Below are 115,343 nucleotides of genomic sequence, written 5' to 3'. Positions count from 1 at the left end.
GGACTCGTACACCATCTCCTCGTCCAGCTCGCCGACCCGGCCGCCGCCCTTCCTGGGGTCGGCGCCCGCGAGGAAGACGCCGAAGAGCCCCCGGTCGGGGATCGTTCCCCCGGAGGTGACGGCGAGCCGCTGCGCGCCCGGACGGCCGGTGACCGTACCGGCCACCCGGTCCCAGACCACGCGTGGGCGCAGCTCGGCGAAGGCGTCGGAGGGGTAGCGGCCGGCGAGCATGTCCAGCACGGCGGTGAACGCGGACTCGGGCAGTGAGGCGAAGGGCGCGGCGCGGCGGACTGCCGCCAGCAGGTCGTCCACCTGCCAGCTGTCCAGGGCGACCATGGCGACCAGCTGCTGGGCCAGGACGTCCAGCGGATTGGACGGGATCCGGAGCGCCTCGATGGAGCCCTCACGCATCCGCTCGGTGACCACGGCCGCCTGCACCAGATCGCCCCGGTACTTCGGGAAGACCACTCCGGTGGAGACCGCGCCGACCTGGTGTCCGGCCCGGCCGACACGTTGCAGGCCGGAGGCGACCGAGGGCGGCGACTCCACCTGGATCACGAGGTCGACCGCCCCCATGTCGATGCCCAGTTCCAGGCTGGAGGTGGCGACGACGGCCGGCAGGCGGCCCGCCTTGAGGTCCTCCTCGACCTGGGCGCGCTGTTCCTTGGAGACCGAACCGTGGTGTGCGCGGGCGAGCAGCGCGGGAGCACCCTTCGCCGTACCGGACTCGGCCATGATCTCGGCGGGGGAGTGGGACTCGGCGATCGTCTCGCCGGTGAGCCGCTCGTACGCGATCTCGTTGAGCCGGTTGCACAGCCGCTCGGCGAGGCGGCGGGAATTGGCGAAGACGATGGTGGAGCGATGCCGCTGGACCAGGTCGACGATCCGCTCCTCGACATGGGGCCAGATCGACGGCTTGTCCGCCTGGCCTGTCTGGTCGGGGTCGGTGGCGGGAGAGCCGCCGAGCTCACCCAGATCCTCGACCGGCACGACCACAGACAGGTCGAACCGCTTGGTGGACGGCGGCTGGACGATCTCCACCTTGCCCCGGGGCGAGAGGAAACGCGCAACCTCGTCGACCGGACGGACCGTCGCCGACAGGCCGATCCGCCGGGCGGGACGCGGCAGCAGCTCGTCCAGACGCTCCAGCGACACGGCGAGATGGGCGCCCCGCTTCGTACCCGCCACGGCATGGACTTCGTCGAGGATCACCGTCTCGACGCCGGACAACGCCTCCCGGGCGGACGAGGTCAGCATCAGGAACAGGGATTCGGGCGTGGTGATCAGGATGTCCGGCGGCCGGGTCGCCATCGAGCGGCGCTCGGCGGCCGGGGTGTCGCCGGAGCGGATTCCCACCCTGACCTCGGGCTCGGGCAGCCCCAGGCGCACCGACTCCTGGCGGATGCCGGTCAGCGGGGAGCGGAGGTTGCGCTCGACATCGACCGCGAGCGCCTTGAGGGGCGACACGTACAGCACCCGGCAGCGCTTCTTCGCCTCGGCGGGCGGCGGGACGGACGCCAGGGCGTCCAGCGCGGCGAGAAACGCGGCGAGTGTCTTGCCGGAGCCGGTCGGCGCGACGACCAGCACGTCCGAACCCTCGCCGATCGCGCGCCAGGCGCCCTCCTGCGCGGCGGTGGGCGCGCTGAAGGCACCCGCGAACCAGCCGCGGGTGGCGGGAGAGAACGAATCGAGCGCAGAGCCGGCCATGTCCCCCATCGTGCACCCCGCCACTGACAACGGCCCCGACGCCGTGCATGCCGCCACCCGCGACGGCTCCGACATCGTGCCCCGTCCACTGCGGCGGGCTCCGGCCGCCCTCGGCGGCCCCGCCCCGGAGCTGCGAGAATTCGTTCATGGCGGCGATACCGGATGCGGGACCGGGGGAGTGGGCGAGGCACTGGCAGTACGCGGAACTGCCCGACCTCGATCTGCTGCGCGCCCGGTACGTGCGCCACACCTTCCCGCGCCACAGCCACGAGGGCTATGTCTTCGGCACAATCAGCCGCGGGGTGGAGGACGTCGGGCTGCCGGGCGGCACCGTGCACGCCGGCCCCGGCACCGTGGTCATGATCAACCCGGAGGTTCCGCACACCGCCCGCGCGGGTGTGCCGGAGGGCTGGGTGTACGCCACGCTGTACCCGTCCGCGCAGGTGATCAATGACATCGCGGCCGATACGACGAGCCTGCGCGGCACGGTCGGGTTCGGCGAGACCGGCGTAGTGGATCCCTACGCGGCCCGGCTGATCGGCGAGGTCCACCGGGCGGCCGAGGAGGGCAACGCGCTCGCCGCCGACTCGGTGCTGCGGGTCATGGTCGCCCGGTTGCTCAGCCGGTACGGCAGCGCGCTGCCCGCCCGCGCGCCCCGCTCGGCCGGCGCGCGCGACGCGGCGCGGGCACGCGCCGTGCTGGAGGGCAGGATGGCGGCGCCGCCCACCCTGGAGGCTCTGGCGACGGAGTTGGGCACCAGCCCGTTCGCGCTGCTGAGAGCCTTCAAGAAGCAGTACGGGATGCCGCCGCACGCCTGGCTCACCGATGCCCGGGTGCGGGCGGCGCGCCGGATGCTCGACGCGGGGACCGCGCCCGCGCAGGCGGCCGCCGAGGTCGGTTTCACCGACCAGCCGCATCTCAACCGTCACTTCACCCGGATCGTCGGAGTACCACCCGGCGCCTACCAGCGCGAACGTGCAAGAACGTACAAGACCGGTCCCGATCTGCCCACGTAGCGTTCCGGTCGTGGCAGAACAGACAACACTCCCAGAGGGCGTCGGCGAATCGGCCGACGCGCCCCACGACAACACGACCGCCTCCGGAGCGCGGCCGGCCGCGGTCGTGACGAAGCCGGACTCGGCCGTCGTACGCGATGCGCTCGGTGTCGGCATAGCCGTCGGGCTCTCCGGCTTCGCCTTCGGCGTGACCTCGGCCGGTTCCGGACTGAGCCTGTTGCAGACCTGCGTGCTCAGCCTCGCCGTCTTCACCGGCGCCTCGCAATTCGCCCTTGTCGGGGCCCTCGCCGCGGGCGGCAACCCGTACACCGCGGCTGCCGGGGCCTTCTTCCTCGGTGTGCGCAACTCGTTCTACGGTCTTCGGCTGTCGCAGCTGCTGGCGCTGCCGCGGGCGCTGCGTCCCTTCGCCGCCCAGTGGGTCATCGACGAGACGACCGCCGTGACCCTGCCGCAGCCGACCCGGCGGGCGGCACGGATCGGCTTCGCCGTCACCGGGCTGACCCTCTATGTGCTGTGGAACCTGACCACGCTGCTGGGCGCCCTCGGCGCCGAGGCGCTCGGCGACACCGACACCTGGGGTCTGGACGCGGCATCACCCGCGGTCTTCCTCGCCCTGCTCGCACCGATGCTGAAGAGCACCACCGAACGCGTCACCGCCGCGATCGCCGTCCTGCTCGCGCTCGGCCTGCTGCCCGTGCTGCCCGCGGGCGTCCCCGTCCTGCTCTCCGCGCTCGCCGCACCGGCCGTTCTCTTCCTGAGCGGACGGCGCAAGGCCACGGACCGGGCGACGGCCACCACGGAGGAGGACCGGTGAACGTCTGGATCGCCATCGCGCTGACCGCGGTCGGCTGCTACCTCGCCAAACTGCTCGGACTGCTGGTCCCGGCCGGGGTGCTGGAACGCCCGCTCACCCGGCGTCTCGCCGCGCTCCTGCCCGTGGCACTCCTGGCCGCCCTCACCGCGCAGCAGACCTTCGGCGACGGGCAGCACCTGGCGCTGGACGCCAGGGGTGCCGGGCTCGCCGCGGCGGCACTCGCGCTGGTGCTGCGCGCGCCCTTCCTCGTGGTCGTGGGCTCCGCCGTGGCCGTCACCGCAGTAGTACGTGCCCTCGGCTGACGACACCGCCGCCGGCCCCGACGCAGAGCCCGCTGCCCACTGACCGGGCCGGCCCCCGCCTTCGGCGCCGGCCCGGATGTCTCAGCCGAGGCCGCGTCCATGGGCGCGCAGGGTCAGAAGCGCCTTGAGCGTCACGATGGGCCGTCCTTCCAGCGCCGTCCCCGGTGCCCACTGCCGCCAGTTGACCGGCCAGCCGCCGTCCGCCTGCTGCTCGGCCGCCAGGTGGTCGAGCGAGCGGGACAGCTCCTCGTCGGTGAACCAGTGACGGGCGAGCGACTCGGGCGTACGGGCGTAGTCGTACGGAAAGTGCTGCTCACCCGGCGCGTACCCGGCCGCGACGGGATACTCGGCGCGCCGCTCAGGATCCAGTACCGCGAGCTGCTGGTCCCGCACCAGCCGCCCGAGCCGGTCGGCCGCCGCCTCCGCCCGCGCCCGGTCCGGAGCGCCGTCCAGAAAGGCGATCGCCGCCTCGATCTCGTAGGGGTGCGACCGGTCCAGGGCGTCCACCGCCGCCCAGCAGAAGTCGGTGGCCCGGAAGAGCCACGCGTGCCACACCGCGTTGCGGTGCAGGAGCCCGACGACAGGGCCGGTGGTCAGCAGCTCCGCGGGAGGATCGTCGACGATCGGGATGAACGGCGCGGCGGGATAGCCGCGCTGCGTCGGCAGGAGAGCGGGCAGCGCGCCCTCCTTGGTCGACACCTCGGTGAGGAAGCGGCAGATCCGCTCCACCCGCAGCCCGTCGCAGCGCCCGATGGAGTCGAGCACACTGAGCGCGTGCGCGGTGTGCAGTGGCTGACTGACGGGGCCGCGCAGATCGGGTTCGAGCGCGTGCCCGTAGCCGCCGTCCTCGTTCAGATAGGCGGCGAGTGCGGTTTCCACGGCGTCCGCACTTCCTTCCAGGAAGTGATGAGCGAACCGCCGCTGCTCCAGGACACGGGCCGTGAGCCAGATGAACTGCTCGGCACGATTGAGGGGACTTGTTCCGGTTCCAGCCATGGACCGACCGTAGGGCGGTAAGCGCTCTCGACAAGTCGTAGCGGCCCGGCTGCACTCTCAGGAGCGCGATACTGAGGTCATGCGGTTGACGATTTTCTGGGAACGGATGGCGGACCACTTCGGTGAGGGGTACGCCGACTCCTTCGCGCGCGATCATGTGATGGCCGAGCTCGGCGGGCAGACCGTGCATCAGGCACTGGCCGCGGGCTGGGAGACCAAGGATGTCTGGCGCGGGGTCTGCACGGCCGTCGGGATCCCCGCCGACAAGCGCTGACCCCGGCCCGCCGACGGCCGGACCCGCGTCGATCCCCGGCCCCGTGAGCGGGCTGGACCTGTGCTGTTGTCCGGGGCGGGCGGTGGGCTTCCACCGCCGTAGGCGAGACTGGGGAGCGTGGCACCGACAGACGAGACAGCACAGACCCAGCCGCCCTCCGCACCGCCCGTCCCGCCGGCCGCGCCACCCGCCGCGCCCGCCGGCACCGGGTCGGCGCGCATGCCCGCGTGGCTGCCGCGCGCCATGGTGCTCGCCCTGGCGCTCTACGCCTGCTACCGGCTCGGCAGCTGGGCGTTCGACCAGCTCATCGGGTTGCTGATCAATATTCTGATCGCGTTCTTCCTGGCGCTCGCCATCGAGCCGGCGGTGAGCCGGATGTCGGCGCGCGGCATGCGCCGTGGCCTCGCCACTTTCCTGGTCTTCCTCGGGGTGCTGATCGCAGGGGTGGGCTTCGTCGTGCTGCTCGGCTCGATGCTCGCGGGCCAGATCGTCGACATGGTCGAGGAACTCCCGAAGTATTTGGATTCGGTGATCAACTGGGTCAACCAGACCTTCCGCACCGACCTCTCCAGGGTCGAGGTCCAGGACAGCCTGCTCCACTCCGACTGGCTGCAGAGGTACGTCCAGAACAGCGCGACCGGTGTGCTCGACGTCTCCACCACCGTGCTCGGCGGGCTGTTCCGGCTGCTGACGATCTTCCTGTTCTCCTTCTACTTCGCGGCCGACGGCCCGAGGCTGCGGCGCGGACTGTGCTCCGTGCTGCCGCCCACCAAGCAGGCAGAGGTCCTGCGGGCCTGGGAGATCGCGGTCGACAAGACCGGCGGCTACCTCTACTCGCGCGGTCTGATGGCCCTGATCTCCGGGATCGCCCACTACATCCTGCTGGTGATCCTCGGCGTTCCGTACGCGCCCGCGCTGGCCGTCTGGGTGGGGCTGGTATCCCAGTTCATCCCCACGATCGGTACGTATCTGGCGGGCGCCCTGCCGATGCTGATCGCGTTCACCGTCGACCCGTGGTACGCGGTGTGGGTGCTCGGATTCGTCGTGATCTACCAGCAGTTCGAGAACTACGCCCTGCAGCCCAAGCTCACCTCCAGGACCGTAGACATCCATCCGGCGGTTGCCTTCGGATCGGTCATCGCGGGTACGGCCCTGATGGGCGCCGTGGGCGCGCTGATCGCGATCCCGGCCGTCGCCACGCTCCAGGCTTTCCTCGGCGCGTACGTGAAGCGGTACGAAGTGGCGGACGACCCGAGGATGCACGGCCGGAGCCGTCGGCGCGGCGAACCGGGGCTCACACGGTTGCGCCGTTCCTGGCGGGCCTCCGGTATCGACGGGGGCGAGGACGGAGCGGGCGGCGTGGGGCAGCGGGAGGACCCGGAGCGCGCCTGACCCGTTCCGCCGGCAGGGCTTCTCGGGACTGCCCGCCGGGCCCTCGGGTTCCCCTTCGTCTCCGAGCGCCGCGCCCCGGACCTCGTCCGTCCGGTGACGTGGACGGTCACTGCGATCGTCCACCGCTGAACGGTGATGCCGCAGCCGGCATCCCGTGTCGCCCCGGTGACCGGAGCCGGCGTCCATGCCGCTTTTGTCACGACAGCGCAGGAATTTAACATGGTGTCCATCGCTTGTTTCTGGCTGCTGGAAGCCGAGTGCCGGGGCCGGTCCGGGGGCGGACAGGCCCCGGCGTGGTGCGCTTGACACCAAAATCGAACATCCATTCTCATGGGATTCCGGCCGGGTTTTCCCGGGCCCGACCGTGGAGTTGTCCACAGGCCGGGAGGACGTCGAGGCCCGTTGTCAGTGGCAGGGGTTAGCGTCTTTGACGTGAAGCGATCGACTCAAGCAAATCGGGTGGAACCCATGGCAGGAACCGACCGCGAGAAGGCGCTGGACGCCGCACTCGCACAGATTGAACGGCAATTCGGCAAGGGCGCGGTGATGCGCCTCGGTGAGCGGCCGAACGAGCCCATCGAAGTGATCCCCACCGGGTCGACCGCCCTCGACGTGGCCCTCGGAGTCGGCGGCCTGCCGCGCGGCCGTGTGGTGGAGGTGTACGGACCGGAGTCCTCCGGTAAGACGACGCTGACGCTCCACGCCGTGGCGAACGCGCAGAAGCTCGGCGGCTCGGTCGCCTTCATCGACGCGGAGCACGCCCTCGACCCCGAGTACGCGAAGAAGCTCGGCGTCGACATCGACAGCCTCATCCTGTCCCAGCCGGACAACGGCGAGCAGGCCCTCGAGATCGTGGACATGCTGGTCCGCTCCGGCGCCCTCGACCTGATCGTCATCGACTCCGTCGCGGCGCTCGTGCCACGTGCGGAGATCGAGGGCGAGATGGGCGACTCGCACGTGGGTCTGCAGGCCCGTCTGATGAGCCAGGCGCTCCGCAAGATCACCAGCGCGCTCAACCAGTCCAAGACCACCGCGATCTTCATCAACCAGCTCCGCGAGAAGATCGGCGTGATGTTCGGCTCGCCGGAGACCACGACCGGTGGCCGGGCGCTGAAGTTCTACGCGTCGGTGCGCCTCGACATCCGCCGGATCGAGACCCTGAAGGACGGCACCGAAGCCGTCGGCAACCGCACCCGCGTCAAGGTCGTCAAGAACAAGGTCTCGCCGCCCTTCAAGCAGGCCGAGTTCGACATCCTCTACGGCCAGGGCATCAGCCGCGAGGGCGGCCTGATCGACATGGGTGTGGAGCACGGCTTCGTCCGCAAGGCGGGCGCCTGGTACACCTACGAGGGCGACCAGCTCGGCCAGGGCAAGGAGAACGCCCGCAACTTCCTCAAGGACAACCCCGATCTCGCCAACGAGATCGAGAAGAAGATCCTCGAGAAGCTGGGGGTCGGCGTCCGGCCCGAGGACAGCGCCGCCGAGTCCGGGGCGGATGCGGCAGCCGGTGCCGCGGCTTCTGCCGACAGCGCGAAGCCGGCGGCAGCTCCGGCCGGCAAGGCCAAGCCGGCCAAGACCGCGGCGGCCAAGAGCTAGACCGTGACGCGTCGTACGGAGTGGCCGGTCGGTGCCACTGACCATCACACCGGTCCCGGCCATGGATCCGCCGTCGGACACATGGCCGAGTCCGAGGATGCGTACGAGCCGGAGGCCGGTCCCGGCACGGGATCGGATGCCGGATTCGGCGAGGGGGTGGGTCGTCGTGCCCGCTCCCGCACCAGGAGCAGCGGTTCCCCCTCCTCGTCGAGGGCCGAGAAGGGGGAGCCGCGAGACCCGGTCGAGCAGGCGCGCAACATCTGCCTGCGGCTGCTCACCGGGACCCCGCGCACCCGGAAGCAGCTCGCGGACGCCCTGCGCAAACGGGATATCCCGGACGAGGCGGCCGAGGAAGTGCTCTCACGCTTCGAGGACGTCGGGCTGATCGACGATGCGGCGTTCGCGGACGCCTGGGTGGAGTCCCGGCACCACGGACGCGGACTGGCCCGCCGAGCCCTCGTCCGTGAGCTGCGCACCAAGGGGGTGGACTCCGCGCTGATCGACGAGGCCGTAGGGCAGCTCGACTCCGATCAGGAGGAGGCGACCGCCCGCGAGCTGGTCGCGCGCAAGCTGCGCTCCACTCGCGGCCTGGACCGCGACAAGCGGTTGCGCCGCCTCGCGGGGATGCTCGCGCGCAAGGGATACGGGGAGGGCATGGCCCTGCGCGTCGTGCGGCAGGCACTGGCGGAAGAGGGCGAGGACACCGAGGGACTGGACGAGCCCTTCTGACTCGGCTTCGTACCGGGCGGCGGGTGCCGGGGCACTCCCTGGGGAAGCGCCGGGCAGGGGGCGACGAGGCGTTGAGGACGAGGGAAGCCGTGGTGCGGGGGGAGCACCTGGGGCACGGCCGCCGGGTGTCAGGCAGGCTGCGGGGGAGACGCGGTGATCACTGCCCGGCGCGGGCGGCGCGGATGATGGTGGCTTCGATCAGGCCGAGCGCATCCGCGGCGGTGCGGCCGGGGCAGCGGTTCCATGGCCCGATCAGCCCGGTCCAGCCCCGGGAGCGGAGCTCGGCGACGAGCCAGGCGCCTGCCCGGTCCACGGTGTCGAGGGAGCCGTAGCCCAATCGGTGTGCGGTGAGGAGGGCGCCGCAGATGCACCGTGCGCCGCGGGCGTTGCGGAGCCGGTACGGGGTGTTCTGCCAGCCCCATTCGGTCAGGATCTGCCTCGCGTAGGCGAGATGCGTGGAGGGGCGCACCTCGGGCTGGCCGATGCGTCGCCAGAAGTGGAGCCGGTCCGGGAGGGCCGCGCCCAGACGCCCGGGAAGCGGCCGTTCGCGCGGTGCGGCCGCGGGGAGAGCGCGGACGGATTCGGCGATGAGCTGATCGACCGGCACGGACAACAGATCGCGCCAGTCGGCCGGCCGGCGGTCCGGCAGTTGTTCCGCGGCGCCGGGGGAGGAAGGCAGTACGGGGGCGGGGAAGGACGGCCGTGCGGGGGCGGTGGCTTCCCAGCCGGTGATGATCTGCTGCCACGCCTCGGTGTCATGGAGGCGAGCGGCCTGGGCGTCCAGTTGGTCGGGGGTGAGGGTGGGGGTCGGCATGGGGCGAGGTCTCCGTCACGTCGGTCCTTGGCGTTGAGGTGAATGTCCGTCGGCTCCGGGGATCGCTCCACCGGAGCGTGGCGTTCGGGTGTGTCGGCGCGGATTCGGGGGACGGCCGACGGCAATACGGGGGGTAGCCCCCCGTACGAAGACACAGGCACGCTCCAGTGCGCGGCCATCCATGCACGGAGCACTGTGGGACGCATGGCGGAGAAGCCGCACACCCCGGCCCCGGCCGGGTTTCGGCCCCAGTTCCGGCCGGGGCTCCGGCTTCGCCGCCCCCGACCGTGAGCCCGGAGCGCGACCACAGAAGAGAGACGGACGCACGATGATGCTGCGCTATGCCTTGCAGACGATCCGGGACCGCAAAGGCGGGTTCCTCGGCGCCTTCCTGGCCCTCCTGTGTGCCGCCGCCCTGATCACCGCCTGCGGCACGCTGCTGGAGACCGGCCTGCGCGGAAGCATCGCCACCGAGCGTTACGCTGCCGCGCCGCTCGTGGTCTCCGCCGACCAGAACGTCCACCGCACCACGGTCAAGCACAAGGGCAAGGGAAAGACGAAGGTCAAGCACAAGGCGAAGCCGGTCGCCGAGCGTGCCTGGCTCACCGCCACCGTCGCCGACCGGATCAGTGGCCTGGAAGGCGTGGGCAAGGTCGTACCCGAACTGACCTTCCTGGCCCGGCCCGTGGACCGGCCCGTCTCCCGCCCCTCGTACGGCCACTCCTGGGCCTCCGCCCCGCTAACTCCCTTCCGTCTCGTCGCGGGCCGTGCCCCCTTGGCCGATGACGACATGGTGATCGACCGGGCCCTTGCCGAAGAGCACGGCCTGAAGCCCGGGGAGCGGCTCGTCGTCCAGTCCACCGGCGCTCCCCGCCCGTACCGCATCAGCGGCGTCGCGGCCCCGGCCGGGCGGAGCGGCCTGAGGCAGCAGACCGCGCTCTTCTTCTCCTCCGCCGAGGCGGAGCGCCTCGCCGCCCGCCCCGGCCGGATCACCGCTCTCGGCGTGATACCCGCGCCCGGCACCGACCTCGCGCAGCTGAAGCAGCGGGTCGAGCAGGCGCTCGAGGGCACCACCGCCCAGGTCGCCACCGGCGAGGCCCGGGGGCCGGTCGAATTCCTGGACGCGGCGGGAGCCCGTATCAAGCTGGTCTCCATGGGAGGCGCCATGGGCGGCACGTCCCTCCTCGTCGCGATCCTCGTCGTGGTCGGCACCTTCGCCCTCTCCATCCAGCAGCGCCACCGCGAACTGGCCCTGCTCCGCGCCATCGCCGCCACCCCGCCCCAGGTCCGCCGTCTCCTCGGCCGTGAGGCCCTGGCCGTCGGAGCCGCGGCCGGTGTTCTCGGCGCGCTCGCCGGTCTGCCCCTCGCCGACTGGCTGCACGGCCGATTCATCGACATGGGTGCAATTCCGGTCACCCTGGAACGCACCGCGGGCATCTTCCCGGCCTGCGCGGCGCTCGTCGTCACTCTCGTCGGCGCCTGGGCGGCGGCCAGGATCTCCGGCCGCCGTATCGCCCGCATCCGGCCCGCCGAGGCCATGGCCGAGTCCACCGTCGAACGCGGTCCGGCCCGGGGCCGGACCGTGGCGGGCCTGGTACTGCTCGCGGGCGGAGCCGCTCTCGTCGGTGTACTGAGCGTGCTGCGCACCGAGGCCGCCGCGACGCCTGTCACCTTCCTCGCCGTCGTCATATCGACCACCGCCGTGTCACTGCTGGGGCCGTACCTGGTGAGGTTCGCCTCCGTGCTGCTCGCGGGGTTGCTGCGACCGACAGGGGCGGGGGGATCCCTCGCGACCGCGAACATCCGCGGGAACTTGGCCCGGATGGCCTCCGTCGTCACCCCGCTGACCCTGCTCATCGGGATGACCTGCACGGTCCTTTTCGTCCAGCCGACCCTCGGGGAAGCCGCCCGCGCCCAGGCCCGCGACGGCGTCCGCGCCACCTGGGTGCTGGCCGCGCAGGGGCCGGGGGTGCCGTCCGCGGCCACGGCGGCGGTCCGCGGGACTCCGGGCGTCACGGCCGCCACGGAGGTCGTGCGGACCACCGTGCGCGTCGGCCTCGACAAGTACCAGGCCCAGGGCGTCACCCAGGCCGGCCTCACCCGCACCTGGGACCCGGACGTCACGAGCGGATCGCTCATCGACTTCAGCGGCGGCCGGGACACCGCCGCGGTCAGCGAACTCGCCGCCGACCGGCTCGGCCTGCGCCCCGGCAGCGTGCTGAGGCTCCACCTCGGCGACGGCACCCCCGCGACTCTCACCGTCACAGCCGTCTACCGTCGCGGTCTGGGCTTCGGCGACCTGACGCTCCCTCACGACCTGCTCGCCCGCCACATGGACAACCCGCTCGCCGCCACCGTCCTGGTCGCCGGGCATGGCGGCCAGGACGAACTCACCGCCGCGCTCAAGCGGTTCCCCGGCGTCTCCGTCGTCTCACCGGAGACCGCCGACCGGCTCCAGGCGGACCGGCAGCAGGAGAACGCGGCCGTCAACTACCTCGCCATGGGCCTGATCCTGGCCTTCACCGCCATCGCCGTCGTCAACACCCTCGCCATGTCCGTGTCCGAGCGCTTCCGGGAGTTCGCCATGCTCAGGCTGGCCGGCGCGACCCGGCGTCAGGTCCTGAGGATGCTCCGCGTGGAGGCCCTGTCGGTGCTGCTGATCGCCGCGGCTCTCGGCAGCGGAATCGCGCTGGCCGTGCTGACCGCCTTCAGCATCGGCATGACCGGCAGCGCGGCGCCCACCGTTCTGCCGCTGCTGTACGCGACGGTGGTGGGCGCCGCCGCACTGCTGGCACTGGCCGCCACGGCGCTGCCCGGCCGGCTCGCACTCAGGATCCGGCCGGTGGAGGCGGCGATGTCCAGGCAGTGACCGCCTCCGACGGAACCCGGGTCCGGGCCCTTTCGAAGGGCTCCGGACCCGGGTTCCGTCGCCGCGGACCCGGCCCGTCGCCCCGGTTCCCGTCCGGTCACGCCTCGACCGGCAGCCCCGCGGCCCGCCATGCCTGGAACCCGCCGATCAGATCCGTCGCCCGGTGCAGCCCCAACTGCCGCAGGGACGCGACCGCGAGGCTCGACGCGTACCCCTCGTCGCAGACCACCACGATCCTGAGATCGTGGCTCACGGCCTGAGGGACCCGGTGGCTTCCCCGTGGATCGAGCCGCCACTCCAGTTCATTGCGCTCCACGACCAGCGCCCCCGGAATCAGCCCGTCCCGCTCGCGCAGCTCCGCGTACCGGATGTCCACGAGCAGCGCACCGTCCGCAGCGGCGGCCACCGCCTCCCGCGGACCGACCCTGACGAACCCCGCCCGGACCTGCTCCAGCAGCTCGTCGATCCCGACCGGCTCCGTACCGCCCCGACCGCCGGCACTCACCGCCAGTCCTCCGGCCGCTCGACCTGTTCGAGGCGGAGCAGGTCGCCGCTGCGGCTGTAGCGCCGGATCCGTGGCAGCGGCGGGTGGTACGCGTGGACGGACACGGCGTGCTCCGTGACGGACTCGTTCAGCACCTCGTGGACATGGTGACGGCCGAACGCCCGGCCCTGGCCGGTGGCCAACTCCCGGGAACGGTCGATGCCTTCGGTGAGTTCGAGGGTCTTCCAGCCGTCGGTGGGCAGCCGGGCGGCCAGCGACAGCTCCTTGAGGGTGCCGGCCGCGGTGATGAAGGCGCCGATCGAGTCGGCGTGGTCGTGCCAGCCGGTGCCGGTTCCCGGCGGCCAGCCGATCAGCCAGGCCTCGCTGCCGCCGGGGCCTTCGAGCTGGATCCAGGTGCGGCCCTCGGGGTCGAGGGGGAGGGAGGCGACGATCTCGGCGTCGGCGGCGACACGGCGGACGAAATCGAGCAGTTCCGCAGCCGTCGGACCGGAACCAGCGGCGGAGGGGGACGTGTTTGCGGACTCGGGCGCAGGCGTGGGTACGGGGAGTGGGGCAGGGGTGGACACGGAGACCGTCCTGAGGGTTCGCGCGGATGCCCGCCCGTGCGACAGGGCACGGCGGCACAGGGAAGGGCGATTCAGCAGGACGGCCGACACACGCAGCCCGCATAGCGGACGAGGTCCATATGGACCCTCCGCCACAGGCGCACATCGGTGTCGATCACGGTCCGGAGTACACCATGTACCTCCGCAGCGGTCAATTGATGCCCGCAGTCTGGTCGGAACGCAAGGCGGCGCGCACCGCCCCGCCCCGCACCGCGTCCGCCGCCGCGAAGAGCTCCCGGGGCCGCACCCCGCCGAACGACGCCACCAGATGCCCGTCCGGCCTGATCAGCAACACGGTGTGGGCCGACGCCCCCGGGTAGCTCTCGGTCACCAGCAGCTCACCCTTCACCGGAAGTGCGTCGACAGCTGCGGCCAGGCGGGGCATGACGCCGGCGGTCTTCCAGTGACGCCGGTCCCACACCCCCGTGCCGGGTGCCACCAGAACCACCAGCAGATGTCCCTGCCCCAGCCGCTCCCGGAGCCGCACGGCCGTGCCGTCGGGTGCCGTCACCCGCACATCGGCCACCGGCGCACCGGGGGGCGTACCCACAGAGGTGTGCGCCTCGGCGCGTGGGGGCGCAAGGGGCGAATGCGAGTAGGAGGGGGGCGCACCGAGGGGGCCACAGCCCAAATGTCCGTCGGTGAGCAGAGCATCGTGCCCCCGTGCGCTCCCCGGGACCAGGGTCCGCAGCCCGCCGCCGCCACGCAATATCGGCAGCGACTGGTCCGCGGCGCGCAGCCGCGAGGCGACCGCGGCCCGGCGCTCTGCCTGGTAGCTGTCGAGCAGTACGTCGGAGGCGCCGTGGTGCCAGTCCTGGGCCAGCTTCCAGGCCAGGTTCTCGACGTCCCGCAGCCCCTCGTCGAGGCCCTGGGTGCCGAGCGCGCCCAGCAGATGCGCGGCGTCCCCGGCCAGGAACGCCCGGTCGACCCGCCAGCGCAGGGCGAGCCGGTGGTGCAGCGTGTACACGCCCGTGTCCAGCAGCTCGTACGGCGGTGTCTCGCCGCACCAGCCCGCCAGGGTGTCCCGGACCCGGGTGATCAGGGCGTCCGGGGTGACCAGCTCGCCGCGTGGCGGCAGCAGCCAGTCCAGTCGCCAGACACCGTCCGGCAGCGGACGTGCCGTCACCTCGGCGCCGCCGGTGCGCCACGGCGGCAGCCGGTGCAGCACGGCCTGGCCGGGCCAGGGAAGCTCGGCGCGCAGCGCCGCGACGGCATGCCGCTCGACCGCCGTGCGACCGGGGAACCGGATGTCGAGCAGCTTGCGCACGGTGGACCTGGCGCCGTCGCAGCCCACCAGGTAACTCCCGCGCCACCAGGTCGCGTTCGGCTCCCTGGTGTGCACGGTGACGCCGGTGGGGTCCTGCTCCAGCGTGTCGATCCGGCTGGACGGGGCCACCCGCACCAGCTCGTGTGCGGACACCGCGTCCCGCAGCGCGCGGGTCAGGGCGTGCTGCGGCAGATGGACGGGGGCCGGCGACGGATCGCCCTCGGGGGAGTCCTCGCCGAGCGGCAGTTCACGCACCAGCTGCCTGCGCCGCATCGACCGCCACCCGGACCACTGCAGCCCCTCGTGCCGGAGCGCCTTGCAGCCCAGCCGCTCCGCCAGGGCCGCGGTGTCCTCGCGCAGCACCACGGTCCGGGCGGGGCGTGTCTCGTCCTTGCCGGGGTCCTCGTCGAGCAGGACGGAGGGAACGCCTTGTGCCGCCAGGGCGAGCGACAGCGCCAGACCGACGGGCCCGGCGCCGACGACGATCACCGGGTCCACGGGGCGGCTCCAGGAACGTGTGCGGCCGGACGCGAGGAGGCGTGCGGGAGGAGTGAGGAGGCCAGGACGGCCCTTGGGGTTGGCAAAGGCAACAGAGGGGATGTGGCGGAGGGTGCTCGGAGCGCGGTCACAGAACGTATGCAACTAAGCAGCGGTGCTCGCGTCAAGTGACAGAATTAGGCAGTTCTGTAATCTTCCCTCCCTTTTGGAGGCATTCGTCTTCATAGGGTGTGTCAATTTAGCGCTGATCCTGGTTGTTGAGTGGCCAGCCGTTGGTCGGGGCCAGGCAACCCTCGAAGGCGATCTGGCAGGTGCTCAGGGGCGCCATGCCAGAGCATGGTCTATCGCTTGTGGCCTTTCCTCGTCGGGCGGAGGCTCATCAGCGCCATGCAGCGTTACATGAGGGCGGCGGCCTCGTTGGGGAAGTGGTCGCGAGCCCGGACGGGCTTTGCGGATGCAGAAGTGATGCAGGAGGGCCAGGGTCTCAAGTGGTGCGCCCAGCATAAGCACCCGGCCGTCCAGGGCGACCAGCCGGGCGAGCAGACTGCCGGGGCCGTGCGGGTCGCCCCACGGGTGGTCGTCCGTCAGTGCGGCGGCCGCCGCACTGAGCTGGAACGACGCCCTGCCGTACAGCTTCACCGACTGGCCGGAGCCCTGGCAGGACGCCGTGCGGGTTGAACGCCCCGCCTACGACCCGGGGCTGAGCGAGGCGGGCCGTGACAACGGCCGCCTCCCGGAGGCGCTGCGCCGGCGGCCGGGGCCATGCGCAGCCGGCATCCCGACGCCGGTTTCGCGGCGGGTCACACCCCAACAACACCCCAGAAACCGAACCGTTTCGGATCCAAAACAGCTCCAACCCCCAAATCGAGAAAATCCCGCCATTCAAAATCAGTTCACTTATGGGATATCTGGACACCCTTCCTCTGAGGTGCCTCAACTTTGGCTCAAAAGTATTTTCGGGAGGTGCCTCTCGTGTGAGACTCTAAGCTCAGAAGGTTTTACGGCGAAATTAAAACCAAGTTGAAAGGCGCTTTGAAAATGGCAAAGATTCGCTTTGGTGCCGGGGTGGTGGCGGTGACCATGCTGGCAATTCCGATGTTCGCGAGTACCGCTCAGGCGGCTCCGGCATCAATATCGCAGTCCGGTGAATCAGTAGGTACAGCCGGGGCTGGGCAGACCTCTTGGGGGTGCGACACCAATCCGACCAAGAATCGGTTCAACACTTCGTACAACCCAGGAAGCCTTTCCACCACGGTTTACTACAACAACCACTGTTCTCACAGCGTGAAGTGGAGCGTAGTTATCTTCAACACAAAAGATCAGGTGAGGAGGACCGAGTGCGCTGGCAGTACGCCGGCGGGCGCATCAGGTAAGAAGAAGTTCAGCATGGGTCTGCTCGATAATTTCGAGGGCGTCAATAAGGGTTGCTGAATCTCAATCGGCGGCCAGGCGGTGGCGAATAGTCAACGTTTGGGGTTTGTGCTCGCTTCACCCTTTTGAAGAAGAGTGAGTAGGGTGCCCGCCGGATAGTTAACCTCGATCTTTCGCGCGCCCAGCAGACTCGGAGGTCTTCGTGTTGTAGCTGATCTTGAGTCGTAAGCTCGTTGTCGCCTGCCGGTGGAAGTCCGGTCCGGGTAGCTGCCAGGAGGCCCGGTAGCAGACTGGCGGCGTCGGGGGGAAACGCCCGGCGTCGAAGCCCAGTGTCGAAAGCCCTGCAAGGGGGAGCAAAGCAGCGGTCCGTAGCATCACGCGAAGTCTGCGGCGTCGTTAGAGGCCCGCCTCTCGGGGCGGGGACAGGGAGTGCCGAGCCCCCGAAATCAGGGCGAAGGCCATGGAAGCGGCGAAGATCCTGGAGATGCAGCCGTGAGGGACTCCCCGGCGTATGGGGCATGGAACGTTGCGACGGTGACAGCGGGAACTGGGGAGGCCCTCCCCGGCCCGGCGGCCTGCGGACAGGTGCTGCCGGAAGCTGCGCGTCCTATAACCGGGTGATCCCCGGGAAGTGGGCGCGAGCCGGGTGGGCGTCGGAGGCGGCCGTAGTACCGCGATGAGCCGGCGGACAACACAACCGCCAGCCAGGGAAGGGCCGCTGCTTCGTCGATGTGCAGGTTGTCTGGAGGGGCTTGGTGAGTGCCGTTTCGGCTAATTCCGCCACGTCGGGATCCCTGAAGCTGGATCCGGTCCGAGCCTTGCAGCATGCGCTCTACCGGGCGGCCAAGGCCGACCCCGGACGACGGTTTCACGCGCTGGGGGACAAGGTCCACCGCAGGGACGTACTGAGGCGCGCGTGGGTGATGGTGCGTCGAAACAATGGCGCGCCGGGCATTGACGCCATCACTCTGGCTGAAGTTGAGGAGTACGGCGTTGACCGTCTCCTCGGCGAGGTGGCCGCAGAATTGCGGGAAGGCCGCTGGCGGCCGTTGCCCGCGCGCCGGGTGTTCATTCCAAAGCCTGGCGTAGCGGAGCAGAGGCCGTTGTCGATTCCTTCGGTTCGCGACCGGATCGTGCAGGCCGCGTTGAAGATCGTGCTCGAGCCGGTCTTCGAGGCCGACATGCTCCCGTGCTCGTTCGGGTTCCGGCCCAGGCGCGGAGCACACGATGCTCTCCAGGTTCTCGTGGATGAGGCGTGGCGGGGCAGGCATTGGGTGGTGGAGACGGATATCGCCAACTGCTTTGAGGCGATTCCCCATGAGAAGTTGATGCAGGCGGTCGAGGAACGTGTCGTGGATCGGTCGGTCCTCAAGCTCCTGCGCGCGATGTTGCGGGCCGGGGTCATGGAGGACGGTCAGGTCCGTCGGCCGGTGTCCGGCACTCCGCAGGGCGGGGTGGTCTCCCCGCTGCTGGCCAATGTCTATCTGCACCGGCTGGACCGGGCATGGTCGACACGGGATCACGGGGTGCTGGTGCGCTATGCCGACGATGCGGTGGTGATGTGCGCCAGCCGCGAGCAGGCCGAAGCCGCCCTGCAGCGGCTGAAGGGCCTGCTGGCCGAACTCGGCCTTGAGCCGAAGGCGGCCAAGACCAGGATCGTGCACCTGCAGGTGGGTGGCGAGGGGTTCGATTTCCTCGGCTTCCACCATCGGTGGGTCACGTCCCGGCAGCGCGGCAATCGGCGCCCGGTTGCCTTCCTCGCCCGCTGGCCCTCGGCAAGGGCGATGCAGCACGCCCGCGACCGGATCCGTGAACTCACGGACAGGCGCAGGCTGTTGCGGCCGGTCAAGGTGATCGTGGAGGACGTGAACGCGTTCCTGCGCGGCTGGGCTGCGTATTTCCGGTTCGGGAATTCGGCCCATGTCTTTGACCAGATCGGCTCGTATGCGCGGATGCGGATCGGCGGGTTTCTCGCCAAGAAGCACCGGCGCACCAGGAAGTTCGGCTGGGCGGTGGTTGCCTTCGCCGCCCAGGACTCTCTGGGGCTGATCGCCCTGCACGGAACCGTTGTTGCACCCAGACCCTTCCGGGACTGGCGGGGCAGTCCGAATGCCGGTGGTGAACGGCGTCGGTGAGCCGTGTGCGGGAGAACCGCACGCACGGTTCGATGCGGCGGGGGCTGGAAACGGAGCGTACGTACTACGCCACCGCGCCAGCCCCCGACCCTACGTGATGGGCCGTCGACTTGTCGGCGGCCCATTTCTTTGTCGGTGACTGTGGCTGGGCAAGCCGAGGGCCGGGGTGTCGTCTCGGGTGGACGCCGGGTTCCACTGCTCCGGGTTGGGCCTTCTTCTCGTAGGGGCAGGTGAATCTGCTGGTCAGCCGGGGTTCGGGAGGGCGTCGAGTCGCTCGATCGCGCTTGTGATGACGTCGGTCCAGGGCCAGTGGTGTGCGAATTTTAGGTGTCGGCGGCGGGCGGTCGTGACGAGCTGGGCGGCGGCGAAGAAGAGGCGGAGCCTCAGGCAGCGGGGTTCCCGCCTGCGGGTTTCGCCGGTCAGGGCGAGCATGGGCATCCAGGCCAGCAGGTCCAGGGCGATCGGCATGATCTCCAGCCAGATCTGGTTCTGCGCCGCCTTGTGCAGGGGCAGGTTGCGCAGGCCGGTCGCGCGGGCGTTTCGGATGCGGTCCTCGGCCCGCGCGCGTTGACGGTGTCGCAGTTCAAGGGCGGCGATCGGGGCGTTGGTGGCGAACGCGGTGAGCCGCAGTTCCTCGGCATCGGTGAACCGCAACTGTGCTCCGGGGGGAGGGCGTTCTTTGCGGACGACCAGCCGCATGCCCTTGGGCCAGCCCTTGAGGACATCGCCGTCGAGTTCGGCGATCCAGGCGCCGCCGCGGATCTCGCCTTGCGGTTCGACGGTCGCCGTCCAGGCGGCGGGCGGGACCTTGAGGACGGCCTGGTGGATCTGCTCGGTGATTGTCATGCCGACCAAGTACGACAGCCACCTGTCTTGTTGGGCGAGCCAGGTGACGAACTCATGGGTGTCGTCGCCGGAGTCGGTACGCAACAGTGTTCGGCGTCCGCGTTGGTACTTCTTCGGCAGCTGGGCAAGAGCGAGTCGGGCCGTGATGATGTGATCGGCGGCGGTCTTGCTGCCTGCGTTGCCCAGCCTGAGCAGGCCGGCCACCGGCTCTCCGCTACCGTCGCTTCCGTGGTCGACGAAGGTCATCAGCGGATGGTGACTGAAGGTCTTCTTCCAGGTCGCGGTGGCATCCTGCTGCTTGGAATGGGCCAGCATCGGCACCCCGTCCAGGTCCACGATCACCTGACCTGTTGCGTCCGGGGCCGCGTCCTTGGTCATGGGAACCGGGGTGCACCCGCTCGCGCCGGACGATGGCCCGGGTGCCGTCCGGGTGGTCGGCCAGGTCGATCATGCCGGTCAGCGGAGATCAAATCACCATGTTGATTCTCTGCTAACCGTTAGCAAAATGAGAAGCTGGCGGAGCTGGGCCGATTTGCACCGGAACGCGGCGAAGGGCGGGGAAAGTTGCACCCCGCCCCTCGGGAATTTCTGTCGACGAGCTGTCAGACGGCGCTTCCATTGTCGCGTAGGCGCGACGGCGCACCGATGGTTTCCGGCGCATCCCCGGGGCCCGAGCCCTTGCTAGTCCGTCGTCCGCGCTTCTCGATCCAGGTGGCGAGCGCCGAGAGCAGAAGGCACATGCCGACGTAGATGGCGCCGATGACGATGATGGTCGAGACGTACGGGTACTGCCCGTTCACCTGCGTGTTGGAGGCGATCAGACGGGCGGTCTGAAGCAGCTCCGGGTACAGGATGATGAAGCCCAGAGAGGTGTCCTTGAGGGTGACCACGAGCTGGCTGATGATCGTGGGCAGCATGGCTCGTACCGCCTGCGGGATCAGCACGCTGACCATCACCTGGGTCTTGCTCATACCCAGGGCGTATGCCGCTTCGCCCTGTCCCTTGGGCACGGAGTTGATGCCCGCGCGCAACACCTCGGCCTGGACGCAGCCGTTGTAGACCGACAGGCCGAGTGCCAGCGCCCACATCGAGTAGTCGGTGAGGAAGCCGACCCAGATCGCGTAGATGGTGATCAGCAGGGGGATCGAGCGGAACAACTCGATGAACGCGGTGGCCAGCCAGCGGACCGGCTTGTGGTCCGAGAGGCGGCCCATCGCAAGGATCACACCGAGGATCAGCGAGCCGATCGCGGCCAGGCCGAAGGCCTTCAGAGTGGCGATTACGGCGTCGGCGATGTTCTGCCGGATGCCGGCGTAGTTGAAGATGTCCCACATCTCGGGGGCCAGATGCCCCTTGTCGGACAGCCTCACGAAGCTGAGGACGAGCAGAGCCAGGATGGCCAGGGACCCGACGACGGCGTAGAGCCGATTGCGTACGGTGGCCTTCGGGCCCGGTGTGTCGTAGAGAACGCTGGCACTCATCGGGCGACCTCCATACGACGTTCGACCAGCCAGAACAGACCGCTGATGGCAAAGGTGACGACCAGATAGCCGAGGGCCACCCAGATGAAGACAGGAGCGATGGCGTAACCGCGGTCACTCATGAGCTTCTGCCAGCCGAACAGCTCCGTGACACTGAATGCGCCGGCGATCGCCGAGTTCTTGGTGAGTGCGATGAAAATGCTGCTCAGCGGGGGAATGACGGTTCGTGTGGCCTGCGGCAGCACCACGATCCTCAGCGTCTGGGAGAACGTCATACCAATGGAGCGGGCAGCCTCGGCCTGCCCCAGCGGAACGGTGTTGATGCCTGAGCGGACTGCTTCGCACACGAACGACGAGGTGTAGAAGCCGAGTGCCAGCGAGCCGAGCAGGAACGGGCTCATGCCAGGGAAGAAGATCTCCGGTACGACGAAGAAGGAGACCAGGAAGAGGAGAGTCAGAGGGGTGTTGCGCAGCAGCGTCACCCACGCGGTGCCGAAGATCCGCAGCGGCGGCACCGGCGAGACCCTGAGTCCGGCGACAAGGACGCCGAGGACCAGTGCGATGACCGAGCTGACAGCGGTGATCGACACGGTTCCTATGAAGCCGTCGCGAAACTCTGGAAAATTGTCGAGCAGTACATTCATGAGGTCTCCGCGTCGGCAGGCAGCGGCATCGGGGCAGGGGAGAGGGGGGTGCCCCGTACGCGCACGGGGAGGCGGAGACGCGTACGGGACACTTCGGTCAACTGGCGGCGTCAGTAACGTTCGACAGCCGGCGGAGCGGTGTACTTCGAGCCGGACAGACCCAGGGTCGCCTCGTAGATCTTCTGGTACGTGCCGTCCTGGACGTGCTTCTCCAGCGAGTCGTCGATGGCGTCGCGCAGCACCTTGTCGTCCTTGTTGAGGCCCACGCCGTAGGGCTCCTCCGTGAACGGCTTGCCGACGACGCGGAGCTTGCCGTTGTTCTGCGCCGCGTAACCCTTCAGGATCGAGTCGTCGGTGGTGACCGCGTCGACCTGCTTGGTCAGCAACTGCTGTACACAGTCGGAGTACTTGGCCAGTTCGACGACATTCGCGCCGTACTCGGGCTTCTTGATCTCCTGGAGCGGCGTGGAGCCGACGATGGAGCAGACCTTCTTGCCCTTCACGGCGTCCTTGCCGGTGATGGACGTGTCGTCCTTGCGTACGAGCAGGTCAGCACCTGCCTTGTAGTACGGGCCGGCGAAACCGACCTGCTTCTTGCGCTCGTCGTTGATGGTGTACGTGCCGACGAAGTAGTCGACCTGGCCCTTGGAGATCGCGGTCTCACGGATGCCCGAGTCCACGGTCTTCCACTCGATCTGGTCCTTCGAGAAGCCCAGATCGGCGGCGATCATCGTGGCGATCTCGATATCGAATCCGGAGCGCTCCTTCGTCGACTGGTCCTCGAAACCGAGATAGGGCTGGTCGGCCTTGGCGCCGATGATCAGCTTGCCGCGCTTCTTCGCCGCCTTGAAGGTCGGCGAGTCCAGGTCGACGCCTGTTGCGACGGTGTACTTCGGCAGCTCGGGGGCGCCCGAGGCGCCGGGCTTGGTCCCGGACGGCTTGTCACCGGCCGAGCCCTCCTTGCCGCCACAGGCGGTCGCTGTCAGGGCGAGCACGGCGATGGCCGCGACGGCGGCTGACTTGCGGAGTTTCATGGGAACTTTCCTTATGCCGTAGGTCGTTGTCGTCAGTGGTGAAGGATCTTCGACAGGAAGTCCTTGGCCCGGTCGCTGCGCGGGTTGCTGAAGAACTGGTCGGGCGTGGCCTCTTCGACGATCTTTCCGTCGGCCATGAAGACGACCCGGTTCGCGGCCGAGCGCGCGAAGCCCATCTCATGGGTGACGACGACCATCGTCATGCCGTCCCGGGCGAGCTGCTGCATGACCTCCAGCACCTCGTTGATCATCTCCGGGTCGAGCGCCGATGTCGGCTCGTCGAAAAGGATCACCTTCGGGTCCATCGCCAACGCCCGTGCGATGGCCACGCGTTGCTGCTGACCGCCGGAGAGCTGGGCGGGGTACTTGTCGGCCTGCGTCGCCACACCCACCCGGTCGAGCAGCGAACGGGCCTTGTCCTCCGCGGTCTTCTTGTCCGTCCTGCGGACCTTGATCTGGCCCAGCATCACGTTCTCGAGCACCGTCTTGTGCGCGAAGAGATTGAACGACTGGAAGACCATGCCGACATCGGCGCGCAGCCTGGCCAGCTCCCTGCCCTCCTGGGGCAGTGGCTTGCCGTCGATCGAGATGGCACCCGAGTCGATCGTCTCCAAGCGGTTGATCGTGCGGCACAGCGTGGACTTCCCGGACCCGGAGGGTCCGATGACGACCACGACCTCGCCACGGGCGATCGTCAGGTCGATGTCCTGGAGCACATGCAGCGCGCCGAAGTGCTTGTTGACGTTGCTCAGTACGACAAGGTCGTTCGCCGCAGGCGCGGCGTCCTCGGCGCCCTTGGTCACTGAAACTCCGCTCATCGGCTTCTTGCTCCGTCCTCCTCGGTTGGGAAGGACCCTAGTGACGCGGTGCTACCAGCGTCATTACATCTGAGCGGAAATTGAGGATAACGATCCGGCGGCAACCGGACACTCCGTGTGAACGGGGCGAGGGGTGTGACGCCTGCGGCGTACCGGGTGGATAACAGATGGCCGGATGCGGCGGGCGGGCCTTGACTGACCTGCCCCTCATCGGAGTGGATGCCCTGGTACGCCATGACCTGAAACGCCTCGGTACGGGGAAATGGCGGGGAGCGTACGGGAGAGAGCACCGAACATCTGCTGCCGCGTACCGGCACCGTACGACCGAAACCAACGGAGAACCGGAGAGGGAGGCCATGAGACTGCTGCTCGTCGAGGACGACAACCACGTCGCGGCCGCCCTCTCCGCCATCCTGGCCCGGCACGGCTTCCGGGTCGTGCACGCGCGCAGCGGCGAGGAGGCGCTGCAGGCGCTGCTGCCCGCGGACACGGAGCCGTTCGGTGTCGTGCTCCTCGACCTCGGCCTGCCCGACCAGGACGGCTACGAGGTGTGCGGGAAGATCCGCAAGCGCACCTCCACCCCGGTGATCATGGTGACCGCGCGTGCCGACGTCCGGTCGCGCATCCACGGCCTCAACCTCGGCGCCGACGACTACGTGGTCAAGCCGTACGACACCGGCGAACTCCTCGCCCGTATCCACGCCGTCAGCCGGCGCAAGGCGACCGGCGAGGACACCGTGCCCACACCCCTCGCCGCACTGCGTCTCGGACATGTCCACATCGAGCTGCCGACCCGCCGGGTCAGCGTCGACGGGGTGGAAGTCCAGCTCACCCGCAAGGAGTTCGATCTGCTCGCGCTGCTCGCCCAGCGCCCCGGGGTGGTGTTCCGCAGGGAGCAGATCATCAGCGAGGTGTGGCGTACGAGCTGGGAGGGCACGGGGCGCACACTCGAAGTGCACGTCGCCTCGCTGCGCTCCAAGCTGCGGCTGCCCGCACTGATCGAGACGGTGCGCGGGGTCGGCTACCGGCTCGTCGCCCCGCCCGCGTAGAGGCGTACGTCCCAGGTGCGCACCCGGCTGCTTCCCCTGCTCATCATTCTCATGGCGGGCGTGCTGCTCGCCCTCGGCTTCCCGCTGGCCGTCAGCGTGGCGGCGGCCCAGCAGCAGCGCGTCGTCATCGACCGCATCGACGACACGGCGCGCTTCGCCGCGCTCGCACAGTTCATCACCGAGCGCGGGCCCGGTTACGACGAGCGACGGCGCACCCTGCGCAGCGAGCTCGACACCTACGCGTCGGTCTACGGCATCCGCGCCGGTGTCTTCTACCGCGACGACAGCGCCATGGCGAAGGCCCCCGCCGCCTGGCAGCTCCCGATCGAGGGGGAGGGGCGCGAGGCGTTCAAGGAGGCCCTGCTCGGCCGGCGCAGCCACGATCCGCCCCAGGTCTGGCCGTGGCAGGACGGCAGGGTCGTCGTCGCCTCACCCGTCGTACGGGACGGCGACGTGGTCGCCGTCGTGGTCCTCGACTCGCCCACCGAGGAGATGCGCGCGCGCACGCTGCGTGGCTGGTTGCTGATCGCGGCCGGCGAAGTCGTCGCGATGCTGGTCGCGGTCGGCGCCGCGATCCGCCTCACCGGCTGGGTGCTGCTGCCCGTCGGGACCCTGGACGCGGCCACCCACGACATCGCCAGCGGGCGGATGCGGTCCCGGGTCGCGGCTTCCGGCGGGCCGCCGGAACTGCGGCGCCTGGCCCGGTCGTTCAACGAGATGGCCGACAACGTCGAGAACGTGCTGGAGCAGCAGCGCGCCTTCGTCGCCGACGCCTCGCACCAGCTGCGCAACCCCCTCGCCGCGCTGCTGCTGCGGATCGAGCTCCTCGCGCTCGAACTCCCCGAGGGCAATGAGGAGATCGCCTCCGTGCGCACGGAGGGCAAGCGCCTCGCGCAGGTCCTCGACGACCTGCTCGACCTGGCGCTGGCCGAACACGCGGCGGCCGACCTCCAGCTCACGGACATCGGCGCGCTCACCGCGGAGCGCGCCGCGTCCTGGCGGCCGCTCGCCGAGGAGAAGGGGGTACGGCTGAGGATGGACGGCTCGTCCGCGGTGACCGCCTGGGCGGACCCCGTCGCACTGTCGAGCGCGCTGGACGCGATCATCGACAACGCCCTGAAGTTCACCCCCGCCGACGAGGAGGTCGTCGTCACGGTCGCTTCCGGCCCCGACGACGTCACGGTCGTCGTCGCCGACCGCGGACCGGGCCTCACCGCGGCGGAGATGGAACGCATCGGCGACCGCTTCTGGCGCAGCACCCAGCATCAGAACATCCGGGGCTCCGGCCTCGGGCTCTCCATCTCGCAGGCGCTCCTGGCGGCCGGCGGCGGCTCCCTGAGCTACGCGCCCCATGAGCCGCACGGACTGCGGGTGACGGTCTCGGTGCCGCGCAACGGCCCGCGGGGCTGAGCGGAACAGTGAAGGAGGCACGGGTCAGGGCTTGACCGAGCGGTAGTAGCGGCTGGCCCCTTCGTGCAGCGGCAGCGGATCGGTGTAGATCGCCGTACGCAGATCCACCAGCTGGGCCGCGTGCACCTCCCGCCCGATCCGGTCCCGGCTGTCGATCACGGTCCGGGTGAACGCCTCCGTCAACGCCGGATCCGAACGGTCCGTGGTCACCAGCACATTGGCGACCGCGACCGTCGGTACCGCCTGGTCCTGCTGCGCGTTGCGGTAGGCGTCGGCGGGCATCACCGCCGAACGGTAGTAGCGGGCGGACCCGCCCGCGGCCTGGAGCTCCTTGACCAGCGAAGCCTCCAGCGGCACCAGCCGGATCGCGAACCGGTCCGACAACTCCTGCACGGCCGAGGTGGGCAGCCCGCCCGACCAGAAGAAGGCGTCGAGCCGGCCGTCCTCCAGCTGCTCCGGCATGGTGTCGATACCGGAGGGAACCGGTTTCACGTCGTCGCTGGGATCGAGACCCGCGGCCGTCATCAGCCGGTCGGCGACCAGCCGCACGCCCGAACCTCGCTGTCCCACCCCGACGCGCTTGCCACGCAGATCCGCGACCTTCCGCACCCCCGAGTCGCGGGGCACCACCAGCTGGATGTAGTCGTCGTACAGCCGCACACAGCCCCGCAGCCGGTCGGCGCCGGGCTTGCCGCTGTGCAGATAGGTGGCGAGCGCATCGGCCGTGGCGATGGTGAAGTCGGCCTTCCCGGTCGCCACCCGTGCGATGTTCTGCTGCGAGCCCTCACTGGTCCGGAGCCGTATCGACACCTCGGGCAGATCCGTGGCCAGGTCCCCCTTGAGGCGCTCCCCGTAGCGCTGGTAGACCCCGCTGCGCACACCGGTGCTGAAGGTCAGCGTTCCGGTCGGTGCCGGCTGCCCGAGCGGCAGCAGCCACCACAGCAGCAGCCCGAGCACGACGGCGACGGCGGCGCACGCCTGGAGGACGCGGCGCCTGCCGATTCGGGAGAGGGCCTGGAGCATGGCGGCGATCCTGCCAGCCCGCTCCGGCGATGACCAGGGCCGGCCTCACACCCGCCACCATGCCGGGTCGTGCTCGGCGCCCCCGCTCCGCCGCCCGCGGCTTCCCGCCGCGGCCGCCCGGCGGGAGCCCTCCCCGGACCACCTACCCTGGAGGGCATGACCAGCAGCAGCGACCGGAGCCCCGCAGTGAGCGTCGAGGGACCCAAGACCTACGAAGTCCGCACCTACGGGTGCCAGATGAACGTCCACGACTCCGAGCGGCTGGCGGGGTTGCTGGAGGGCGCGGGTTACGTCCGTGCGGACGAGGGTTCCGACGGCGACGCCGACGTCGTCGTCTTCAACACCTGCGCGGTGCGGGAGAACGCCGACAACAAGCTCTACGGCAACCTCGGCCGGCTCGCTCCGATGAAGACCAAGCGGCCCGGCATGCAGATCGCCGTAGGCGGCTGCCTGGCGCAGAAGGACCGCGACACCATCGTCGAGCGGGCCCCCTGGGTCGACGTCGTCTTCGGGACGCACAACATCGGCAAGCTGCCCGTGCTGCTGGAGCGCGCCCGTATCCAGGAGGAGGCGCAGATCGAGATCGCCGAATCCCTGGAAGCCTTCCCCTCCACGCTCCCCACCCGGCGCGAGTCCGCCTACGCCGCGTGGGTCTCGATCTCCGTCGGCTGCAACAACACCTGCACCTTCTGTATCGTCCCGGCGCTGCGCGGCAAGGAGAAGGACCGCCGTACCGGCGACATCCTCGCCGAGATCGAGGCCCTGGTCGCCGAGGGCGTCTCCGAGATCACCCTGCTCGGCCAGAACGTGAACGCGTACGGCTCCGACATCGGCGACCGCGAGGCCTTCTCCAAGCTGCTGCGCGCCTGCGGGAAGATCGAAGGGCTGGAGCGCGTGCGCTTCACCTCGCCGCACCCCCGCGACTTCACGGACGACGTGATCGCGGCGATGGCCGAGACGCCCAATGTGATGCCCCAGCTCCACATGCCGATGCAGTCGGGCTCCGACACGATCCTCAGGGCGATGCGGCGCTCGTACCGGCAGGAGCGTTTCCTCGGCATCATCGAGAAGGTGCGCGCCGCGATGCCGGACGCTGCCATCTCCACCGACATCATCGTGGGCTTCCCCGGCGAGACCGAGGAGGACTTCGAGCAGACCATGCACGCGGTCCGCGAGGCGCGTTTCGCCAACGCCTTCACCTTCCAGTACTCCAAGCGCCCCGGGACCCCGGCGGCCGAGATGGAGGGGCAGATCCCCAAGGAGGTCGTCCAGGAGCGGTACATGCGCCTGTCCGCCCTCCAGGAGGAGATCTCCTGGGAGGAGAACAAGAAGCAGATCGGCCGGACGCTGGAGATCATGGTCGCGGAGGGCGAGGGCCGCAAGGACGGCGCCACCCACCGCCTCTCCGGCCGCGCCCCCGACAACCGCCTGGTCCACTTCACCAAGCCGGACGAGGACGTGCGGCCGGGCGACGTGGTGACCGTCGAGATCACCTACGCGGCCCCGCACCACCTCCTTGCCGAGGGCGCACCGGTGGCCGTGCGGCGGACCCGCGCCGGGGACGCCTGGGAGAGGCGCACCGCCGCCGAGGCCGCCGAGCCGGCCGGAGTGATGCTGGGACTGCCGGGCATCGGAGCCCCGGCGCCGCTGCCGGCCGCGGCGTCCCCCGGCTGCGGCCGCGACTGACACAGCGGAGCCCGACGGCGGCTGGCCGGCGCGCCGGGGCCAAGCAGTACGCTGCCCCCCATGCTTGTCGCCGCCGCTGTCTGCCCCTGCCCGCCCCTGCTGGTACCCGAGGTCGCCGCCGGGGCCGCACCCGAGCTCGACGCCGCGCGGGACGCCTGCGCCGAGGCCCTCGGTGTGCTCGCCGCCGCGCGCCCCGATCTGCTGGTCGTGGTCGGGCCCGCGGACCTGCCGGGGCGCGGCCCGCACCCGGAGGGAGCCACCGGCACCTTCAAGGGCTTCGGCGTCGACCTCGGCGTCCGGCTCGGGCGCGACCGCGGACCGGTGGCGGACGACACGCTCCCGCCGTCCCTCGCCGTCGGCGCCTGGCTGCTGGCCCGCGCGCGATGGGACGGTGCGCCCATCGAGGGGCTGGGCGTGGGGGAGCCGCTGGAGACCGGTCGCTGCACGAGCGCCGGACGGGACCTGGCCGCCAGGGCGGACCGGGTCGCGCTGCTCGTGATGGGCGACGGCAGCGCCTGCCGCACGCTGAAGGCCCCGGGCTATCTGGACGAGCGAGCCGAGGCTTTCGACGCGGCGGCCGCCCGTGCGCTGGGCGCGGCGGACACCGGCGCGCTGATCGCGCTGGACGAGTCACTGGCGTACGAGCTGAAGGCGGCGGGCCGGGCACCCTGGCAGGTGCTCGCGGGCGCGGCGCAGGGAGCGGGCCTGGCCGGGCGGCTGCTGTACGAGGACGCTCCGTACGGGGTGGGCTACCTGGTCGCCACCTGGTCGTGAGCCCTCTGCCGCCCGGGGACGAACGGCCGACGGCCGTGCAGCGTCGTCGCTCCACGGCCGTGCGTCCGACTTGATCAGTTCATGGTCAGGAAGCGGGCGGTGTACCACCCTCGTCCTTGTGGGTCAGGCGCTCGACCGCGTGCTTGGCCTTCCGCGTACCGGACTCGATCTTGTCGCTGTACTTGCCCTTGGTCTTTTGGTCGACTGTCCGTGCGGCCTTGTCGAGACCGTGGTCGATCTTGTCCCCGTGCTGATGCGCGAGTTCGCCGACCTTTTCCTTGGCGGGGCTCAGCTTGGCCTTCAAATTGTCCAGGAAGCCCATCGGGCACCTTCCCTGCTGGGGGACTGGGGTCGGGCGCTTCCTCGATCCATGAACGAACCATGAAAAAACGCCCATAGCTACTTTGGATTCTACTGTCGTGCGAGACGATCCGCGCTGTCCGGGGTGTCTGTGGCACGACGGGGCAAACTCACTCGTTCGGGAAGAGGTGCGGAGGTTTGCGAGACTGTGGCGGTGAGAAGTTCAGCTCCCGCACCGCGGGTCATCACCGTCGTCGGTCCCACTGCGGCCGGAAAGTCCGATCTGGGGGTATTCCTTGCTCAGCAGCTCGACGGCGAGGTGGTCAACGCCGACTCCATGCAGCTCTACCGGGGAATGGACATCGGCACCGCGAAGCTGACTCCCGCCGAACGCGGCTCCGTCCCGCACCACCTGCTGGACATCTGGGACGTCACCGAGACCGCCAGCGTCGCCGAGTACCAGCGGCTGGCCCGCGCCGAGATCGACCGGCTGCTCGCCGCCGGCCGCACCCCCGTCCTGGTCGGCGGCTCCGGGCTCTATGTGAAGGGCGCCATCGACGCCCTGGAGTTCCCCGGCACGGACCCCGGCGTACGGGCCAGGCTGGAGGAGGAGCTGGTCGAGCGAGGCTCCGGAGCGCTGCACGCCCGGCTCGCCGCCGCCGATCCCGAGGCGGGCCGGGCCATCCTGGCGAGCAACGGCCGCCGGATCGTCCGGGCCCTTGAAGTCATCGAGATCACCGGCAAGCCCTTCACCGCCAATCTCCCCGGTAACGATGCGGTGTACGACACCGTCCAGATCGGCGTCGACGTGGCCCGCCCCGAACTCGACGAACGCATCGCGCTGAGGGTCGACCGGATGTGGGCGGCCGGACTCGTGGACGAGGTCCGCGCCCTGGAGAAACAGGGTCTGCGCGAAGGACGGACCGCGTCCCGGGCGCTCGGCTACCAGCAGGTGCTGGCCGCGCTGGCCCAGGAATGCACCGAGGAGGAGGCGCGTGCCGAGACCGTGCGCGCCACCAAGCGCTTCGCGCGCCGGCAGGACTCGTGGTTCCGCCGCGACCCGCGGGTCCAGTGGCTGAGCGGAGCCGCGGAGGACCGGGGGGAACTCCCGCGCCGGGCGCTGGCGTTGGTCGAACGAGCGGTTACAGCCTGATCACGTGATGGCATCGGGAAGCCCTGCCCGTCATTTCGGTGCCCCGGAGCGTGCCATCATCGAGCATCGATCGACCAGTGGAGTCCGAGTTGGGAGGGCGCGTGGCGATGGAGGCCGGCCCTCGCGACACTGAACAAGACGCACCGGACGCGCTGCACGGGACAGGAAGTCTGAGCCCCGACGGGCCGGACGAGCTCGAAGCGACCCCCGAGGTCGAGGTCGAGCTGCGGCCCGCGCGCAAGCTGCGAATCTGGCAGCTGGCACCGATCGTCATGCTCGCCGCAGTGGGATCACTGATGTTCGCCTTCCCGCTGGCCTTCGAGTTCGGCGACGGCGGCGCGGTCGTGGCCATGCTGGGCCTGCTGATCAGCTGCTGCGCTGCGGGCTGGGGCATGATGGCCGCCCGCCGCGTGGGATACACCTGGCCGGGTCTGCCGCAGCGGGGCTCGGGCGAGCGGTCCGACTGGCGGGTGATCGCCCTGTACGTCGTCGTCGCCGGCGCGCTGGTGGCGCTGGCCATCTGGCGGGTGGCGCGGCTCCGCTGAGCCAGGAGCGGGGCCCCTTCCGCGGGCCGGCCCTCACCCCGGGCCTGCGGGACCGCCCGGGGCCGCCGGTCGGCGGCGCCGTTTCGTACAGTTGCCGTGTGAGCACCTCGCAGATCGCCTTCCTCAAGGGTCACGGCACCGAGAACGACTTCGTGATCGTTCCCGACCCGGACAACATCATCGACCTGCCCGCGTCCGTCGTCGCCCGGCTCTGCGACCGCCGCGCCGGTATCGGCGGTGACGGGCTGCTGCACGCCGTACGGTCCGCCGCGCACCCCGAGGCGCAGGCCATGGCGGGCGAGGCCGAGTGGTTCATGGACTACCGCAACGCGGACGGTTCGATCGCCGAGATGTGCGGCAACGGCGTACGGGTCTTCGCCGGCTACCTCCGGCGCGCCGGACACGTCGAGGAGGGCGACCTCGCCGTCGCGACCCGGGGCGGCGTGAAGAAGGTGCACATCGCCAAGAACGGCGAGATCACGGTCTCCATGGGGCGCGCGCTCCTGCCCGAGGACGGCGTCACGGTCAGCCTCGGCGGCCGCAGCTGGGACGCCCGCAACGTGAACATGGGCAATCCCCACGCGGTGGCCTTCGTCGAGGACCTGGCACACGCCGGTGATCTGCGCTCCGTACCGCCCTACAGCCCCGGCACCGTCTACCCCGAGGGCGTCAACATCGAATTCGTCGTGGACCGCGGACCGCGCCATGTCGCCATGCGGGTCCACGAGCGCGGCTCCGGCGAGACCCGCTCCTGCGGCACGGGCGCCTGCGCCGTGGCCGTGGCCGCGGCCCGCAGGGACGGCCTGGACCCCGCGGAGACCGGCACCCCCGTCACGTACACGGTCGATCTGCCCGGCGGCACCCTCGTGATCACCGAGCGGCCGGACGGCGGGATCGAGATGACCGGACCGGCGGTGATCGTCGCCGAGGGCCTGATCGACTCCGCCTGGCTCGAAACGGCAAGGGCCTAGAGCTTCGCTCGAATGGGTGATCCGTTTCACGCTGGGCGAGAGCCGGACTCCGCCACGTGGTGGGCTCGGTAGCATCAAGCACCGGCCCGGAGGCGCGACCGCGTCTCCCCACCGCCGGTCGACGTCGCCGGAGGTGCCCCCCCATGAGCGCAGAGGCCACCAGCCCAGGTGCCCCCATCCGCAGACGGGGCCGCCCCCGGATCGATCTGCGCAGGCTCGGCCGTGTCGCGCTCCTCGGCCCCGTCCCCCGCGACCGGCTGCCCGACGCCATCGGCCATGTCGCCGAGGCCCACCGGGCCCACCACCCGGACGCCGACCTCTCGATCCTGCACCGGGCCTATGTACTCGCGGAGTCCTCGCACCGCGGACAGATGCGCAAGAGCGGCGAGCCGTACATCACGCACCCGCTCGCGGTCACGCTGATCCTCGCCCAGCTCGGCGCCGAGACGACCACACTCACCGCCTCGCTGCTCCACGACACCGTCGAGGACACCGATGTGACCCTCGACCAGGTGCGGGACCAGTTCGGCGACGAGGTCTGCTATCTCGTCGACGGCGTCACCAAACTCGAAAAGGTCGACTACGGAGCGGCCGCCGAGCCGGAGACCTTCCGCAAGATGCTCGTCGCCACCGGGGACGACGTCCGGGTCATGTCCATCAAGCTCGCCGACCGGCTGCACAACATGCGCACCCTCGGTGTGATGCGGCCCGAGAAACAGGCCAGGATCGCCAAGGTCACCCGCGACGTACTGATCCCGTTGGCCGAACGGCTCGGTGTACAGGCCCTCAAGACCGAGCTGGAGGACCTGGTCTTCGCGATCCTCCATCCCGAGGAGTACGAACGGACCCGCGCGCTGATCGCCGCCGCGTCGGCGCGGCCGGACGGTTCCGGAGCCGCCTGCCAGGACCCGCTCGCGGCCATCGCCGGGAACGTCACGACAGTGCTGCGGGAGGCCGGCATCCCCGCCGAAGTCCTCATCAGGCCACGCCACTTCGTCTCCGTGCACCGGGTCGGCATCAAACGCGGCGAGCTGCGCGGCACCGACTTCGGCCGACTGCTGGTGCTCGTCGGCGAGGACGCCGACTGCTATGCCGTGCTCGGCGAACTGCACACCTGCTTCACCCCGGTGATCTCCGAGTTCAAGGACTTCATCGCCGCCCCCAAGTTCAACCTGTACCAGTCGCTGCACACCGCCGTCGTCGGCGAGGACGGGGCGGTCGCCGAAGTCCTCATCCGTACCCACCGGATGCACAAGGTCGCCGAGGCCGGGGTCATCGCCCTCGGCAATCCGTACGCCGCGGACAGCGGCACCGGCCCCCAGCCGGCCGAACCCGCGGACGGCGAGCGGGCCGACCCCACCCGGCCGGGCTGGCTCTCCCGGCTCCTCGAATGGCAGCAGTCCGCCCCGGACCCCGACACCTTCTGGACCACGCTCCGCGCCGACCTGGCCCAGGACCGGGAGATCACGGTTTTCCGGACCGACGGCGGCACGCTCGGGCTGCCCGCCGGAGCCAGTTGCGTCGACGCCGCCTACGCGCAGTACGGGGACGAGGCGCACAACTGCATCGGCGCCCGGGTCAACGGCCGGCTGGCCACCCTCGGCACCGCGCTCAGCGACGGCGACACCGTGCAGCTGCTGCTCGCCGAGGACGCCGCCTCCGGCCCCTCGCCCGACTGGCTCGACCACGCCCGGACCCCCGCCGCCCGCATCGCCATCAGCGGCTGGCTGGACGCCCACCCCGAGGACGCCCTCAGCCCACACGGCGGTCGGCCCGCACGGTCCGGGCCCGGTCAGCCGTCGCAGGGCCCCACCAGGCCGGGACCACAGGCGCAGGAAACCGGCGGCACCGGGCCCGCCGCGACCGCCGTGGCGGACCGGCCGGACGCCACCGTACGGCTCGCGGGCTGCTGCAACCCCGTACCCCCCGACGCCGTCACCGGATTCGTGGTGCGCGGCGGGGCCGTCACCGTGCACCGGTTGGAGTGTCCCGCTGTCGCCAGGATGCGGTCCGTCGGCCGGGCGCCGGTCGGGGTGAGCTGGGGAGATGTCACCGAGTGCCGGGTCACGCTGATCGCCGAGTCCTTCGGACGCCCCCGGCTGCTCGCCGATCTCACCGAGGCGATCGCGACGGCGGACGCCGCGATCATCGCCGCCACCGTCGAACCGCCCAGCGAGCAGCGTGTCCGGCACACCTACACCCTGCAACTCCCCGACGCGGCCGGACTGCCCGCCCTGATGCGCGCCATGCGCGACGTGCCCGGGGTGTACGACGTGAGCCGGGCCCGGCACCGCGCGGCCACCGTCTGACGCAGGCGGCCCGGTGCCGTCCGCCGCGCGCTCTCATTCGGGTGGCGCGGCGCGCGCCGCGCCTGCCCAGCGGGAAGTCGCTGGTAGCGGTAGTCCATGCCGTTCATCTCCCGCCGTCTGCGGGCCGCTCTGCTGGCCACCGCATCAGCCGCCCTCGTCGCAGCCACCCTTCCCTCACCCGTGCCGCTCGGCATCGGTGATCCGCTCTTCCCTCATCTCGGCAACCCCGGGTACGACGTCCGCGCCTACGACATCGGACTGACCTACCACGGCGACAACAGCAAGCCGCTGGACGCCGTCACCAGGATCGACGCCCGGACCACCGAACCGCTCGACCGGATCAACCTCGACTTCACCCGGGGCACCGTCCGCGCGGTCGAAGTCAACGGTCTGCGGGCCGACTTCGCAGTCAAGGACGAGGACCTGGTCATCGAGCCACCGGTCCGGCTCCCCGCCGGGGTGCCACTGCGCATCACCGTCCGGCACACCAGCGACCCCAGCGGCGACCAGAACAACGGCGGCTGGCTGCGCACCGCCGACGGCCTGGCGATGGCCAATCAGGCCGACGCCGCGCACCGGGTCTTCCCGAGCAACGACCACCCCGCCGACAAGGCGTACTTCACCTTCCGGGTCACCGCGCCCAAGGGCCTCACCGTGGTGGCCAACGGACTGCCCGCCGGTACGGCCCGGCGCGGCGCCGACACCACCTGGACCTACCGGACCGAGCACCCCATGGCCACCGAACTGGCCCAGGTCTCCATCGGGCGTTCCACCGTCCTGCGCCGGACCGGCCCGCACGGACTGCCGGTGCGCGACGTGGTGCCCGCCGCCGACCGGAAGCGCCTCGAACCCCGGCTCAGCAAGACACCCGCCCAGCTGGAGTGGATGGAACAGCAGGTCGGCCGCTACCCCTTCGAGACATACGGACTGCTCGTCGCCGCCACCGAAACCGGCTTCGAGCTGGAGACCCAGACGCTCTCGCTCTTCGAACGGTCCCTGTTCACCAGGACCGACCATCCCGAGTGGTACCTCGACTCGATCATGGTGCACGAGCTCGCCCACCAGTGGTTCGGCGACAGCGTCTCCCCGCAGAACTGGTCCGATCTGTGGCTCAACGAAGGACATGCCACCTGGTACGAGGCCCGCTACGCCGAGGAGCACGCCGACAAGCCGCTGGAACGCCGGATGCGCGAGGCCTACATCAGGTCCGACGGATGGCGCGCGGCCGGCGGCCCGCCGGCCCGCCCCGACGCCCCGGACCCCGGACGGAAGATCAGCCTGTTCCGGCCGGTGGTGTACGACGGCAGCGCCCTGATCCTCTACGCGCTGCGCCAGGAGATCGGTGCGAGCGCCTTCGACCGGCTGGAGCGGAGCTGGGTGCGCGAGCACCGGGACTCCAACGCCACCACCGAGGACTTCGTCCGGCTGGCCTCCCGGACCGCGGGCCGCGATCTGACCTCGTTCCTCGACGGCTGGCTGTACGGGGAGAAGACCCCGCCGATGCCGGGGCACCCGGACTGGCGCAGCACCGTACCCGCCGCACAGCGATAAACCCGGGTGACTGGTGAGGCGCGGCCGTGCCACTATCGACGGGTCGCCGCGGCGGCCGGACCGGAGATTCCCGACGGTGGGAATCATCGGAAGGGGTCACGCGTTGTGACTGATGTAACGGACTTCCAACGACGTAAGGATCCAATGACCTCCTCTTCTTCCCTTCCCCAGGACGCGCAGGATGCGCAGAGCGCTACGGAGAATGTCACCGAAAGCCTCACCGAGGGCCTTCGGGCCGACGCCCTGATGGAAGAGGACGTCGCCTGGAGCCACGAGATCGACGGAGAGCGGGACGGCGAGCAGTTCGACCGCTCCGAACGCGCCGCGCTGCGGCGTGTGGCCGGGCTCTCCACCGAGCTCGAAGACGTCACCGAGGTCGAGTACCGACAGCTGCGCCTGGAGCGTGTGGTGCTGGTCGGTGTCTGGACGTCGGGGACGGTGCGTGACGCGGAGAATTCCCTCGCGGAGCTGGCCGCACTGGCGGAGACGGCGGGTGCCCAGGTGCTCGACGCCGTCTTCCAGCGCCGCGACAAGCCGGATCCGGCCACCTACATCGGTTCGGGCAAGGCGCTGGAGCTGCGCGACATCGTCCTCGAATCGGGGGCCGACACCGTCGTCTGCGACGGTGAGCTCAGTCCCGGCCAGCTGATTCACCTGGAAGACGTCGTCAAGGTCAAGGTGGTCGACCGGACCGCCCTGATCCTCGACATCTTCGCCCAGCACGCCAAGTCCCGAGAGGGCAAGGCGCAGGTCTCGCTGGCACAGATGCAGTACATGCTGCCGCGGCTGCGCGGCTGGGGTCAGTCGCTCTCCCGTCAGATGGGCGGCGGCGGTTCCAGCGGCGGTGGCGGCATGGCCACCCGTGGCCCCGGTGAGACCAAGATCGAGACGGACCGGCGCCGGATCCGCGAGAAGATGGCGAAGATGCGCCGGGAGATCGCGGAGATGAAGACGGGCCGCGAGATCAAGCGCCAGGAGCGCAAGCGCAACAAGGTGCCCTCGGTCGCCATCGCCGGCTACACCAACGCGGGCAAGTCCTCGTTGCTCAACCGGCTCACCGGTGCGGGCGTCCTGGTGGAGAACGCACTGTTTGCCACCCTGGACCCGACCGTGCGCCGGGCCGAGACGCCGGGCGGCCGGCTCTACACCCTGGCCGACACCGTCGGGTTCGTACGGCATCTGCCGCACCACCTCGTCGAGGCGTTCCGCTCCACCATGGAGGAGGTCGGCGAGTCCGACCTGATCCTGCACGTGGTGGACGGCTCGCACCCGGCGCCGGAGGAGCAGCTCGCCGCGGTGCGCGAGGTGATCCGCGAAGTGGGTGCGGTGGACGTGCCCGAGATCGTGGTGATCAACAAGGCGGACGCCGCCGATCCGCTGGTGCTCCAGCAACTGCTGCGCATCGAGAAGCGCGCGATCGCGGTCTCGGCGCGCACCGGTGCCGGTATCGAGGAGCTGCTCGCGCTCATCGACACCGAGCTGCCGCGGCCGTCGGTCGAGATCGACGCGCTCGTGCCGTACATCCAGGGCGGACTCGTCTCCCGGGTGCATGCCGAGGGCGAGGTGATCTCCGAGGAGCACACGTCGGAGGGCACCCTGCTCAAGGCGCGGGTGCACGAGGAACTGGCTGCCGAGCTCTCCTCGTTCGTCCCCGTGGCGCACTGACCGCGGCGCGGCGAGCCTCAGCAAAGGCCGAAGGCCTGCCCCCGACCGGGGGCAGGCCTTCGGCCTTCAGCGGGGTGCCGGTGGACATCAGTGGCCGGCGAACTTCTCGCTCATCGTGGTGAAGACGTCCTTCGCCCCCGGACCCAGGTGGGGACCGGCGAGCCAGCCCGAGGTCACCGGCCCGATGGAGGTGTTGGAGACCAGCACGGACTTGCCGTCACCACCCTTTCTGAACCATCCGCCGCCGGACGACCCACCCGTCATGGTGCAGCCGATGCGGTACATCGCCGGAGTGCTCGGGCTGATGGAGAACCGCCCTGGGCGGTCGACGCACTTGTGCATGATCAGGCCGTCGTACGGGGGAGCGGCGGGATATCCCCAGGCACCCATGGCGCCGATCTGCGAGATCTCGGGAGCGTCGAAGTCGACCGCCAGGGCGTTGCCCACGGTCTCCTCCAGCGACTTGGTGCCCTTCTCCGGCTTCACGTGCAGCACCGCGTAGTCGTAGGGGGCGCCCTCGCCCCCGGTGGGGCCGCCGTCGGCCGGCCATTCCCCGGAGGTCGTCGCCCAGTCCGCCCAGTACGCGCCGTACGGGGCGATCTCCCGGGGCTGTGCGTTCTTCAGGGCGGCGGCGGACTTGCCCTTGTCGTTGTACGCGGGCACGAAGACGATGTTGCGGTACCAGCCACCCTCCGAACCGGCGTGCACACAGTGGCCGGCGGTCCACACCAGGTTGGACCGGCCCGGGTTCCCCGGGTCCTTGACGACCGTGCCCGAGCAGACCATCGAGCCCTCGGGGGAGTCGAAGAACACCTTGCCGACCGGGGCCGCGTAGTTGTGGTAGGGCGTCTTCTCGGGCTCGGCCCGCACCGGGGCGGGCTCCGGGTCGGTGACGCCCCGGCCACCGGAGTCGTCGCCGGCCGCCATGGTCTTCGCCGGGTCCTTGGCCGACTTCATCCGGTCGGGTTTCCACAGGCCCTCGATGACCGGGTTGACGAAGTCCTTGGCCTCACGCAGCCAGTTGTCCTTGTCCCAGTTCTTCCACTCGCCGTTCTTCCACTTCTCCGGGTCGACGCCGTGCTTCTTCAGCGTCTCGGCCAGACCGCCGGGCAGGGAGCCGCCGGCCTCCTGGCCACCCGCGGAGTCGGCGGCGGCCTTGCCGGTCGCGTTGTCCTCGCTCGGACCACAGGCCGTGGCCGTCAGCGCGAGCGCGGCGGCGAGTCCGGTTGCGGCGAGCACCGGACGTATGGATCGCATGGGAAGGGTTCCCCCTGAACTTCCGAAATTGCCATGAACGTGTCATAAAGATGGTGGCCGGACCAGCGGCCACCGAAGATGCAGGGCCCCACCCCATGGCGCTCCCCGACGTGCTCCGGGACACGGCGGCGCGGCCCGTACGGGGCACGGCCGGCCGGCGGCGCGGGGGATCACGGAAAGGGGCCCCGGCGCTCAACTTCCGCGCCAGGGGCCCCTGATGAGCCGTCACCGGGATCGTCGTCCGTCACCGGGACAGGCCGGGTGACGGTCCCTCGTCACTGTCCGGCGTACTTCTTGCTGACCGACTCGTAGACGCCCTTGGCCTCCTTGCCGAACCGCGGCCCGGCCAGCCAGCCGGCGGTCACCGGCCCGATGGAGGTGTTCGAGACCAGTGCGGGCTTGCCGTCCTGTCCCTTCGCGACCCAGCCACCGCCCGAGGAACCGCCGGTCATGGTGCAGCCGATGCGGTACATCGTCGGGTCCTGCGCCGTCAGCGAGAGCCGGCCCGGCCCGTCCACGCACTGGAACGCCTTCTGGCCGTCGTACGGCGGAGCGGCCGGGAAGCCGGTCGCCGTCATGCTGTCGATCTTCGGCACGGCCGGGGCGTTGAACTCGACCGGCAGCGCGGAACCGACCGTCTCCTCCAGGGACTTGCCCGTCGAGCCCTTCTCCGGCGCCACGTGCAGCACCGCGAAGTCGTACGGCGCGCCCAGTCCGCCCGTCGAGGAACCCTGCGAGATCCACTGGTCGGACGTCTGCGCCCAGGTGCCCCACCACACGCCGTAGGGAGCGATCTCCTGCTTGGTCGCCTTCTTCAGCTGGGTCAGGGAAAGGCCCTGGTTGTTGTACGAGGGCACGAAGGCGATGTTGCGGTACCAGCCGCCCTTCTTGCCCGCGTGCACACAGTGCCCGGCGGTCCACACCAGGTTGGACTTCCCGGGGTGCGCCGGGTCCTTCACCACGGTCGCGGAACAGACCATGGAGCCCTCGGGGCCGTCGAAGAGCAGCTTCCCCGACTCGGCGGCATTGGTGTGGTACGGCGTCTGGACGCCCGCGGCCCGGACCGGTGCGGGCGTCGGGTCCGTCACGCCCTCGTCACCCGAGATGTCGTTGTCGACCGGCTTCTCGGGCGACTGGTCCGCGTCCCGCATCCGGTCCGGGTCCCACAGGTCCTCGATGATCGGGTTGACGAAGTCCTTGGCCTCACGCAGCCACTTGTCCCTGTCCCAGTTCTTCCACTCGCCGTTCTTCCACTGGTCGAGGTCGATCCCGTGTTCCTTGAGCCGGTTCTTCAGGTCGTCAGGAATCGTTATCTTGCCGTCCGACGACTGGTCGGCGGGGATGCTCGGATTGTCACTCGCGTTGTTCTCCTCGGGCCCGCAGGCCGTGGCGGTGAGCGCGAGAACCGCGCCGACCGCGGCCACGGCGAGCACCGACGAGGGCCGGCGGCCCGCCCTCCCCCGGCGTGCGGCGAGAACCGGTCGAATGAGTCGCATGTGGTGATCCCCCTGGGACTTCGTAACTCAACACTTCTGTACTGCACTGCGGTACTGCTCCGAGCCACCTGCTCCGAACACCCTGCTGACTCCCGGACAGCTGTCCGGGGTCCTGTGCGGCCCCCACTATGCCGGTGCCGTTGGGGACGGTGAGCGGCAGGTCCGTGGTTCCGCCTCCGCAAGGATCTTCGGATTCCCCGTGATCCGCCGCGCCCGGCGTCGTTGGTACGTGCGAGGGACCCGGGGACGACGTTCAACCCCGCACTCCGTCCACGCACCGACGTACTGATGTGCAATGCAACCGTTACAGCGGGAGGACCTACAGCCGTGGCCTTGACCGAACCAGCCCCGGTGGCAGCACCGGCGGTGCACGAGGCGATCCTGCGCCGCCAGTCCCTGCGCGAATCCGCCGCCCGGACCTATGCGCGTTCCCTGCCGATCGTGCCCGTGCGGGCCCGTGGACTGACCATCGAGGGCGCGGACGGGCGGCGGTATCTCGACTGCCTCTCCGGAGCCGGCACCCTGGCGCTCGGCCACAACCACCCGGTCGTCCTGGAGGCGATCAAGAAGGTCATCGACTCGGGTGCGCCACTGCATGTGCTCGACCTCGCCACCCCGGTCAAGGACGCCTTCACCACGGAGCTGTTCGCCACCCTGCCGCGGCGGTTCGCCGACAACGCCCGGATCCAGTTCTGCGGACCTGCCGGCACGGACGCGGTCGAGGCGGCGTTCAAGCTGGTCCGCGGCGCGACCGGCCGCAGCGGCCTGCTCGCCTTCACCGGCGCCTATCACGGGATGACCGAGGGAGCCCTCGCCGCATCGGGCGGCGCCGAGGACGTACGGGTGACCAGGCTGCCCTTCCCGCGCGACTACCGCTGCCCCTTCGGCGTCGGCGGCGAGCGCGGCGCGGAGCTCAGCGCCCGCTGGACCGAGAACCTCCTGGACGACCCCAAGGCAGGCACAGCGGCACCGGCCGGGATGATCCTCGAACCGGTCCAGGGGGAGGGCGGTGTGAACCCCGCCCCCGACAGCTGGATGCGCCGGATGCGCGCGATCACCGAGGACCGCTCCGTCCCGCTGATCGCCGACGAGGTCCAGACGGGCGTCGGCCGCACCGGCGCCTTCTGGGCGATCGAACACAGCGGGGTCGTGCCCGACGTGATGGTGCTCTCCAAGGCGATCGGCGGTTCCCTCCCGCTCGCCGTGATCGTCTACCGCTCCGAACTCGACACCTGGCAGCCGGGCGCCCACGCCGGCACCTTCCGGGGCAACCAGCTCGCGATGGCGGCGGGCACGGCCACCCTGGCCTTCGTACGGGAGAACCGTCTCGCCGAACGCGCCGCGACCCTCGGCGCCCGCATGCTCGCCCGCCTCCAGGCGCTGGCCACCGACCACCCCGTCGTCGGCGACGTGCGCGGACGGGGCCTGATGATCGGGATCGAGCTCGTCGACCCGGAGGCCACCGCCCCCGGTGACGGCCCCGAGCCCCCGCCCGCGCCCGCCCTGGCCGCCGCCGTCCAGCAGGAGTGCCTGCGCCGGGGACTCATCGTCGAGCTCGGCGGACGCCACTCCACCGTCGTACGCCTCCTGCCTCCCCTCACCCTCACCGACGAACAGGCAACAGCGGTCGTGGACCGCCTCGCCGACGCCCTGGCAGCCGCCGAACGGCTGCCGCACTGCCGGATCACGACCGGGTCGATCCGCTGACCCCGGACACCTTCACAAGAAAGACCGCCGTGAACCCCACCCCCACCCCCGCGCCCCAGGCCGCCGGCTCTCCCCTCACCCAGCCGCTCGCCGGCCCCCTGGCCGTCGAACAGTCCACCGTGCCGCGCCAGATGACCGCACCGCCCGACGAGCGGTACACCCCGGACTCCGCGGCCACCGGCGGGGCGACGGCCGACCCGCTCGACCACCCGGACCCGCTGCGGGCCGCCGAAACCGCGGGCGCGGAGAATCTGCTGCGCTGCTGGGTCCGGGAGACCGGCCAACCCGGCCCCGACGGCAGCACGCTGCGGATCCCCCTCCCCGCCAGCGGAACGGCCCTGCTCGTCCCCGTCCTCTACTGGTCGGCCACGGGCTGCCACCGCTTCGGCCCGCCCGTCCTGGAGGGGGCACCCGAAGGAGCGCGGCCCGCCGACGCCGTGACGATCGCCGCCCTCCTGGGCCGGGAGGCCGACCGCGACGAGGGCGCCGACATGGTGGCCCGGGTGGCCGACTCGGTACGGCGCACCGCCGGCTTCATCGCCGAACGGCGTCGCGCCCCCCACGCCCCGGCGGATGCGGACCTCTTCCTCACCGCGGAGCAGTCGCTGCTGTTCGGACACCCGCTCCACCCCACCCCCAAGAGCCGCGAAGGGCTCTCCGACGCCGAGTCCCGCCTCTACTCTCCCGAGTCGCACGGCTCCTTCCCGCTGAACTGGATGGCCGTCGACCGGTCCGTGCTGGCCACCGACTCCGCCTGGACCGACCAAGGCCGTCCCGTCGCGGCCACCGAGCTGCTCATCTCCCACGCCGAGGGGCTGCGCCTCCCCGACAACACCGCACCGATTCCGCTCCACCCCTGGCAGGCCCGCGAGCTCGCACACCGCCCCGAGGTGGCCGTCCTGCTCGACGCCGGACTCCTCCATGACCTGGGACCGCACGGTGGCCGCTGGCACCCCACCTCCTCGGTCCGCACTGTGCACCGGCCCGGCGCCGAGATCATGCTCAAGCTCTCCCTCGGCGTACGCATCACCAACTCCCGCCGGGAGAACCTCCGCAAGGAACTCCACCGCGGCGTGGAGGTCCACCGGCTGCTCCGCAGCGGGCTCGCCACGCAGTGGCACGCCGTCCATCCGGGCTTCGACATCGTCCGCGACCCCGCCTGGCTCGCCGTCGACGGCCCGGACGGCGAACCCGTGCAGGGCCTCGACGTGATGCTCCGCCACAACCCCTTCGGACCGCACGACGACGCGGTCTGCATCGCGGCCCTGACCGCCCCGCGCCCGACGCCGGGCAGGACGGACATGCGCTCGCGCCTCGCCGAGATCGTCCATTCACTGGCCGCCGTCACCGGAAGGACCATGGGCGCGGTCGCCATCGAGTGGTTCCTGCGCTACCTGGACCGCGTCGTGCGCCCCGTGCTCTGGCTCGACGGCCACGCGGGCGTGGCCCTCGAAGCGCACCAGCAGAACACCCTGGTGCTGCTCGGCCCCGGGGGCTGGCCGGTCGGCGGCCGGTACCGCGACAACCAGGGCTACTACTTCCGCGAGTCCCACCGCGCGGCGCTGGAGCACCGGCTCCCCGGCATCGGATCGGTCAGCGACACCTTCGTCTCCGACGCGGTCACCGACGAACGCTTCGCCTACTACCTGGGCATCAACAACGTGTTCGGCCTGATCGGGGCGTTCGGCGCCCAGCACCTCGCCGACGAACGCGTACTCGTCGCGGCCTTCCGCCGGTTCCTCGGCTCGGCCGCCGCCCTGGGCTCCCCGCTCCCCGCCCGCCTGCTGGAAGAGCCCCAGCTGCGGTGCAAGGCCAATCTGCTGACCCGTATGCACGGCCTGGACGAACTCGTCGGCCCCGTCGACACCCAGTCCGTCTACGTCACTATTGCCAACCCCCTGTGCGCCTGAGGGAACATGACCACCGCCTGAACCGCCGAGAGGAGCGCGATACCGTGGCTACCGCCGATGCGGACACCGACCCGGGCAGCGGCCCTGCCCCACCGGCCGACGCAGGTGCCGAGGACACCCTGGACCTGGAGCTCCCCGATGAGCTCCTCGCCCTGCTAGGGGAGGACCCCCCGGACACCGGGAGCGATGCGGGCCAGGCGACAGGCGCGCGGCCGACCGTGAGCGGGGCCGCCTCCTCCGATCTGCTCGACCGCCCCGCTGACTGGCGGCCGGTCACCACCCCGGCCGGCGTCCTCCAGCTCGTGCCCGTGCGACTGGAACGCGACCTCGCCGTACTGAGCCGCTGGATGAACGACCCGGCGGTCGCGGCCTTCTGGGGACTCGCCGGACCCGAAGCCGTCACCGCCGTCCATCTGCGCGCCCAACTCGACGGCGACGGACGCAGCGTCCCCTGCCTCGGCGTGCTGGCGGGCGTCCCCATGAGCTACTGGGAGATCTACCGCGCGGATCTCGACCCGCTGGCACGCCACTATCCGGCGCGTCCGCACGACACCGGGATCCACCTGCTCATCGGCGGCGTGAACAACCGCGGACGCGGCCTCGGCACCACCCTGCTGCGGGCCGTCGCCGACCTCGTACTCGACAACCGCCCCCGGTGCGCCCGCGTGGTCGCGGAACCCGACCTCCGCAACACCCCGTCCGTCTCCGCCTTCCTGAGTGCCGGCTTCCGCTTCTCCGCGGAACTCGAACTCCCCGACAAACGAGCCGCCCTGATGGTCCGCGACCGAACCCTTCGTGCCCAGCTGTGAACGAACTGCCGCCCAACTCACACCGCTCGAACCCCATCGGTTCCATCCCGAGGAGTCCCCGTGCCGAAATATCCCGAGAGCCATGACGCAGCGGAGTCCACCGAGCTGCTCAGCACGCCAGAACTGAACCGGGCGGTCTGGGACCGGGCCGCCGTCCGGCTGTTCGCGAAGATGCTCGCCCAGTTCGCCTATGAGGAAGTCGTCGAGCCCGCCGCGCAGGACGGAGGCGATACGTACACCCTCTGCCTCGACGACGGCGGAACCCTCAGCTTCCGTGCCCGGCGGGGCGTGTACGGGAGTTGGCGCATCGCCCCGGACTCCATCCTGGCGACGCCCGGGAGCACCTCCGGAGCACCGGTCGGCGCGGGGCCCCACAGCGGGCAGCCGGACGGCGGGAACACCGAGCCCGTTCCCTTCCGCGATCCCCTCCAGTTCCTCGTACGCGCCCGTCGGCTCCTCGGCATCGACGGCGCCACCCTCGGCCACCTCATCCGTGAGATCACCACCACTCTCACCGCCGACGCCCGGCTCGACCACACCGCGTTCCCCGCCGCCCGGCTGGCAGATCTCGACTACGCCGAGCTGGAGGGGCACCAGACCGGCCACCCCTGGCTCGTCGCCAACAAGGGCCGCCTCGGCTTCTCCGCCGCCGACGCCTCGCGCCACACCCCTGAGGCCCGCAAGCCCCTCACGCTGCCGTGGATCGCGGTCTCCACGAGGATCGCCGCCTACCGCGGAGTGGCCCGCCTCGCCGGACCGGAACAACTGTACGCACAGGAACTCGACCCGTCGGTCCGTGACTCCTTCGCCGCCGTGCTCCGCGCGCGCGGCCTCGACCCGGCCGGCTATCTCTGCCTTCCCGTACACCCCTGGCAGTGGGACGAATGGATCATTCCGGCCTTCGCCCCCGCCATCGCTGCCGGTGACATCGTTCCGCTGCACGCCGACGCGGACCTCAGGCTGCCCCAGCAGTCCATCCGCACCTTCAGCAACGTGGCCCGCCCCGACCGGCACACCGTCAAGCTGCCCCTGTCGATCCTCAACACACTGGTCTGGCGGGGACTGCCGACCGAGCGCACCCTCGCGGCCCCTGCCGTCACCGACTGGGTCCACGGACTGCGCGACCAGGACGCCTTTCTGCGAGACACCTGCCGGGTCATCCTGCTCGGCGAGGTGGCCTCGGTGGCGGTCGAGCACCCGCTGTACGACCGCCTCCCCGAGGCCCCGTACCAGTTCAAGGAGATCCTCGGCGCGATCTGGCGCGAACCTCTCCAGCCCCGGCTCGCGCCCGGCGAGCGGGCCCGGACCCTGGCCTCGCTGCTCCACACCGATCCGCAGGGCCGCGCCTTCACGGCCGAGCTCGTCGCCCGCTCCGGACTGACCCCCACTGTCTGGCTGACCCGCCTCTTCGCCGCCCTGCTGCCGCCGCTGCTGCACTTCCTCTACCGGTACGGCACGGTGTTCTCCCCGCACGGCGAGAACGCCATCGTGGTCTTCGACGACCAGGACGTGCCGGTGCGCCTGGCGATCAAGGACTTCGTCGACGACGTGAACGTCAGCGCCCGGCCGCTGCCGGAGCACGATTCGATGCCCGAGGACGTACGCCGCGTCCTGCTCACCGAGGAACCCTCCTTTCTTCCCCAGTTCATCCACGCCGGACTGTTCATCGGAGTGTTCCGCTTCCTGTCCCCGCTCTGCGAGGAGCAGCTCGGGGTTCCTGAGAACGATTTCTGGACACTCGTCCGCGCCGAGATCCTGCGCCACCACGCCCGCTTCCCCGAGCTCAAGGAGCGGTTCGAGATGTTCGACCTGCTGAAACCACGCATCGAACGCCTCTGTCTGAACCGCAACCGCCTGCACGTCGACGGCTACCGGGACCGTCCCCAGCGCCCGCACGCGGCCATCCACGGGAGCGTTCCCAACCCCCTCCACGCCTCCGCCGGAGTCCGGGAGTGACCGCTGTTGTCAGTGGGGCCCCGTACGCTGGTCGCGCTATGACGAAGCCATCCCTCCCCGAGCTCCTGCACGCCGCCGTGACCGCCGTCGGCGGTACGGAACGACCAGGCCAGGCCGCCATGGCCGGGGCCGTTGCCGAGGCCGTCGACGACAACTCCCATCTTCTCGTCCAGGCCGGCACCGGCACCGGAAAGTCGCTCGGCTACCTGGTGCCCGCGCTGGCCCACGGGGAGCGAGTGGTGGTGGCCACGGCGACACTGGCGCTCCAGCGTCAGCTCGTGGAGCGCGACCTTCCGCGCACGGTCGACGCCCTGCATCCGCTGCTGCGCCGGCGCCCCCAGTTCGCCATGCTCAAGGGCCGGTCGAACTACCTCTGCCTGCACCGGCTCCACGAGGGAGTGCCGCAGGAAGAGGAGGAGGGGCTCTTCGACCAGTTCGAGGCCGCCGCCCCGTCGAGCAAACTCGGCCAGGATCTGCTCCGGCTCCGGGACTGGTCGGACGAGACCGAGTCCGGCGATCGCGACGACCTCACCCCCGGGGTCTCCGACCGCGCCTGGGCACAGGTCTCCGTCTCCTCCCGTGAATGCCTGGGCGCCAGTAAGTGCGCGTACGGAGCGGAGTGCTTCGCCGAGCTGGCCCGCGAGCGGGCCAAGCTCGCCGATGTCGTCGTCACCAACCACGCCCTCCTCGCCATCGACGCCATCGAGGGCGCCCCGGTGCTCCCGCAGCACGAGGTGCTGATCGTCGACGAGGCCCATGAGCTGGTCTCCAGGGTCACCGGGGTGGCCACCGGCGAGCTCACCCCCGGCCAGGTCAACCGCGCGGTGCGCCGCGCGGCCAAGCTGGTCAACGAGAAGGCCGCCGACGCGCTGCAGACCGCGTCGGAAGGGTTCGAGCGGGTGATGGAGCTGGCGCTTCCCGGCCGCCTGGAAGAGGTCCCCGAGGACCTCGGCTACGCACTGCTGGCGCTGCGCGACGCCGCGCGCACCGTGATCTCGGCCCTGGGCAACACGCGCGACAAGTCCGTCCAGGACGAGGACGCCGTGCGCAAGCAGGCCCTGGCATCGGTGGAGACGATCCACGGCGTCGCGGAGCGGATCACCCAGGGTTCGGAGTACGACGTCGTCTGGTACGAGCGCCATGACCGTTTCGGTGCCTCCCTGCGGGTCGCGCCGCTCTCCGTCTCGGGGCTGCTGCGCGAGAAGCTCTTCACCGAGCGGTCCGTCGTCCTGACCTCGGCCACGCTCAAGCTCGGCGGGGATTTCAACGGGGTGGGCGCGTCGCTCGGTCTGGCTCCCGAAGGCACCGCGGGTGACGACTTCCCGCAGTGGAAGGGGCTCGACGTCGGTTCGCCGTTCGACTACCCGAAGCAGGGGATCCTGTACGTCGCCAGGCATCTGGCCACGCCGGGGCGGGACAGCTCGCGTACCGACATGCTGGACGAGCTCGCCGAGCTCGTGGAGGCAGCGGGCGGACGCACCCTCGGGCTGTTCTCCTCGATGCGCGCGGCCCAGGCCGCCGCGGAGGAGCTGCGGGGCCGGCTGGACAAGCCGATCCTGTTGCAGGGCGAGGAGACGCTGGGCGAGCTGATCAAGAATTTCGCCGCCGATCCCGAGACGTGTCTTTTCGGCACGCTGTCGCTCTGGCAGGGCGTCGATGTGCCGGGGGCCAGCTGCCAGCTGGTGGTCATGGACCGGATCCCGTTCCCGCGTCCCGACGATCCGCTGATGAGCGCGCGCCAGAAGGCGGTCGAGGAGGCGGGCGGCAATGGCTTCATGGCCGTCGCGGCGACGCATGCCGCGCTGCTGATGGCCCAGGGCGCCGGCCGGCTCGTCCGGGCCACGGGTGACAAGGGTGTGGTCGCCGTGCTCGATCCGCGTCTGGCCAACGCCCGGTACGGCAGCTATCTGCGCGCCTCGCTGCCCGACTTCTGGTACACCACCGACCGCGATCAGGCGCGCCGCTCACTCGCGGCGATCGATGCGGCGGCCAAGGCGGACGGCGAGTAGCCCGCCCCGGGCGACCGACGGCATGGCAGGACCCCGGGATCGGCGCAGTGGATCCCGGGGCCCGGTCGGAAGCGGCGGGCTTCACACCCGCCGCAGTACCGCCACCACCTTGCCGAGGATCGTCGCCTCGTCGCCCGGGATCGGCTGGTACGCGGAGTTGTGCGGGAGCAGCCAGACGTGGCCGTCCTCCCGCTTGAAGCGCTTGACGGTGGCCTCGCCGTCCAGCATGGCCGCCACGATGTCGCCGTTCTCCGCGACGGGCTGGCGGCGCACGGTGACCCAGTCGCCGTCGCAGATGGCCGCTTCGATCATCGAGTCACCGACGACCTTGAGCACGAACAGCTCGCCGTCGCCGACGAGCTGGCGGGGGAGAGGGAAGACGTCCTCGACGGACTCCTCGGCGAGGATCGGGCCACCGGCCGCGATCCGGCCGACCAGCGGCACGTACGACGCCGCGGGCTTGCCCGTCGTGTCGGTGGGCTGCGAGCTGGGCTGGTCCGAACCGCGGACCTCGTACGCCCGCGGGCGATGGGGGTCGCGGCGCAGGAAACCCTTCCGCTCCAGGGCCATCAGCTGATGGGCGACGGAGGACGTGCTGGACAGGCCCACCGCCTGGCCGATCTCCCGCATCGAGGGCGGGTATCCGCGCCGCTGCACGGAGTCCCGGATCACCTCGATCACTCGCCGCTGCCGGTCCGTGAGCCCGGAGCTGTCCGCCCGGATTCCAGGAGGTCGTCCGGGCAAGGAGCGCGCTGGGCGCGCGGGCTCCGGCCCCTCCATGTTCGTGACTGAGTCATTCATGGCATGCACCGGCTCGAAACGGCTCTGGGAGCGGTCCTGGGCAGTGATGGTGGCACTGTCTGCGGTGGTGGTCACGTCGGCCCCTCTCGAATGGTCTCCCTAGCTGGACAACGGTAGTAGCTTTCGAAAGGTTGCGCCAAACACACGTTCGAGTGAAAAACGAATAAAAGTCTGCCGTGTGTTCTCTATCAGGTGTATGTGCGATGGCTGAGTGGCCGGGAATCCAGCTGCGGGCCGACCCGCAATTCGGGCTTTTACGGTAGCCGCCGGCATGGCGGTGCCGCCACGCGGGGGTGGTCGTGAGGCCGTTGTGCGGGTCCGACAAGGAGAGCCCCGCAATCCTGGCGGCCAGATGGTTCCCGTAACCTCGTGGGCGGCCGTACGCTGCCTGCCGGTCGCTGGTTCAGCGCGACACGCGGTAGGGCCGAATGCGCGACCAAACCCAAGATCTAGTGGTTGGATTGTTCCAGCCGCCCAGAAGTTGTGGTCCCCGGTCCGCCGAGGGTGTGGCCATCGCCTATGCTTGTGACAGCTTCGCAGGGCCCTGACGGGCCTTGGAGAGGCTATTGAGTCGTGCTGTGAAGGAGGGTTGGGAGCCATGCACTGCCCCTTCTGCAGGCACCCCGACAGCCGGGTCGTCGACAGTCGCACCACCGACGACGGCACGTCGATCCGACGCCGCCGCCAGTGCCCCGACTGCTCCCGCCGTTTCACGACGGTGGAGACCTGCTCGCTGATGGTGGTGAAGCGCAGCGGTGTGACCGAACCCTTCAGTCGCACCAAGGTCATCTCCGGCGTGCGCAAGGCGTGCCAGGGGCGACCGGTCACCGAGGACGCCCTCGCCAAGCTCGGCCAGCGGGTCGAGGAGGCGGTGCGTGCCACCGGCAGTGCCGAACTGACCACTCATGACGTGGGCCTGGCCATCCTCGGCCCCCTGCAGGAACTCGACCTCGTCGCGTACCTGCGCTTCGCGTCCGTGTACCGGGCGTTCGACACACTCGAAGACTTCGAGGCGGCCATCGCGGAACTCCGTGAGCGGCGGCCTTCGGCGGAGGAGCGCGGGAAGGGCGGGATCGTTGAGCTCCCCGTTCCCGCCGTCACCGCCGACTGATCGGCGCCGGCCGGCCGACACGGTTCCGTGGATCGGCGGCAGGGCGGCTTCATAGACCTGCTCCGGGCGCTCTGCGTGGCGCCCGAGGCATCAGAGACAGACTGTGCCCCGGGAAGTTCTGGGCACTCCAGGGTGTTTTTGCCCACATATGGGAGGCGGCATGACAGAGACGGCGAGCGGCCCGGCACGAGGTTCCCGAGCCAAGGGAGCCAAGTCGAGCAAGGGGCTGCGCATCGAGCGCATCCACACCACCCCCGGCGTACATCCGTACGACGAGGTGGCGTGGGAGCGCCGTGACGTCGTCATGACCAACTGGCGCGACGGCTCGATCAACTTCGAGCAGCGTGGCGTCGAGTTCCCCGACTTCTGGTCGGTGAACGCGGTCAACATCGTCACCAGCAAGTACTTCCGCGGGGCCGTCGGCACCCCGCAGCGCGAGACCGGTCTGCGCCAGCTCATCGACCGGATCGTGAAGACGTACCGCAAGGCCGGTGAGGACAACGGCTACTTCGCCTCTCCCGCGGACGCCGAGATCTTCGAGCACGAGCTGGCCTACGCCCTCCTGCACCAGATCTTCAGCTTCAACTCGCCGGTCTGGTTCAACGTCGGAACGCCTCAGCCGCAGCAGGTCTCCGCCTGCTTCATCCTGGCCGTCGACGACTCCATGGAGTCGATCCTCGACTGGTACAAGGAAGAGGGCATGATCTTCAAGGGCGGCTCCGGCGCCGGCCTGAACCTCTCCCGTATCCGCTCCTCCAAGGAGCTGCTGTCCTCCGGCGGCAACGCCTCCGGCCCGGTCTCCTTCATGCGCGGTGCCGACGCCTCCGCCGGAACGATCAAGTCCGGTGGCGCCACCCGGCGTGCGGCCAAGATGGTCATCCTCGACGTCGACCACCCCGACATCGAGAACTTCATCGAGACCAAGGTGAAGGAGGAGGAGAAGATCCGCGCCCTGCGCGACGCGGGCTTCGACATGGACCTGGGCGGCGACGACATCACGTCCGTCCAGTACCAGAACGCCAACAACTCGGTCCGGGTGAACGACGAGTTCATGAAGGCCGTCGAGTCCGGCGGCAAGTTCGGGCTGCGCGCCCGCATGACCGGCGATGTCATCGAAGAGGTCGAGGCCAAGGCTCTCTTCCGCAAGATGGCCGAGGCGGCCTGGGCGTGCGCCGACCCGGGCATCCAGTACGACGACACCATCAACGCCTGGCACACCTGCCCGGAGTCAGGCCGGATCAACGGCTCGAACCCGTGCTCCGAGTACATGCACCTGGACAACACCTCGTGCAACCTCGCCTCGCTGAACCTGATGAAGTTCCTCAAGGACGACGGCAAGGGCAACCAGTCCTTCGAGTCCGAGCGCTTCGCCAAGGTCGTCGAGCTGGTCATCACCGCGATGGACATCTCCATCTGCTTCGCCGACTTCCCGACCCAGAAGATCGGCGAGAACACCCGCGCCTTCCGCCAGCTCGGCATCGGTTACGCCAACCTCGGCGCCCTGCTGATGGCGACCGGCCACGCCTACGACAGTGACGGCGGCCGCGCCCTCGCCGGTGCCATCACCTCGCTGATGACCGGCACCTCGTACAAGCGCTCCGCCGAGCTCGCCGCGGTCGTCGGCCCGTACGACGGCTACGCCCGCAACGCCGAGCCGCACCAGCGCGTCATGAAGCAGCACGCCGACGCCAACGCCGCGGCCGTCCGCATGGACGACCTGGACAACCCGATCTGGGCCGCCGCGACGGAGGCCTGGCAGGATGTCGTCCGCCTCGGCGCGAAGAACGGTTTCCGCAACGCGCAGGCCTCGGTCATCGCGCCCACCGGCACCATCGGTCTCGCGATGTCCTGCGACACCACCGGTCTTGAGCCCGACCTCGCCCTGGTCAAGTTCAAGAAGCTGGTCGGCGGCGGCTCGATGCAGATCGTCAATGGCACCGTCCCGCAGGCCCTGCGCCGCCTGGGCTACCAGGAGGAGCAGATCGAGGCGATCGTCGCCCACATCGCCGAGCACGGCAATGTGATCGACGCCCCCGGTCTGAAGACCGAGCACTACGAGGTCTTCGACTGCGCGATGGGCGAGCGGTCCATCTCCGCGATGGGTCACGTGCGCATGATGGCCGCGATCCAGCCGTGGATCTCCGGCGCGCTCTCCAAGACGGTGAACCTGCCGGAGACGGCCACTGTCGAGGACGTCGAAGAGGTCTACTTCGAGGCGTGGAAGATGGGTGTCAAGGCGCTTGCGATCTACCGCGACAACTGCAAGGTCGGCCAGCCCCTCTCCGCGAAGACCAAGGAGAAGGAGAAGGAGGCGGTCACCGCCAGGGCCGAGGAGACCATCCGTACCGCGGTCGAGAAGGTCGTCGAGTACCGCCCGGTCCGCAAGCGCCTGCCCAAGGGCCGTCCCGGCATCACCACCTCCTTCACGGTGGGCGGCGCCGAGGGATACATGACCGCCAACTCCTACCCTGACGACGGTCTCGGCGAGGTCTTCCTGAAGATGTCCAAGCAGGGCTCCACCCTCGCGGGCATGATGGACGCCTTCTCCATCGCCGTCTCGGTCGGTCTGCAGTACGGCGTCCCGCTGGAGACCTACGTCTCGAAGTTCACCAACATGCGCTTCGAGCCGGCCGGCATGACGGACGACCCGGACGTGCGGATGGCGCAGTCGATCGTCGACTACATCTTCCGCCGCCTCGCGTTGGACTTCCTGCCCTTCGAGACCCGCTCGGCGCTCGGCATCCACTCGGCCGAGGAGCGTCAGCGCCACCTCGACACGGGTTCGTACGAGCCCTCCCTCGAGGACGAGGAGCTGGACATCGAGAGCCTGGCCCAGTCCGCCCCGGTGCGGACGGAGCCGCTGAAGGCGGTGGCTGCGGTGCAGGAGGCGGAGCGGCCCGCCCCGAAGACCGCGCACACCTCGGCGGAGCTCGTCGAGATGCAGCTGGGCATCAGCGCGGACGCGCCGCTCTGCTTCTCCTGCGGCACGAAGATGCAGCGCGCCGGATCCTGCTACATCTGCGAGGGCTGCGGCTCGACCAGCGGTTGCAGCTGACCAGCTGCCCGAGGCGCGGAGAGCGATGCGCCGCATGATCTGTCCGGGTAGCTGAACCGCAGCTCAAGAAGGGCGCCGACTTCCGGTCGGCGCCCTTCGCGGTGGTGCGGTCCCGGGCCGGCGCGCGGTGGTTCCCGCGGTGTGGCACCATCTCGCAGGTGACCAGCAGACCCGATGAGGCGCAGCGCTTGCGCGACCTTGCGCGGTTGCGCCGTGTCCGTGACCGGATCGACCGGGAGTTCGCCCAACCGCTGGACGTCGAGGCACTGGCTCGTGGCGTGCACATGTCGGCGGGGCATCTGAGCCGCGCGTTCCGGCAGGCGTACGGCGAGTCGCCGTACGGATATCTGATGACGCGGCGCATCGAGCGGGCGATGGCGCTGCTGCGGCGCGGTGATCTCAGCGTCACCGAGGTCTGTTTCATGGTCGGTTGCTCGTCACTGGGCACCTTCAGCACGCGCTTCGCGGAGCTGGTGGGGATGCCGCCCAGCGTCTACCGGCGTGAGGCCGCGCGTGCGACGGTGGGGATGCCGTCCTGCGTGGCGAAGCAGGTCACCAGACCGATCAGGAATCGAGAAGCGTGGTCACCGGGCCGCGATCTAGCGTGACGCCCATGGACATCACGATTCACTCGAGTTTCCTCCCGCACGACGACCCCGATGCCTCCGTGGCCTTCTACCGCGACATCCTGGGCTTCGAGATCCGCAAGGACGTCGGGTTCGGCGGGATGCGCTGGATCACGGTCGGCCCCGCCGGCCGGCCCGGCGCGTCCGTCGTCCTGCACCCGCCGGCCGCGGATCCCGGCGTCACGGAGGAGGAGCGGCGCACCATCACCGAGATGATGGCCAAGGGCACCTACGCCATCATCACCCTGGCCACCGACGATCTCGACGGCACCTTCGACCGGCTCCGGGCCGGCGGCGCAGAGGTCGTCCAGGAGCCGACCGAGCAGCCGTACGGGATCCGCGACTGCGCCTTCCGCGATCCCGCCGGCAATCTCATCCGCATCAACGAGATGCGCTGAAACGTCCGGCGATGCGGCCACGAGCCGCACGGACGGAGGAGAACCGGACGTACCGCTCGACGCCCGGGACGGCGAGCCGGGCGACGCAGACGGAGACCGTGAGCGCGGCTCCGCCCGACAGAGGGAGAAACGATGAGCATGGCGAAGAGGACGGACCCGCAGTCGCCTGCGCCGCACGCCGCCGACAGCCACGATCTGATCCGCGTGCACGGCGCGCGCGTGAACAACCTCAAGGACGTCAGCATCGAGATCCCGAAGCGCCGGCTGACGGTGTTCACCGGCGTCTCCGGTTCCGGCAAGAGCTCACTGGTGTTCGGCACCATCGCCGCCGAGTCGCAGCGGCTGATCAACGAGACGTACAGCGCCTTCGTGCAGGGCTTCATGCCGACCCTCGCGCGGCCCGAGGTCGACGTGCTCGACGGACTGACGACCGTGATCACCGTCGACCAGCAGCGCCTCGGCGCCGACCCCCGCTCCACGGTCGGCACGGCCACCGACGCCAACGCGATGCTGCGCATCCTCTTCAGCCGACTGGGTAAGCCGCACATCGGCTCCCCCCAGGCGTTCTCCTTCAACGTCGCCTCGGTCCAGGCGAGCGGTGCCTTCAAGGTCGACCGCGGCGCCGACCGGACCAGGACCGTCAAGCGGACCTTCACCCGCACCGGCGGCATGTGCACCCACTGCGAAGGCCGCGGCAAGGTCTCCGACATCGACCTCAGCCAGCTCTACGACGACTCCAAGTCGCTTTCCGAGGGCGCGTTCACCATCCCCGGCTGGAAGTCGGACAGTTTCTGGACCGTGCGGGTGTACGCCGAGTCGGGCCTCCTCGACCCGGACAAGCCGATCCGGGAGTTCACCAAGAAGGAGATGCAGGACTTCCTTCACCGGGAGCCGACCAAGGTGAAGGTCGAGGGCGTCAACCTCACCTACGAGGGGCTGATCCCCAAGATCCAGAAGTCCTTCCTGTCCAAGGACAAGGAGGCGTTGCAGCCGCACATCCGGGAGTTCGTGGAGCGGGCGGTCACCTTCACTACCTGCCCAGAGTGCGAGGGCAGCCGGCTCAGCCGGGAAGCCCGCTCGTCGAAGATCAAGAAGCTGAGCATCGCCGATGCCTGCGCGATGCAGATCAACGACCTGGCGCAGTGGGTGCGCGGCCTCGAGGACCCGTCGGTGGCGCCGCTGCTCGCCGCGCTCCAGCAGACCCTCGACTCGTTCGTCGAGATCGGCCTGGGCTACCTCTCGCTCGACCGGCCGTCGGGCACGCTGTCGGGCGGCGAGGCGCAGCGCGTCAAGATGATCCGTCACCTCGGCTCCTCGCTCACCGATGTCACCTACGTGTTCGACGAGCCCACCATCGGTCTGCACCCCCATGACATCCAGCGGATGAACGATCTCCTGCTGCGCTTGCGGGACAAGGGCAACACGGTGCTCGTCGTGGAGCACAAGCCGCAGACGATCGCCATCGCCGACCACGTCGTCGACCTCGGCCCCGGCGCGGGTACGGCGGGCGGCGCCGTCTGCTTCGAGGGCACCGTCGAGGGGCTGCGGGCCGGCGACACCATCACCGGCCGTCATCTCGACGACCGGGCGGACGTCAAGGAGACGGTGCGCGAGCCCACCGGGGTGCTGGAGATCCGCGGCGCGACGGCACACAACCTCCGCCACGTCGATGTCGACATCCCGCTCGGCGTGCTGACCGTCGTCACCGGCGTCGCGGGCTCCGGCAAGAGCTCACTCGTGCACGGGTCGATTCCGGCGGGCGTGGATGTGGTCTCGGTCGACCAGGGAGCCATCCGCGGTTCGCGGCGGAGCAACCCGGCGACGTACACCGGACTGCTCGACCCGATCCGCAAGGCGTTCGCGAAGGCCAACGGTGTGAAGCCGGCGCTGTTCAGCTCCAACTCCGAGGGTGCCTGTCCGACCTGCAACGGCGCCGGGGTCATCTACACCGACCTGGCGATGATGGCGGGCGTTGCCACCACCTGCGAGGAGTGCGAGGGGAAGCGGTTCGAGGCATCGGTGCTCGGCTACCACCTCGGCGGCCGCGACATCAGCGAGGTGCTCGCGATGTCGGTGACCGAGGCCGAGAGGTTCTTCGGCGCCGGCGAGGCGCGCACACCGGCCGCGCACAGGATCCTTGAGCGGCTGAGCGACGTCGGGCTCGGCTACCTCAGCCTCGGCCAGCCGCTCACCACGCTGTCCGGCGGCGAGCGGCAGCGGCTGAAACTGGCGACCCACATGGCCGAGAAGGGCGGGGTGTACGTCCTCGACGAGCCGACCACCGGCCTCCACCTCGCCGATGTCGAGCAACTGCTGGGTCTGCTCGACCGGCTCGTCGACTCCGGCAAGTCGGTCATCGTCGTCGAGCACCACCAGGCGGTCATGGCGCACGCCGACTGGATCATCGACCTGGGGCCGGGCGCGGGTCACGACGGCGGCCGGATCGTCTTCGAGGGCACACCCGCCGGCCTCGTCGCCGCCCGCTCCACCCTCACCGGCGAACATCTCGCGCAGTACGTCGGGGCCTGACCGGGGGGCCTCGCGCGGGCGATATGCCACGGCCGCGCGAGGCCCCGAAGGCCGCGCTCCCGCGATGCTCCTACGGGACCGCACGCCTTTGACGGGTCAGGTGCCGGGCGTGCGGCTTCCCATCGTCGCGGCGAACGATTCGGGGTCGCCGTCGAAGCCCCGGACCGTGCGGTGGAACTCCCAGGCCCCGGAGGCGCTCCGGACGAACTCGGCCACGGTCGCCGCGGTGGCCGCGCCGACCGCCGAGAAGTCGTCCTCCGCCAGGTTCGTATAGCCCTCGCGGACCTGGACACCGGTGTTCGCTATCTCGCCGAACGTCTTGCGGCCGTCGCGTTGCTGGATGGCGACCCCGACGACGACCCGGGTGTACGCGGCCGGCAATCGCTCCAGTTCCAGCGTCATCACCTCGTCGAAACCGAACCCCTGGCCGGTCCTGCTGTCACGGTTGAGATTGATCGTGCCGTCCGGCGAGCGGCTGTCGAAGTGCACCAGGTACGCGGGGCTGCCGTACGGCGCTTCGGCGAGGTACGTCGCCGCGATGATGTCGAGGTCGTGGGCCGGCGCACCCGAAGGGCTGGGGTCCCACTTGAGTCTGACCTCGACCTTGTCGATGTCCTTGTTGGGTGTGCTCATCGGAGTTGCCTCCCTGGCTTTCCGCCGGGCCGTCGGGCTGTCGGGCCGTTCACATCACCCGATCATGTCCGTAACCGACCGTAGGTCCAACCGGCTTGGTTCTCGGCGATGGAATCGGGCCACGAAGCCCCGTGCCGGGGCGGCCTGCCGGGGTCCGTGCGGAATGCGGCGCGGCGGTCGCTGCCGGACCTCGTCCCGGAAGATCTCGATGGCGCTGCTGACCTGGCGGATGAGGTGGGTGTCCTCGATGCGGTCGAGGTAGCGGCAGTTGCGGGCCAGGCCCTCCAGCTCGAAGGCGAAGCAGAGCGTCATCAGCTGGTTGATGAACAGTTCGCTGCCACGGGTGCGCGAGGTGAACCGCACGTCCCCGAAGGCTCCTTGGACGGCGGCGGCGATCGACCGTTCACGATGCCGGGGTGGTCGGGCGTGTGGTGCTGGGCGTGCGCCACGGGCATCGACGAAGAGCGCGCCCTCACGGCTCGTAGGATGTCCGTGCCGCCGTCGACCAGGACGACCGCGTCGATGTCGTACTTCTCGATCAGCGTTCGGTAGGCGGCGCGCAGCGGCTGCACCCCCACGCGGGAGAAGGCGTGGACCGTGCTCGGGTAGCCGTGCAGGCCGAGCCACTGGGCGAGCGTCCGTTCCGGGAAGCACGCCTGGTGGAGGGCCGTTTCGGGGGTGATGACGGCGACGTCCGGCGCGAGCCGGGATTCGCGGGGCAGCCCTTCGAGGGCGCTGAACGACAGATTGGCGAGCTGTACGTGCTTGCCCTGGTGGAAAAGCGAGAGCGCGACGGGCAGTCCGGCGTAGATGTCGAAGCCGCCTGCCCCCGCGACGAGGACGCGTTCCGCGGGTTCGGGCCGGGCGAACAGGGGGTTGGTGTGCAACGGGACCATGGAGATCATTCTTCGTTTCACGGCGGCCGCTTCGGGACTGCTCCGTCCGGGCGTGACTCGTGCCACGCGCGGCACCGTACGATGGCGCGGTGCTGGTCAAGTGGATTCGTTGCACCGTGGTGGACCGTCGAGGTTTCGAACGGGGGCAGCGGAAGTGGGCGGGGCTGTTCGGCGAACCCGGATTCAGGGGGCAGGGCGGCGGTTGGAGCCGAGGGCGTCCGGATGTGGCGCACATTTTCGCCTTCTGGGAGAACCGTGTCTTCTACGACTCGTTCATGGCACGCGCGCACGACGGCCTGGCCGCTGCCCAGTCCGGCACGTACAGCGGCATCCAGGTCAAGCTCTTCGAGCACCGCTTCGATGTGAAGACCGGCTTCGAGCCGCGTTTCACCGACGCGGATGTGGTCCGGGTGGCGCACAGCAAGGTGCGCGAGGACAGGGTGGAACACTTCGCGTTGATGCAGGAGAGGGTGTGGAATCCGGCGATGGCCGGTTCGCCCGGCATGGTGCGCGGGGTGTTCGGGGAGGCGCCGGGGCAGGAGTTCCTCGTGCTGTCGATGTGGCAGTCGAGCGCCGAGCGCGGCAAGTACCGGGCGGGGAGCATCGAGCGCCTGTCGCAGCGGGCGCAGACCGAGGACGACGTGGCGGAGCTGGCGGGGGACGTCGTGCAGCTGGAGCCGTCGTGGACGGTGTGACCGGCCCGGCCGCAGCGGTACGGCCGGGCCGATGATCCGGGGGCGCTCCGGGCGGCCCATCAGGCGGATTCGGCAGGGGAGTTGAAGACTCCGGCGCGGGCGGCTGCCAGCGCCGCGTCGGCGGACCGATCGGCCGACGCCCCGTCCACGGACTCGCGGGTGATGAACAGTCCGAGGAACAGGGGCGAGACCACGGCCCGTACGAGCGCTCCCGCGTCCGTGCGCCGGTCCAGCTCGTGCCGGGCGACAGCGCGCGCGACGACGACCTCGCAGCGGGCGAACCGCTCCGTGTAGAAGGCGTTCAGCGCCTTCGCGGCACGCTCGGACTGGAAGGCCGCGGCGATGAACGCGGTCGGTGCGGCCGCTGCGGTGGGATCCTCGAAGGAGGCCGCCGTCATCCGCGCCAGGGCGCGCAGATCTCCCTCCACGCTTCCGGTGTCGGGTGGGGCCCAGCTGTCCTCCCCGGCCAGCTCCAGGGCGTCCGCGACGAGCCCTTCGAGGTTTCCCCAGCGGCGGTAGAGGGTCGTCTTGTGAATGCCGGAGTGCTCCGCGACGTACTCGACGGTGAGGCCCGGGTAGCCGTGCTCCGCCAGGCCGGTGAGGACGGCGTCACGGACCGCCGCTCGGGTGCGGGCGGTTCTGCCGCCGGGACGGCGAGTGCCCGGGGCGAGCGGGGGTTCCGGCGGGCCGGCTTCCGGGGCGGATCTCTGCCCAGTCAATTGCTACTCCTGTTGCGTTAGTGGGTTCCACTGTGTCACACTCGCTTTAATGCGACAACGATTGCGTTAGTCTGGAGGTGCCCTTGCCCACACAGATCGCCCTGCGCGGCGTGACCACGACCCGTGGCGACAGGCTGTTGCTCGACGACGTCTCGCTGGCCGTGCGACCGGGCGAACGGATCGGCATCGTGGGGGAGAACGGAGCGGGGAAGACAACTCTGCTCCGGCTTTTTGCGGGGCTCGAACAGCCCGATTCCGGGAGCGTGTTCACGGCATCGGCCTGCTGCCCCAGACCCCCGGCTGCCGCCCGACAGCACGGTCCGGGGTGCGGTCGACGACGCGCTCGCGGAACTGCGCGCGATGGAGCGGAAGTTGCGGGAGGCCGAGGCGGATCTCGGTGCGGCCGACGATGCCGCGCTCGCCGCCTACGGAGACCTGCTCACGGAGTTCGAGTCACGCGGGGGATACGAGGCGGACGCACGCGTCGACAAGGCGATGCATGGCCTCGGTCTCGCGCACACAGGGCCGGACAGGAAACTGGGCAGTCTCTCCGGCGGGGAGCAGGCGAGGCTGGGCCTCGCCTGCCTGATCGCGGCGTCCCCCGAGGTGATGCTGCTCGACGAACCCACCAACCACCTGGACGGAGCCGCGCTCGACTGGCTGGAGAGCACGCTGAGGTCCCACCCCGGCACGGTGATCGCGGTGTCCCACGACCGGATCTTCCTGGAGCAGGTCGCCACCGCGGTGCTGGAGGTCGACGCCGACCGGCGGACGGTCGTGCGCTACGGCGGCGGCTACGAGGGATTCCGTGCCGAGCAGCGCGCCGCACGACAGAGCTGGGAGCGGTCCTACGCGCAGTGGTGCGAGGAAACCGCGCAACTGGAGGCCTACGCGACGACCACCGCTCATGGCGTCGCCACCGGCCGCGCCATCAAGGACAACAACAAGATGGCGTACGACCGGGCATCGGGCCGGGTCCAGGACTCCGTGTCCGGTCGAGTCCGCAACGCGCACAAGCGCCTGGAGCGACTGAGGGCGCAGCCCGTCCCCAGGCCCCCGGACCCCCTGCGCTTCGCCGCTGCGCCCGCGGCCGGCGCGACGCAGGGAGAGCTGGTGTCCCCGACCGGCATACGGATCGGCGACCGGCTCGCGGTCGATCGGCGCTCCGTGGTGGCGGGCGGAAGGCTGCTGATCCACGGTGGCAACGGGGCGGGGAAGTCCACCCTGCTCCGAGTCATGGCAGGCGTGCTCGAACCGGACGAGGGCCGCGTCGTCCGGCGCGGCGGGATCGGCTACCTCGCGCAGGAGATACCGGTGCACCGCCCCGCGGAGTCCGTGCTCACAGCATTCGGCCGAGGACTGCCCCTCACCGATGAGGAGCTGGTGGAACTGCTGCTCTCGTACGGGCTGTTCCGTCCCCGGGACCTGAGAGTGCCTGTCGGAGCGCTCTCGGCGGGGCAGCGCAGACGGCTCGCCCTTGCCCGCCTGCTGACCCGGCCCGTGGATCTGCTGCTGCTCGACGAACCGGCGAACCACCTGGCACTCGGACTCGTACAGGAACTGGAGGAGGCACTGGCCCACTGGCCGGGGCACTGGTCGTGGTTTCGCACGACCGGCTGCTGCGCCGCCGTTTCACCGGCGACATCCGACGGATGGAGTCCGGACGACTGCTCGAATGAGCCGCAGCCGTTCTAGGGTCGGTACATGGCACGACCGCAACGCATTGTCCTGGTGAGACACGGGGAGTCCGAGGGCAACGTCGACGACACGGTGTACGAGCGCGAGCCGGACCATGCGCTGAGGCTCACGGCAACAGGGCTGAGGCAGGCCAGGGAGGCAGGAGTACGGCTGCGCGAGCTGTTCGGCGGCGAGCGGGTCAGCGTGTACGTCTCGCCGTACCGCCGCACCCACGAGACGTTCAGGTCTCTCGGCCTGGACCTTGAGCGGGTCCGGGTACGGGAGGAGCCGCGCCTGCGCGAGCAGGACTGGGGGAACTGGCAGGACCGCGACGACGTGCGGCTGCAGAAGGCGTACCGGGATGCGTACGGCCACTTCTTCTACCGTTTCGCGCAGGGGGAGTCCGGAGCCGATGTGTACGACAGGGTCGGGGCCTTTCTGGAGAGCCTGTACCGGAGTTTCGAGGCGCCCGACCATCCGCCGAACGTTCTGCTGGTCACGCACGGACTGACCATGCGTTTGTTCTGCATGCGCTGGTTCCACTGGTCGGTCGCCGAGTTCGAGTCGCTGTCCAATCCGGGCAACGGAGAGACCCGGACGCTGATACTCGGGGAGGACGGCCGCTACACCCTTGACCGGCCGTTCGAGCGCTGGCGCACCCCTGAGCCGTACGGCATCACCGGATAGAGTGGAGGAGCGATGACAACCGCTGAATCCGCTTCCGGCCACCGTTTCGAACGTGCCCTTGCCAGCCTGCGCGGGCTCTCCGTGGGAGACGCACTGGGCTCCCAGTTCTTTGTGCCCGTCAACTATCCGCTGCTGAAGCAGCGCGAACTCCCGCCGGGTCCCTGGCAGTGGACGGACGACACCGAGATGGCGTGTTCGGTGCTGGCCGTGCTGGTGGAGCACGAGCGGATCGACCAGGACGCGCTCGCCCGCGCCTTCGCCGGCCACCACGACTTCGACCGGGGATACGGCCCCGCCGTGAACCGGCTGCTCAGGCTGGTCCGGGAAGGCGGTGACTGGCGCGAGCTGGCGTCCGCGTTGTTCAACGGCCAGGGCTCCTGGGGCAACGGCTCGGCGATGCGCATCGCCCCGCTCGGCGCCTGGTACGCGGACGACCCCGAGCAGGCCACGCATCAGGCCGAGATCTCCTCGTACACCACGCACCAGCACCGCGAGGCGGTCGTGGGCGCGATGGCCGTCGCGGCAGCTGCCGCACTCGCGGCGGCGCCCGCCGGGCCGCCCACTCCGGCGGACCTGCTCGACGGCGTCATCGCGCTCGTACCGCGCAGCGCCGTCGGCGCAGGACTGCGACGGGCACGCGACATGCTCGACTACGGCGACGCCGGGACGGTCGCGGCGGTCCTCGGTAACGGCCGGCGCACCAGCGCACATGACACGGTTCCGTTCGCCCTCTGGTCGGCGGCGCGGAGCCTCGGCGATTTCGAGCAGGCCTTCTGGGTGACCGCCCAGGCCGGCGGAGACGTCGACACCACCTGCGCGATTGCCGGCGGGGTCGTCGCGGCGAGCAACGCGGGCGCACCGCCGGCCGACTGGACGGCACGGACGGAGGAGCTGCCGGACTGGCTCCCGCGATAGGGCGGCGGACCGGAACACCCCGTTGAGGCCGCCGGACTGTCACGGTACTGCCACAGCTCCTCCTCGCACGGCCCGGACCAGCGACGGGAAGCTACTCTTTCGGCCACGCCGCCGTCGATGATCATCCAGACGGTCGTGCGCCGAAAATGAGACGCCGGGGTGCCCCAGCCGCTGCCCTGCGGGCGGTGTGCGCGGACCCCGGTGGGGAGGGGTCCCATGTCCGATCACACGTCAGAAGCGCCCCGGCCGGCCGATGCCCCCGAGCCGCCCGAGCCACCGGGGCAGGCCGTAACGCCGGAGTGGCCCGCACAGTCGAAGGCTCCGCGGCCGGAGCCCGGGGACATCGTTCCCGAGCCGCCAAAGGTGCCGCTGTACGCGCAACAGGGCGGGCACCAGCAGCCGGCCGACCCCTGGCGGCAGAGCAGCCCCCAGGCCTCCACACTGTCGACACTGCGTCCGGCCGCGCCGGCCTCCATCGGCGGTGCGACGCTCTGCTGCGTCATCGTCACGGCGATCCTGAGCGGCCTGCTGCTGGGCGACGGCCTCGGCCTGAACGCGCTGATCGTCGCGGTACCGGCGACGCTCGGGGCCTTCTTCGCCGCGCGGACCGCCGGTCGCCGCCTGCGTCCGTGGACGGCCTTCTGGGCGGTCGGCGGACTGGCGCTCCTCGCCGTCCCGGCCCTTCGGGACGCCGGGTGGCCCGTCTTCCTGGCCATCGTGTCGTCCGTCGCGCTGGGCTCGCTCGCCCTGCACGGCAGCCGCAGCTGGCTCGGGGTGTTCCTGGCTTCGCTGGGCCTGTTCAGCGCCATTGCCGATGGTCTCGCCTGGGGCGTACGGGGCGTGCGTGCGCGGATGAAGGGGTCCAGAGGCCGACTGGGAGCTGTTCTCCGCAGCGTCGCGGTGGCGGTCGTCCTGCTGATCGTGTTCGGGGCGCTGTTCGCGAGCGCCGATGCAGCCTTCGCCGATGTGCTCGGCAGTCTGATGCCCGATGTGTCGGTCAGCGGCAGCCCGTGGCGATTCCTCCTCTTCCTGACCGGCCTGGTCGGCGCGCTCGCCGCCGCGTACGCCGCGGCCGCTCCGGTGCGCTGGGACGGCATCACCGTCCGCCGGGGGGAACCCCGCGGACGCCTGGAGTGGGCGCTTCCGCTCGTCGTGCTGAACCTGCTGTTCGCCGTCTTCATAGCCGTCCAGCTCACCGTGCTGCTCGGCGGCTACGACAAGGTGATGGCCGAGACCGATCTCAGCTACTCCGCATACGCCCGGCAGGGTTTCTGGCAGCTTCTCTGGGCCACACTCCTCACCCTGCTGGTGATCGCACTCGCCCTGCGCTGGGCCCCTCGCGGGCGGGGCGGCGACCGCACCCTCGTGCGGACCGTGCTCGGCGTGCTGTGCCTGCTCACCCTGACCGTCGTGGCCTCCGCGCTGAGGCGGATGGACCTCTACGTCGACGCGTACGGTCTGACACGGCTGCGGATATCCGTGGCCGCGGTGGAACTCTGGCTGGGCGTGGTGCTCGTCCTGATCATGGCCGCCGGGGTGTTCGGTGCCCGCCTGCTGCCGCGTGCCGTGGCCGCGAGCGCGGCCGTCGGTGTCCTCGCGTTCGGGCTGGCCTCGCCCGACGGGCTGATCGCGGAGCAGAACGTTCAGCGGTACCGCGACGACCACTCGATCGACATCGACTACCTCCGGGGTCTCTCGGCCGACGCCGTACCGGCCCTGGACACGCTGCCCGAGCCACTGCGCTCCTGCGCACTCAGGGACATCGAACGGTCGCTGCGCTCCGACGACGTCCCCTGGTACGCCACCAGCTGGGGCGAGTCGAGGGCCCGGGACATTCTGCGGAAACGCAGTCCGCAGGACGCGGCGCGGTCCTGTGTCTCGTCGTCGCGTACGGGTGTCGGGGACAGCGATCGGGACGGTGACCAAAGCGATCCGTACGACCCGTACTGACCGGTCCGGGCCAGGTCCGTGGAGGCGGTGCGGCCATCAACGGGCCCGGGACGACCGAGGGGCGCCCCGGGGTGTTGCGGGCGCCCCCATCGGCGTACGCTGACAGGCGCCATGCCGTACGAACCACCCACGCACACCGTCGAGCGCTCACTGCGCGCTACTACTGGTGCCAAGACCGTCGCCGGTGTCGATGAGGTCGGCCGCGGGGCGTGGGCGGGACCGGTCACCGTGTGCGCGGCCGTCACCGGCCTCCGCAGACCTCCCGCCGGGCTCACCGACTCCAAGCTGATCAGCCCCAAACGCCGCGCGGAACTCGCGCCGTTGCTGGAGCGCTGGGTCACCGCGTTCGGTCTCGGCGACGCATCCGCGCAGGAGATCGACGAGCTCGGGATGACGGCTGCGCTGCGTCTCGCCGCCGTGCGCGCCCTCGAAGCCCTGCCGGTCCGGCCGGACGCGGTGATCCTCGACGGCAAGCACGACTACCTGGGAGAGCCCTGGCAGGTCCGTACAGTGATCAAGGGCGATCAGTCCTGCATCGCGGTCGCGGCCGCCTCGGTGATCGCCAAGGTCCACCGGGACACGATGATGGCCGAACTGGGCGCGGATTCCGGGGAGTACGCCGATTTCGCCTTCGGGGCCAACGCCGGCTACCCGTCGCCCGTGCACAGGGCCGCGCTGGAGGAGTGGGGGCCCACACCTCATCACCGGCTCTCGTGGTCCTATCTCGACGCGCTGCCCAAATGGCAGCACCTCAAGAAGGTCCGGATCTCCGCCGAGGCGGCTGCAGTGGAAAGCGGGGGCCAGCTCGGCTTCGACTTCTGATCGCGCACAAGTACCCACCCGCCGGGGCCCCGAGCGTCGGCGTTTGATAGACAACCACCCATGCCTCTCATCCCCGAGGAGCCTCAGATTCACGAGAGCGCCCAGGGTCCCCGCGTCACTCCGGCCGCAGGCCGCACCGCGCCGACCCCCCGTCCTGTACCCGGCCCGCGTTCAGCGGCCACGCCGCGCCCCGGTCGTCCCGGGCCCGGCCCCGCGAGGCCCGCGCCCCCGACGCAGCGCCCGCAGCCCACCTCCGACCGCCCCCGGACGGACCGGCCGGAGAATCGTTCCGCACCACAGATCCAGCTGATCCCCGCCTCGGCGGCCGGCGCACTCGACGCCGCCGACGAAGCCGTGGACCTGCTGCTCGACTCCGGCCGCGCACCGGGCGACATCCTGGTGCTCACCACCGGTGAGCAGCACCCGTGGGCGGCGCACGAACTCTCCTTCGGAGAGGCCGCCTACTGGGCGCAGCACGAGGCCGGCGACGATGTCTTCTTCGCCGGTGCCGCCACCGCGGAACGGCTGAAGGCCCGTCCGGTGGTGATCGTCGCCGTCAACGGCGGTGACGCCGTCGCCGGGGCGCTGACCGGGGCGCGGGAACGCGCCGGAGCACTGCTGATCGTGTGCGGGGACCCGCAGCGGATCAACGCAGTGCTCGGTGCAGGCGTCTGATCTGCAGGGAACACGGCACCGTGGTGGCCCGGCTGTCCGACAGGGCGGCCGGGTCCGCGGCCGGCTCAGCGGGCCGCGGTACGCCGCAGCGGTTGCGCCGCACCGCCGCCGGAGCGCAGCGGCGCCTGATCCGGGCCGAGCGAGGCGTCGGCGAGGGCGGACGGCCGCGACACGGAGTTGGGACGGCGCCCGGCCCGGCCCTCGCCCAGCACCTGCCAACCACCCCCGGTCAGCGTGATGTACGCGCCGCACCGCAGGCCGTGCAGTGTGCAGGCGTCCCGCAGGCCCCACATCCACGCCCCGTCCTCCTCCGTCCAACGCTCGTCGCCCTCACGGCAGTAGAGAAGTACCGCGGTACGCACGGGCGTGCGGCGACGGAGATCGTGCGGGATGACCCGGCGCAGATGGGCCAGCAGCGCGTTGCGGAACTCCCAGCCGTCAGCGGCCGTGGAGCGGCGGGCGAACGAGGCGCTGGCCGTGAGGCGTTCCTCGTGGTCGAGCACGGCGACCACAGCGGTCGCCGGGGTCGGCCGGTGCCGGGTGTGCAGGCCGTTGACCACCTCGCGGGGATTGCGCAGCAACGGTATGCCCGCTTCGGCCCACTCGGCCGGTTCGAGCATCCTGGCGAGACGGTTGGCGGAGTCGGCGGACACCGCTGTCGAAGTGGCTGCGGACGGAGCGAATCCGAAGGTCACGATCCTCCCTTCGCATACGCGCCCATGGTGCGGGCAGGTCGAGTGAGGGCGCACCGCGGCACAGCCCTTCCGGGCCGCGAAAGGGACTGCGCGGGGAGCGAGTCCAATTCTTCCTGGCGTATCGGCGGGCGGCAACGAGCAATTGGCGCAGCTGACGGGAATCAGCCGGAATGACTCTGATATCCCTGCCCCCGCCCAGCCGGGATGACACCTTCTGTCCCGCCTGAACAGCGAGGACCAGCGGAAACGCTCCGTACGTCCCGGTCGGCCGCTTCAGCCCCGCTGCCATCGCCGGCGGCCGGCCGGTGCGCCCGGTTTCCCATGAGGCGGTCGATGCGCCGGTTTCCCATGGGGCGGATTCGCCGATTGTCGGTGCCATCGGGTTGCATGGAGGCATGGACAACCTGGACCTCCGCGCCGAAGCCGATGCCGTCCTCGCCGAGCTCGTCGGCGATCCGGGAGGCTCGGCGCGGCTCCGGGAGGACCAGTGGCAGGCGGTCGCGGCCCTGGTGGAGGAGCGGCGGCGTGCGCTGGTGGTGCAGCGCACGGGCTGGGGCAAGTCGGCGGTGTACTTCGTCGCGACCGCTCTGCTGCGCCGGCGTGGCTCCGGGCCCACGGTGATCGTCTCGCCGCTGCTGGCGCTGATGCGCAACCAGGTCGAGTCGGCGGCGCGGGCCGGTATCCGGGCACACACCATCAACTCGGCCAACCCGGAGGAGTGGGAGACCATCTACGAGGAGGTCGAGCGCGGCGAGACCGATGTCCTCCTCGTGAGTCCGGAGCGTCTCAACTCCGTGGATTTCCGCGATCAGGTGCTGCCCAGGCTCGCGGCCACCACGGGCCTGCTGGTGGTGGACGAGGCGCACTGCATCTCCGACTGGGGGCATGACTTCCGGCCCGACTACCGCCGGTTGCGGGCGATGCTCGCCGAGCTCGCTCCCGGCGTACCGGTGCTGGCCACCACCGCTACGGCGAACGCGCGGGTCACCGCGGACGTGGCCGACCAACTGGGAACCGGTGCCGGCGAGGCCCTGGTACTGCGCGGTCCGCTGGAGCGGGAAAGCCTGCGGCTGGGCGTCGTCCGGCTGCCCGACGCCCCGCACAGGCTGGCCTGGCTCGCCGAGCACCTGGAGGAGCTGCCGGGCTCCGGGATCATCTACGCCCTCACCGTCGCCGCGGCGGAGGAGGCCACCGCCTTCCTGAGGCAGCGCGGCTTCCGCGTCGCCTCGTACACCGGAAGGACGGAGAACGCCGACCGGCTGCAGGCAGAAGCCGACCTGCAGGAGAACCGGGTCAAGGCGCTGGTCGCGACCTCGGCCCTGGGCATGGGATTCGACAAGCCGGATCTGGGCTTCGTGGTCCACCTCGGCTCGCCGTCCTCGCCGATCGCCTACTACCAGCAGGTGGGGCGTGCGGGACGCGGGGTGGCCCACGCCGATGTGCTGCTGCTGCCGGGCAAGGAGGACGAAGCCATCTGGCGCTATTTCGCCGATACCGCCTTCCCGCCCGAGGCACAGGTCCGGCAGACGCTCTCGGCCCTCGCGGGTGCGGGACGGCCACTGTCCGTGCCGGCCCTGGAGGCGGCGGTGGACCTCCGGCGCACGCGTCTGGAGTCGATGCTGAAGGTGCTGGACGTCGACGGCGCGGTCAAGCGGGTCAAGGGCGGCTGGACGGCGACGGGCGCCGAGTGGACGTATGACGCCGAACGCTACGCGTGGGTGGCGCGGCAGCGGTCGGCCGAGCAGCAGGCCATGCGGGACTACGCGAGCACGTCCCAGTGCCGGATGGAGTTCCTGCGCCGGCAGTTGGACGACGAGGGGGCGGCCCCGTGCGGTCGGTGCGACAACTGCGTGGGAGCCTGGGCCGACACGGCCGTTTCCGCCGAGACGCTGACGGGCGCGACGAAGGAACTGGACCGCCCGGGGGTGGAGGTCGAGCCGCGCCGCATGTGGCCGACGGGCATGCCCGCACTGGGCATCGACCTCAAAGGCCGTATCCCGGCCAAGGAGCAGTGCTCCACCGGACGTGCACTGGGGCGGCTCTCGGACATCGGCTGGGGCAACCGGCTGCGCCCGCTGCTCGCCGAGAACGCACCCGACGGCCCGGTCCCGGACGACGTCCTGCGGGCTGCGGTGGCGGTCCTCGCCGACTGGGCACGCTCTTCGGGCGGCTGGGCGCCGAATGTCCCGGACGCCGCCGCCCGGCCGGTAGGAGTCGTCGCCGTACCGTCCCTGACCCGCCCGCAACTGGTCGGCTCCCTCGCCCGGGGAATCGCGACCGTCGGCCGCCTTCCTTTCCTCGGCACCCTGACGTACACCGGGCCGAGCGGTGCGCACGCGGCCCGCCGCAGCAACTCCGCCCAGCGCCTCAGGGCGCTCTCCGGCGCGTTCGCCGTTCCCGAGGAGCTGGCCGGCGCCCTGGCCGGCACCCCCGGTCCCGTCCTGCTCGTGGACGACTGCACCGACTCCGGCTGGACTCTCGCCGTCGCCGCCCGGCTGCTCCAGCAGGCAGGCAGCGAACAGGTTCTGCCCCTGGTCCTCGCCGCAGCGGGCTGAGACCCTCTGTGCCCGTGCCGCGACGACTGGCCCGCGCCACCCGGCGCGGGCCGCAGCCGTGGTCGCACTCGTCGGTGGCCGCCGAGCAGGCCATCATGTCGACGAGCCCACCACTCGCCGCGCAGCCGTGAGCGGACCGAACGGTCGCTGATGCCCCGGCACTTGTCGACGACGGTCATGCCCCCATGCAACCCGATGGTTGTGGCAGGGCGCCAACGGCCCGCCCACCTGTGGACAAAGTTATCCACAGGGGTCGCGGAATCCGGCCGCTCGCGGGACGGTCGTGACATGAACCAGTACCACGAATCCACCGGCCCGACCGACGAGCAGCAGATCACCCTGCGAGGACCTGCCGAACTCGCCGATGCCCTTCCGTATCTGATGGGGTTCCACCCGAACGACAGCGTGGTCATGGTCGCCCTGCACGGCGGCAGGGGCCGCTTCGGCGGCCGGCTCAGGCTCGGCATCCCGCAGTCGCCGCAGGAATGGGCGCCCGTCGCCGAGCAGCTCGCCGAGTGCCTGATCAAGGGCAGCGAGCGGCGTGGGGAGCGCCCTGACGCGATCGTCATCTTCCTCTGCCAGGATCCGCCCGAGGGCGAATCCGGCAGCCAGATCATGGAGCGGTTGCGGCCGTTCGCCCAGCGTCTGCGTACGGCGTGCGGTGCGCTGGACGTGCCGGTGCTCGAAGCGCTCTGCATCTCCGACGGCCGGTACTGGTCCTACTGCTGCCCGGACGGGCGTTGCTGCCCGACGGAGGGGAACCAGATGGCCATGCCCGGCACTTCGGTGATGGCGGCCGCCGCCGCGTACGCAGGCATCCAAGTACGCGGATCACTGCGGGAGATGGAGGCGAGGCTCGCGCCGTTGAAGACCTCGGCGGCGGTCGGCCAGCAGCGCGCACTCGACTCGGCGGGTGCCGAGTTGGTGCCCAGGCTCCTGGACGAAGAGGGGCGCGAAGATGTGGCCCGAGAGACCCTGGACATCGCCCGGCAGCTCATGAAACGCCTCAGGGAGACGCCGCCGGTGGGGGCGCCCTCCGTCTCGGACGTCAACGACGACCGGCTGATCAGCCATGACGAGGCGGCAGCGGTGATCCTCGGCCTCCAGGACCGGGACACCCGCGACAGGGCCGCGGAGTGGATGGAAGGCCCGGAAGCAGATTCTGCGCTGAGGCTCTGGCGCGCGCTGTCCCGTCGTTGCGTGACACCGTACGAGGAACATGCCGCGGCGCCATTGACCCTGGCCGGATGGGTCTCATGGTCGACGGGCGATGAACCGGGCGCACGGGTCGCCCTGGGCCTCGCCCTGCGGATGGATCCCGACTACACCTTCGCCCAGCTCCTTCATGAGGCGTGCAACCAGGGCCTCGACCCGGAGACCCTGCGCCGATGCCTGCGCGGGGAGCGCAGCGCACGGACGCGGCGGCGCAGCCACCGGCCGGACCGCAGCCCGCGCCCCCGCGCGGCGCGGCCCGCCGGCACCCACCGGAAGAAGGCCCCGTCCGGCTCCGCCCGTCCCGGATCGGCGGCCACCCGGCGCCGGTCCGGGCAAGCCGCTCCCGGCCGACGCGTATCCGGTGGCGAGGAATGACCCATATGCCCTGTCGCTGCGGAGGGCGGGAGAAACCACGAGCGAGAGGGCGGCGAAGAGCTCCCGGAAGAGCATGGCGAAGGGAGTGTTTATCGTCAGGCAGACGACTATGATCACCGCATGCCGCCCTACGACCCGTCGACCTTCCCGCCCTTCGCTGTCACCGTCGACCTGGTCGTGCTCACGGTGCGCCGACATGCGCTCTGCGCGCTGGTGGTACGCCGTGGTGAGCCACCGTTCCAGGGGCGATGGGCGCTGCCCGGCGGGTTCGTCAAAGCCGATGAGGACCTCGGTGCCGCAGCAGCGCGCGAGCTGGTCGAGGAGACCGGGCTGTGTGCGCAGGACCCGTCGGCCCCGGCGATCGGGAACGGCGCCCACCTCGAACAGCTTGCGACGTATGGCGACCCCGGTCGTGACCCGCGGATGCGGGTCGTCAGCGTCGCCCATCTCGCTCTGGCCCCCGATCTGCCGGCCCCGCGGGCCGGCGGCGATGCGAACAGCGCGCGATGGGCGCCCGTCGACGATCTGCTCGGGGCGGAGGGAAGCTTCGGCCACGAGGGCGAGAGTCAGGCCCCGCTGGCCTTCGACCACGCGCAGATCCTCGCCGACGGCGTCGAACGCGCCCGTTCCAAGATCGAATACTCCTCCCTGGCCACCGCCTTCTGTCCCCCGGCCTTCACGGTCGGCGAGCTCCGGAGGGTGTACGAGGCGGTGTGGGGAGTGGTTCTCGACCCGCGGAACTTCCATCGCAAGGTCACCGGCACCCCCGGCTTCCTGGTGCCCACCGGCGGCACGACCACTCGCCAGGGCGGACGTCCGGCCCAGCTCTTCCGGGCCGGTGCGGCCACCGTGCTCAACCCTCCGATGCTGAGGCCGGAAGTCTGACCTCGCGGAACGCCCACGGGACCGGTGTTGCGCAAAAAGTCGGATTTGTCGGGTTATCTTTCTGCGGTACCCGCCCTGCCGCCGAGCGGTCTCACCTTCCGCGAGAGAAGCGATGCTCCAGGCCATCGGACTCACCAGCGCCCCCCGTCGTGGTCTCCCGGCTGCCGTGGACGATCTCACCTTCGAAGCCCGGCCCGGCCAGGTCACCGCGCTCCTGGGTGAACCGGGCTCGGGCAAGACCGCAGCCCTCCGCCTCATGCTCGAACTCGACTCGGGGCGAGGGGTCGCCTACTTCCGGGGCAGACCGATGCACCGGATCCCGCATCCCGCGCGCGAGGTGGGCGTGCTGCTCGGAGACGTACCGGGTCACCCCGCGCGTACTGCTCGCGGTCAGCTCCGGATGCTCGGTGCCGCCGCGGGCGTACCCCCGGCGCGGGCCGACGAACTGCTTGAGCTCGTAGGTCTCGCCGGGCTCGGGGGCCAGCGCATCGGTGCACTCTCGCTCGGCATGGACCGGCGGCTCGCTCTCGCCTCGGCACTGCTCGGTGACCCCCACACGCTCGTCCTCGACGACCCGGCAGAAGGTCTCGCGCCGCGCGAGAGCAGTTGGCTGCACAGTCTGCTGCGGGCCCATGCGGCCCGGGGCGGGACCGTCCTGTACACCACGGCGGACCCCAAGGAGGCCGCGCGTGCCGCCGACCGTGTGGTCACCGTCGACAGCGGCCGCCTTGTCGCGGACCAGGGCGCCGACGACTTCTCGCGGACCCGCCTCCGCCCCCGGGTCGCGGTCCGGACCCCGCACGCGGCTCGCCTCGCGGCAGTCGTCAGCCGTGAGGCCCGCGCGGCCCGGCGCTCGGTGGAGGTGGTCCCCGAGGCCGGTGGGCGCCTCGCCGTGTACGGCTCCAGCTGTGCGGAGATCGGTGACCTCGCGTTCCGGCACGGGCTCCCGGTGCACCAACTGGCCGACGAGGTCGGCGACACCCGCTCCACCGCGCCCGGGGACGGCGCGGCCCCCACGGAGCCCGGAGTGCCTGCGAACTCCCCGGGGCCTCCGGATTCCGCAGGGCCTGAGGGCCGCACGGGATCACGCGATCCGCGACCGGTCGCGCGGGTGTCGGGCCTGGAACCGGCCCCGCCCATCCGCCGCCGTCCGGCTCCCGGTCCGCTTCATCCGCTGCGGTACGAGCTGCGCCGTCTGCTAGGCGTCAGAACAACAACCATGATCATGGCTGCCGTTCTGGTCGTCTCCGTCGGACTCTCCGTACTCCTCGCCCGCATCGGTCACGTGCCGTTGCCGAAAGTGCTGGCGGCCTGGCCGTCGCTGCTGCCGCTGCCGCCCGCTGCGGTCGGGGCCGGACTGCTCGGCGCCCTGTCGTTCGGTGACGAGTTCCGCTACCCCGCGCTCGCCGCGGGCCGAGGTACCGTTCCCCGCCGCCTGGGGCTGCTCCTGGCCAAGATGATGGTGTCCGCAGGTGTTGCCGTGGTGCTCTCCGGGGCCGTCGTACTGGCATCGGCCGGGGCTCTTCGTCTCGTGTACGGCCCCGATTGGATCGATGTCCCGCCGAACCCGTTTTCCCTGGGTGTGAGTTGGGTGGCACTGGCCGTGGGCTGTGCCTGGGCGGGCCTCCTGGCCGCCGGAGTCTTCCGGGTGACAACGGCCGGTGTCGCCGCGGTGCTTGCCGTTCCCGTACTCGTCGTACCGCTCGTCCAGTTGATGCTGACGGCACCGGGATCCCGTCCGGTCACTGGTTTTCCGGCCAGGCTCCGTGAACTGATGTGGCCGCGCTGGCCGCACGAGACGGACCGATGGGTGGAGCTCGCTTTGGGTGTCGTGGCGCATCCCGTGGGGGCCGCCCTGGCGTTGTCGCTGTCCGTCCTGATGCTCGCCTATCTGCTCACCGGCCTTCAGGGCAGGCCCCGCTGGCGGTCTCAGAGGGCCGCCGGATCGGGACAGGGCTTGTAGCCCATTTGAAAATGCCCGGGTTTATACCAGTAAAGCGTCAATTGGGGGGCGGGCGCCGATCACCCTTTCGTGTGCTTTTCACCAAAGACCTCAAGCGCCGGGTGGGCCGCGCCGACAAAGGATGCGTGAGTACCCTTGCGCACACCATGATGACCGCCGCCCGCTCCGCCGATTCCGGCCTCGCCGGCCCGGGTGAACTCGATCGCTACCCGTATGCGGAGGCGCCGGCCGGCGAGCGTGCCGCTCTTCGCTCCTGGGAGGGCTCTGATGTCGACCTCGGCCGGGTGAGCCGGCGGGGCTCTGCCAGCCGGGGCCGCGGCCTCCACGGCCAACTCGTTCAGCAGCTGGGTCAGATGATCGTTTCGGGTGACCTGGGCGCCGACCGTCCTCTCGTGCCGGAGGAGATCGGTCAGCGCTTCGAGGTCTCCCGCACCGTCGTACGCGAATCGCTGCGCGTTCTTGAGGCCAAAGGCCTGGTCAGCGCCCGTCCCAACGTGGGTACCCGGGTCCGCCCCGTCAGCGACTGGAACCTGCTGGATCCCGACATCATCGAATGGCGCGCCTTCGGTCCTCAGCGCGAGGACCAGCGTCGCGAGCTCGGGGAGCTCCGGTGGACGATCGAGCCCCTTGCCGCGCGTCTCGCCGCGGGCCACGGGCGCGAGGACATCCAGCAGCGCCTCGGCGACATGGTGGAGATCATGGGGCACGCGGTCGGGCAGGGAGACGCGATCACCTGCTCCCGGGCCGATGCGGAGTTCCACTCCCTGCTCATCCAAGCGGCCGGCAACCGCATGCTGGAGCACCTCTCCGGCATCGTTTCCGCGGCCCTGCAGGTCTCGGGCGGACCGGTCACGGGCTGTGACCGCCCCAGTGAGGCGTCGTTGGGCCACCACGCCCGGATCGTCGAGGCCCTCGCGTCCGGTGACGCGGCGGGCGCCGAGACGGCCATGCGTCAACTGCTCGTTGTCCACCCCGAGGTGGAGCGTGTGGTGCCCGCGCCCCGCGAGCACTGAGCGCAGCACGGCCACGGTGTGCGAACCGTGTGTCGCCGGGCCGACACGGTCCGGCGGCACGGTTGCAGGGTTCTGCGCTGTTGGTCACGTTCGTCGCAAATGAGGTGTGACTCGGGCCACGCGGATTGGGCGTAACACTCCTCGAAACAGTGCGATGACTTAAGAGGTGACCGCCGCAGAAGGAATACAGCAGCCATCGAGTGCGCTGTGCAGTTCTGAGGCGAAACCCGCGCCGTCGGTACATTCCCAGACCGGCGGTCGTCGGCTCAAGCCCTTTCCGGGGCCGGGCCGGAAGCCGTTTCCATCGTTCCGAGAGGTTGTTCGTGTCGGCCAGCACATCCCGTACGCTCCCGCCGGAGATCGCCGAGTCCGAGTCTGTGATGGCGCTCATCGAGCGGGGAAAGGCTGATGGGCAGATCGCCGGCGATGACGTGCGTCGGGCCTTCGAGGCTGACCAGATTCCGCCAACCCAGTGGAAGAATGTTCTGCGCAGCCTCAACCAGATCCTCGAGGAAGAGGGTGTGACGCTGATGGTCAGTGCCGCGGAGCCGTCCAAACGTGCCCGCAAGAGCGTCGCAGCAAAGAGCCCGGTCAAGCGCACCGCCACCAAGACTGTCGCGGCCAAGACAACCGTGACCAGGACGGTCGCGGCCACTGCCGCCCCGTCGGCAGAGACCGCGGACGTGGTGGCTGGCGACGCTGCCGCGGCCGGCCCTGCGAAGAAGACGGCGGCCAAGAAGACGGCTGCCAAGAAGACCGCCGTGAAGAAGACGGCGGCAAAGAAGACAGCAACGAAGAAGTCCGGAAAGCAGGACGACGAGCTCCTCGACGGCGACGAGGCGGTCGAGGAAGTAAAGGTCGGCAAGGGCGAGGAAGAGGAGGTCGAGGGCGAGAACAAGGGCTTCGTCCTCTCCGACGACGACGAGGACGACGCACCTGCCCAGCAGGTCGCCGTCGCCGGCGCCACCGCCGACCCGGTCAAGGACTACCTGAAGCAGATCGGCAAGGTTCCCCTCCTCAACGCCGAGCAGGAGGTCGAGCTCGCCAAGCGGATCGAGGCGGGTCTGTTCGCCGAGGACAAGCTGGCGAACTCCGACAAGCTCGCTCCGAAGCTCAAGCGCGAGCTGGAGATCATCGCCGAGGACGGCCGCCGCGCCAAGAACCACCTGCTGGAGGCCAACCTCCGTCTCGTGGTGTCGCTGGCCAAGCGCTACACCGGCCGCGGCATGCTCTTCCTGGACCTCATCCAGGAGGGCAACCTCGGTCTGATCCGCGCGGTCGAGAAGTTCGACTACACCAAGGGCTACAAGTTCTCCACGTACGCCACCTGGTGGATCCGTCAGGCGATCACTCGCGCCATGGCCGACCAGGCCCGCACCATCCGTATCCCGGTGCACATGGTCGAGGTCATCAACAAGCTCGCGCGTGTGCAGCGCCAGATGCTCCAGGACCTGGGCCGTGAGCCCACGCCGGAGGAGCTGGCCAAGGAGCTCGACATGACCCCCGAGAAGGTCATCGAGGTCCAGAAGTACGGTCGTGAGCCGATCTCCCTTCACACCCCGCTGGGTGAGGACGGGGACAGCGAGTTCGGTGACCTGATCGAGGACTCCGAGGCAGTCGTCCCGGCCGACGCGGTCAGCTTCACGCTCCTCCAGGAGCAGCTGCACTCGGTGCTCGACACGCTCTCCGAGCGTGAGGCGGGCGTGGTCTCCATGCGCTTCGGCCTCACCGACGGCCAGCCGAAGACCCTGGACGAGATCGGCAAGGTCTACGGCGTGACGCGTGAGCGCATCCGTCAGATCGAATCGAAGACCATGTCGAAGCTGCGCCACCCGTCGCGTTCTCAGGTGCTGCGCGACTACCTCGACTAGGTCGCAGGAACACACGGACCGAGGGCCCGGATCCCCATGGGGGAGCCGGGCCCTCGGCCTATCAAAGCGTGCGGTCGGCGACCGGCGGGATGACTCTGGGTGGGAATGGTTCACCACGGAGTCAGGAGTGCGCATGTCCCGTACCGTCTTCCGCGCCGTGACCGGGGCGCTCGCCCTGGTTGCCGCCGCAGCCCTGATACCGCTCGGCTCTCATGCCTGGGCGGCCGAGGGCGGCGTTGTCATCGGCGGTCAGCCCGCACATGTCAAGGACAGCCCCTGGGTTGTGGCACTGTCCAGCCGTGACCGGTTCGGAGAATCCCGCGCCGGACAGTTCTGCGGCGGTGTCGCGGTGGCGCCGAAGAAGGTGCTGACCGCTGCGCACTGTCTGAGCCGGGCGGCACTCGGTGTCGATGTCGCCAGCCTGCGCGATCTGCGTGTCATCACGGGCCGCGATGCCCTGCTCGGGGCCGGGGGGAAGGAGATTCCGGTACGGGAGGCATGGGCCAACCCGGGGTTCAACCCCATCACGAATGCGGGGGACCTGGCTGTGCTCACCCTCGCCGAAGCGCTCCCGGAGAAGAGTGTGGTCCCGATGGCCGGATCCGGCGACGCGGGGTATGCACCGGGCACCGAAGCGGCCGTCTACGGGTGGGGCGACACGACGGGCAACAACGACTACGCGTCGTCGCTGCGGGCGGCGAAAGTGAGTGTTCTGCCGGACGCCGCGTGCGCGCAGGCCTACTCGGGCGGCGGTAGCGGCACGTACGACGCCTCGACGATGCTCTGCGCGGGCGAACTGCTGGGAGGGTACGACGCATGTCAGGGCGACAGCGGCGGGCCGCTGGTGGCCCGTGGGCGGCTCATCGGACTGGTCTCCTGGGGGGACGGCTGCGCGAAAGCCGGCAGCCCCGGCGTGTACACGCGGATCTCCGCCGCCATCGGCTGGATGCCGGGAGCCGGCTGACCATCACCGCGCAGGTACGAGAACGGGCGGCCCCCCGCTGGGGAGCCGCCCGTCGGCCGGTCCGGGACCCGGCCCCTGCTCGTCGTGGATGCGAGGTGTCAGCGTTGTTCCTCTTCGGCGGCTTGGGCCTGAACAGCCGTGAGCCGGTCCGTCTCATCCTGTATTTCCGCGGCGATCTTCTTGAGTTCCGGCTCGAACTTGCGACCGTGGTGGGCGCAGAAGAGCAGCTCACCGCCGCTGATCAGGACGACGCGCAGATATGCCTGGGCGCCGCAACGGTCACAGCGGTCTGCTGCGGTCAGCGGGCTCGCGGGGGTCAGAACAGTAGTCACGTCGCCTCTTCTCTAGCTCGACGAGCTGTCGTACCAGGGTCAACATCCAACCAGGCCGAAAACGTTCCCGCTCGTGGCTTTTCTTTGAAACTTCTTCTCAAGATGGCTGTCTGTTGCCGGTTGGCGGCGAATGTGCCGTATTGCGTAGCGCTACGGTTTCGCATTGCTTGTCTTGGTGGGATCCTCCCGGCCGGGTTGCCGGTTTGTTCATGAGGACGTGCCCGGAGCCTAAATGGTTCATGCCTGGAAGGGAACGTGATGTTCGCGTCACTCCTGCGAGGGATCGAACGTGTATGCGAGGCTGGACTACTCTGAGGGTTGTTGAAGGGTGGCGTTACAACCGCTCTACCAGGCCTCGGTACCCTCTCAGCGGCGACCGAAGCCGAGCCCGTTACCCACTGGGCCCCAAATGAAATTCAGCGAGGAGCGAACCGCGTGACCGCCGATACGTCCGTGCCGTCCACTGCGCTGCTGACCGGAGCAGACCGAGACGGTTCCAACTACACCGCGCGGCATCTGCTCGTACTCGAGGGGCTCGAAGCGGTTCGCAAGCGCCCCGGTATGTACATCGGGTCCACCGACAGCCGCGGCCTCATGCACTGCCTCTGGGAGATCATCGACAACTCCGTCGACGAGGCTCTGGGCGGATACTGCGACCACATCGAGGTCGTCCTCCACGACGACAACTCCGTGGAGGTCCGGGACAACGGGCGGGGCATCCCCGTCGACGTCGAGCCGAAGACGGGCCTGTCCGGTGTCGAGGTCGTGATGACCAAGCTGCACGCCGGCGGAAAGTTCGGCGGCGGCTCGTACGCCGCGTCGGGCGGTCTGCACGGCGTGGGTGCCTCCGTCGTCAACGCCCTCTCCGCCCGGCTCGACGTCGAGGTCGACCGCAGCAGCGCGACGCACTCGATCAGCTTCCGGCGTGGGGTCCCGGGGCTCTTCACCGAGCAGGGGCCGGACAGCCCGTTCGACCCGGCCAACGGCCTGCGCAAGGGCAAGCGGGTACCCAAGACGCGCACGGGCACCAGGGTGCGTTACTGGGCCGACCGGCAGATCTTCCTCAAGGACGCCAAGCTCAACCTGGAGACGCTCCACCAGCGGGCGCGCCAGACGGCCTTCCTCGTGCCCGGCCTCACGATCGTCGTCCGTGACGAGCGTGGGCTCGACGGCGAGGGCAAGACCGAGGAGACCTTCCGCTTCGACGGCGGAATCAGCGAATTCTGCGAGTACCTCGCTCCGGACAAGGCGGTCTGCGACGTCCTGCGCCTGAGCGGGCAGGGCACCTTCAAGGAGACCGTGCCGGTCCTGGACGAGCGCGGTCACATGACGGCGACCGAGGTCACGCGCGAGCTCGCGGTCGACATCGCGCTGCGCTGGGGCACCGGATACGACACCACGCTCAAGTCCTTCGTCAACATCATCGCCACCCCCAAGGGCGGCACGCACGTGACCGGCTTCGAGCGCTCCGTGACCAAGACGGTCAACGAGGCACTGCGCTCCGCCAAGCTGCTCCGTGTCGCCGAGGACGACATCGTCAAGGACGACGCGCTGGAGGGCCTCACCGCGGTGGTCACCGTGCGGCTGGCCGAGCCGCAGTTCGAGGGCCAGACCAAGGAGGTGCTCGGCACCTCGGCGGCCAACCGCATCGTCGCCAACGTCGTGGCCAAGGAACTCAAGGCGTTCCTGACCTCGACGAAGCGTGACGCGAAGGCCCAGGCCAGGGCGGTTCTGGACAAGGCGGTGGCGGCCGCGCGAACCCGGATCGCGGCCCGTCAGCACAAGGACGCGCAGCGTCGCAAGACGGCGCTGGAGTCCTCCTCGCTGCCCGCGAAACTCGCCGACTGCCGCAGTGACGACGTGGACCGCAGTGAACTCTTCATCGTCGAGGGCGACTCAGCGCTCGGTACGGCGAAGCTGGCCCGGAACAGTGAGTTCCAGGCGCTGCTGCCGATCCGGGGCAAGATCCTCAACGTCCAGAAGGCATCCGTCTCGGACATGCTGAAGAACGCCGAGTGCGGCGCGATCATCCAGGTCATAGGAGCTGGGTCCGGACGGACCTTCGACATCGACGCCGCTCGCTACGGAAAGATCGTCCTGCTGGTGGACGCCGATGTCGACGGCGCGCACATCCGCGTCCTGCTGCTGACGCTCTTCCAGCGGTACATGCGTCCCATGGTCGAGGCGGGCCGGGTCTTCGCCGCGGTGCCCCCGCTCCACCGGATCGAGCTGGTCCAGCCGAAGAAGGGCCAGGACAAGTACATCTACACGTACTCGGACAACGAGCTGCGCCAGCGGCTGCTGGAGCTCCAGCGGAAGAACATCCGGTACAAGGACTCGATCCAGCGCTACAAGGGCCTGGGCGAGATGGACGCCGACCAGCTGGCGGAGACCACGATGGATCCGCGACACCGCACCCTGCGCAGGATCAACATCGGCGACCTGGAAGCGTCCGAGCAGGTCTTCGATCTGCTGATGGGCAATGAGGTGGCGCCGCGCAAGGAGTTCATCACCAGCTCTGCCGCCACCCTGGACCGCTCGCGCATCGACGTCTGAGCGAAGCCGTCTCCACCTGCAGGTGGAGACGGCTTCTCCACCTGTGATCCACCCCTGAGCCGATGCCCCGACCCGGCCGTTTCCGTAGCGTCGAAGCGTTCGAACTTCCCGCACATCGGAGGCAGCCATGTCAGGGCTCGTCGACGTCCTGGTGACCGGCGCAGTGAGCACTGCCGTCATCGTCCGCCAGTGCTCGGCACGGCAGATTTCGGACGACAGACGCTGGTGGGTACTGCCGGGCGTCCTGCTCGTCCTGTCCGTGCGCGAGCCCGGACCCGTGGATCCGCGGCACGCGGCGCTGTCCATGGCGGTGCTGGGTGCGGAGCCGGCGGTGGGGTTTGTGACGGGCGCAGGCTGGGGCTGGACCACCCGGCTGTGGCGCGAGGCGGACGGCTCGCTGTGGAGCAAGGGCACCAGGGCCACTGTCTTCGTCTGGGCAGGGGGACTGGTGCTGCGGGCCGCCCTCTACGGGGCGGCCGCTCTGATGGGCATAGGTCAGAGCGGTGCTGCCCTGCTGTCGGCCCTCGCGGTGACGCTGGCGGCGCGTGACGGTGTGCTCACGTGGCGGGCCGGTCGGATGGACCCGGCGTACGGTGGCTCCGCCGGCGGGATGATGTCGCTGCCGGTGTGGAAGGAGCGCGTATGACGCGTACGACCTGGACCAGCTGGCCGTCCCGGGGAGCGCTGTCGGGGACCAGCCGCACGCGTCCGCGGAAGGTGATCACCTGGTCTGTCCGGGCAGCCCTGCTCACCGCCATGCTCTGGGGCACATTCAGCGGAGGCCGGTTCGGGCCCTGGGAGATCGTGCTCGGGCTGGTGGGCGTACTGGGCTGTGCGTTCGCCGCATGGGCGTTCTTCCGGACCAGCCTGGAACACCGGCTGTGGCCGTCGCTCGTACTGCTGGCTCTGCTGATGCTGGCGGCGTTCGGGGCGCAACAGGTCGGTGCCGATCTGCCCGCGGTGATCCTGTGGTGCGGCTGCGCGGTCGCCGCGCTGGAGCGGTTGCCACTCACGGCGGGCCTCCCGGCCACGGCCGTCGCACTCGGTGCTTACGCCGCCGTCAACACCGACGGCTTGCTCTCCACCGCCATGTCCACAGCGGGACTCTCGCTGGCGGGCTACGTGATCCGGCTGGATGCCGAGGCGCGGGGCAGCGCTCAGCGGCTCCTCGCGCAGGAGCGGGCGGCCCGTGCGGCGGAGGCCGAGACGGCCGCGCTGGACGAGCGGGCCAGGATCGCGCGAGAGATCCACGATGTGCTCGCCCACAGTCTCTCCGCGCAGATGGTGCATCTGGAGGCGGCACGGCTCCTGATCGAGCGGGAGCCCGCGGGGGAGTTCCGGGACCAGGTGCTGGAGCGGGTCGTGGCCGCGCGGTCCATGGCGCGTGAGGGGCTCGCGGAGACCCGCCAGGCTCTTTCGGCGCTCCGGGGCGAGGTCTCTCCGGTGGAGGACTTCCTGCGGCAGCTGATGGCTGCGGAGCCGGCACAGGTCCGTGTGGCGGGGGAGCGGCGGACGCTGACCGCCGAGGCGTCGCAGACGGTCCGGAGGGTGGCGCAGGAGGCCCTGACCAATGTGCGCAAGCACGCACCGGGGGCCAGGGTCCTGGTGCGGCTGGAGTATCTGCCGGACGAAGTCGCCCTGGAGGTCAGGGATTCGGGGGGACGCAGACCAGAGGGAGTGCTGTCCGCCAGTGGCTCCGGATACGGTCTGCTGGGGATGAGGGAGCGGGCCGAGCTGATGGGCGGGATGCTGGAGGCCGGCCCCGGCGAGGAGGGTTTCGTGGTGAGTCTGCGGGTGCCCGCGTGAACGCGCGGGTGGTGGTCGCCGATGACCAGTCGGTGGTGCGTGAGGGGATCGTGATGCTGCTGGGGCTGCTGCCCGGAATCGAGGTGGTCGGATCGGCGAAGGACGGCGAGGAGGCGGTGGCGCTCGTGGCCGAACTGGCCCCCGATGTCGTGCTGATGGATCTGCGGATGCCCCGGTGCGACGGGGTGGAGGCGACACGGCGCATCCGCAAGGACCATCCGGGGACCCAGGTGGTGGTGCTCACGACGTTCGCGGACGACGAGTCCCTCTTCCCCGCGCTGCAGGCCGGGGCCCGCGGCTACCTCACCAAGGACGCCGGGGGCGAAGAGATCGTGCGGGCCGTCCAGGCCGTGCTGTCCGGCGAGGCGGGTCTCTCGCCGAGCGTGCAGCGCCGTCTGCTGGAGCGCGTGACCATGGACCCGCCGCCTTCCCCGGCGTCCGGGCCGCAGCTGCCCGACAGCCTGACGCCACGTGAGCTGGAAGTGCTGGTGCTGATCGCGGAGGGTCTGTCCAATACGGAGATCGCCCGCAGACTGCACATTTCGCAGGCCACCGTGAAGAGCCATATCAACAATCTCTTCGCCAAAACCGGGGTGCGTGACCGGGCACAGGCCGTTCGCTATGCGTACGTTCGGGGCCTCGCACAGCCGCCCGGATCGGCCGTCACCTGAAGAGGTGAAGACCGGCGAATGAACTGCCCGGGATCTTCCAGATCTGCCCATTCTTGGGTACACGGCCGAAGTGGTCCGTGGACAAGGGGAGTTGTTCCGTGGAGAAGGAAGCAGGGCGTGAGGCCGCAGCGATGCGACACGACGACCCGTGGTACGACGAGCCGGCCTCCGGACGGGGCGAGCCGGACGGTACGGGGAGTTTCGCTCCCACCGGACCACCGGGGCCCGTGAACCCGCGGCGCGGCCACAGCGCGGCCGACATCTATATGGAGGTGCAGCGCAGCGAGGCGTTCCAGGAAGTGCGCCGCCGGTACCGGCGGTTCGTCGTCCCCGCCACCATCGGCTTCCTCGTCTGGTACCTCGTCTATGTCGTCGCAGCAGTCACCGCGCCCGGACTGATGGCCCGTCCGTTGGCAGGCGTGGTCAATGTCGCGATGGTCGCGGGGCTCGGCCAGTTCCTCACGGCCTTTCTTCTCACCGGGGCGTACGCGCGTCACGCACGGCTGCGCAGAGACCGGGCCGCACTCGATCTGCGGTGGCAGACACAGGAGATGACGCGGGGGGCCGGGCGTTGAACGGGAACCACGAGACGCTGGCGCTCCTGCTGTTCAGCGCCTTCATCGCAGTCACGCTGGCCATCACCACCTGGGTGAGCCGCAACCGCCGTGGTTCGGCAGAGGAGTTCTACGCGGGCGGCCGGCTGTTCTCCCCGATGGAGAACGGTTTCGCCATCGCGGGCGACTACATGTCCGCCGCGTCGTTCCTCGGTATTTCCGGTCTGATCGCCCTCTTCGGCTACGACGGCATGCTCTATTCGGTCGGCTTCCTCGTCGCCTGGCTCGTCGTCCTGCTGCTCGTCGCCGAACTGGTGCGCAACTGCGGCCGGTTCACGCTCGCCGATGTGGTGGCGGCGAGGATGGCCGAGCGCCCGGTCCGGATCGCCGCGGGCACCTCGTCCGTCACCGTCTCCGTGCTCTACCTGGTGGCACAGATGGTGGGTGCGGGCAGCCTGGTCGCTCTGCTTCTCGGCGGTACGAGCGGCGCCGCGCGCTCCTGGACCGTCATCGGTGTCGGGGCGCTCATGGTGATCTATGTGTCGCTCGGCGGGATGCGTGCCACCACCTGGATCCAGATCGTCAAGGCCGTTGTGCTGATGGCGGGAGCGGTCGTGCTCACCGTTCTCGTCCTGGTCCGGTTCCACGGCGACTTCAACGCCCTGCTCGACTCCGCCGCCGAACGGAGCGGCCACGGAAGCCGGTTCCTCGCTCCGGGCCTCCGGTACGGCGGTACGTGGACCGCGCGCATCGACTTCATCAGCCTGGGGCTGGCCCTGGTGCTGGGCACGGCCGGTCTGCCGCACATCCTGTCGCGGTTCTACACCGTGCCAACCGCCCGCGCGGCCCGCCGTTCGGTCGTCTGGTCGATCGGGCTCATCGGCAGCTTCTACCTGATGACGATCGCGCTCGGCTTCGGGGCGGCCGCTCTGGTCGGCTCGGCCGAGGTACGGGCGTCGAACTCAGCGGGGAACACAGCGGTTCCGCTGCTGGCCCTGGTGCTCGGCGGCGGCGAGGGGTCCACCGGCGGAACGGTCCTGTTCGCCGTGGTCGCCGCAGTCGCCTTCGCCACCATTCTCGCCGTCGTCGCGGGCATCACGCTCGCCTCGTCCGCCTCCGTGGCCCATGACCTCTACGCCTCGCTCAGGCGCCCCGGCGCCAAGCAGTACAGCGAGGTCGCCGTGGCCAGGGTCGCCGCGGCGGTGATCGGGGTGAGTGCCATCGGGCTCGGCCTGGTCGCCCAGGACCTGAACGTGGCGTTCCTGGTGGGACTGGCCTTCGCCGTCGCCGCCTCGGCCAACCTCCCGGTGCTCCTGTACTCCCTGTTCTGGCGGAACTTCACCACCCGGGGAGCGGTCTGGTCCGTCTACGGCGGGCTGATTCCCGCCGTGCTGCTGGTGCTTCTCTCCCCGGTCGTCTCCGGCAGCCCCGACTCGCTCTTCCCGGGTGCCGACTTCCAGCTCTTCCCGCTGGAGAACCCCGGCCTGGTCTCCATTCCCCTGGGCTTCCTGGCCGGCTGGGCCGGAACGGTCACCTCCACCGATCCGCCGGACGAGGCCAAACACGCGGAGACCGAGGTCCGCGCGCTGACCGGGGCGGGTGCGGTGTAGTCCGGTGCCTCCGCACTGTACGGACAGGGCCGGTCAGGTCTGCCCGCCGGTGGACCAGGTGTAGCGGTGTTCCGGGCGGCCCGTCTCGCCGTACCGCGGCGTCAGCCGCACCCTGCCGGTCCTTTCCAGCAGCTTCGGATAGTGCTGCGCCGTCTGCCTGCTCATGCCGGCGCTCTCCGCGACCTCCTGCGCGGAGAGCGGCCCGTCCGCGCTGCGGAGCGCCTGCCTGACCAGTTCCGCCGTGGTCGGTGAGTGCCCCTTGGGCAGATCGGGTTCGCCCGCTGCCCACAGGGCGCCAAAGAGCCGGTCCACCTCACCTGCTCGGCCTCGCCGCCGCGTTCCAGTGTGTGGCGCAGCATCGCGTACGCCTCAAGCTTGGTGCGCAGCCCCGCGTGCGCGAACGGCTTCACCAGATACTGCAGGGCACTGTGGCGCATGGCCTCCTGCACGATGGCCACGTCGCGCGCCGCCGTCACCATGATCACTCGGTCTGATGGCCGAGCCTGCGCAGTTCACGCACCATGACCAGGCCGTTGTGGTCGGGCATGTAGTGGTCCAGCAGCACCAGGTCCACGCGTCGGCTCCCGATCGTGGCGAGGGCCTCGGCGGCGGAGTGCGCCTGGGCCGCCACCCGGAATCCCGGCACCCTGGAGACATAGGCCGCGTTGACCCTCGCGACCCGGACGTCGTCGTCCACGACCAGGACCTCGATCACTGAGCTGCTCCCACGACGCCGGTATCCGATTCGGTCATTTGCAGTCCGGCCATTTCGGCCGCTTCGGGTCCCGTCGCTTCCGGTTCCGTCGTGCCCGGTTCCGTCAGTTCCGTGTCGGCAAGGGCCTCCGGCAGTACGACGGTGAACTCGGCGCCGCCGTCCGCGGCCCCGTCGACGGTGACGCCGCCGCCCTGCCGTTCCACGAGCCGTCGCACCAGGGCGAGTCCCAGGCCGCGCTTGCCGTGCGCCGGGATCTCCTTCGTCGACCAGCCCTCCGTGAAGATCGACTCACGGTGCCCGGTCGGAACGCCGGGCCCGCTGCCGCGGACCCGCAGCACCACCGTACGGCCCTCGGCGCACAGGCCCCCTCGACCAGGGCACCGTCGGCCCCGGCAGCCGCGTCCAGCGCGTTGTCCACGAGGTTGCCGACCACCGTGACCAGCCCGCGAGGGTCCACCAGCCGGTCCGGGAGCAGCGTCCTCGGGGCGATGCGCAGCGCGACACCGCGCTCCGCAGCCACGGTCGCCTTGCCGACCAGGAGCGCGGCCAGCAGCGGATCGTGCACCTTCTCGGTGACCTGCTCGGCGGTCGCCCGCTGGACGCCCACGATCTCGGTGACGTACTCCATGGCGTCCTCATGCATGTCCAGTTCCAGCAGCCCCAGGAGGGTGTGCATCCGGTTGGCGTGCTCGTGGTCCTGGGCCCGCAGCGCGTCGATCAGGCCGCGCGTCGAGTCGAGCTCGCGGCCGAGCCGTTCGAGTTCGGTGCGGTCGCGGAGGGTGGCGACGGCACCGCCGTCGTCGGTCGGCATCCGGTTGGCGAGCAGGACCCGGGTGCCCTGCACCGTCAGCAGATCGTCGCCGAGCACCCGCCCTGCCAGCACATCGGCCGTCCGTCCCGCGCCGAGCACGGTGTCCAGCGGGTGGCCCGCGGCGTCCGGGCCGAGACCGAGCAGCCGCTGAGCCTCGTCGTTCAGCAGCCGTATCCTGCCGGTCCGGTCGAGCGCGACGACGCCCTCCCTGATGCCGTGCAGCATCGCCTCCGCGCTCCGTCAGCAGCGCGGAGATGTCGGAGAACGCGAGATCGTGAGTCCGTCGCTGGAGGCGTCGGGAGATCAAACAGGCGGCCAGCGCCCCGACGGCGAGCGCACTGCCGGCGTAGGCGAACAGCCCGGGAATCGCGGCGAGGAGCAGGGCGCGCACACTGTTGTACGCGATGCCGACGGAGACGGCGCCCACGATGTGCTGCGTGTCGTCGCGCAGCGGCACCTTCCCGCGGGCCGAGCGGCCGAGCGTCCCGCTGTCGATCTCCATGACGTTCCGGCCCGCGAGCGCGTCGCACGGGTCGGTGGAGACGACCTTGCCGATCTCCTCGGCGTCGGGGTGCGACCAGCGCACCCCGCGCCGGTCCATGACGACGACGTACTCGGCGCCGGTGGCACGTCTGACCCGTTCGGCCGCGGACTGCACAGGGCCGGTGGGGGACGAGGCCGTGGCGAGCAGCTCCTCGGCGAGCCGGGGCCGGGCCGCCGTGCTCTGCGCGATGGCCAGGGCACGGCGCATCGCCTGGTCGTCGAGCTGGGCGCTGAGGGGCGCCAGGAAGAGGCCGGTGGCGAGCACGGTGACGCCGGTCGCGATGGCCAGTTGCATCAGCAGTACCTGGGAGAAGACCCGCTGGGGCCAGACGGGGCGACGTGCTCTCCTGGCAGTGGGTGGTGGGGGCACCAATCGTATGAACGGTAAGGGGCATTCCGGTGCTTTCCGAAATGCCCCTCGCTCAGCCGGTGCTGGGGCGGGTCCGGCCGGTCAAGGCGGGCGGTGCCCGGCCCCGACCGTGCGGTACGACGGTTCACTTCGTGGCGATGGGCAGCGGCTGAGGCGGACGAGGACCGCCGTACTGGCCGCTGGGCCGCATCCGCAGGGGCCGCTCCCCGTACTCCTCAAGGGCATGGGCGATCCAGCCGGCCGTGCGGGACACGGCGAACACCGTCTCACCGGCCTCCGCGGGCATGCCGCAGGAGACCGAGAGCACAGCGAGCGCCAGGTCGACATTGGCGTGCAGCGGAGCGTGCCGGGCCGTCGTCGCGACCACGTCGCGCGCCGCGGCGAGCGCTGCGGCCGCGTGCGGCATCCGGTCGAGCAGGGCGAACAGCGCCCGCGCCCGCGGATCCTCGGAGCTGTACAGACGGTGGCCGAGTCCGGGCACCCGGCGTCCGGTGCGGAGATGGTCCGCGACCACCGGAGCCGCGGAGCCCCGCTCCAGGACCTCGGCCAGCATCCGGTGCGCCAGCCCGCTCGCAGCCCCGTGCAGGGGACCCTCCAGGACGCCGAGTCCCGCGGAGACCACCGCGTACGGATGGGCGTGGGCGGACGCGGCGACCCGGGCAGCCAGTGTCGATGCCGCGAGGTCGTGGTCGATCAGCAGGGCGAGTGCGGCGTCCAGCGCGGCCACCGAGGGCTCGTCGACCGGCCGGGCGGTGAGCTTCGGCCACAACTGCCGGGCCAGTCGGGCGCCGTTCGCTTCCGGCGGTCCCCCGGCCGCCGGCGGTGCGCCCGCCGCCACGGGCAGTGCACCGACCAGGGTCGGAACGAGGCTCCGCGCAGCGGCGAGCACAGCCTCGCGCGAGAGGTCGAAACGGAGCGGATCCGTGGTCGCCGCGGCGACCACCGCCACGCGCAGCCGGTCCGTCGAGCCGCTGTGCGCGGGCAGCGCGTCGACCGCCCGGTGCGCCGCGGCCAGTGCCTCGACGGGTGCCGTGAAGCGGATGCCGGGCCGCAGCTCGCCGGTCCAGAGCCACTCGGCGACCTCCTCGTAGGTGTACTGCCGGGCCAGCTCGGTCGCATCGACACCACGGAAGTAGTAGCGGTCGCTCTCGATCAGCGTGATGTCGGTACGGAAGACCGGATCACCGGTGGCGGGCGAGGGGGCCCTGCGGCCCGTGCGCCGGGCCAGCGCGTCGATCTCCGCGGCGTCGAACGTGCTCCCGCGTCCGCCCGGAGCGCGCCTGCTGCTCAGCTGGCCCCGGCTGACGTACGCGTACAGCGTCTCGGGCTTCACCCCGAGACGCTCGGCCGCCTCCCGGGTGCTGAGCCGCTGCGGAGTCGTCGCTTCCGGACCGTCGCCGGGCGCTGCTTGATCCTTCATGCCGCCAACCGTATCCATATTGATTTCAATCAATGTTGACAGGATTCGAGTCAATCATAGAGGGTCGAAATCAATATTGATGAGACCCGCCGGGACGCTCACGGAGGAAGAGATGCCGACCATGAACAGCGGAAGCCCGCTCGACGTACCCCGAGGCCTCGCAGGTGTCGTCGTCACCGACACGGCCCTCGGCGACGTCCGAGGACGCGAGGGCTTCTACCACTACCGGCAGTACTCGGCGATCGAGCTGGCGCGGACCCGCAGCTTCGAGGACGTCTGGTACCTGATGTCCGAGGGCACGCTGCCCGACGCCGCGGCCGGCGCCGAATTCGCCGCCCGTACCGCCGCTCTGCGCCGAGTGCCCGCCGAGGTGCGCGAGGCGCTGCCCGCCATAGCGCGGGCGGGAGCCGTCTCCGGCCCCCTGGCCGGCCTGCGTACCGCCCTCTCGCTCCTCGGCGCCTCGGCCGGCTTCCGGCCGGTGTACGACATCGACGCCGACCGGCGCCGTGCCGACGCGCTGGCCGCCTGCGCCGCCGTCCCGACCGTGCTCACCGCCCTGCACCGGCTCGGCCGGGGCCTCGAACCGGTCGAGCCGCGCGAGGACCTGCCCCATGCGGCCAACTACCTCTACATGCTCACCGGTTCGGTGCCGGACGCCGCACGCGTCAGGGCCGTGGAGCAGTACCTGATCTCCACCATCGACCACGGTTTCAACGCCTCGACGTTCACCGGCCGTGTCGTCGCCTCCACCGGCGCCGACGTGGCGGCCTGCCTGGTGGCGGCCATCGGCGCGCTCTCCGGACCGCTGCACGGCGGAGCGCCCAGCCGGGCACTCGACACCCTGGACGCCATCGGTACCCCCGACCGCATCGACGGCTGGATCCGCGAACGAGTGCTCGCGGGCGGGCGGATCATGGGATTCGGGCACCCCGTCTACCGCACCGAGGACCCCCGCTCACGGATGCTGCGGGACATCGCACAGGGCTTCGGCGGCCCGCTCGTCGACTTCGCCGTCGAGGTCGAGCGCCAGGTCGAGGCGATCCTCGCCGAACTCAAGCCGGGCCGGGAGCTGCACACCAATGTGGAGTTCTACGCCGGAGTCGTCATGGAGCTGTGCGGGCTGCCGCGCGAGATGTTCACGCCGACGTTCTGCGCGGCGAGAGTGGTCGGCTGGAGCGCCAATATCCTGGAGCAGGCGGAGGACTCGAAGATCATCCGCCCGGCGGCACGCTACGTCGGTACGCCCCCGCCGCAGCCGGTCCCCATGCCCTGAGGTCCCCGAGAGAGGTCTCCGTTGAATCCGTCGTCGCCGCCCCGCAAGCAGCAGATCCCGGTCATCGTCCTTGCGGGGTTCCTGGGATCGGGCAAGACGACACTGCTCAACCACCTCCTGCGCAACCGTGCCGGAAACCGGATCGGCGTGATCGTCAACGACTTCGGTGCCATCGAGATCGACGCCATGACGGTCTCGGGACAGGTCGGGTCCACGGTCTCGCTGGGCAACGGCTGCCTGTGCTGCGCGGTCGACGCGAGCGAACTCGACACCTTCCTGGAGACGCTCACCGGGCCCGCCGCCCGCCTCGACGTGATCGTCATCGAGGCCAGCGGACTGGCCGAACCGCAGGAACTCGTCCGCATGCTCCTGGCCAGCGACAATCCGCACATCGTGTACGGGGGACTGGTGGAGGTCGTCGATGCCGCCGAGTTCGACGCAACCCGGGAGCGGCATCCGGAGATCGACCGCCATCTCGCCGTCGCCGACCTCGTCGTGCTGAACAAGACCGACCGGGTCGGGAGCGAGGAGCAGACCCGCATCCGGGACGCCGTCGCCGCGGCGGGCGCATCCGTCGGCGGCGCGCCGGCCGTCATCGGTGCCACGTACGGACGCGTCGACCCCGAGCTGCTCTTCGACCCGGCACTGCGGCCGGACAGCGAGGAGAAGGCCCGTCAGCTCACCTTCGAGGACCTGCTCCTGGCGGAGCGGGAAGAGGAAGAGGGCGACGCCGGGCACGCCCACCACCTCCACGCCGCGTACGACAGCGTGTCCTTCACCGCGGACGTCCCCATGAACCCCCGCCGTCTGATGGAGTTCCTCGACTCCCGGCCGCAGGGCCTCTACCGGATCAAGGGGTTCGTCGACTTCGGCACGGGCGACCGGGCCAACAAGTACGCCCTGCACGCGGTCGGCAGGTTCCTGCGGTTCGATCCGCAGCCCTGGAAGCGCGGCGAAGCGCGCCGGACCCAGCTGGTGCTGATCGGCTCGGGCATCGCCCCGCAGGTCCTGCACAAGGAGCTGGCCGACTGCCGCGAGAGCACCGCGCCGGGCCCGGACACGCCACAGGACGCCGCACACGAGCGAAGCATGTGGGGCGTCCTGCGGTACGTACAACGGCCCGGCGACGACGCGTAGCGCTGCGCCACGCGCCGACCGGTCGGCCCGCTACACCGGGCCGGCGACCACCGCGACCGGTTTGGCCAGGGGCGTCCCCGAGCCGTCGCGCCGCGGGTCCGGCTCGGGCAGCTCACTCGGCGTGCCGTTCTGCTGCGCGGCGCGGGCGGGCGTCGCACCCGCCCAGCCGAACACCAGGACGTCCTCGCCCTTGAGGAACCGCTGGCAACGCACCCCACCGGTGGCCCGGCCCTTGCGCGGGTACTGGTCGAACGGGGTGAGCTTGCACGTCATCACCGAGTCGTCGAGCGTGCCGTGCGAGCCCGCGACCGTGAACACCACCGCGTCCGCCGCCGGGTCCACCGTGGTGAACGAGATCACCTCGGCGTCCGCCGTGAGCTTGATCCCCGCCATGCCACCGGCGGGCCGGCCCTGCGGCCGCACCTGGGCCGCCGGGTAGCGCAGCAGCTGGGCGTCGGAGGTGATGAAGACCAGATCCTCCTCGCCGGTCCGCAGCTCGGCGGCGCCGACGATCCGGTCACCGTCCTTGAGGGTGATGACCTCCAGCTCGTCCTTGTTGGCCGGGTAGTCCGGCACCACGCGCTTGACGACCCCCTGAAGGGTGCCGATCGCCAGGCCGGGGGAGGCCTCGTCGAGCGTGGTGAGGCAGACGACGGACTCGTCGCTCTCCAGCGTGAGGAACTCGGCGACCATCGCCCCGCCCGACAGATTGGGCGCCGCGTGGGTGTCCGGCAGCTGGGGCAGATCGATCACCGAGAGCCGCAGCAGCCGCCCCGCCGACGTCACGACGCCCACGTCGCCGCGGGCCGTCGCCGGCACGGCCGACACGATCACATCGTGCTTGGAACGCTTGGCGTCCTCCGCGAGGACGATCGGCTCGTCATTGGCGGTACGGGCCAGCAGACCGGTCGAGGACAGCAGCACCCGGCACGGGTCGTCCGCGACCTCCAGCGGCACCGAGGCCACCTGCGAACCGGCCGACTCCAGCAGCACCGTACGCCGGTCGGTGCCGAACTTCTTGGCGACCGCCGCGAGTTCGGAGGAGACGAGCTTGCGCAGCTCGGCGTCCGATTCCAGGATCTTGGTCAGCTCGTCGATCTCGGCGTTGAGCCGGTCCTGCTCGCTCTCCAGCTCGATCCGGTCGAAGCGGGTCAGCCGGCGCAGCGGGGTGTCCAGGATGTACTGCGTCTGGATCTCGCTCAGCGAGAAGTGCTCGACGAGCCGCTCCTTCGCCTGCGACGAATTGTCACTGGACCGGATGATCCGGATGACCTCATCGATGTCGATCAGCGCGACGAGCAGGCCCTCGACCAGGTGCAGCCGGTCGCGGCGCTTGCCCCGGCGGAACTCGCTGCGCCGGCGCACCACCTCGAAGCGGTGGTCGAGGTAGACCTCCAGGAGCTCCTTGAGGCCCAGCGTGAGCGGCTGCCCGTCGACCAGAGCCACATTGTTGATGCCGAAGGACTCCTCCATCGGCGTCAGCCTGTAGAGCTGCTCCAGGACGGCTTCCGGCACGAAGCCGTTCTTCACCTCGATGACCAGACGCAGGCCGTGTTCGCGGTCGGTCAGGTCCTTCACGTCCGCGATGCCCTGGAGCTTCTTCGCCGAGACCAGGTCCTTGATCTTGGAGATCACCTTCTCCGGTCCGACGGCGAAGGGCAGTTCGGTGACGACCAGTCCCTTGCGGCGGGCCGTCACATTCTCCACCGATACGGTCGCGCGGATCTTGAACGTGCCGCGGCCGCGGGCGTACGCGTCCTTGATGCCGCCCAGGCCCACGATCCGGCCGCCGGTGGGCAGATCGGGACCCGGCACGAAGCGCATCAGGGTCTCCAGGTCCGCGCCCGGGTGCTTGATCAGGTGGCGGGCCGCGGCGACGACCTCGCCCAGATTGTGCGGCGGCATGTTGGTCGCCATGCCGACCGCGATCCCGGACGAGCCGTTGACCAGGAGGTTCGGGTACGCGGCGGGGAGAACGGACGGTTCCATCTCCTGGCCGTCGTAATTCGACTGGAAAGTGACGGTGTCCTCGTCGATCGACTCCGTCATCAGTGACGTCGCGTCGGCCATCCGGCACTCGGTGTACCGCATGGCGGCCGGCGGGTCGTCGTTTCCGAGCGAGCCGAAGTTGCCGTGGCCGTCGACCAGGGGGAGCCGCATCGAGAACGGCTGCGCCAGACGGACCAGCGCGTCGTAGATCGACGCGTCCCCGTGCGGGTGCAACTTGCCCATGACCTCGCCGACGACGCGGGCGCACTTCACGAAGCCGCGGTCGGGGCGCAGGCCCATCTCGTTCATCTGGTACACGATGCGGCGGTGCACCGGCTTCATGCCGTCACGGGCGTCGGGCAGGGCCCGCGAGTAGATCACCGAGTATGCGTACTCGAGGAAGGAGCCCTGCATTTCGTCGACGACGTCGATGTCGAGGATCTTCTCCTCGAAGTCGTCCGGCGGCGGGGTCTTCGTGCTGCGGCGGGCCATCGCGGCTGCGACTCCTTCACGGATTCTGTTCGGGCAACCTCAGGTTCTGACGCGGACCATTGTGGACCGCCGCACTGACATCGCCGACCTCGACCCGTCCCAAGGGGTGTTCCCGGCCCTCGCCGGGGCGCTTTTCCGCCCGTCGTGCGGCGGATGCGCCCCTCTTTCACGCGAACTTCCGCGGTACGGGAACTTCGCCAGGTGTCCGTGCGCTTGCTTAAGGTGGCAGGTCTCGCAGGAAATCCAGTATCGCGATCGAAGGGACGTACATGCCCATGGGTCACACGGCCACCGCTCAGGCCGGCTCCGGCGGCTTGACAGCGACCGAGCACCGCCTGGCCAACGGCCTGCGCGTGGTGCTCTCCGAGGACCATCTGACCCCGGTCGCCGCGGTCTGCCTCTGGTACGACGTCGGTTCGCGCCACGAGGTCGAGGGGCGCACCGGACTGGCTCACCTCTTCGAGCACCTGATGTTCCAGGGGTCCGGCCAGGTCAAGGGGAACGGCCACTTCGAGCTGGTGCAGGGAGCCGGAGGTTCGCTCAACGGAACCACCAGCTTCGAGCGCACCAACTACTTCGAGACCATGCCGACGCACCAGCTGGAGCTGGCCCTGTGGCTGGAGGCCGACCGCATGGGGTCGCTGCTCGTCGCGCTCGACGAGGAGTCGATGGAGAACCAGCGCGACGTCGTCAAGAACGAGCGCCGCCAGCGCTACGACAACGTCCCCTACGGCACGGCGTTCGAGAAGCTGACGGCACTGGCCTACCCTGAGGGCCACCCGTACCACCACACCCCGATCGGCTCGATGGCCGACTTGGACGCCGCGACCCTGGAAGACGCCCGCACCTTCTTCCGTACGTACTACGCGCCCAACAACGCGGTGCTCTCCGTCGTGGGCGACATCGACCCCGAGCAGACGCTCGCCTGGATCGAGAAGTACTTCGGCTCCATCCCCTCCCACGACGGCAAGCAGCCGCCGCGCGACGGCTCGCTCCCCGAGATCATCGGCGAGCAGCTGCGCGAGGAGGTGCACGAGGAGGTTCCGGCGCGGGCGCTGATGGCCGCGTACCGGCTGCCGTACGACGGCACCCGCGAGTGCGACGCGGCCGACCTCGCGCTGACCGTGCTCGGCGGCGGCGAGTCGTCGCGGCTGCACAACCGCCTGGTCCGCCGTGACCGTACGGCCGTGGCGGCCGGGTTCGGGCTGCTGCGGCTGGCCGGCGCGCCCTCGCTCGGCTGGCTGGACGTCAAGACGTCCGGAGGCGTCGAGGTGCCGCAGATCGAGGCCGCGGTCGACGAGGAGCTCGCCCGGTTCGCCGCCGAGGGGCCCACGCCCGAGGAAATGGAGCGCGCCCAGGCCCAGTTGGAGCGCGAGTGGCTGGACCGGCTCGGTACGGTGGCCGGGCGCGCCGACGAACTGTGCCGGTTCGCCGTGCTGTTCGGTGACCCGCAGCTCGCCCTGACCGCTGTGCAGCGGGTGCTCGATGTCACCGCGGAGGAGGTCCAGGCGGTTGCCAAGGCCCAGCTGCGGCCCGACAACCGGGCGGTGCTGGTCTACGAGCCGGTCGAATCGGCCGAGCCCGCGGACGCCGCGGACACCGACGGGACCGATGCCGACGACACCGACGCGCACGAAGGAGCGGGCAAGTGACCGACGCTGCCGCGACTGGAGTTTCGATGCAGTACCACCCGCAGCCGGCCCCCGGCGTCGCCCGGCCCTGGGCCTTCCCCGCGCCGGAGCGCGGCGCCCTGCCCAACGGCCTCACGGTGCTGCGCTGCCACCGCCCCGGCCAGCAGGTCGTGGCGGTCGAGATCTTCCTCGACGCCCCGCTGGACGCCGAGCCCGAGGGCCTCGACGGCGTGGCCACGATCATGTCGCGGGCGCTGTCCGAGGGCACCGACAAGCACACCGCGGAGGAGTTCGCCGCCGAGCTGGAGCGCTGCGGCGCCACCCTCGACGCGCACGCCGACCACCCCGGCGTCCGGGTCTCCCTGGAGGTCCCGGCCTCCCGGCTGGCCAAGGCGCTCGCGCTGGTCGCCGAGGCGCTGCGGGCGCCCGCCTTCGCCGACAGCGAGATCGAGCGGCTGGTGCGCAACCGGCTCGACGAGATCCCGCACGAGCAGGCCAACCCGGCGCGCCGCGCGGCCAAGCAGCTCTCAAAGGAGCTCTTCCCGGCCGCATCGCGGATGTCGCGTCCGCGCCAGGGCACCGAGGAGACGGTGGAGCGGATCGACGCCGCGGCCGTGCGCGCCTTCTTCGACGCCCACGTCCGGCCGTCCGCGGCGACCGCCGTGGTCGTCGGTGACCTCACCGGGATCGACCTGGACGCGCTGCTCGCCGACACCCTCGGCGACTGGTCCGGAGAGGCCGTCGAGCGCCGTCCCGCGCCGCCCATCACGGCTGACGACACCGGCCGTGTGGTGATCGTCGACCGTCCGGGAGCGGTGCAGACGCAGCTGCTGATCGGCCGGATCGGTGCCGACCGCCACGACAGCGTGTGGCCGGCCCAGGTGCTCGGCACGTACTGCCTGGGCGGCACGCTTACCTCCCGTCTCGACCGGGTGCTGCGCGAGGAGAAGGGCTACACCTACGGCGTGCGGGCCTTCGCCCAGGTGCTGCGGTCGTCGGCCCCGGACTCCGCCTCCGGCGCGACCGGCGCCGCGATGCTGGCCATCAGCGGCTCGGTCGACACGGAGTCCACCGAGCCCGCGCTCAAGGACCTGTGGACGGTTCTGCGGACGCTGGCGGCCGAGGGGCTGACCGACGAGGAGCGTGAGACAGCGGTCCAGAACCTCGTGGGTGTCGCACCGCTGAAGTTCGAGACGGCGGCCTCCGTCGCGGGCACCCTCGCCGACCAGGTCGAGCAGCACCTCCCCGACGACTACCAGGCGCAGCTGTACGCCCGGCTCGCGGAGACCGGCACGGTCGAGGCGACCGCGGCGGTCGTCAACGCCTTCCCGGGGGACCGGCTGGTCACGATCCTCGTCGGCGACGCGGCACGGATCGAGGAGCCCGTCCGGGCTCTGGGCATCGGAGAGGTGTCGGTGGTCACCGGCTGACGATCGGCACCGTCCGGCCGGCGCAGGCCGAACGGTGCCGATCGCGTATATCGCAACACATCAGCACAAAGAGAAGGCCTCTGTGAGCGGGATCTCGCAGGGGTCTTCCCTTTTGTCCGTTCTGGTGGAGAGGTTGCCCGTCTGCCCTGTGGGATGCGCTACAAAACGGCCTGTCCGTTTGGTGAATGAAAGTGGCCCCGCTTAGCGTCGGCTCGGCTGTCCGTCACTCGTATGCCGCATCCGCGACGTACCGGACAGTCATCGCCGAGTCCCCGTCCGGCGCGAGCCCGGGGAGCCGGGGACCCACGCAGTCCCTGGGGTGAATCGGATGCCTGAGCCTCGATGGGGCCGGGGTGTCCGTAGGAGACCTTCCTGCTCCGAACCCGTCAGCTAACCCGGTAGGCGAGAAGGAAGGAAAGGACCAGCCACTTCATGGCGTTCACCCGTGCCACCGGGAAGCACCGTGCCCCGAGCCGACTGAAGCGCGGGAGCGCGAAGGCCGTCGGCGTCGCGGCTCTGGCCACCACCGGCGTCATCGGCGGCCTGGCCGCTCCCGCCCTCGCCGCGGACTCCGGGACCCCCTCCGTGAGCGACACCGGCCTCGGCCAGGTCATCGCCATCGACGAGACCCTCGCCGACCGGATCGACGCCCAGGCCGACGCGCAGCAGCACCAGGCCGACGCGGCGGCGAAGGCGAAGGCGGAGGCCCGGCGGAAGGCCGAGGCCGAGAAGAAGGCAAAGGCAAAGGCCAAGGCGGAGGCGGACGCGAAGCGGGCTGCCGAGGCCCGCGCCGAGAAGGCGCGCGCCGCTCGGTCCGCCGAGCGGACCCGGCTGGGCTCCTTCCGGCTCCCGGTCGCCGGTTCGTACGTCTCCACCGGATACAAGTCCAGCGGCTCGCTCTGGTCCTCCGGCAGACACTCCGGCATCGACTTCCACGCCGCGTCCGGCAGCTCCGTCGTCGCCGTCGGCGCCGGTACGGTCGTCGAGGCCGGCTGGGGCGGCGCGTACGGCAACAACATCGTGCTCCGGATGACGGACGGCACGTACACGCAGTACGGCCACCTCTCCTCGATCGGCGTCTTTGTCGGCCAGAGCGTCGGTGCGGGCCAGCAGATCGGTCTCTCCGGCTCGACCGGCAACTCCACCGGGCCGCACCTCCACTTCGAGGCCCGCACGACGCCGTCGTACGGCTCCGACATGGACCCGGTCGCCTACCTGCGCGCCCACGGTGTCAACGTCTGACCGACGCCCCGTCGCAGCGCACCGCCGAAGGCCCCGGCACCGGCTTGGGTTCCAGTGGTCGTTGCAACACCGCCTGGTTTCAGGTGGTGAGTAGATCACGTTGACGCTCGGCCGGGGTAGCCCGGCCGAGCGTCTTGCGTGGGCGGCCGTTGAGTTCCTGGGCGACGTGTTAGAGGTCTTCTGGACTGTGGAGGCTCAGGTCGGCGCCTTGGGGAAGTACTGGCGCAGGAGTCCGTTGATGTTCATCGTTCCCGTTCATGGGCCACCGGTTCGCCGGGGCCCCGTCGATTGCCAAGGAAGCCCTGGAGAAGGCCCGGTTCGTCGTCCGAGGAGGCGGACGGGAACGGCGGCAGCGCCACGGCCGCACCGGTCACAAGAAGGGTGGCTGGGCCGTTCCGTCCCATCGGCTTCAGGCGAGGTCGGCGGAGGGCTCGGTTGCGTAGCGGCTCATCGCGTCAGTGTTGGCCTGGGGCGTCAGCCGCCGACCGTCGGCGAGTACTTCCTGGAGGTCTCGGAAGTACTGCACGTACAGGTCGGGGGTGAATGTGCTGAGCATGACGGCGGGCTGGTCGGTCAGGTTGGCGAAGGTGTGCGGGGTGCCTGGCGGAACCATCACGAGCGTGCCCGTGGTGGCGTCGTGGTCCTTGTCCCCGACGGTGAACCGAACGGTGCCGGAGAGGACGTAGAAGCTCTTGTCGTGTTGGGCGTGGTGGTGCTGCGGCGGTCCCTGGGTGTGCGGGGCGAGGATGGACTCGGCGATCGCGAGGCGGTGCCCGGTGTGGCTGCCGTCCTCCAGGACGCGCATGCGCGTGGTGCCCAGAACGATCGTCTCGCCGTCGCCGGGACTCACCACTGATACCGCGGGGTCGGCTTGCGGCTCGCTGTTTTTCGCTTCTTCGGTCATGCTCACCAGTGCACCGCCGGGGTCCTGCCAGTGTCCAAGACCCATCCCGCAGCAGCGATACCTCGTGAGTATCGTTGCAGCGTGGAACTACGGACCTTGCGCTACTTCGTGGCGGTCGCCGAAGAACTCCACTTCGGCCGGGCCGCCACCCGACTCCACATGAGTCAGCCGCCGCTGAGCCGGGCGATCAAGCAGTTGGAGGCCGACATCGGGGCCCTGCTCTTCGCCCGCTCGCCCACCGGCGTCACGCTCACTCCGGTGGGCACGGTGCTGCTCGACGAGGCGCGGGCCCTACTCGACCATGCCGACCGCGTCCGCGTACGCGTGAGCGCGGCGGCCGGCGTCGCGACCCTCACCGTCGGCATCCTGGGCGACGGCACCGACCCCGGGGTATCCAGGCTGGCCGCAGCCTACCGACGACGCCACCCCGGCATCGACATCCGCATCCGCGACACCGATCTGACCGACCCGACGTGCGGGCTGCGCGCCGGACTGGTCGACGTCGCCCTCACCCGGGCGCCGTTCGACGAGACCACCCTGACGGTGCGTGCGCTGCGAACCGATCCGGTCGGTGTGGTCCTGCGCGCCGACGATCCGCTGGCCCGCTGCGACCGGCTGCGGCTGGCCGAGCTGAGCGACCGCCGCTGGTTCCAGTTCCCTCGGGGCACCGACCCCATCTGGCAGTCGTACTGGAACGGTGGCAGGCCGCGCGAGGGCCCCGTGGTGCGCGCAGTCCAGGAATGCCTGCAGGCCGTGCTGTGGAACGGCACGGTCGGCCTGTCCCCGCTCGGACACGACCTGCCCGCGGATTTGGCCGTGGTGCCGCTGACCGGCATGACGCCGAGCCGAGTGGTAGCGGTGTGGAACGAAGGTGACACCAACCCTCTGGTCCGATCATTCATCGAGATCGCGACAGCCGCGTACCGTCGCTGAGCGCTGGCAACCGATGCTGCCGTAGTTCGTGAACGATTCGAACGCCGCAGCCTCGTGGTGAACATCTGCTGCCCCTTCCCGGGTTCTGGTGAAACTTCCGCGATGACGGCCTGCCGATCGCTGCGTCGGCTCGGTAAGCGTGCGGAAACTGCAGGTCAGCGGGCCGGAACGAGCACGAGTGCAGGCGGGGTGGCACCGCAGAAGTTGGGCCAGAACCACATCCCGTAATCAGTGCAGGTGTACGGAATCAACGATGACGCCGTAAAACGAGATGTGTGATTCGCGGGGACCATTCAGGTCCGCCTCGGGCAGGAATGCAGAGATTCCGCTCGTTCGGGCGCCGGAAATTTCGGGTTCTCCCCGGACGCCCCAATTCCGGGACGAGAAAGAGCCGCGGATCCGGTTCAGGGTTCCGCGGCTCTTTCGGGAAAGATGTTTCAGACGGTCTCCGGAAGCTCCTCGAGCCCCTCGGCGACCAGTTTGGCCAGACGGTCCAGGGCGGCTTCGGAGTCGTCGGCCTCGGAGGCGAGCACGATCTCCTCGCCGCCCTGTGCGCCGAGACCGAGGACCGCGAGTATGGAGGCGGCGTTCACCGGGTTGCCGTCGGCCTTGGAGATCGTCATCGGGATGCCGGAAGCCGTGGCGGCACGGACGAAGATGGAAGCGGGGCGGGCGTGCAGGCCCTCGGCCCAACCGATGTTGACGCGGCGCTCAGCCATGGTTCTGCCTCTCATGAATCCAAAGTTGTCTAGACCAGTCTCTCACGCGGCGCGCAGCGCTCCGGCCGACCCCGGGAGCGCCCGCGATGCCCGGGGGTGCCGCCGATCGGCCCTCTCAGACTGCCCCGGGCCCGAGACGTACGCGACCGCAGGCCGAGTCGTAGTCTTTGCCCATGCAGCCCGCCCCGGAGCAGAGTCCGCATCACGCCTATCCCGACCACTGGGAAGCGGACGTGGTCCTCCGCGACGGAGGTACCGCGCGGATCAGGCCCATCACCACGGACGACGCCGAACGGCTGGTCAGCTTCTACGAGCAGGTCTCCGACGAATCGAAGTACTACCGGTTCTTCGCTCCGTACCCCAGGCTGTCCGACCGGGACGTGCACCGCTTCACCCACCACGACTACGTCGACCGGGTGGGACTCGCCGTCACGGTCGGCGGCGAGTTCATCGCGACCGTCCGCTACGACCGCATCGACGAGCGCGGCAGGCCCGCCTCCGCACCCGCCGACGAGGCCGAGGTCGCCTTCCTCGTCCAGGACGCGCACCAGGGCCGCGGCGTGGCCTCGGCGCTCCTCGAACACATCGCGGCCGTCGCCCGTGAGCGCGGGATCCGCCGCTTCGCCGCCGAGGTGCTGCCCGCCAACACCAAGATGATCAAGGTGTTCCGGGACGCCGGGTACACCCAGCAGCGCAGCTTCGAGGACGGCTCCGTCCACCTCACCCTGGACCTCGAACCGACCGCCGAGTCCCTCGCCGTCCAGCGCGGCCGGGAGCAGCGGGCGGAGGCGCGGTCCGTGCAACGCCTGCTGGCCCCCGGCTCCGTCGCCGTCATCGGTGTCGGCCGGACCCCCGGCGGCGTCGGCCGCACGGTCCTGCGCAACCTCCTCGGCGCCGGCTTCACCGGCCGTACGTACGCCGTGAACCGCGCCTTCGCCGCCGACCGGGCCACGGTCGACGGCGTCCCCGCCCACCGCTCGATCGGCGAGATCGGCGAACCGGTCGATCTCGCGGTCGTCGCCGTCCCCGCCGACCGGGTTCCGGAAGCCGTCGCGGACTGCGGCGAACACGGCGTCCAGGGCCTGGTCGTCCTCTCCGCCGGATACGCCGAATGGGGCGCCGAGGGCCGGGAGCGGCAGCGTGAACTGGTCCGCCAGGCCCGCTCGTACGGAATGCGGATCATCGGCCCGAACGCCTTCGGCCTGATCAACAACGCGGAAACGGTTCGGCTGAACGCCTCGCTCGCCCCCGAGCCGCCCGCTCCCGGGCGCATCGGCCTGTTCACCCAGTCCGGGGCGATCGGCATCGCGCTGCTCTCCGGGCTCTACCGGCGCGGCGCGGGTCTTTCCACCTTCATCTCCGCGGGCAACCGTGCCGACATCTCGGGCAACGACTTCCTCCAGTACTGGTACGAGGACCCCGACACCGACGTCGCCCTGCTGTACCTCGAATCACTCGGCAACCCCCGCAAGTTCACCCGCCTCGCGCGGCGCACCGCGGCGGTCAAGCCGGTCGTCGTGGTGAAGGGCGCCCGGCACAGCGGCTCCACCCCGCCCGGCCACGCGGTACCGATCAGCCGGATCCCGGACGCGACGGTCTCGGCGCTCATGCGGCAGGCGGGCGTGATCCGCGTCGACACCGTGACGGAGATGGTCGACGCGGGCCTCCTGCTCGCCGACCAGCCGCTGCCGGCCGGCCCCCGGGTCGCGATCCTCGGCAACTCCGAATCGCTCGGCCTCCTCACGTACGACGCCTGCCTCGCCGAGGGGCTGCGCCCGCGCCCGCCCCTGGACCTCACCACCGCCGCCACCCCGCAGGACTTCAGGAACGCCCTGGCCGAGGCCCTCGCCGACGACGGCTGCGACTCGGTGGTCGTGACGGCCATCCCGTGGGTCGGCGAGGACGGCGAGGCGGAGGCGGGCGACGGAGAGGTGCTCGCTGCCGCGCTGCACACGGCCGCCGCCGCAGGCCCGGCCAAGCCGGTCGCCGTCGTCCATGTCGAGATCGGCGGGCTGGCGGAGGCCCTGGCCGCGGCCACCAGCACGGTCACCCAGCCGCGCCCCCCGGCGCAGCCGACCCCGGCCGAGCCCGTCGCCCCCGCCGTCCCGGCCGGCCCCGTCCCGGCGCCCGCGGCTCCCCCCGCGCGCGACGGCGCCCCCGGCACCCGCACCGGCCGGATCCCCGCCTACCCCGCCGCCGAACGGGCGGTGCGCGCCCTGGCCGAAGCGGTGCGGTACGCCCAGTGGCGACGTCAGGGCGCCGTGCCCGGCAAGGTGCCCGAGTTCCTCGACGACACCATCGACGCATCGGGTGCCGCCGAGCTCATCGACACCCTCCTCGGCCCCGAACCCGACCCGCGGGGCCGGCCGCTCGCCCACGAAGAGGCACGCGAACTCCTGGGCCGCTACGGCATCACCGTACGGCCGACGCTCCCGGCACCCGACCCGGACACCGCCGTCGCCGCCGCGGCCCGGCTCGGCTATCCCGTGGCGCTGAAGACCACCGCGCCGCACCTGCGCCACCGGGCCGACCTCGGCGGTGTCCGGCTGGACCTCGCCAACGAGACCGCGCTGCGCCGGGCGTACGGCGAACTGACCGACCTGCTCGGCAAGCCCGCCGAGCTCCGGCCCGTCGTCCAGGCCATGGCACCGCGCGGCGTCGACACCGTCGTACGGGCCACGATCGACCCGGCGGCGGGCGCCGTCCTGTCCTTCGGGCTCGCGGGCGCGCCCTCCGAGCTCCTCGGCGACACCGCCCACCGCCTCGTCCCGGCCACCGACCGCGACGCCGCGGAGCTGATCCGGTCCATCCGGGCGGCCCCGGTGCTGTTCGGCTGGCGCGGTGCGGCGCCCGTGGACACCGCGTCCCTCGAAGAGCTGCTGCTGCGGGTCTCCCGGCTGGTCGACGACCACCCCGAGGTGGTCTCCATCGCTCTGGAACCCGTCGTGGTCGCCACCCAGGGGCTGACCGTGCTCGGCGCGAGCGTCCGCCTCTCGCCGCCCCCGCCCCGCACCGACCTCGGCCCCCGCCGCCTGCCCAACTACTGACCCGGGCGGTGTCACGTCCGAGCGGCCCGGTCCGCCCTGCCGCACGACGTCCCCGGCAGTCATCCGGCCCCCGTAGGATGGTGCTCATGGCAAAGACCGGTACGACGACCCAGGGGCTGCGCGCGGCGATCGAGCGCAGTGGCTACTACCCGGCCCTCGTGGCCGAGGCGGTGGAGGCCGCCGTGGGCGGTGAGCCGGTCGCTTCGTACCTGGTGCACCAGGAGACCACGTTCGACTCCAACGAGGTGCGCCGCCATGTCACGGTCCTGGTCCTGACGGACAACCGTTTCATCGTCAGCCACACCGACGAGCAGAACGCCGACACCAGCTCCCCGTCCCCGTACGCCACCACCTCCACGGAGTCGGTCAAGCTCGACCGGATCTCCTCGGTCGTGGTCAGCCGGGTCGTGGCCAACCCCGAGAAGTACGTGCCGGGCACGCTGCCCCGCGAGGTCGTCCTCACCATCGGCTGGGGCGCGGTCTCCCGGATCGACCTGGAGCCGGCCGCCTGCGGCGACCCCAACTGCGAGGCCGACCACGGCTACACCGGCAACTCCACCGCCGACGACCTGAGCCTGCGGGTCAGCGAGGCCGGCGACGGCCCGGACACCGTGCGCCAGACCCTCGCCTTCGCCCAGTCGCTCTCCGAGGCCACGGCCGCGATCGCAGCGACCGGCCGCTGATGGCGCAGCCGGCCTGGCAGGAGCCCGATCCGCTCGCCGTCGACAGCGCCCCGGTCCCGGAGTACGGCAGCGGCTCGCTCTGCGATCTGCTGCCCACGCTCGTCGCCGGACAGGGCGTGCCCGGCTTCACCGCGGCGATCCCCGAACTCACCCCCGCCGACCGGAACTGCGTGTTCCTGATCGACGGCCTGGGCTGGGAGCAGATCAAGGCCCACCCCGACGAGGCACCGTTTCTGCACTCCCTGCTCCCCACCTCGCGCGGCGGCACCGGCCGTCCGATATCGGCGGGTTTCCCGGCCACCACGGCCACCTCGCTGGCCTCGGTCGGCACCGGGCTCCCGCCCGGGGAGCACGGCCTGCCCGGCTACACGGCACGCAATCCGGAGACCGGCGAGCTGATGAACCAGCTCCGCTGGAAGCCCTGGACCTCCCCGAAGGCCTGGCAGCCGTACCCCCCCGTCTTCAAGCTCGCCGATGCCGCGGGCGTGCGCACCGCCCAGGTCTCCGCCCCCGCCTTCGAGCAGACCCCGCTCACCAAGGTCGCGCTCAGCGGCGGCTCGTTCCTGGGCCGGCTGTCCGGCGAGGAGCGGATGGACACCGCCGCCGAGCGGCTTGCCGCGGGCGACCGGTCGCTCGTCTACACGTACTACAGCGAGGTCGACGGCAAGGGCCATCGCTTCGGCGTCGACTCCGACGCCTGGCGCGGACAACTGATGTACGTGGACGGTCTGGCCCAACGCCTGGCCGAGCAGCTCCCGCCCCGCTCGGCGCTGTACGTCACCGCCGACCACGGCATGATCGACATCCCGTTCGACGAGCAGTCCCGGATCGATTTCGACGAGGACTGGGAACTGCGCGCGGGCGTGGCCCTGCTCGGCGGCGAGGGCCGGGCCCGTCATGTGTACGCCGTCCCGGGAGCCGAGAACGATGTGCTGGCCGTCTGGCAGGAAGTGCTCGGCGAGCAGTTCTGGGTGGCGAGCAGGGACGAGGCGATCGCGGCCGGCTGGTTCGGCCCGAAGATCGACGGGCGTGTGCACGGCCGGATCGGCGACGTCGTCGCGGCGGCCCACGACGACGTGGTGATCACCGCCTCCGTCAATGAACCGCACGAGTCCGCGATGGTCGGCATGCACGGCTCGATGACCCCCGCCGAGCAGTTCGTCCCGCTCCTCGAAGTACGCTCGTAACCGCTTTTTCCCCCACCGGTCACCGCTTCTCCTGCCGCCCGAAAGGTGCTCAGCCCCTCATGCCCGAGCTTGCGTTCTTCTCCGGAACGATGGACTGCGGAAAGAGCACGCTGGCGCTGCAAATTGCGCACAACCGGTCGGCAAGGGGGCTGCAGGGCCTGAACTTCACTCGGGACGACCGCGCGGGGGAGGGGAAGCTCTCTTCACGGCTCGGGCTGGTCACCGAGGCGGTCGAGGCGGTGGCGGGCATGGATCTGTATGCCTATGTCGTCGACCGGGTGTCGCAGGGCGGCAGGGTCGACTACCTGATCGTGGACGAGGCGCAGTTCCTGGAGCCGGTGCAGATCGATCAGTTGGCGCGGGTCGTGGATGACCTGGGCCTGGATGTCTTCTCCTTCGGGATCACCACTGACTTCCGCACGGAGCTCTTCCCCGGCTCGCGGCGGCTGATCGAACTGGCGGACCGCGTGGAGACGCTCCAGGTGGAGGCGATGTGCTGGTGCGGGGCGCGTGCCACGCACAATGCCCGCACGGTGGGTGGCGAGATGGTGGTCGAGGGTGAGCAGGTCGTGGTCGGTGACGTGAGCAGTCCCGCTACGGAGGTCGGCTACGAGGTGTTGTGCCGACGTCACCATCGTCGCCGTATGACAAGCGGTTCGGTCCGCGCCGGCGCGCTCTCGCCTGACGTCCTGCCGGTGACCTCCGACTGACGGCTGCCGACCGAACGCGCCGGTCACCGCCTGCCCACCGCTGTCCGCACTGCGACCGGTGCGCTGCCGGTGCCGGAGGTGGGCGACCGCAACGCCGCCGGACCGGACACCGTGCCGAACAGGAGCGCGGCGGAATGCGGCGGAGGCTGAACACGGCCGGGCGAGCCCGTGGCACCAAGGCAGCAGGGGTGCGGCAGGCGCCCTGATCCCCCGGAGGTGCAGCCTCCGGGGGACGGGCGCCTGCCGCGTCCGTACGGTGCGCGGGGCGCGGGCGGCCGGCCGCCGCCCGGCGACGCAGCCGGATTTCCTGTGTGTCCGAGCCGGTTTCTCAGCCGGTGCAGGTCACCTTCAGCGCGGAGATCGCGTGGTGCTCGTAGTTGTTGTCCTCGCCCCGGTCGTGCAGTCGCACGGAGAGCTTCTGGGCGTCGACGGAGAAGGTGCCCGGCACGTTGTACCAGGTGCCGCGACGCTCCTGCTGGCGGACGTAGTAGGAGCCGACCAGGTTGCTGGTCCTGGGCAGGAAGCGGTCGTACACGGTGTAGTAGCTCGGGTTGCCACCGACCCGCGCGATGTCGGAACTCCCGGGCACATGGACGGAGATGCTGCACTTCCTGGCGGTGGCGGGCAGGTCGAACAGCCAGGTCGCCGATCCGCCCGAGTCCTTGGAGGAACTGCCGGACATCGGCATGGAAAGGTACTTCCCCGCGCAGCCGTACCCGCCGAAGCCGCCGCTGTGGGTGGCCCAGCCCTCCTTGCCGTCGCTGTAGTACCCCGACTTCTGGAAGCGCTGGGTGGGGCACTCCGGTCCCGACACGCCGCTGTACACCACGGCGGGTGCCGACTTGGGCGCCGAACCGGCCGAGGGGGCCTTGGTGGGAGTGTCCGAGCCCGCGCCGGCTGGGGCCTTGTCGCCGGAACCGCTCTTCGCCGTCCTGTCGGCCGAGCCCGTGGTGCCCTTGCCGCCCTTGGCCGCCTCCTCGGCCGACCCGTCCGCGGGCTTCCGTCCGTCCCCGGTGTCCGCGCGTACGTCACCGACGGGGCCCTTGTCACCCCGGGCCGGGCCACCACCCGGCTTGTCGCCGCCGACGGCCCGTTTGCCCTCGGGGCTGTCGGGGTCGGTGCCCGGTACGTAGCCACCGGCCCGACCGTCCTCCTTCCATGCCGCCGCCGCTTCGGTGTTCCCGGGCTTGGCCTCGTCCTTCTGGGCGCCCGCCACGACGAACGGGGTCGCGAGGAGCAGCGCACCGGCGAAGGCGGCCGCGACCACCATCGGGCGCGACACCCGGCCGGGGCGCTCCGGGGCACCGCCCTCGCCCGCCGCGGCATCGCCGGGAGGGCTGGACGAAGCCGCAGCGGAGACGGCGGCCGTGGTGGTGGCCCTCCCGGCCGCGACGGCCGCCGCGGTGGAGCCGGCCGTCGTGGCAGCGGCAACCGGCTCCGGGGCGGTCCTCCCGGAAGCGGTCTCCTCGGAAACTGCCTCCTCCGAAGCGGAGCGCCCCCCTGCGGGCGTCGGTTCGGCGGCGGCGGTGGCGGACGACGACGTGCTCGCCCCGGTCGTCCTCCCGGCGGTGCTCTCCGCGACGCCCGACGAGGCCGCGGAGGCAGTGCCCGCAGCAGTGGTGGTGGCGGTGGTGGCCACCACCGCGGTCGTTCCGGCCGTCGGCGCCGCCTCTTCCTGGGCAACCGCCGAGTCCTCACCGCCCGGGTGTTCCCCGGTCTCGGACGCGGTCCTGCCGATGGAGACCCCGGCCGCGTGCACCACCGCCGGGGCCTCGGCCTCGGGTTCCCCGGTCTCCTCCGGGCCGGACTTCGACGAGGTCGGTGTCCGCGCGCCGCCGTCCTTGCCGCCGGTGACCGAAGTGCCCCCGCCCTCTGTCACCGTGCGGGACGAGGGCGCGGACGGGGCGCCTATGCTCCCGGGAACCGCCCCCTGCGAACTGTCCGGAGCCGTTCCGCCCGAGGCCCCGCTCCGGCCGTTGCCGGACTCACTCTCCTCGCTGGTCCGCTCTCGCTTCACAGGTCGCCCCTCTTTCCCTGTCATTGGTTCTCTTCATCCTCTTCGTTTGCTGATGAGAGCACTCGGTGCCCGCCCCTGCCGGGCGATGTGACGGGATGTCACGTCTGCTCGTAACCCCGGTTCTCGTTTTCGGCCGTCAGCCGGTCCGTGGCGTCGTGCAAGTGGCTGCCCTGGCGCTGGAACTGCGGGAACCCGCCGCGTACGTGGTTCATCACCCCGGACCCATCACGCAGGTGGACATCGAGTACCTGGAGCAGGGGGGACGGCCCCGAGGAAGCCGGGCCCGACAACTTCACGGCCTCCAGGGTATCGAGCATTTCGATGCTGTCCGGTGACCTCCGAGTGGCTCCCCCGCCACGATCCACGCACCGCGGCGCTGGGCGACGGGGTCCGCGAGCAGACTCGGCACACCCGTGACGCACTCGGAGCCGTCCGACGGTCCGGCGTGGCCGGCCTCGGTGGCGGGCGGGTACCGGAGACGTCCGGGTACGGCATGTGCCGCGTCCGTCGCCGGCTCCCGCCGTCGCCACTGCTGATCCCCGCCGGTGACGCGTGGCCCGGCGTACGCCGCCGGGGTCACACATCACCTGGAGCCCTCCGTAGACCCGGCCGAAGCAGACCGGACGTCCGTCCGCGGAGTTGGTTCCGGGCCCCCGAGCCCGTGGTACATCCGCATGACCTCGGGCGAGAACGGCTTCCCGTACACCAGCCCGGTGAAGACCTCCGCCACGAACTCACGGGGGTTGCCGGCGGCGTAGGCGCTCACCCCAAGGGCGAGAGCCTGATGGGGTACGGCGTCGCCGCCCTGCCCGCTGCGGCCGGCGAACTGAGTGAAGGCCAGATCGTGGTACTGGGGCCGGGCGTTGGCGTAGTGCAGGAAGTGGCCCAGTTCATGCACCATCGTGCCGACGCCGGAGGGGTCGAGCTCGGTCGAGAGATAGCGGTACCGATCGCCGGCGAGCTTGTTGGTCAACGGATTGCCGACGACATCGGGCGAGGCGATCACCGCGTTGGGTGCGAGGTACTCGGCGCGCTGTAGCCGGCCCCCGCTCCGCTCGGCGACATGGTCGTTGTGGACTTCCAGGAACCGGCCGTACTTGGGCAGGTGCAGTTCGACATCGGGAACGTGGAAGCCGGCCTCCTGCACTGTGATCACGGCCTTGCGGAAGTTGTCGATCCGAGCGTCGCGGAGGCTGTCCGTGGGGTCCCCGTGGACAGTGACCTGTGTGCCGTGGATGTCCTCGACCACCGGGGTCAGGTTCCCGAGGTGGGAGCCGGTGTCGAGCGCCTCGGCCTGGTTGGCCCGGTCGAGATAGGAGTTGAGTTCCGGGTAGAGCGTGGAGCGGGTCAGGTCGTTGCGGGCGCTGTCCATCAACTCCCTTACACGATCGGCGGACACACCCGCCTCGACGGACACCCCACCAGCCGCCGCCTGGTCCCGCTTGGCCGCCAACTGCTGGCGCGAGAGCTCATCGGCAGCATCGAGCGCATCGTCCGACAAGGCGCCGTGGTGGGTGCGGTCGCCAGTGAAGATGTCGTGCGCGGTGTTGTTCGCCGGGTCGACCCGATCCGGCGACCGTCGGCTCGCGAAGTCGCTCACATCAGGATGGATACGGGCGTACCGGTCGAGAAGTTGTGCCTGGTGCGCGCGCTCGGCGATGCGCTGGTGCAGATGGTCCCGCTCGGACCGGACGTGCGCGGTGAGGCGGTCGACCGCCTCGGCACGGTCGCTGGGGCCGTTCTTGCCCGACTTCCACGCCTCCACGGCATCGAGGATGGCATTCAGCTGACGCTGGTTGATGTCATGGGCACCAGGCAGCTGCCGGCCGCCGTTCGCCCACTCGTGGACAGTCGTATCGATGCGCCGCAGAGCGTTGGAGCGCCGCGCCCGCGGCAGCGTCGACAGAGCCCGCCAACTGTCGATGATCTCGCTGTCCCCGACCCCGCGGCTATCGGTCGGGAGCGCGCCCGGCGTTGCCGTCGTCGGAGCGTCAGCGGGGGTACCGGGTGAGCGTGAGGTGGGCCAGCGGTCAAGGGTCGGGTCGGTGGTGGGGCGCTGGTTGCGCTGGATCGCGGGGTTCTCGCCCCGGGCGGTGAGGGGGTGGTCGTGGACGACGGTGCTGCGGTCGACGGTGTCCTCGATGGCGGCCAGATAGCGCTCCGGCAGCGGCGCCAGGCGCGCGGTGTCGGCCATCAAGCCATCGGTGTGGACGGCCATGCTGTCCGCGTTCCGGCGGAAGAGGAAGTCCCGGTCCCGGTACTCGTCGGGCAGGCCCAGGTAGTGCAAGACCTCGTGGATCATCACCGGCAGGTACCTGTGGTCCTCGGTGGCCGGCCCGAGGTTCCAGTGCCGCTGGTCGGAACGACCAGGGTTGTCGGACCGGCTCACGATCACATGCTCGGGGTGATCGTCGTCATGGACCAGTCGCAGCTCGACATTGAACTGATCACCGGAGCGCGGAAGCGCGTAGCCGACTGCGTTGAAGTGCTCGTCCAGTGCGCCTTGGACACCTGCCCGAAGGCCGGCCAGATCCTGCTCCGACAAGCCACTGCCGGCCAGACGGACGGGGAGCGTCACGACATGGTCACGCACCCATGTGCCGTTGTGGGCCTCGATGCGGGAGACCTCGGCGCGCATCAGCGTCTGCGAGCCGGCCAGCGTGCCGGGAACACGGTGGCGGCCCATGGCGTCGACGGCGGGGTCGAACCTCTCGACATGCAGACGCCCGATATGCCCCGACGGCACCTCCTTCCGACGCTCCACCCAGGTCGACGGGTCGGCGGGAAAGGGCACCTGGCGAGCTGGACGACTCGGCACCTGCGTATCTGACGGGCTATCGGGAACATGCGGCGGCGCCATGCTGACCGAAGGACCTGCCGCCGGCTGCTCGACAACCGGTCCGTCCAGCTGGCGCTCACTTTCCGCGGTGACCCAGTGGATTCCCCGGAAAGCCTCCAGCACACGGGGGGAGAACAGCGCTATCGCCTCCTTCCGCTGGAATGTCGGATAGGAGGAACCATCGAAGTCGGCAACACCCTCCGCACCCGCCTGCATGGCGAACCGCTGAAGCGGAGGGAACTTTTCGCCACCGGGGATCCGGTCCTCGATCATGGCGGGGCCACTGATCTGCGGCGCCAGGTTCTTGAGCTCCTTGGGGAACTGCGACGTATCCACGGAGGACACCTCCATGTGCTTGCGCAGAGCGGCGAAGTTCTTGGGAATCGCCTCCAGGAGCGAGGTGATGAACTCCGATCCCCGGGGCGCGACGATGAGGTGGTTGCCGAGGACTCCCGCGTCCCACCGAAGCCGCGCCGCCAGATCCACTTGCTCGTTCCGGTCGGCGGGAGCGTCCACCCCTGCCCTGGCCAGCGCGTCGGTGACGCTGGCCATGTCCCGCACGCGCGGGGCGAGCAGGGGAAGATCACCCGAACGCATGGTGATCTCTTCCATCGAGGACAGATCCACAGTTCCCGGATGCAGGTCCACGTCGGCGTAGACCCCGCCGAACCGCTCAAGGATCAGGTAGCGCGCGATGTCGGAGGCCAGGTTGTATGCCCCGTTCGCCACAGCCGTCTCGTAGACCTCCAGCACTTGCGGCCGGTCCGCCATCCGCAGGGAATCAAGCAAATCCTGGTGGACGGTGACGATCTGCTCAAGACGCGTGCGCACCGGTCCGCTCCACTCGGCGTACGTCGCGTCGGTCCACAGGTGCTGCTGCCAGCTGCCCCCGGCCGATCGCGCCCACGCCTCAAGGTTGTTCAACGCCCCCGCGCTCGGCTCCTCGCCCATCCAGAAGAAGTGAATGTCCTTGGGCACCGGGGTGAGCACACCGGCGGGCGTCGCCATCTCGGCAACCCGCTCCGCGTAGCGCGATTCGAGCTCACCGCGCAGTACGTGAAGGTTCTGAAGTTCCAATCGGCGCAGCAGGAGTCGGACCCGGGCGTCCTGGCCGCCCCTCACGGACTCGTCGACGTAGTCCATGAGCGCCTCGCGCCGGTCGGCGTCGAGTTGTGTCCGGTCGTGCGCCAGCAACCGCAGTACGCGTGCGGGCCCGTCGGCCACCGCCCAGATCCGGACCGCACGACGGGCCGCACGAGCCTCCGCGGCGGTCAGCGACGCCACGGGCGTCCCGGGAACCGGGGCGGCGGACTCGCCCTGGCCCCGGGACCGGGGAGCCTGGAGCAGGGAAGTGGCGGTCAGAGCATCCGGCTCTCCGCCCCACAGCCGGGAGATTTCTTCGTTCAATCGGCCGCGCAGCACGTTCCACACTGCCTGAGCACGCTCCAGCCCGGAGTCGGCTCTGCTCGGCATACCGCGCAGCGTCTGCCACTTGCTGCCGTTCCCGCCTCCTTCGACGTAAACCCGGAGCGGCTTCTCGTCGTGGGTGGCCCGGCGCACCGATTCGGCGGCGACCGAAGCCGAGAAGTCCTCGATCTTGGCCACCTGGTCCTGCCCGGGTCGCTTCGAACCCTCCCCGAAGGCGATCTCCGTGGCCGCGTGGAAGGACTCCCCCGACGGGGGCTCCGACGGCACCACGTCGCCGATCTCCGGCGCGCGAGAGGCCGGCCGGCCGTCGGCCTCGTGGGGCGCCGGTGGGGCGGGCTCAGTCCGCTCGGCCTCCGGACTGCTCTGCGCCAGGTCGTCGGACATCACCCGCTCCGCACTGCTCCGCGAGGCGGAGTTGAGGGCCTCGAAGATCATGTCCGAGAAGGTGGCGGTGTGCGGCACCGGTTCCCCGTGCGGGGCCGGGACGACGGCAGGGCCGGTTTCGAGTGACTCTCCCGCCACGATCCACGCACCGCGGCGCTGGGCGGCGGGGTCCGCGAGGAGACCCAGCACACCTCTGGCGCCGTCGGAGCCGTTCGACGGCCGGACGTGGCCGACCTCGGTGTCGGGCGCGTACCAGAGACGTCCGGGTATGGCACGTGCCGCGTCCGTCGCCACGCTCCCGCCGTCGCCACTGCGGATCTGCGCCGTCTCGCACGCGACCAGTACGACCGGAGCCGGGGGCTGCGCCGGATCCCTGAGCGTCTCCATGAAACGCGCGAACCGGGCACCGTCGACGACCAGCGGCCTTTCGCCCACCAGATGGAGTTCGATGCCGTTCTCGGTGCCGTGCGCGTCGAAGAACAGCGGCCTGACCGGCTCCTTCGCATCCTGTGCCGGTGCGCCGGTCCGCCAGGGGACCTCATTGGCCGGGGAGTCCGTGTCGCTGTCGGTGTCGAGTACGGCACCCCCTTCCTCCGTGGCCCGGTAGTGCGCGAACAAGACCTCGTCGGCGCGGTACTTCGTGTAGAAGTCCTTGCGTGGGGCCCAGTCCTGGTCGTTGTGCGAGGCGTATCCGATGACCTCGCCCGTGGCGTCCCGGATCGTGCGGAGGTTCTGGCGTGCCTGGGTGAAGGAGATCTTCCGGCCGTCGTTGCCGACGAGTTCGTCCTTTGGTGTCCCGTTGGCTTGTTCCTGCCGTTGTGGTGCGGGGTCGAGGCCGCTCAGCAGTGTGCCGTTGTTCGGTAGCAGTGTTGTGTCGGTACCGGACCTGCCG

General features: G+C 70.4%; 86 protein-coding genes, 8 pseudogenes and 1 riboswitch (1 of these 95 running past the window's edge). Of the genes and pseudogenes, 61 read left to right on the top strand and 33 right to left on the bottom strand.

What is annotated here, in order from left to right; genetic code table 11:
• A protein-coding gene (locus tag IE107_RS26155; protein WP_189546786.1) for a DEAD/DEAH box helicase crosses the window boundary here: on the bottom strand, nt 1-1,707 show its 5' portion. It extends 2,961 nt beyond the left edge of the window; 1,707 of the gene's 4,668 nt are visible here — the first part of the coding sequence; the start codon lies at nt 1,705-1,707; its stop codon lies off the left edge, out of view.
• Between the two features lie 146 nt (nt 1,708-1,853).
• Here IE107_RS26155 and IE107_RS26150 point away from each other — a divergent pair, with 146 nt between their 5' ends.
• Genes IE107_RS26150 through IE107_RS26140 form a run of 3 tightly spaced genes read left to right on the top strand, consistent with a single transcriptional unit; the run spans nt 1,854 to nt 3,839 of the window.
• Nucleotides 1,854-2,723, top strand: a complete 870-nt coding sequence (locus IE107_RS26150) for an AraC family transcriptional regulator (RefSeq protein ID WP_189546785.1) — start codon at nt 1,854-1,856, stop codon at nt 2,721-2,723.
• Nucleotides 2,724-2,733: 10 nt separating this feature from the next.
• Nucleotides 2,734-3,537 (top strand): AzlC family ABC transporter permease, encoded by an 804-nt coding sequence (locus IE107_RS26145; protein WP_373302498.1) that lies wholly within the window; start codon nt 2,734-2,736, stop codon nt 3,535-3,537.
• Complete coding sequence (locus IE107_RS26140) at nt 3,534-3,839, top strand: AzlD domain-containing protein (RefSeq protein WP_189546784.1); 306 nt, start codon at nt 3,534-3,536, stop codon at nt 3,837-3,839. The genes IE107_RS26145 and IE107_RS26140 overlap by 4 nt, the downstream gene beginning before the upstream one ends.
• 81 nt (nt 3,840-3,920) lie before the next feature.
• Here the strand turns inward: IE107_RS26140 and IE107_RS26135 are convergent, their stop codons facing one another.
• The gene (locus tag IE107_RS26135) at nt 3,921-4,835 is read right to left on the bottom strand and encodes a hypothetical protein (RefSeq protein ID WP_189546783.1); all 915 of its coding nucleotides are present in this window, start codon (nt 4,833-4,835) and stop codon (nt 3,921-3,923) included.
• Nucleotides 4,836-4,914: 79 nt separating this feature from the next.
• Between IE107_RS26135 and IE107_RS26130 the strand changes: the two genes are divergently transcribed.
• The 4 genes from IE107_RS26130 to recX all read left to right on the top strand — a co-directional run bounded on the left by IE107_RS26130 (nt 4,915) and on the right by recX (nt 8,826).
• Nucleotides 4,915-5,109, top strand: a complete 195-nt coding sequence (locus IE107_RS26130) for a DUF3046 domain-containing protein (protein ID WP_189546782.1) — start codon at nt 4,915-4,917, stop codon at nt 5,107-5,109.
• 219 nt (nt 5,110-5,328) lie between these two features.
• Nucleotides 5,329-6,501, top strand: coding sequence for an AI-2E family transporter (locus IE107_RS26125; RefSeq protein ID WP_189546803.1), 1,173 nt, complete (start codon nt 5,329-5,331; stop codon nt 6,499-6,501).
• Nucleotides 6,502-6,969: 468 nt separating this feature from the next.
• Complete coding sequence (gene recA, locus IE107_RS26120; RefSeq protein WP_189546781.1) at nt 6,970-8,097, top strand: recombinase RecA; 1,128 nt, start codon at nt 6,970-6,972, stop codon at nt 8,095-8,097.
• A 3-nt stretch (nt 8,098-8,100) separates the two neighbouring features.
• On the top strand, nt 8,101-8,826 hold the full coding sequence (gene recX, locus IE107_RS26115; RefSeq protein WP_373302497.1) for a recombination regulator RecX: 726 nt from the start codon (nt 8,101-8,103) through the stop codon (nt 8,824-8,826).
• A 157-nt stretch (nt 8,827-8,983) separates the two neighbouring features.
• Here recX and IE107_RS26110 read toward each other — a convergent pair whose 3' ends face one another.
• On the bottom strand, nt 8,984-9,640 hold the full coding sequence (locus IE107_RS26110) for a DUF6197 family protein (protein WP_189546779.1): 657 nt from the start codon (nt 9,638-9,640) through the stop codon (nt 8,984-8,986).
• 328 nt (nt 9,641-9,968) lie between these two features.
• Between IE107_RS26110 and IE107_RS26105 the strand changes: the two genes are divergently transcribed.
• Nucleotides 9,969-12,509: an FtsX-like permease family protein gene (locus tag IE107_RS26105; RefSeq protein ID WP_189546778.1), complete on the top strand. Its 2,541-nt coding sequence runs from the start codon at nt 9,969-9,971 to the stop codon at nt 12,507-12,509.
• Nucleotides 12,510-12,606: 97 nt separating this feature from the next.
• Here IE107_RS26105 and IE107_RS26100 read toward each other — a convergent pair whose 3' ends face one another.
• From IE107_RS26100 to IE107_RS36195, 5 genes and pseudogenes are all read right to left on the bottom strand, one after another.
• Nucleotides 12,607-13,014: a rhodanese-like domain-containing protein gene (locus tag IE107_RS26100; protein WP_189546777.1), complete on the bottom strand. Its 408-nt coding sequence runs from the start codon at nt 13,012-13,014 to the stop codon at nt 12,607-12,609.
• Nucleotides 13,011-13,580, bottom strand: coding sequence for a cupin domain-containing protein (locus IE107_RS26095; RefSeq protein ID WP_189546776.1), 570 nt, complete (start codon nt 13,578-13,580; stop codon nt 13,011-13,013). Before IE107_RS26095 ends, IE107_RS26100 begins: the two co-directional genes overlap by 4 nt.
• Nucleotides 13,581-13,651: 71 nt before the next feature.
• A complete protein-coding gene (locus IE107_RS36200; RefSeq protein WP_309544753.1) occupies nt 13,652-13,723 on the bottom strand; it encodes a putative leader peptide in 72 nt (23 codons plus the stop codon).
• 47 nt (nt 13,724-13,770) lie between these two features.
• On the bottom strand, nt 13,771-15,384 hold the full coding sequence (locus tag IE107_RS26090) for an FAD-dependent monooxygenase (protein WP_189546775.1): 1,614 nt from the start codon (nt 15,382-15,384) through the stop codon (nt 13,771-13,773).
• A 458-nt stretch (nt 15,385-15,842) separates the two neighbouring features.
• Nucleotides 15,843-15,993: pseudogene (locus tag IE107_RS36195) on the bottom strand (AAC(3) family N-acetyltransferase); the annotation flags it as partial.
• Between the two features lies 1 nt (nt 15,994).
• Here IE107_RS36195 and IE107_RS26080 point away from each other — a divergent pair.
• The 3 genes and pseudogenes from IE107_RS26080 to ltrA all read left to right on the top strand — a co-directional run.
• Nucleotides 15,995-16,182, top strand: a pseudogene (locus tag IE107_RS26080) (AAC(3) family N-acetyltransferase); the annotation flags it as partial.
• 240 nt (nt 16,183-16,422) lie between these two features.
• Entirely contained in the window at nt 16,423-16,815 is a 393-nt protein-coding gene (locus tag IE107_RS26075) for a hypothetical protein (protein ID WP_189546774.1), read from the top strand.
• Nucleotides 16,816-17,573: 758 nt separating this feature from the next.
• The gene (ltrA, locus tag IE107_RS26070) at nt 17,574-18,890 is read left to right on the top strand and encodes a group II intron reverse transcriptase/maturase (protein WP_229867250.1); all 1,317 of its coding nucleotides are present in this window, start codon (nt 17,574-17,576) and stop codon (nt 18,888-18,890) included.
• Between the two features lie 243 nt (nt 18,891-19,133).
• Here ltrA and IE107_RS26065 read toward each other — a convergent pair.
• The 5 genes and pseudogenes from IE107_RS26065 to IE107_RS26045 all read right to left on the bottom strand — a co-directional run.
• A pseudogene (locus IE107_RS26065) lies at nt 19,134-20,099 on the bottom strand (IS1380 family transposase); the annotation flags it as partial.
• Nucleotides 20,100-20,338: 239 nt separating this feature from the next.
• On the bottom strand, nt 20,339-21,217 hold the full coding sequence (locus IE107_RS26060; RefSeq protein WP_189546772.1) for an amino acid ABC transporter permease: 879 nt from the start codon (nt 21,215-21,217) through the stop codon (nt 20,339-20,341).
• Nucleotides 21,214-21,861 (bottom strand): amino acid ABC transporter permease, encoded by a 648-nt coding sequence (locus tag IE107_RS26055; RefSeq protein WP_189546771.1) that lies wholly within the window; start codon nt 21,859-21,861, stop codon nt 21,214-21,216. Before IE107_RS26055 ends, IE107_RS26060 begins: the two co-directional genes overlap by 4 nt.
• A 110-nt stretch (nt 21,862-21,971) precedes the next feature.
• On the bottom strand, nt 21,972-22,895 hold the full coding sequence (locus tag IE107_RS26050) for a glutamate ABC transporter substrate-binding protein (protein WP_189546770.1): 924 nt from the start codon (nt 22,893-22,895) through the stop codon (nt 21,972-21,974).
• Between the two features lie 32 nt (nt 22,896-22,927).
• Nucleotides 22,928-23,713: an amino acid ABC transporter ATP-binding protein gene (locus IE107_RS26045; protein ID WP_189546769.1), complete on the bottom strand. Its 786-nt coding sequence runs from the start codon at nt 23,711-23,713 to the stop codon at nt 22,928-22,930.
• Between the two features lie 356 nt (nt 23,714-24,069).
• Here IE107_RS26045 and IE107_RS26040 point away from each other — a divergent pair, with 356 nt between their 5' ends.
• Together IE107_RS26040 and IE107_RS26035 are read left to right on the top strand one after the other, a co-directional pair.
• A complete protein-coding gene (locus IE107_RS26040; RefSeq protein ID WP_189546768.1) occupies nt 24,070-24,762 on the top strand; it encodes a response regulator transcription factor in 693 nt (230 codons plus the stop codon).
• A gap of 15 nt (nt 24,763-24,777) precedes the next feature.
• Complete coding sequence (locus IE107_RS26035; protein WP_189546767.1) at nt 24,778-26,172, top strand: sensor histidine kinase; 1,395 nt, start codon at nt 24,778-24,780, stop codon at nt 26,170-26,172.
• 24 nt (nt 26,173-26,196) lie between these two features.
• On the opposite strand, the gene IE107_RS26030 is transcribed toward IE107_RS26035, so the two are convergent.
• Nucleotides 26,197-27,195 carry a TAXI family TRAP transporter solute-binding subunit gene (locus IE107_RS26030; protein ID WP_189546766.1) on the bottom strand — a complete coding sequence of 333 codons (999 nt, stop codon included), beginning with the start codon at nt 27,193-27,195 and terminating at the stop codon, nt 26,197-26,199.
• 156 nt (nt 27,196-27,351) lie between these two features.
• Between IE107_RS26030 and miaB the strand changes: the two genes are divergently transcribed.
• Nucleotides 27,352-28,881 carry a tRNA (N6-isopentenyl adenosine(37)-C2)-methylthiotransferase MiaB gene (miaB, locus tag IE107_RS26025; RefSeq protein ID WP_189546765.1) on the top strand — a complete coding sequence of 510 codons (1,530 nt, stop codon included), beginning with the start codon at nt 27,352-27,354 and terminating at the stop codon, nt 28,879-28,881.
• A gap of 60 nt (nt 28,882-28,941) precedes the next feature.
• Entirely contained in the window at nt 28,942-29,655 is a 714-nt protein-coding gene (locus tag IE107_RS26020) for a class III extradiol dioxygenase subunit B-like domain-containing protein (RefSeq protein ID WP_189546764.1), read from the top strand.
• Nucleotides 29,656-29,740: 85 nt separating this feature from the next.
• On the opposite strand, the gene IE107_RS26015 is transcribed toward IE107_RS26020, so the two are convergent.
• Nucleotides 29,741-29,977: an antitoxin gene (locus IE107_RS26015; RefSeq protein ID WP_189546763.1), complete on the bottom strand. Its 237-nt coding sequence runs from the start codon at nt 29,975-29,977 to the stop codon at nt 29,741-29,743.
• A gap of 192 nt (nt 29,978-30,169) precedes the next feature.
• On the opposite strand from IE107_RS26015, the gene miaA reads away from it, so the two are divergent.
• The 6 genes from miaA to hflX all read left to right on the top strand — a co-directional run bounded on the left by miaA (nt 30,170) and on the right by hflX (nt 38,149).
• On the top strand, nt 30,170-31,108 hold the full coding sequence (gene miaA, locus IE107_RS26010; protein ID WP_189546762.1) for a tRNA (adenosine(37)-N6)-dimethylallyltransferase MiaA: 939 nt from the start codon (nt 30,170-30,172) through the stop codon (nt 31,106-31,108).
• 107 nt (nt 31,109-31,215) lie between these two features.
• Nucleotides 31,216-31,653 carry a hypothetical protein gene (locus tag IE107_RS26005; protein ID WP_189546802.1) on the top strand — a complete coding sequence of 146 codons (438 nt, stop codon included), beginning with the start codon at nt 31,216-31,218 and terminating at the stop codon, nt 31,651-31,653.
• A gap of 98 nt (nt 31,654-31,751) precedes the next feature.
• Nucleotides 31,752-32,624 (top strand): diaminopimelate epimerase, encoded by an 873-nt coding sequence (gene dapF, locus IE107_RS26000; protein WP_189546761.1) that lies wholly within the window; start codon nt 31,752-31,754, stop codon nt 32,622-32,624.
• A 143-nt stretch (nt 32,625-32,767) separates the two neighbouring features.
• Nucleotides 32,768-34,933, top strand: coding sequence for a RelA/SpoT family protein (locus IE107_RS25995; protein WP_189546760.1), 2,166 nt, complete (start codon nt 32,768-32,770; stop codon nt 34,931-34,933).
• A gap of 96 nt (nt 34,934-35,029) precedes the next feature.
• Entirely contained in the window at nt 35,030-36,484 is a 1,455-nt protein-coding gene (locus tag IE107_RS25990) for a M1 family metallopeptidase (RefSeq protein WP_189546759.1), read from the top strand.
• 144 nt (nt 36,485-36,628) lie between these two features.
• Nucleotides 36,629-38,149, top strand: coding sequence for a GTPase HflX (gene hflX, locus IE107_RS25985; RefSeq protein WP_189546758.1), 1,521 nt, complete (start codon nt 36,629-36,631; stop codon nt 38,147-38,149).
• Between the two features lie 87 nt (nt 38,150-38,236).
• On the opposite strand, the gene IE107_RS25980 is transcribed toward hflX, so the two are convergent.
• Together IE107_RS25980 and IE107_RS25975 are read right to left on the bottom strand one after the other, a co-directional pair.
• Entirely contained in the window at nt 38,237-39,406 is a 1,170-nt protein-coding gene (locus IE107_RS25980; protein ID WP_189546757.1) for a trypsin-like serine peptidase, read from the bottom strand.
• 275 nt (nt 39,407-39,681) lie between these two features.
• Nucleotides 39,682-40,902, bottom strand: coding sequence for a trypsin-like serine peptidase (locus tag IE107_RS25975; protein WP_189546756.1), 1,221 nt, complete (start codon nt 40,900-40,902; stop codon nt 39,682-39,684).
• A gap of 327 nt (nt 40,903-41,229) precedes the next feature.
• On the opposite strand from IE107_RS25975, the gene IE107_RS25970 reads away from it, so the two are divergent.
• The 5 genes from IE107_RS25970 to IE107_RS25950 are packed head-to-tail and all read left to right on the top strand — an operon-like array spanning nt 41,230 to nt 49,293.
• Complete coding sequence (locus tag IE107_RS25970) at nt 41,230-42,609, top strand: diaminobutyrate--2-oxoglutarate transaminase family protein (RefSeq protein WP_189546755.1); 1,380 nt, start codon at nt 41,230-41,232, stop codon at nt 42,607-42,609.
• Nucleotides 42,610-42,638: 29 nt separating this feature from the next.
• On the top strand, nt 42,639-44,519 hold the full coding sequence (locus tag IE107_RS25965) for an IucA/IucC family protein (RefSeq protein WP_229867249.1): 1,881 nt from the start codon (nt 42,639-42,641) through the stop codon (nt 44,517-44,519).
• Nucleotides 44,520-44,563: 44 nt separating this feature from the next.
• Entirely contained in the window at nt 44,564-45,328 is a 765-nt protein-coding gene (locus IE107_RS25960) for a GNAT family N-acetyltransferase (protein WP_189546754.1), read from the top strand.
• Nucleotides 45,329-45,388: 60 nt separating this feature from the next.
• On the top strand, nt 45,389-47,284 hold the full coding sequence (locus IE107_RS25955) for an IucA/IucC family protein (protein ID WP_189546753.1): 1,896 nt from the start codon (nt 45,389-45,391) through the stop codon (nt 47,282-47,284).
• Nucleotides 47,285-47,322: 38 nt separating this feature from the next.
• Entirely contained in the window at nt 47,323-49,293 is a 1,971-nt protein-coding gene (locus IE107_RS25950) for an ATP-dependent DNA helicase (protein ID WP_189546752.1), read from the top strand.
• 81 nt (nt 49,294-49,374) lie between these two features.
• Here the strand turns inward: IE107_RS25950 and lexA are convergent, their stop codons facing one another.
• Entirely contained in the window at nt 49,375-50,169 is a 795-nt protein-coding gene (lexA, locus tag IE107_RS25945) for a transcriptional repressor LexA (protein ID WP_072488421.1), read from the bottom strand.
• Nucleotides 50,170-50,692: 523 nt separating this feature from the next.
• Between lexA and nrdR the strand changes: the two genes are divergently transcribed.
• The 5 genes from nrdR (at nt 50,693) to IE107_RS25920 (ending at nt 57,813) form a co-directional block, all read left to right on the top strand.
• Complete coding sequence (nrdR, locus tag IE107_RS25940; RefSeq protein ID WP_189546751.1) at nt 50,693-51,205, top strand: transcriptional regulator NrdR; 513 nt, start codon at nt 50,693-50,695, stop codon at nt 51,203-51,205.
• A gap of 160 nt (nt 51,206-51,365) precedes the next feature.
• A complete protein-coding gene (locus IE107_RS25935) occupies nt 51,366-54,260 on the top strand; it encodes a vitamin B12-dependent ribonucleotide reductase (RefSeq protein WP_189546750.1) in 2,895 nt (964 codons plus the stop codon).
• A 158-nt stretch (nt 54,261-54,418) separates the two neighbouring features.
• Nucleotides 54,419-54,868, top strand: coding sequence for a helix-turn-helix transcriptional regulator (locus IE107_RS25930; RefSeq protein WP_189546749.1), 450 nt, complete (start codon nt 54,419-54,421; stop codon nt 54,866-54,868).
• Nucleotides 54,869-54,873: 5 nt separating this feature from the next.
• The gene (locus IE107_RS25925; RefSeq protein WP_189546748.1) at nt 54,874-55,284 is read left to right on the top strand and encodes a VOC family protein; all 411 of its coding nucleotides are present in this window, start codon (nt 54,874-54,876) and stop codon (nt 55,282-55,284) included.
• A gap of 132 nt (nt 55,285-55,416) precedes the next feature.
• Nucleotides 55,417-57,813, top strand: coding sequence for an ATP-binding cassette domain-containing protein (locus IE107_RS25920; protein WP_189546747.1), 2,397 nt, complete (start codon nt 55,417-55,419; stop codon nt 57,811-57,813).
• A gap of 96 nt (nt 57,814-57,909) precedes the next feature.
• Here the strand turns inward: IE107_RS25920 and IE107_RS25915 are convergent, their stop codons facing one another.
• A complete protein-coding gene (locus IE107_RS25915; RefSeq protein WP_189546746.1) occupies nt 57,910-58,446 on the bottom strand; it encodes a TerD family protein in 537 nt (178 codons plus the stop codon).
• 54 nt (nt 58,447-58,500) lie between these two features.
• Nucleotides 58,501-59,342, bottom strand: a pseudogene (locus tag IE107_RS25910) (DUF1152 domain-containing protein).
• Nucleotides 59,343-59,431: 89 nt separating this feature from the next.
• Between IE107_RS25910 and IE107_RS25905 the strand changes: the two are divergent.
• The gene (locus tag IE107_RS25905) at nt 59,432-60,037 is read left to right on the top strand and encodes a YdbC family protein (RefSeq protein WP_189546745.1); all 606 of its coding nucleotides are present in this window, start codon (nt 59,432-59,434) and stop codon (nt 60,035-60,037) included.
• Nucleotides 60,038-60,096: 59 nt separating this feature from the next.
• Here the strand turns inward: IE107_RS25905 and IE107_RS25900 are convergent, their stop codons facing one another.
• Complete coding sequence (locus IE107_RS25900; protein ID WP_189546744.1) at nt 60,097-60,756, bottom strand: TetR/AcrR family transcriptional regulator; 660 nt, start codon at nt 60,754-60,756, stop codon at nt 60,097-60,099.
• Nucleotides 60,757-60,839: 83 nt separating this feature from the next.
• Here IE107_RS25900 and IE107_RS25895 point away from each other — a divergent pair.
• The 6 genes and pseudogenes from IE107_RS25895 (at nt 60,840) to IE107_RS25870 (ending at nt 67,482) form a co-directional block, all read left to right on the top strand.
• Nucleotides 60,840-62,435, top strand: a pseudogene (locus tag IE107_RS25895) (ABC-F family ATP-binding cassette domain-containing protein).
• Between the two features lie 25 nt (nt 62,436-62,460).
• A complete protein-coding gene (locus IE107_RS25890) occupies nt 62,461-63,120 on the top strand; it encodes a histidine phosphatase family protein (protein ID WP_189546743.1) in 660 nt (219 codons plus the stop codon).
• A 12-nt stretch (nt 63,121-63,132) separates the two neighbouring features.
• Entirely contained in the window at nt 63,133-64,035 is a 903-nt protein-coding gene (locus IE107_RS25885; RefSeq protein ID WP_189546742.1) for an ADP-ribosylglycohydrolase family protein, read from the top strand.
• A 216-nt stretch (nt 64,036-64,251) separates the two neighbouring features.
• Nucleotides 64,252-65,985 (top strand): DUF4153 domain-containing protein, encoded by a 1,734-nt coding sequence (locus IE107_RS25880; RefSeq protein WP_189546741.1) that lies wholly within the window; start codon nt 64,252-64,254, stop codon nt 65,983-65,985.
• 111 nt (nt 65,986-66,096) lie between these two features.
• The gene (gene rnhB, locus IE107_RS25875) at nt 66,097-66,807 is read left to right on the top strand and encodes a ribonuclease HII (protein WP_189546740.1); all 711 of its coding nucleotides are present in this window, start codon (nt 66,097-66,099) and stop codon (nt 66,805-66,807) included.
• Between the two features lie 60 nt (nt 66,808-66,867).
• Nucleotides 66,868-67,482, top strand: coding sequence for a hypothetical protein (locus IE107_RS25870; RefSeq protein ID WP_189546739.1), 615 nt, complete (start codon nt 66,868-66,870; stop codon nt 67,480-67,482).
• Between the two features lie 65 nt (nt 67,483-67,547).
• Here the strand turns inward: IE107_RS25870 and IE107_RS25865 are convergent, their stop codons facing one another.
• Complete coding sequence (locus tag IE107_RS25865; protein ID WP_189546738.1) at nt 67,548-68,177, bottom strand: hypothetical protein; 630 nt, start codon at nt 68,175-68,177, stop codon at nt 67,548-67,550.
• Nucleotides 68,178-68,572: 395 nt separating this feature from the next.
• On the opposite strand from IE107_RS25865, the gene IE107_RS25860 reads away from it, so the two are divergent.
• From IE107_RS25860 to IE107_RS25830, 7 genes are all read left to right on the top strand, one after another.
• The gene (locus tag IE107_RS25860; RefSeq protein WP_189546737.1) at nt 68,573-70,732 is read left to right on the top strand and encodes a RecQ family ATP-dependent DNA helicase; all 2,160 of its coding nucleotides are present in this window, start codon (nt 68,573-68,575) and stop codon (nt 70,730-70,732) included.
• A 288-nt stretch (nt 70,733-71,020) separates the two neighbouring features.
• On the top strand, nt 71,021-72,322 hold the full coding sequence (locus IE107_RS25855) for a DUF4192 domain-containing protein (protein ID WP_189546736.1): 1,302 nt from the start codon (nt 71,021-71,023) through the stop codon (nt 72,320-72,322).
• Between the two features lie 120 nt (nt 72,323-72,442).
• Complete coding sequence (locus IE107_RS25850) at nt 72,443-73,207, top strand: NUDIX hydrolase (protein ID WP_189546735.1); 765 nt, start codon at nt 72,443-72,445, stop codon at nt 73,205-73,207.
• A 112-nt stretch (nt 73,208-73,319) separates the two neighbouring features.
• Entirely contained in the window at nt 73,320-75,170 is a 1,851-nt protein-coding gene (locus tag IE107_RS25845) for an ATP-binding cassette domain-containing protein (RefSeq protein ID WP_189546734.1), read from the top strand.
• A gap of 125 nt (nt 75,171-75,295) precedes the next feature.
• Nucleotides 75,296-76,183, top strand: a complete 888-nt coding sequence (locus IE107_RS25840; protein ID WP_189546733.1) for a FadR/GntR family transcriptional regulator — start codon at nt 75,296-75,298, stop codon at nt 76,181-76,183.
• 323 nt (nt 76,184-76,506) lie between these two features.
• Entirely contained in the window at nt 76,507-78,054 is a 1,548-nt protein-coding gene (locus IE107_RS25835; RefSeq protein ID WP_189546732.1) for an RNA polymerase sigma factor, read from the top strand.
• 133 nt (nt 78,055-78,187) lie between these two features.
• On the top strand, nt 78,188-79,018 hold the full coding sequence (locus IE107_RS25830; protein WP_189546731.1) for a S1 family peptidase: 831 nt from the start codon (nt 78,188-78,190) through the stop codon (nt 79,016-79,018).
• Between the two features lie 98 nt (nt 79,019-79,116).
• Here IE107_RS25830 and IE107_RS25825 read toward each other — a convergent pair whose 3' ends face one another.
• Nucleotides 79,117-79,350 carry a DUF7455 domain-containing protein gene (locus IE107_RS25825; RefSeq protein ID WP_189546730.1) on the bottom strand — a complete coding sequence of 78 codons (234 nt, stop codon included), beginning with the start codon at nt 79,348-79,350 and terminating at the stop codon, nt 79,117-79,119.
• A gap of 435 nt (nt 79,351-79,785) precedes the next feature.
• Between IE107_RS25825 and IE107_RS25820 the strand changes: the two genes are divergently transcribed.
• The 6 genes from IE107_RS25820 to IE107_RS25795 all read left to right on the top strand — a co-directional run bounded on the left by IE107_RS25820 (nt 79,786) and on the right by IE107_RS25795 (nt 86,547).
• Nucleotides 79,786-81,906: a DNA gyrase/topoisomerase IV subunit B gene (locus IE107_RS25820; RefSeq protein ID WP_189546729.1), complete on the top strand. Its 2,121-nt coding sequence runs from the start codon at nt 79,786-79,788 to the stop codon at nt 81,904-81,906.
• A 127-nt stretch (nt 81,907-82,033) separates the two neighbouring features.
• Nucleotides 82,034-82,552 (top strand): DUF1453 domain-containing protein, encoded by a 519-nt coding sequence (locus IE107_RS25815; protein ID WP_189546728.1) that lies wholly within the window; start codon nt 82,034-82,036, stop codon nt 82,550-82,552.
• Nucleotides 82,549-83,712 (top strand): sensor histidine kinase, encoded by a 1,164-nt coding sequence (locus tag IE107_RS25810; protein WP_189546727.1) that lies wholly within the window; start codon nt 82,549-82,551, stop codon nt 83,710-83,712. The genes IE107_RS25815 and IE107_RS25810 overlap by 4 nt, the downstream gene beginning before the upstream one ends.
• Entirely contained in the window at nt 83,709-84,383 is a 675-nt protein-coding gene (locus IE107_RS25805) for a response regulator transcription factor (RefSeq protein WP_189546726.1), read from the top strand. The genes IE107_RS25810 and IE107_RS25805 overlap by 4 nt, the downstream gene beginning before the upstream one ends.
• A 131-nt stretch (nt 84,384-84,514) precedes the next feature.
• Nucleotides 84,515-84,958 (top strand): DUF485 domain-containing protein, encoded by a 444-nt coding sequence (locus tag IE107_RS25800; protein ID WP_189546799.1) that lies wholly within the window; start codon nt 84,515-84,517, stop codon nt 84,956-84,958.
• Nucleotides 84,955-86,547: a monocarboxylic acid transporter gene (locus IE107_RS25795; protein WP_229867248.1), complete on the top strand. Its 1,593-nt coding sequence runs from the start codon at nt 84,955-84,957 to the stop codon at nt 86,545-86,547. Before IE107_RS25800 ends, IE107_RS25795 begins: the two co-directional genes overlap by 4 nt.
• Nucleotides 86,548-86,580: 33 nt before the next feature.
• On the opposite strand, the pseudogene IE107_RS25790 reads toward IE107_RS25795, so the two are convergent.
• The 3 genes and pseudogenes from IE107_RS25790 to IE107_RS25780 all read right to left on the bottom strand — a co-directional run bounded on the left by IE107_RS25790 (nt 86,581) and on the right by IE107_RS25780 (nt 90,406).
• Nucleotides 86,581-87,262: pseudogene (locus IE107_RS25790) on the bottom strand (response regulator).
• A pseudogene (locus IE107_RS25785) lies at nt 87,259-88,911 on the bottom strand (ATP-binding protein). The pseudogenes IE107_RS25790 and IE107_RS25785 overlap by 4 nt, the downstream one beginning before the upstream one ends.
• 199 nt (nt 88,912-89,110) lie before the next feature.
• The gene (locus tag IE107_RS25780) at nt 89,111-90,406 is read right to left on the bottom strand and encodes a citrate synthase (RefSeq protein ID WP_189546724.1); all 1,296 of its coding nucleotides are present in this window, start codon (nt 90,404-90,406) and stop codon (nt 89,111-89,113) included.
• Nucleotides 90,407-90,527: 121 nt separating this feature from the next.
• On the opposite strand from IE107_RS25780, the gene IE107_RS25775 reads away from it, so the two are divergent.
• Both IE107_RS25775 and IE107_RS25770 read left to right on the top strand, forming a co-directional pair.
• A complete protein-coding gene (locus tag IE107_RS25775; RefSeq protein WP_189546723.1) occupies nt 90,528-91,679 on the top strand; it encodes a citrate synthase/methylcitrate synthase in 1,152 nt (383 codons plus the stop codon).
• 21 nt (nt 91,680-91,700) lie between these two features.
• Nucleotides 91,701-92,816: a CobW family GTP-binding protein gene (locus tag IE107_RS25770; protein WP_189546722.1), complete on the top strand. Its 1,116-nt coding sequence runs from the start codon at nt 91,701-91,703 to the stop codon at nt 92,814-92,816.
• 30 nt (nt 92,817-92,846) lie between these two features.
• Here IE107_RS25770 and IE107_RS25765 read toward each other — a convergent pair whose 3' ends face one another.
• Nucleotides 92,847-95,297 (bottom strand): DNA gyrase/topoisomerase IV subunit A, encoded by a 2,451-nt coding sequence (locus tag IE107_RS25765; protein ID WP_189546721.1) that lies wholly within the window; start codon nt 95,295-95,297, stop codon nt 92,847-92,849.
• 269 nt (nt 95,298-95,566) lie between these two features.
• On the opposite strand from IE107_RS25765, the gene IE107_RS25760 reads away from it, so the two are divergent.
• From IE107_RS25760 to IE107_RS25750, 3 genes are all read left to right on the top strand, one after another.
• On the top strand, nt 95,567-96,949 hold the full coding sequence (locus IE107_RS25760) for a M16 family metallopeptidase (RefSeq protein WP_189546720.1): 1,383 nt from the start codon (nt 95,567-95,569) through the stop codon (nt 96,947-96,949).
• 26 nt (nt 96,950-96,975) lie between these two features.
• Nucleotides 96,976-98,358, top strand: a complete 1,383-nt coding sequence (locus tag IE107_RS25755) for a M16 family metallopeptidase (RefSeq protein WP_189546798.1) — start codon at nt 96,976-96,978, stop codon at nt 98,356-98,358.
• A 252-nt stretch (nt 98,359-98,610) separates the two neighbouring features.
• A riboswitch (cyclic di-AMP (ydaO/yuaA leader) is annotated at nt 98,611-98,777 on the top strand.
• A gap of 13 nt (nt 98,778-98,790) precedes the next feature.
• Nucleotides 98,791-99,600, top strand: coding sequence for a M23 family metallopeptidase (locus tag IE107_RS25750; RefSeq protein ID WP_189546719.1), 810 nt, complete (start codon nt 98,791-98,793; stop codon nt 99,598-99,600).
• Nucleotides 99,601-99,679: 79 nt separating this feature from the next.
• Here IE107_RS25750 and IE107_RS25745 read toward each other — a convergent pair.
• Nucleotides 99,680-99,843, bottom strand: a pseudogene (locus IE107_RS25745) (IS30 family transposase); the annotation flags it as partial.
• Nucleotides 99,844-100,009: 166 nt separating this feature from the next.
• Complete coding sequence (locus IE107_RS25740) at nt 100,010-100,504, bottom strand: cupin domain-containing protein (protein ID WP_189546718.1); 495 nt, start codon at nt 100,502-100,504, stop codon at nt 100,010-100,012.
• An 81-nt stretch (nt 100,505-100,585) separates the two neighbouring features.
• On the opposite strand from IE107_RS25740, the gene IE107_RS25735 reads away from it, so the two are divergent.
• The gene (locus IE107_RS25735) at nt 100,586-101,437 is read left to right on the top strand and encodes a LysR family transcriptional regulator (protein ID WP_229867246.1); all 852 of its coding nucleotides are present in this window, start codon (nt 100,586-100,588) and stop codon (nt 101,435-101,437) included.
• A 437-nt stretch (nt 101,438-101,874) separates the two neighbouring features.
• Here the strand turns inward: IE107_RS25735 and IE107_RS25730 are convergent, their stop codons facing one another.
• Nucleotides 101,875-102,156, bottom strand: coding sequence for an HPr family phosphocarrier protein (locus IE107_RS25730; protein WP_189546717.1), 282 nt, complete (start codon nt 102,154-102,156; stop codon nt 101,875-101,877).
• A 173-nt stretch (nt 102,157-102,329) separates the two neighbouring features.
• Here IE107_RS25730 and IE107_RS25725 point away from each other — a divergent pair, with 173 nt between their 5' ends.
• From IE107_RS25725 to IE107_RS25710, 4 genes are all read left to right on the top strand, one after another.
• Nucleotides 102,330-105,203: a bifunctional acetate--CoA ligase family protein/GNAT family N-acetyltransferase gene (locus IE107_RS25725; protein WP_189546716.1), complete on the top strand. Its 2,874-nt coding sequence runs from the start codon at nt 102,330-102,332 to the stop codon at nt 105,201-105,203.
• An 86-nt stretch (nt 105,204-105,289) separates the two neighbouring features.
• Entirely contained in the window at nt 105,290-105,886 is a 597-nt protein-coding gene (locus IE107_RS25720) for a DUF5998 family protein (RefSeq protein ID WP_189546715.1), read from the top strand.
• Nucleotides 105,886-107,073: an alkaline phosphatase family protein gene (locus IE107_RS25715; protein ID WP_189546714.1), complete on the top strand. Its 1,188-nt coding sequence runs from the start codon at nt 105,886-105,888 to the stop codon at nt 107,071-107,073. The genes IE107_RS25720 and IE107_RS25715 overlap by 1 nt, the downstream gene beginning before the upstream one ends.
• Nucleotides 107,074-107,132: 59 nt before the next feature.
• A complete protein-coding gene (locus IE107_RS25710) occupies nt 107,133-107,783 on the top strand; it encodes a thymidine kinase (RefSeq protein ID WP_189546713.1) in 651 nt (216 codons plus the stop codon).
• Between the two features lie 328 nt (nt 107,784-108,111).
• Here the strand turns inward: IE107_RS25710 and IE107_RS25705 are convergent, their stop codons facing one another.
• The 3 genes from IE107_RS25705 to IE107_RS25695 form a co-directional block, all read right to left on the bottom strand.
• Nucleotides 108,112-109,800 carry a hypothetical protein gene (locus IE107_RS25705; RefSeq protein WP_189546712.1) on the bottom strand — a complete coding sequence of 563 codons (1,689 nt, stop codon included), beginning with the start codon at nt 109,798-109,800 and terminating at the stop codon, nt 108,112-108,114.
• A 98-nt stretch (nt 109,801-109,898) separates the two neighbouring features.
• The gene (locus tag IE107_RS25700) at nt 109,899-110,096 is read right to left on the bottom strand and encodes a hypothetical protein (protein WP_189546711.1); all 198 of its coding nucleotides are present in this window, start codon (nt 110,094-110,096) and stop codon (nt 109,899-109,901) included.
• A 287-nt stretch (nt 110,097-110,383) separates the two neighbouring features.
• A partial coding sequence (locus IE107_RS25695) for a glycosyltransferase (RefSeq protein ID WP_268246616.1) occupies nt 110,384-115,343 on the bottom strand: 4,960 nt, incomplete at its 5' end.

The sequence above is a fragment of the Streptomyces gelaticus genome (assembly GCF_014649535.1).
Classification (GTDB): Bacteria; Actinomycetota; Actinomycetes; order Streptomycetales; family Streptomycetaceae; genus Streptomyces; species Streptomyces gelaticus.
The sequence above is the reverse complement of the archived record's forward strand: the minus strand, read 5'-3'. Positions and strand labels throughout refer to the sequence as shown.

Coding starts and splice junctions, on each gene's coding strand:
- IE107_RS26150 (WP_189546785.1), top strand. CDS start 1,854: ATGGCGGCGATACCGGATGCGGGACCGGGGGAGTGGGCGAGGCACTGG.
- IE107_RS26135 (WP_189546783.1), bottom strand. CDS start 4,835: ATGGCTGGAACCGGAACAAGTCCCCTCAATCGTGCCGAGCAGTTCATC.
- IE107_RS26130 (WP_189546782.1), top strand. CDS start 4,915: ATGCGGTTGACGATTTTCTGGGAACGGATGGCGGACCACTTCGGTGAG.
- IE107_RS26125 (WP_189546803.1), top strand. CDS start 5,329: ATGCCCGCGTGGCTGCCGCGCGCCATGGTGCTCGCCCTGGCGCTCTAC.
- recA (WP_189546781.1), top strand. CDS start 6,970: ATGGCAGGAACCGACCGCGAGAAGGCGCTGGACGCCGCACTCGCACAG.
- IE107_RS26110 (WP_189546779.1), bottom strand. CDS start 9,640: ATGCCGACCCCCACCCTCACCCCCGACCAACTGGACGCCCAGGCCGCT.
- IE107_RS26105 (WP_189546778.1), top strand. CDS start 9,969: ATGATGCTGCGCTATGCCTTGCAGACGATCCGGGACCGCAAAGGCGGG.
- IE107_RS26075 (WP_189546774.1), top strand. CDS start 16,423: ATGGCAAAGATTCGCTTTGGTGCCGGGGTGGTGGCGGTGACCATGCTG.
- IE107_RS26060 (WP_189546772.1), bottom strand. CDS start 21,217: ATGAGTGCCAGCGTTCTCTACGACACACCGGGCCCGAAGGCCACCGTA.
- IE107_RS26055 (WP_189546771.1), bottom strand. CDS start 21,861: ATGAATGTACTGCTCGACAATTTTCCAGAGTTTCGCGACGGCTTCATA.
- IE107_RS26050 (WP_189546770.1), bottom strand. CDS start 22,895: ATGAAACTCCGCAAGTCAGCCGCCGTCGCGGCCATCGCCGTGCTCGCC.
- IE107_RS26045 (WP_189546769.1), bottom strand. CDS start 23,713: ATGAGCGGAGTTTCAGTGACCAAGGGCGCCGAGGACGCCGCGCCTGCG.
- IE107_RS26040 (WP_189546768.1), top strand. CDS start 24,070: ATGAGACTGCTGCTCGTCGAGGACGACAACCACGTCGCGGCCGCCCTC.
- IE107_RS26030 (WP_189546766.1), bottom strand. CDS start 27,195: ATGCTCCAGGCCCTCTCCCGAATCGGCAGGCGCCGCGTCCTCCAGGCG.
- miaB (WP_189546765.1), top strand. CDS start 27,352: ATGACCAGCAGCAGCGACCGGAGCCCCGCAGTGAGCGTCGAGGGACCC.
- IE107_RS26020 (WP_189546764.1), top strand. CDS start 28,942: ATGCTTGTCGCCGCCGCTGTCTGCCCCTGCCCGCCCCTGCTGGTACCC.
- IE107_RS26015 (WP_189546763.1), bottom strand. CDS start 29,977: ATGGGCTTCCTGGACAATTTGAAGGCCAAGCTGAGCCCCGCCAAGGAA.
- IE107_RS26005 (WP_189546802.1), top strand. CDS start 31,216: ATGGAGGCCGGCCCTCGCGACACTGAACAAGACGCACCGGACGCGCTG.
- IE107_RS25995 (WP_189546760.1), top strand. CDS start 32,768: ATGAGCGCAGAGGCCACCAGCCCAGGTGCCCCCATCCGCAGACGGGGC.
- IE107_RS25990 (WP_189546759.1), top strand. CDS start 35,030: ATGCCGTTCATCTCCCGCCGTCTGCGGGCCGCTCTGCTGGCCACCGCA.
- hflX (WP_189546758.1), top strand. CDS start 36,629: ATGACCTCCTCTTCTTCCCTTCCCCAGGACGCGCAGGATGCGCAGAGC.
- IE107_RS25980 (WP_189546757.1), bottom strand. CDS start 39,406: ATGCGATCCATACGTCCGGTGCTCGCCGCAACCGGACTCGCCGCCGCG.
- IE107_RS25975 (WP_189546756.1), bottom strand. CDS start 40,902: ATGCGACTCATTCGACCGGTTCTCGCCGCACGCCGGGGGAGGGCGGGC.
- IE107_RS25950 (WP_189546752.1), top strand. CDS start 47,323: ATGACGAAGCCATCCCTCCCCGAGCTCCTGCACGCCGCCGTGACCGCC.
- nrdR (WP_189546751.1), top strand. CDS start 50,693: ATGCACTGCCCCTTCTGCAGGCACCCCGACAGCCGGGTCGTCGACAGT.
- IE107_RS25935 (WP_189546750.1), top strand. CDS start 51,366: ATGACAGAGACGGCGAGCGGCCCGGCACGAGGTTCCCGAGCCAAGGGA.
- IE107_RS25925 (WP_189546748.1), top strand. CDS start 54,874: ATGGACATCACGATTCACTCGAGTTTCCTCCCGCACGACGACCCCGAT.
- IE107_RS25920 (WP_189546747.1), top strand. CDS start 55,417: ATGAGCATGGCGAAGAGGACGGACCCGCAGTCGCCTGCGCCGCACGCC.
- IE107_RS25915 (WP_189546746.1), bottom strand. CDS start 58,446: ATGAGCACACCCAACAAGGACATCGACAAGGTCGAGGTCAGACTCAAG.
- IE107_RS25890 (WP_189546743.1), top strand. CDS start 62,461: ATGGCACGACCGCAACGCATTGTCCTGGTGAGACACGGGGAGTCCGAG.
- IE107_RS25885 (WP_189546742.1), top strand. CDS start 63,133: ATGACAACCGCTGAATCCGCTTCCGGCCACCGTTTCGAACGTGCCCTT.
- IE107_RS25880 (WP_189546741.1), top strand. CDS start 64,252: ATGTCCGATCACACGTCAGAAGCGCCCCGGCCGGCCGATGCCCCCGAG.
- rnhB (WP_189546740.1), top strand. CDS start 66,097: ATGCCGTACGAACCACCCACGCACACCGTCGAGCGCTCACTGCGCGCT.
- IE107_RS25870 (WP_189546739.1), top strand. CDS start 66,868: ATGCCTCTCATCCCCGAGGAGCCTCAGATTCACGAGAGCGCCCAGGGT.
- IE107_RS25860 (WP_189546737.1), top strand. CDS start 68,573: ATGGACAACCTGGACCTCCGCGCCGAAGCCGATGCCGTCCTCGCCGAG.
- IE107_RS25855 (WP_189546736.1), top strand. CDS start 71,021: ATGAACCAGTACCACGAATCCACCGGCCCGACCGACGAGCAGCAGATC.
- IE107_RS25850 (WP_189546735.1), top strand. CDS start 72,443: ATGCCGCCCTACGACCCGTCGACCTTCCCGCCCTTCGCTGTCACCGTC.
- IE107_RS25845 (WP_189546734.1), top strand. CDS start 73,320: ATGCTCCAGGCCATCGGACTCACCAGCGCCCCCCGTCGTGGTCTCCCG.
- IE107_RS25830 (WP_189546731.1), top strand. CDS start 78,188: ATGTCCCGTACCGTCTTCCGCGCCGTGACCGGGGCGCTCGCCCTGGTT.
- IE107_RS25815 (WP_189546728.1), top strand. CDS start 82,034: ATGTCAGGGCTCGTCGACGTCCTGGTGACCGGCGCAGTGAGCACTGCC.
- IE107_RS25810 (WP_189546727.1), top strand. CDS start 82,549: ATGACGCGTACGACCTGGACCAGCTGGCCGTCCCGGGGAGCGCTGTCG.
- IE107_RS25800 (WP_189546799.1), top strand. CDS start 84,515: ATGCGACACGACGACCCGTGGTACGACGAGCCGGCCTCCGGACGGGGC.
- IE107_RS25780 (WP_189546724.1), bottom strand. CDS start 90,406: ATGAAGGATCAAGCAGCGCCCGGCGACGGTCCGGAAGCGACGACTCCG.
- IE107_RS25775 (WP_189546723.1), top strand. CDS start 90,528: ATGAACAGCGGAAGCCCGCTCGACGTACCCCGAGGCCTCGCAGGTGTC.
- IE107_RS25765 (WP_189546721.1), bottom strand. CDS start 95,297: ATGGCCCGCCGCAGCACGAAGACCCCGCCGCCGGACGACTTCGAGGAG.
- IE107_RS25760 (WP_189546720.1), top strand. CDS start 95,567: ATGCCCATGGGTCACACGGCCACCGCTCAGGCCGGCTCCGGCGGCTTG.
- IE107_RS25755 (WP_189546798.1), top strand. CDS start 96,976: ATGCAGTACCACCCGCAGCCGGCCCCCGGCGTCGCCCGGCCCTGGGCC.
- IE107_RS25750 (WP_189546719.1), top strand. CDS start 98,791: ATGGCGTTCACCCGTGCCACCGGGAAGCACCGTGCCCCGAGCCGACTG.
- IE107_RS25740 (WP_189546718.1), bottom strand. CDS start 100,504: ATGACCGAAGAAGCGAAAAACAGCGAGCCGCAAGCCGACCCCGCGGTA.
- IE107_RS25730 (WP_189546717.1), bottom strand. CDS start 102,156: ATGGCTGAGCGCCGCGTCAACATCGGTTGGGCCGAGGGCCTGCACGCC.
- IE107_RS25725 (WP_189546716.1), top strand. CDS start 102,330: ATGCAGCCCGCCCCGGAGCAGAGTCCGCATCACGCCTATCCCGACCAC.
- IE107_RS25720 (WP_189546715.1), top strand. CDS start 105,290: ATGGCAAAGACCGGTACGACGACCCAGGGGCTGCGCGCGGCGATCGAG.
- IE107_RS25715 (WP_189546714.1), top strand. CDS start 105,886: ATGGCGCAGCCGGCCTGGCAGGAGCCCGATCCGCTCGCCGTCGACAGC.
- IE107_RS25710 (WP_189546713.1), top strand. CDS start 107,133: ATGCCCGAGCTTGCGTTCTTCTCCGGAACGATGGACTGCGGAAAGAGC.